The sequence below is a fragment of the Lentibacillus jeotgali genome, from assembly GCF_000224785.1.
In the GTDB taxonomy this organism is placed as follows: Bacteria; Bacillota; Bacilli; order Bacillales; family Amphibacillaceae; genus Lentibacillus; species Lentibacillus jeotgali.
This window is the reverse complement of record NZ_AGAV01000006.1, coordinates 1-84,353: the sequence shown is the minus strand read 5'-3', so window position 1 is coordinate 84,353 and position 84,353 is coordinate 1. Positions and strand designations below refer to the sequence as shown.

Genomic DNA, 84,353 nt, shown 5'->3' with positions numbered 1-84,353 from the left:
ACAGCTACCATTTGATCCGTAACGATCGTGGAATCCTGTTCCACCTCAAAGGCCTTGATCGTCCGTGTAATCGAGTTTTTCTTCAACCGGGAGACGAAGAAATAACCGTCGTCCGTCATGCGGTCAAAACGCTCATAATCTATGTAACCACGATCAAATACGTAGGTTGCTTCCTTGTCATCCACCAACACTTCTAATTGGTTACGATCGTGTTCGTTGGCCGTCGTGATGTTGGCGTATTCCGGATAGGAAGAACCATTTTCCATGAATACCAACCGCAAGTGCAGTTTGACGCCGCCTTTCGTTTTACGAAAGGTAGCCCATGGGTGATTCGTCAGGTTTAATGGTATTGTGCTCGAATCAATGATTTTCACGGGCATAACTGTTCGACCTGGTTGAGAATGACGTATCTGATCAACTAATTGATAAAAGATGGCTGCCAACAAATTGGGATCCACAGTACGATGTTTTCGTGACAATTGGGAAACACTAATTGAACCCAGTCCCAATTCCTGTTGAACGTCGTCATCAAAAAGTGTATCACTCATCGCATGTAAGCTTTCCACCTCTTCCAGGTGGGACAGTAATAACAATTTGATGTACGAATAAGTCGTAAACTTTTTCGTATAGCGATCTTGCCCGGTTTGCATAATTTGTTCTGTAAGTTTTTCAATATTAATGGGTGCAACCCATTTACCAAATGATGATAATAGTGTATGATTGTCCATATTCTGAGTTCCTTTATATTGGATTTGGACAACAACCACCAATTCCATTATAAAGGATTTTTTTATACCCAGAAACCTATATTTTGGATAATTAACAAGATTATCAATTTTCTTTTATTATTTATGCAACGCTAGTGATCCAATGTATAGATAAATATACACCTACCATAAGCATTACTGAGCCGACAAAAAACATTATTATGCCTATTTTCATATCCACACCTCAGTTTAAGAGCCTTACTCTAAAAAAGACTGATGAGATAATAAAGAAAGCAATACTTGATGTCTATGTGTGAATTCTTCAACTATCCCTGCCCTATTGCTTAAAACCAATTGTCACAAAATCAGTAACCCAATTCTATTGAGACTTCTATCTTATTCAAGGTAGGCGCCCTATCGTATTATTGAAATCGTTACTCATGTTCACATCCAGTTACTGACCAAGGCAAGTTATAATAATCGGTAAGTGTGGAACATTATATCGAGAGAATTTTAAAATTAGGAGATGTTCTCATATGAAAGCAGCAGTTTGGTACGGAAAAAAAGATATTCGCGTTGAAGAAAGAGATATAAAAAACGTAAGAGAGAATGAAGTAAAGGTCCGCGTTGCTTGGGCAGGCATTTGTGGAAGTGATCTTCACGAATATACAGGTGGCCCCCATACCATTCCCAGTAATGAACCTGATCCCGTGACTGGTCAAACTGCCCCCTTAACGATGGGACATGAATTTGCTGGTGTTATTGAGGAAATTGGGAATAACGTTGAACGTTTCCAAAAAGGTGACCGCGTCGTCATCAACCCCACCCTTACACATGGTAAGAAACCGGAAGAATATGATGCATATGATGGGTTTAATTTTATTGGTCTTGGTACAGACGGAGGATTTGCAAAGTTTGCTGTGGTTCCAGAGGCGCAAGTATATGCTCTTCCCGAACCGCTGTCATTGGAAGAAGGGGCGCTGCTTGAGCCGACAGCTGTTGCTGTCCAAGCAGTGAAAGACGCGGAACTTCAATTTGGTCAAACGGTTGCGGTTTTTGGTGCCGGTCCAATTGGACTGTTGACCATTATTGCAGCCAAAGCGGCAGGTGCACGCAAAATTATTGCCTTTGATTTGTCGGCGGCACGCTTAAACAAAGCGAAAAGCATCGGAGCTACCTATGTTGTTAATTCAGGTGAGCAGGACCCTGTCGAGGCGATCAATGAACTGATACCTGGTGGTGCTGATGTGACACTTGAAGTAGCTGGCGTCGAAGCTACCTTTAAACAAGCACTACAAACTACAAAACCGCTCGGCAGAGTTGTTATCGTCTCAATTTTTGGGGAACCAATTGCCTTTAACCCATTTGACTTGACAACATCAGGTGTGAGTCTCTCGGCGTCTCTTGCCTACCGTCCGACGACATTTCAGACCACTATTGACCTCATGGCGGAAGGCATGTTGGATCCGAAAGAAATAATTACGGACCGCATTGCACTTGATCGTATCATTGAAGATGGATTTGAAGCATTAGCCAGTGACAAATCCCAAGCGAAAATTTTGGTGAAATTGAGTGGTGAACAATAGTTAAAGAATTGAAAAACCTTGCATTTGATGGCTGTTATATCAGGATTCCTATAAATATAAGCACTGGAAAACTTCTTGATGAAGAGCAAATTAAAAAAGCGAGGACAAAAGCGCAAAAGCTGCCCGCTTCTTTTTTAAAGAAAAGAAAGTATAACATTTTGGTCTAGTTACTATGGGCGCTTCCTTATTAGGGAAAAGCGCCCAATCGTATTACGGAACAATGATATTTGAAGTTATTCCAAAAATTACCGAACATACTATTATAAATATTGTTTGTATGCAAATAAGTGCTTTTACTACGTCACAACCCATTGTATTTGCCATATTTTTTGCGGCTTTTAAATTGATTGGCACGAAGTATAAAGAAAACAGAAATCCTCCCGAAAGTAAAATACTTATATAAACCAGCAATGGCTTAGTGGTTATATTTTCCACTAAGCCCCCAATGATAAAGAAAGGAACCCCAGCCCATATAAAAAAGGTTGGAATTAACAAAATCAATGCCATTATTACTAACATAAAGTTCTTTTTGAGCGACTTTAAATAACTGTGATAGTAAATATTCATCGTTGAAACCCCTTGATATTTAATTCTTCTAAATGCGCCTTCTTATTCAAGGAAAGCGCCCTATTGCGGAATTATTATGAACCCAATGGTTTCTTAAACACATAACTCACCTTGTCATAACCCATTCTTTTTTCATAAAAACGGTGAGCATCTATACGTTTTAATCCTGATGATAAAACGACACTTTCATAGTCATTTTCTTTTGCCCATTTATGTACATAAGAAAGGAGTCGTTCACCATATCCGTTTGAACGTTGACTGCTATCAGTAACTAAATCACACACCCAAACAAAACGCCCATAATATAGAGTTATCATAGGTTTAAACCCAGTAACTGCAACAATTTCTTATTGATCGTACAAAGCAAATAACCTGTACATATCCTTTTCTTTAGCTTCTGTCACCAAATCAAGATAAGTAGCTTCATCAGAATGAGTACGTAGTTGATTCATAATCGGAAATGCTTCAAGGATTTCCTTCTGAGATTGAAGTTCATTTACAGTTAATGTATTCATTGCCAAACTTTAATTATTACAACTCATTGTCCTATTCGATATTCCATTGTTGGATTCCTTCATTCCTCAAAGGACCAGTTCAAAAGGAGTTAACCTTATTCAGTTACAGCGCCCGATCGTATAGCTGAAGACTTGATTTCAAGATAACATCAGAAAACTGTTTGTTTGAAAGCAGCTATAAAATCCCTTCAAAATCAATTAATAAAATCCTTAATGAAGGTGCGAGACTTTTAGACGATCGTCAGCGGCCATTTCCGGAATATCAAAACAATGATAATCTATCGCTTCCCTCTCTTAAGATTACCGTTGATTCCAATCAACACAAAAAAGAGGATTAGTACAATACGGTAGGCTAATCCTCTTTTCCTCGCGTCAAAGGTTGCAGTTCTAAATTGTCTAAATCAATGACAAAATTATATTCCTTTAAAATATCTAATCCGAGCAATGCGTTATGTCCTTGAGGCAACATTCCTACATCTACTTGGACGTCTTTTATAATAAATGTGTCAATCTGCAATTCATTCATGTTTTTTGTATAAAATGGAACACTGCCACCAATCCCATATGCCTCATAAATCGCATCACCATTTTCATACCTTACTCCAATCGATTCTAAAATATCTGGTGAAATAACAGTATGGGATGATCCGGTATCCACAACGACATCGTCTATTTTTAGTGCATTGCCACGGAATGTGACAGTTAAACTGGTCGTAATAAGTTGTCCATCATAAAACAGATTCATTAAATCCTTCTCACTTTCATTAAAGGATCTTTACGTATATGGATAACAAAATTTTCATTTCCTGTATGATAAACCATCGTTCCCTCTTTTGCATTAAAAAACTCTTTATTTGCATCTTTATCTTCGACGGTTCGAATTGGGGCCACTTCATCAACTATCTTCTTATCACCCTCATAATGATAATCCAAAATGGAAACCAGAAGAAGTTGATTAGGAAATAATTCACGAGCTTCCTTCCATTTCATTTTGCATCCCTCCTTATCTACATTATAAATTAGAATAAAGCATTATCAAATACAAATGACAAAGCGCAAATGACCTCTAAATTATTCCGCGAAAGCGCCCGTTGAAATAATCGTATCACCAATATAATGAAAAAACATAAATCCTTTGCAGGAGCGCAAAGCTTATTCCGTGAAAGCGCCCGATTGATGAGCAATTTTTATATAAAAAATACTCCAATCAATAAACTGATGGCAAAAAGGATAAATGCTAGCTGTATCATGATGTACATAATCAATTCAAGTGGCCCAAGTTTTCTTTGTCTTTTAGTTTTTTCTAAATGCCTTAGATAGAAACCAGAACTTAAAATAAGCAAAACGCTAGCTACGACTATCAGCGCCTCACAGTTATTGCAAAAACGTCCCTGTTAGTTGAATACAAAAGGGCTATGAATATGAAATTCATGTGTTTTAAATATTCGTTCAGACCATAATTTTGTCTATCAAAATAACTTCATCTGCTGCCCACTACTATTTTCTTCATCGCTGCCTTGAACGCTGTAACCCATCGACTTATATCCCTGCATGCGCTTTTCATACATGGTCTTCAACTCGGGAACCTGATAATCAACATAACCATACACTTTTACAACATTCTTATTCGTATGAACGCGGTGCAATCTACCGACATATTGCTGGAGCGTTCCTTTCCAGGCAATTGGCATAGCAAGGAATAGGGTGTCCAATCTAGCATTGTCAAATCCTTCTCCTATATATTTACCGGTGGCAATAATAAGCCGCTCTTCATTATCTGAAAGGCTTTTCATAAGCTTTAAACGATCTTTCTCTTCCTGCTTACTCAGTTTACCTGTTAATACGATTATATTCTTAGCAAATCCTTTAAAGGCCTTTTCCAATTCATGTACATGTTCAATTCGCTCTGTCAAAATAATTGGATATGCATTATTCTCAAGTTCTTTTAATACATCATTGAATATCATTTTGTTCCGTTGTTCACTAATAGCCAAATTTGCATAAACCTTCTGGATGTTGTCGCCGTTATTTTTGAAACTTGTAAACCGTGGAATAAGCACATGGTCAAACGGATGGAGTTTTGACTGACTTTTGGCGGTAACCTTATAACGGATTTCCCCGCATTGCATAGCAACTATCTTATACAGACCGTCTTTTCTAGTTGGTGTTGCAGTTAGTCCATGAACGTAGGAAGCCTCTACTTCCCTTAATACTTTCTCAAAGCTCACCGCTGAAATGTGGTGGCATTCATCAACAATTACCTGTCCATAGCCTTTGACTTTTTCGCGCACATCTTCTGATCTGCTTAAAGTCTGAACCATAGCAATATCCACTTTACCTGTTGATTTCTTTTTACCCCCACCGATTTGACCTACCTGGTTTCCATCCAAATTAAAAAAGGCCTGCAAACTTTCTTTCCACTGAGTAAGCAGCTGCTTAGTGTGCACGATGATTAACGTGTTGATGTTTCTCTCCGCAATCAGCGCTGCCGCCACAACAGTTTTACCAAAACCAGTTGCTGCTGATAGGACACCACAACTATTTACTTTCATAGCGTGGATCGCTTCGTTTTGTTTTGGCAGAAGACTCCCATGAAAATGGATATTGATACTGCTGCCTTTGATGGTTTGATCATCGATGTAGAAGTTGATTTCGTTCCTGACTAAAATGGCTTTTATATCTGCTAGACAGCCACGCGGGATAACCACCGAATCCTCCGTCTCATAACTACAGTCAATTTTTCTGGGAATCCTGTGCGTAGACAGTCTTTTGGATTGAGCTTTAAAAAATTCAGGGTTATTGATGACCGCAAGCTTGATTAACTCGTGCAAAATATTTGAAGGTAGCTTATTTTTGGGAATATGTATGCCGTTTTTTCTTATGATGGTTATTTCAGAGGGTATTTTCACATAATACGGTGTCTGTTTACTTTTCACGGTGTAACTGTTGGAATGGTTGTACTTTCTCAGAATTGATTCAACAGTATCTTTGCTGATTTTTTTTACAGACGCCAGATACGCCCATTGATCAGCATATGGTTCAAATTTTTCATTAACAAATACACTATAGCCCTTCTTCCGGGGAAGTTGCTGTAAAGGTAGTGCAATCAGGTTTCCAAATCCGCCTTTTGGCATTGTATCCTGATTGGGAAAAAACCGGTCAAACGAATCAACACCTGTCTCGTACCGTTTTTCCAGGGTCCGGTTCATAAGAAGACTCCCTAATTTACGAGCAGTTTTCGCTGACATTTTATCACTGAAGAAAATCCAGATATGGCAACCATTTCCGGATTTAGAAATTTCCATGCTTGCAGGTGCACCTACATCCTTACAAACCCCCATGAACGTGAGTGCGTCCTTTTGCCAGTCCTTTTTATCAAAGTCAACTGCCAAAAACCAGCACGTTTCATCTTTTAACAGAGGATAGATGCCAATAGTTCTATTGCCACGCAAGTGATTCTCAATGACATTGTCCGTTAGCGGCAATAACTCCCGTTCTTTATATTTCTTATTGGGTTCATATTTACGGGAAGGCGCATAGTTGGATTCCCCATTTGATCTCCAATGAACCGCATATACATCTGTCCGCCCTTTAAACAGACTTCTGAAAATAGCGATGCGCTTCTGTAAAATTTCAGTTCTCGTAATGCGTTGGCCATGTTTGACTTGATTGTTAAAGACAGGAATTTGATGCTTTGCCAGCAAATCTTTCAGTTTTTGATTTTCATCTTTTAGCCGGGTGATTTCCTTTAATGCAATTTGCAATTTTTGCTCCAAATCGTTCATGATTTATCCCTCATCATGCAGTTTGATGTCAATTTTTAAATATTGCGCTATGCCAAACAAACCGTGTAACTTCATCATATTGCTTATGAAACTTATTTCTATTGTAAAATGATGATGTCAATCTGTCTATTAGAGGTATTGTTGTAAGCTTTGAACGTGCGGGTAAAACATTAATGACATCAATCTCGCAATCATTTTCGTAAACTGCATAAAAAATTAGATAATTTAACATTCGATGACGACTTTTTCCGTATTTAAGGCAACGGAAACCTACTAATCCTAAAATGCCAGTAAGAGTCCAATTGTTCCCCTAACCTATGATTAAACTGCATAAACAACTTAATGCAATGGCTAATGCCCCATATTTAGCTCGCCATTTTTCTAATTTTAGTGAACCGTCATTATTAATTATCTTTTCTACCAGTCTGTTAAATAAAAGATTAATACCAGTAATTACAATTACAGTGATAAAAATGAAAACAACCCAACCTATCCATGCATAGGGAATTTTCCCCGCAATCCAATTGCCGCCATAATAAATCAAAGACGCTGCTATCCCTACTGAAACCACAAATGATAAAACAATACCAATCATTTTACTGATTTTGAGCATTTTCAGTTTGTTCTTGTTTTTAAGGAGAACATAAACAGTAGCGGCAAGAAGCAAAACTATGAAAAACAACTCAGACATATAAATCCCCCCTACTCAATAAATATCTACATCGATACGGTCATTCCTTATTTAATAGTTATCTAAATCTACATAATCAGCACAATACTCCATAATATGGGTCAATGATTCAAGAAAGAGCGCAAATCTTATTCGTTTCTCGCGCCCGTTCGTATTATATGGTCAGCCAGTCATTGAACTGGTTGACCTATTGTGGTAAACTATCAAGGTTTACTCTCCTAAACCTTTTAACCATTCGCGTAATCTTGCTTTGGGATAGTATACCTTATCATTTATAAGAACGTATGGTATGTCAGGATATTCCTGAATTAATGTTTTTGCATCTTCTTTCGATATCCCCATAAAATAATGGACATTTTTTTCCTTTATCAATTCGTGTTCATCATCATCGTTAAAGAATTCACTAAGACTATCTTCTGCATTTGGATTTTTAAAGTTTTTAAGACCATCACCTATAAAGTACCCTGCAGCAGCAATACCTAAGGCTAACAAGGTTAAACTAAAATCCATATAGATATCCCCCTTCGAATATAATATTTTTATTCCATAAAACGGCCCCTAAGCGCACGATTGTTTAATTGTTTTTGTGACTCTGCTTAATGGACTTAAATACTTGTATCCAACTAGGAATTATCAACAAAATTGTTAAAATACAAGCCAATCCTGTAATTAGCATCTCTGATAATACTGACTTCTCAGGAAAAATATATACATCGAGGATCAATAAAGACAAAAGCATTATGAAACAAATGACAAAACTACGGCTTATACTATTTAGCCTTAAATTATCTATCTGCATAAAAACCCCTTTTCATTCCTTTTAAGCCTTTAATTAAGCAGCAGTCTGACCCTAGAAAGCTATAGTAACACATTTTTTATTCCGTGAAAGCGCCTAATTATGGAAGGCTGTGAAAGTTCCAAATCAATATTCTACATTTGCTTTATGATTTTAATTAATCGCATTAATGCCCAAGTTACCATTCCAAGACTTATACCTAAAACTACCAGGATGGCTAATACGGCTACAAAAGTCTCCATCATTAACTCCCTCTTTTCATAATTCTACAATCTAGCTAAAGGCAGAAGTTGATTCTTATTCGATCAGTGCGCCCGTTCGTATTGCTTAAGACAGTCACAATAAAAAAATAACCACTAAAATGGTACTCTTCATTGTTCATTCACTTCTAAATTCCCCTTTGCTTTTCTCTGATTTTTCGATAGAATAGAATACAAGCATGGTACTGTTGTGAGGGTGGGGACCACTCACTGGCCCTCTGGACACCAAAATCATTTTTTGATTTCTGGTGAAAGGAGGGATGTGTTATGAACACAGTTGTTTCAATTTTTATCATTGTCTTTGCGGGCGGCACATTTCTAGTTGCCTTACTGCAGTTTATACGACAAATGGTGAAAGATTTAAACGACAGAAAGTGAACCCCCACCCGTGACCGACAAATCACTTAAGGGTGAGGGTTCTTTTCTGCTTTACCTAATTAGGTAGTCCAGAGGGGATTCCCTGCCTGAACTTCTTTACCATGCACCGGGGATGTTCACAGCATTCCCGGTTATTTTATTTATACTACTTTCTAAATTAGATTATACACAGTTTCACTTATTTTGTCTAACTTTACTTAGTCTTTTCCCAAAACCAAAAATCTTAAACCTTTTCTCCCTCCTCTTTCCTAATTTTGTTATTCCAGATAAGCGCCCGTTTAAGGAACAAATTAAATTATCCCAGTTCCGAATAAAATTCCTATAGTCATACCTATACCAGCAATAAGAATCAGATTTTGGTTTGATAAGGGAAACTCTTTCGACTTCATTTCTTTGATATTATTTTGTTGCATTAAAAGTCACTCCTATTATCGTAATACGCAGTTTTAAACTTATGGTTATTTTAATTTTAACATATAATTATTCCACAATCTGGCCCTTATCGTTGTACAAAGTTTGAAACCTAAGATGTTTAACGTAAGACCATTTTGTTATGTCTTTTGATTTATTTTAACATAATCACTTTGAAATACTGATATATCAATAAAATTAGCATACTAAATCCTATGTGATTTGTATGCTAATTATCGTTTTATTTGCTTTTTTCTGCACTGTAAGTGAACTACTTTTTGTCTCCCTGGCTCCTATTTTAATTTCCTTCAAAAAGTTTAATCAACGCCTGTGTTCCGCTGTCACTTTCACCTTTTTCCGCAAGCTCCTTATATAATTTAAGTGAAAGCTCCAGCCCTGGTGTCGAAAGCCCCATTTCTTGTGCAGAATCCAGTGCAATCGTCATATCCTTAATAAAATGCTTCACATAGAATCCCGGTTCATAATCGCCCGCAAGCATGCGCGGTGCCAATTTTGATAATGAGAAACTGCCAGCGGCGCCCGTTGAAATGCTGTCGAGGACCCGGGATGGGTTCAACCCAGCTTTTTTGGCATATACAATCGCTTCACAAACCCCAATCATATTCGTAGCAATAGCTATTTGGTTTACCATTTTAGTATGTTGACCCGCACCGGCATCACCCTGCAAAATTATATTTTCACCCATAATTTTAAACAAAGGCAGAACTTCATCAAATACTTCCTGGTCACCACCGACCATAATCGCAAGTGCACCGTTTCTTGCTCCAACATCGCCGCCGGATACAGGAGCATCCAATGCATAAATATTCCTTTTCTTCGCTTTACGGGCTATTTCTATAGCTTGGTCTGGCTTGGAGGTTGTCATATCAATGACATATGTGCCATTTTCAGCATTTTCGATAATACCATCCCCTCCAAAGTAAACATTCTCCACATCTGACGGATAGCCTACCATTGTGATAATAACTTCAGAGTCTTTCGCTAATTCCGCAATCGTTTCCTTCCAGACAGCACCATTTTCCAGCAACTCGTGTGCTTTTTCTTTTGTTCGAGTGAACACGTTAATGGGATATCCGTCCTTTTGGAGATTCCGAGCCATACTTTTCCCCATAACTCCAGTACCGATAAGTCCAATAGTAGATCCCTTTGAAAGCATTTATGATTCCTCCCTGGCCATTATTTAAGGCTTCATTTTTCCACCTATAAGTCCTTCTTATAATTCCCCGACATCAAAATTCAAACTATTTATTTCGATATACCCTTCCAAGTTCACTCGCAAACTATTTCTGCCCATAAGCATACCTAATTGATTGTCGCGATGCTTTAGTTGATCTTTTGTTAAACCAAAACTCTTTTGTCTTAGGCTCTTCCTATTGAAACTGAGCCGGAATTTCGAATAAGTCAATCCCCCATACGACGGGCAGATAAAAGTATACTGCCAATACGGCCATGATAAGAGCCATGATATTAAGCCAAAATCCGTTTTTAACCATTTCCGTTATTTTCAGCTTTCCTGTACCGTAAATAATCGCGTTCGGCGGCGTTCCGACAGGGAGCATGAATGCACAATTTGCTGCCATTGCACATGGAACCATCAATGCATATGGATGAACATTTAGCGCCAGGGCAAGTGCTGCGACCACTGGGATAATCATAGTTCCTGTTGCTGTATTTGACGTGATTTCAGTCAGGAACAGAATGACTCCCGATGCAACAAACATAATAATAAGAAGGTTCATTCCTTCAAGTGCCGCCAATTGATTTCCTATCCAGTCGGAAAGGCCTGTTTCTGTAAATCCTGCAGCAATCGCCAGACCGCCTCCGAATAGAAGTAAAATACCCCAAGGAATATGTTTGGAATCTTTCCACTCCATTATTTTGCTTCCCTCTTCCTGTTTTGCAGGAATCAGGAACAGCAAAATTGTAGCTGTCATCGCGATTATACCATCACTGATCCCGGGAACATGAACAATATTTTCCCAAATAAATGTGCGGGTAATCCACATAAATGCTGCGAAAACAAACACTGCTGCAACGGCCTTTTCTTCATAAGAGATTCGCCCAAGCAACCTTCTTTCCTGTTTGATCTGTTCCTTCCCTCCCGGAAGTTCGCTAAAGTTTACCCGATAAACGACTTTGGTAAGGTAAAGCCATAATGCTGGAATCAAAATTATCACAACCGGCACACCAACCATCATCCATCCTGCAAAGGAGATTTCGGTATCAAACATTTCCCCCACTGTAGCTGCCAGAATACTCAGGGGAGGCGTTCCAATCAATGTTCCAAGACCACCAATGGTTGCAGCATATCCTATGCCAAAAATAACCGATTTTTCAAACTTCGGTAATTCTTTCGCATACTTGCCTTTTTCCAGCGAACCTGCTGCCTGATGTACAATGGCCAATCCCATTGGCACCAGCATCATCGTGGCTGCTGTATTAGAAACCCACATGGACAGAAAAGCAGTAGCTATCATGAATCCTAAAACAATCCGCTGCGGGCTCGTACCGATCACAGAAATTATCGCTAATGCAATTCGTTTATGTAGATTCCACTTTTCCATTGCTGTTGCAATAAAAAATCCACCCAAAAATAAGAAAATAATATCGTTTCCATAAGATGAAACAACTGCATCTCCATCCACTGCTCCGGTAATCGGCAACAAAATAATGGGAAATAGTGACGTAACCGCAATTGGAATAGGCTCCGTTATCCACCATGTTGCAACCCACAATGTTACAGCAAGAACAGCTCTCGCCTCAGGGTTTAACCCCTCCGGCTGAAAGAATAGTAGTGTTAATAAAAATAACAATGGCCCGAGGATCAGCCCCACTTTTTGAGCAGGTTTATAAGCGGGCTTTTTATTGTTGCCGCCTGATCCCCCACCTGATGTGGAAGAACGACTTTCCTCGCGGTATGCTGAAGCGTTTGTCTTTGTCTCATTCTTAACTTTTGAAATAGTTAAGAACCCTTTGGTATCCTCATGGGACTGCCAGAGCCTCTCCCATAAAGCTGCTATACCAACTTGTGCCATATTTCATTCACCCCTTCGATAAATAATGCTAGCGCTTACATTTAATATTAATCTATTACATGTCAGCTGTGTACCTTTCGAAACTATTCCAACCCTTTTGTAACTAAAAAAAGAACATGGCGAAAGGGCTATTTTTTTTCCTCCGCCATGAAAGCATAAATCATATGAATACGCTCCGGTCTTAGCATATAGTAATGTAAGGGGCGGCCTGTCTCTTGGTACGCGACATCCACCTTCAGTACATCTTGTCCCACCAGGTACTTTAAATATTTACTTATGGATACACGGGATATCCCAGTTTTATCAGCGATTTCTGCAGTCGAAAATGGACAACCTTCCCAATTGACAATCTGTCTTGCAATCCGGGAAAATGTTGGTGCGGTAAGCCCTTTCGGGAGATCTGGTGCACTTAAGGCTGACAGGTTTTTATTCAAAAGGAACGCATCCAGATCCTCCTGCCGGACATCCTGCTCATTTTTCATGCGTTCAAACTTTTCCCTGTATTTCATTAGGGCATCTTTAAAACGTTCAAAATCAAATGGCTTAATCAAGTAATCAAACGCTCCATAGCTTAGAGCCCTTTGTATCGATGTACGGTCATTTGCTGCCGTAATCGCAATAACATCAACATTTATACCGGCATTTCTTATCTCGGCAAGCCAATCAAGTCCATTGCTGTTAGCCATATAAATATCTAAGAGGATAAGATCCACCGTATTGTCATTTAAAAAATGCCACCCTGTTGAAATATCATGAACCACACCGATAGTTCTGAATCCTGGCACTTCTTCAATATATATCCGATTGAATTTCGCCACCATTGGATCATCTTCCACAATTAATACATTGATCATACACTGTCACCTTCATAAGGAATAATTACATCAAAGACGGTCCCCTCTCCTTTTTCAGAGGAAACCTCAAGTGTTCCCCCCAGTTTACCTAGGGCTTCTTCTGTCAGAAATAATCCGTATCCCCGGTTACTTCCTTTAGTAGAAAGGCCTTTTTCAAAAATAACTTCCCTTTCGGACGGCTTTAATCCTGGGCCATTATCCTGAATCGTAAAGTGAAATTGCCCGTTAATATGATTGATTGTAATAAAAACACGCTTATCTGCTTGATTTGCTAAAGCCTCGATCGCATTATCACTCAAATTCCCAATCATGGTTATGATTGCTTCCATTTTTTTCGTGTTTTTTAATACCGGCAGTTGCCTATCTCCATTCACTTTAACATCTACTCCGTTTTCCCTGAATTGGCTCAGTTTGTTATGTAAATACCCCGCCAATACCGGGTCTTTCACAAGACGGGAAACGGCGCCTATCTCGTTCTGGTAATTAACCGTAATATAATCAATATACTCCTGCAGTTCCTTGTAGGATTCAACATGAACCATCGCAGAGATAACATGTAACCTGTTCATAAATTCATGAGTCTGTGCCCGCAATGTGTCTGCATACGTTCTGGCATCCGTTAATTGTTCTGCCAAAGCGGTTAATTCCGACCTGTCCCGAAACGTTGCTATTGTTCCTGCTGTCTGACCATTGACCACAACTGGCTTGGTGTTTACAACGATATCAATACCGTTAAATTGTTGCTCCTGATCATATTCGATGTTCTGATCCAGTAATACCTTTTTTAGATCAGAAGGCGGCAGGTAAGATGCCACCTGCTGGCCAACTGGATTTTCCGGAAGCCCGGCACTAAGGAACAGCTCCATGGCAGCATCGTTGGCAACGGCAATTTCACCCTGTTCATTAATGGCAATAATACCTTCCCTTACTGAAGCAAACATGGCGTCTCGTTCCTGCAGTATTTGGGCAATTTCCTTAGGTTCAAGCCCATACAGTGTACGCTTTATGCGCCTTGTTAAAAGGACAGCCCCGATCACCCCAACCACCAGACCGGCAGCAGTCCCTACATAGACGATAATCTGACTGCCAAATACAGTATCTTCTACATTATTCATTAATATCCCGACGGCAACGACACCCACTTGTTCACCTTCATTCCATACCGGAATAAATGCACGCATGGATTTTCCAAGTGTCCCTTCAGCTATGGATGTATAAGACTCCCCTTGGAAAGCCCGATCCTCATCATTGCCGACAAAATATTGACCGATTCTTTCTTCAACAGGATGCGAGCGTCGAATATGATGATTATCCATAACTACAATAAAATCCACGCCCGTATCCTCCTGAACTGCTTCCGTATAGGATTGTATGTCACCTGAATTTTTCGGATCTGCTAATTCCTCGATAACAAGCTGAGACCTGCTAACTGCACTTGCGATGTTCATCGCTTTTTCTCGTTGATTTTCCCTTGTCCTATCTGCTGTCTCAGTTGCAATAAGATAACCTGTCACAGCTAATGCAACACTTAGAACTGCAACGATTAGCAACAGCATCCACGTCTGCAGTCGCACCGGTCTTCGGTTTCGAAAAAAATTTCTCATTAGATTTACCTCATAAAACACTTCATCTATCCGCTCAACTATTTACTTATTTTATCGCAATACCCTGCTTTACAAAAGGATGTTGAAAAACGTCGATAATTGTAAAACGATTCATACAGGAGTTTTATTTACTTTATCGAAACTAATAGTATAGGGTATCTGTTCCATTAAGAACAATAATTAAGGACGGTGAATCATAATGTTTAGACAAAATCTATTAAAATGGATGCCACAAATAAAAGGGATATCACATAATGAGCAAAGTGTGTATGAAGGAAAGCTTTCCAAGGTAATGAAAGAATTAAAAATTGAAAACTACGATTTTAATTGGGACCGCACCGGTTGTTTTATTGAATTTCACTATCTGGGTAATTCCTACAAGTTGGAACACTCTGTTGAAAAGGCTAAAAAAAAGGGACTTATGTTAGAAAATGGATTGGATTGTCTAAGGGAGTTGACCCAATCCCTTGAAGAACTGTCTGGAATCATAAAAAGAGGGACTTATGATTTCGAGACATGGATAGCAGGCATGAAACAGTCATCTTCTGAGCAGGAGATACCCGAATTCCAAGAAGAATTTCAAATAAGATATAAGTCATTAGGACAGCAGAATCTCTCTGATTATAATAAAGAAGAATATATACCTTTTGCTACTGAATCATCTCTGGAAGACACTCGACAAAACCCCCAAAATCATATTATCCGACGACGTCAGCGCAACCAAGGACCTCTAATTTAAAAGTTAAAATAAGATTATTATAGCTTGGGCAGCGCAGGATAATACGGACTTACAATATCAGATTATGCGCGCTGCCCTCCTATTATCTATTTAACTGTTTAATTGATTCCGTATCAAAATCTAACATATTTGAATTGCGCTGGCTTATGACTCCCCTAATATCTCTCGCGTTTTTTCAAGGATTTCCTCATCTTTTAACCGAAATTTAAATTCCACCCGCCTTGATGCATCCGCGCTGTAATTACCGGCGTCATCAGTGCGAAAGTCGGTATAGGATCTGCCGTTTACGGTTAATTTTTCTTTCAAATGCTGCTGAATATTTTTATAAGGAAAATCGTCACTAAGAATATAGGCGGCAACACTGTGCGCTCTTTCCTGCGACAGTTCCAGGTTATATAAATAGCCTCCATCGCGGTCCGTATGGCCTTCGATAATAATTTCGGCAATATAATCCTCGTATCCATTTTGCAGTAAAATGTCCAGATACTTCGGGACAAATTCATCCAGAAATTGAAAGGACTCAGGCTTCAATTCGGATTTGTTATATTCAAACAGTATTTCTGTATTAAAAATAATCGCACCCGTTTCTTCGTCCACTTCAATTCCCATGGCCGAATCACTGAATTCATCCTGCAAATCATTGACAAGTTCAGACCGGACACCCATCAACTGGTCAATCGTCCGTTTCATCTCTTCAATTTGCAATGACTTAATAATCATCATCGCAATGAAAATCAGGATGAAACATAATAAAATAATCGTCAGCAGATCGGTAAATGATGGCCAAAAATGACTTTCCTCCTGCTCGTTTTTAAACAGTCTCTGGTATTTAGTAGTCATTTGGTCTCATCCCTGTACCCTGGTTTCCAGTTTGCTGACCGAAAGCATTCAGCTGCCGGTTCAATCCTTGTATCTCACGTGTTAGCTCCTGCAGCATTTGCTGCATAGAACGTGAATTTGTTTGCTGAATGTCTTCGGATAATCGCCGTATCTCCTGGAATTCCTGCTTCATGCCATCATTTGTTTTGACCATCGAGTCATTGATGTTCCGGGACAGCTGATCAAGTTTATCGCCAAGTTGCCGCTCCACACCTGCCACGTAATTGGATAGGGTGTCCTTTAAAACATGAACACTTGCTTCGATCTGATTCTCCCGCTGATTGAAGGCGTTGTTCATCTGTGAAATCGTCCTGTTGATGTCGTTAATCAGCTCGTTATTCTGCCTGCCCATGTTTTCATACGTCCGCCCTGCTTCCTGCATTTGCCTTTCAAATGCCTTCGATTCCTCGTCATGCGCTTTCAGATGACGATTAAAGGTCCGGTTAAATTCCTTAAGCTCGTCAAACCGATCGGTTAACAAAAACTTATACTCAGCTTGTGTTTGATTGATAACATCCAGAGCTTCCGGCAAGCGGGCAATCGAATCTCCCATTTTATCAAAGTCTTTGGAGAGGTCACCTACACTCGAAATGATTCCTGTCAGTTTCGAGCTGAGGTCACTTCCAAACACCTGTTTAAATTCCTTGTTGTGTGCATCCATTTTTTCTGCCAGGTCATGATTTTTCTGTGTTATTTTTTCAAATGACGCTTGTATGGATTCCTGGCCTTCCATAATGGAAGAAATAAAGGATTTTAATTCGGCAACCGATTCCTCGAATTGGTTTAGCGTATCCATTTGGACTGTGGAAACTTCTTTCACACGTTCATAGGTATTTTCAAACGCTTTAGCCATGCGTTCATTTTTGCCGTCCATCTTTTTAAAATAGGAAAACAGTGAATCAAAGTTGTTATTCAGCTTGGTGGCGGACTCGCCAAACCCGTCTGTGATCTTTTTCATATGATGAAACAATGCCTGAAAGTCCTGCAGATTGCTAGAGAGGCCATCATTAAACTTGGCCAAATCCTCTGCCGATTGCTGCAGACTGCTTGTATAGTCCTGAAAACCGGAGAATGCATCTTCAATCCCTGTCAATGATTTCTGATTTGTTTCCTGAAGACGGACAATCGAATCGTTAATCGCCTCCGACACGTCAATCAGCTGGCTGAACCGATTTTGTTCATCTCCCTCCAAATTGGATTCTACCTTTAACATGATATCGGTAAGCATATGCTCGGTATTAAACACTTTAATAAGAACCGTCATAATCAATGACAACCCCATACCCGCTATACTTGTATAAAATGCCACATCTATCCCCGACAGCACTGCAGCCACATTTTCAACCAACTGGCTGCCGGTTGCATTTATACTTCCCAACGATATCGTCAGACCAATAAATGTCCCCAGCACCCCGATTAATATAAAAACGGAGACCGTCATCTGAACCATTTTAATAAGACTGACAACAGGCACGTTATAGACACGCCAATCGGAAAACTTCTCCTGTACAAAGGTTTCAGGTTTAACCGATTCCGATTGTTGGCCCCTGTCAAACTGCTCCTTAAAAGCCTGCAGTGGCTGGATATCCATTCGGTTCGTCTCATCCAGATAGTTTCTGATTCGTTTGAGTTTCATAAATAAGGTAAAGTGAACCAGAAGTGTAAGGGAAAAGCCGATGAACAGAACCATAAATATCAAATTGATTGTTGGATTCGATAAAAGCGCCTCTGCCTTTTGCTCGCTTGTAAACAGTTCCAGAATGAATTGCAGCATGCTTGCTCCCCCTGATGATACCTTTTGTTTTATAGGTATTCAGGGCTTGACCGAATCATGTGTATTTAACCATAAGATTTTAGTGAATCATTGAACAGTTCCCAAAATCCGTCACGGTTTAAGTTCTGGGCAAACGTTACATTTGCTTGTTTACCTGTAACACCCAACATATCGACAGAAGTCATGCCATACGTGAATTCACCTTTTGTTTCGATATCCACGCGGACATGTTTCAAATCAAAAAGCGACGGCTGGATTAAGTAAGCAATCGTACATGCGTCATGTACCGGACCGCCTTCAAGTCCAAACACTTCTTCATTCGTTGTTAAAAAGAAGTCCAGCAAATCGGCTGCAAATTGAGCAACCGGATTGCCGATTGCCTTAAAATCATTCATAATGTCCCTGTTTGCAATCGCCTGGTGAGTGACATCAAGTCCGAACATGGCAATCGGGATGTCACTGTCAAAAACGATTTTGGCCGCCTCGGCATCCACATAAATATTAAATTCCGCTGCAGGCGTCCAATTTCCGAATGTTCCCCCGCCCATCAGGACGATTTCCTCGATCTTCGGTACAATCCTTGGATCCTTTCTGATGGCTAACGCAACGTTCGTCAGGGGACCAGTTGCGACCAGCGTCACGTTCTGGTTTGAATTTAAAACCTTTTCAATGATGACATCAACTGCGTGTACTTCTGCCAGCTCTTTTGTCGGCTTCTCAGGTAAAACGGGACCGTCCAGCCCGGTTTCACCGTGAATTTCTTCGGCCACTTCCCGCTCCTTGAATAATGGTCTGTCAGCACCTTTAGCCACGGGCGTTTCGTCCAGGCCTATCATGTCACAAATCTTTAAAGCATTCAGTGTGTTCTTCTCAACATCCACATTGCCTGACACGGTTGTAATCGCCTCTATTGTTAATGGGCTGATTTTCGATGCTGCTAATATGATGGCAAGCGCATCATCATGCCCCGGATCACAGTCCATGATGATTTTTCGATTGTTCGTCATTTATGATACTCCTTTTCATACGATGATTTGGTCACATGTTTAAAAATTAGCATATATCATGCCTGAAGCCAACTTTAACGTTATTTTATTGAAGTCGGATCTTGCCGTTCAGGGTTAAAAAAATACAGCCCGTTTTGGACTGCGTTTAACTTATTGCTGACCGATTGCTTTTTTGATTCTATAAATCTCTTTTTCATTCTCAAAGTTTTTCCTGGCAAGAAGATCCATGCCATCTTTTAATTGGCTGAATCCTTCATTCATCTCTTCCTGCATTTGATCAAATCGTTTATCTATTTCTCCAAGTCGCTTGTCTACATCTTCAAATCTCTTATCCACCTCTTCAAACCGCTTATCAACCCTTGCAAAGCCGTCATTCATCTGGTCATGCAATTCCTTTATAGCCTGCATGATCTGGTCATTTTGTTCATTCGTCATGGTAACACCTCCCGGCAATACGCTATTTCAGCGAACAAGTTGCGTTGTTAACACCATTATAAACGCCCCCGATAATTAAGTCTATAGAGAATAGATAGAATCAATCATTTCTTGGGTTGTCTTATACATATATTTTCCTTCTCTGTTATAGTCTGCGTCTTATTTTTAAAAAATTTCCTCTCCCATGCCCCTTTTTGCCAACAACGTTCGATTATAGTTATAGGAAGGGTTCACTCCTATAATCGAAACCGGTCAGCGGAAAGGGGCATCCAAACGGAAAGTTATCGTATCGCTTAGCCATATCCCCCAATGGAAAGCCGTCATCTCAGGCGTTCGTACGCTGTCACCTTTCTCAATTTGCTTCAATCTGACCAATTTGTCCAATTGTGATTCGCTTCCTGTCAATACGATATAGTGCACGTTATGAATAGAAAGGGGTATGATGATGAAACTTTATTTGGACCCAGGGCATGGCGGATCAGATTCCGGCGCGCAGGGAAATGGCATGGATGAAAAGGATATCAATCTGGATATTGCGCGTCGCATCCGTAGAATTTTAACAAATGAATACCAGGATGCTTACGTACGGATGAGCCGGACGGATGACAGTACGATAAGTCTGAGTCAGCGGACAAATGAGGCAAACGCCTGGGGCGCAGACTTTTATTTGTCCATTCATTGCAATTCGTTTAACGGGTCTGCTCAAGGGTACGAGGACTATATTCACAGCAGCTTATCTGACTCATCACAAACAGCCCGTTATCAGGATACGATCCATGCAGAAGTTACAAAGGTAAACCAGCTGCGGAATCGCGGGCAGAAAAAAGCAAACTTTCACGTACTAAGGGAAACAACCATGTCAGCACTCTTAACAGAAAATGGGTTTATCGATAACGCGCATGATGCTGATTTGATCAGCGATGCATCATGGCGGCAAACAGTCGCACAGGGACATGTCACTGGATTAGCAAAGGCCTTTAATCTTGAGAAGAAAGAAGATGATGGTACACTGTATAAAGTCGTAGCCGGATCATTTAAGTCAAAAGAATATGCGGACAATCGGGTGGAACATCTGCAGTCAAATGACATCGAATCTTTCGTCACTGCAGTCACCATTTCCGGTGAGCAATGGTATCGTGTCCAGGCCGGTGCTTTTACAGCCCGGGAAAACGCTGAGGCGCGATTGGATAAAGTCCGTAATGCAGGCATTGATGATGCGTATATCATACAGGAGTAGGGACATAGGGTTACCCCCTAGTGTCCCACTTCTGTTTAAGATTCTTGAACAAGGTAAAGCTAAGAGAAAAATCGAAAGGATCTGTCTTATGGAACTGGAAATAACCTGGATTGATTTCGTCTTGCTGATACTTGCCAGCTACCGGCTAACACACCTCATTGTATTCGATAAAATTACTGAGTTTATCCGCAAACCCTTTTTAACAAAGAAGAAAATCTCAGAAAGTGAAACAAAAACAGTTCCCAAATCAAATATCGGCTACCTCCTGACCTGTTACTGGTGCGCGGGAGTCTGGAGCGCGATCCTTTTAGGCCTGACATATCTTTGGATTCCCGAAATCACCCAGTATTTAATCTTTATCCTGGCTATCGCCGGCGGTCAGGCAATCCTTGAATCATTTGTCGGGGTGAACATTAAGCGAACTGCTTTGTACGGTGAAGAGGCTAAGGAGCTGAAATGAGATTTTGGCGGCCTGTACCCGGCAAGTCTGTATTTGGGAGAAAAGTGTCTGATACTCTCCCCCCTCCCCTTTGGGACACCCTTTCTTCCTCTAATCAGAAAGTATAGAGGACACAATATGAACGGAATCCCATTCACCACCAGAAATTTCAGTAATGGGATACTTTTTTGGAAAGAGTTTTTGATTAATTTCAGCGACAGAAAAGCCTTCGTGATACAACTGTTTTGCATCTTCAGACACATTTTCCAAATAATCGAGTTTTTGTTTCAGCATTTCTTGCCCGTTTGGTATGTAGCCGGCATGACAGCAAAACATTGATTCAAAGTCATAGGCAAGTATCTTCCGAATCGATTCCATGGTAACCGGGATCGATTCACTATCCATAATCACTTTTGTTTTTGGGCTTACAAATAAATCTCCAGAAAATAACCTGCCAGTCTTTTCATTTAAAAGAGATACATGATCATGAGCATGTCCGGGTGTGTCAATCACTTTCCACTCATGATGTCTTGAGTGAAGAATCCGATTCATCGCCCGCGCTTCAAATGGTTTTCGTACACCCCAGGCATGCTGACGGTATTTTGGATATGGACAATTCTCTCTGCAAGTACCGATGCCCTTTGGGTGAATATAGATAGGAAGATTTTGATTTTCCTGCAGCCATGAGGCGGTTCCTGTATGATCCTCATGGCTATGGGTCAATGCAACAAAATCAATCGAATGGTTTTCATAATAAGGAATCAAATCTTCTTCCAAATGTTTTGCACCTGTGTCTATTAACATGCCATCTGCCAGAAAGACATAAACAGGCCGTCCTTTATATCCATCTTTTATAATTGTTCCTTTGATACAAGTTACATTGTCTCTATCACGTGTCTCTATCACGTGTCTCCCACTCCTTTCTTTGTTAGAGTGCTTGACTTATAGCTATATGTCGAAATGCTTAGTCACTTATGTTATAGGAATGTACACTTTGAAATATGCCAAGCGGTGATAAAAAATATATCTAAACATGCAAAAGCAGAATCACCCGTTTATCAGGAAACTTTAACCAGTTGTTTACCAATATTATCTCCACGAAATAAACCCAGAAATGCGTCAGGAGCGTTTTCTAAACCTTCTACAATGTTCTCCCTGTATTGTATTTTTCCTTCATTTAACCATTTGGCCAAATCACGCATCCCTTCATCGAAATAATCCCTATAATCTCTTACAATAAAACCTTTTAACAAGACACTTCTGGTCAGTAAATACGGCAATACTCGAACACCCATCTCCTTTTTTTCATCATTGTAATGTGCTATTTGACCACAAAGTACAACGCGGGCATGAAAGTTCAATCGCAAAAGCACAGCATCGGAAATTTCTCCGCCTACATTATCAAAATAAATATCAACACCTCCAGGTACGACTTCTTTAAGAGCTTTGCTTATATTTTCGGACTCCTTGTAGTTAATAACCGCATCAAAGTTAAGTTCTTTTTTCAAATAATTAACTTTTTCCTCTGAGCCAGCAATACCGACAACACGGCAGCCTTTCATTTTTGCAATTTGACCAACAACCATTCCGACTGCACCTGCTGCACCAGATATGACAACCGTTTCACCCGCTTGAGGCTGGCCGATATAAAGTAGCCCAAAATAAGCTGTCAAGCCAGGCATGCCTGCAATATAAAGCGCTGTGGTAATCGGAGCTGCATCGGGGTGAATTTTCCTTAATGATTGACCTTCCACTGCAGTATGATCAGCCCAATCAAGAAGCCCTGTGACAAAGTCTCCTGCTAAAAAATCCAAATGGTTGGATTTTATTACCTCACCGACAGCACCACCTTTCAATGGTTGGCCAACTTCAAATGGCTCTGCATATGACTTCGCCTCACTCATCCTTCCCCGCATATATGGATCAACGGAAAGGTAATGTGCCTTTACAAGCACCTGATCGTCAGCCGGTTCGGGGGTTTCTTTTTCAATAAGTTTAAATGCAGATTCATCGGGAAATCCTTTTGGACGTTTGTTCAGTAAAATTTGACGGTTCATTCTTTCCATTAATATTGCTCCTCCTTGATTTTAATGCTACTATCCCAGTTTTTTTCTAAATTTTGCGCTAATACAAATCCCATTTCATACATATTTACTAATTCTCGCCCCCATTAGTATTCTCGTTAATACAAGAATTCTTCTATTTACATTATTTTCCTCATTTCCTATGATTCTATTTATTGAAGTGTGCTCAATTGAAGACTCTAAAAATTTATTCTAAACACTGAACTATTGCTCTCTAATACAAATTTTCAGTTTTCTTTGGTATAAAAAGAATACCCATACAGACGTGCAAAATAATACAATTAGAATGATATATACATTTCTGTACATAAATACAGGTGAAAACCCTTCTTGGATGGCTAAAACGGTACCAGAAATTGTTACCCCAAAGGAGCCACCAAAAAATTGTATTAATTGAATAATTCCCATGCCCGTGCCCACTTCATCTACATGTAAAATTCTGGACACTTCATTACGTACACTTGTTGAAAGCGCTGAAAAACCCGGGCTCAGAAATAAATAAGAAAAAAGAATAAAAATAGGGGAAATCGTTGCTAAGAAAATAAACATCAATGTTGAAATGATAAATAGTACTTGCGATATCCAAATAATTGGACTATTACCGAAGCGATCTATGAGCTGACCAATCATCTTTGCTGCTAAAGCTGATAAAATTGCGCCTGGAAATACAAGTAAGCCTATTTCTGATGATTTCAATTGAAATATATCATTTAGTATATAAGGTAAAATAAATAACCCTGAGAAATATACAAAGTACGCTATAAAATTAATGTATAAAAGATTTCTATATTGTTTACTTTTTAATAATTCCGACTTTATAAACGGGTTTTTCGTCCGATAAAAATGTTTCGATGTTAATATTATGAAAACCAAAAACAGAAACAGAAATATTACATGAAATGTAGTAAAAAAGATCATTAAAGAAATAAGACTTATTGTGGTTGTCATGCAACCAACTGAATCAAATTTAACAGTTACATGTTCCTCTTTTGGTAACAACTTTACAAATATTGGTATAAAAAATATAACTAAGGCCGTTACTAAAAAAAGAAAATTCCAACCTAAAAATTGATCAATTACTCCTCCAATAACTGGACCAAGACCAAGCCCTAACACTGCGGATGAAGAGATAAGTACCAATGCCCTTCCACGTCTTGTAATCGGAACATAACGGGTTGCAACTACAATAGAAAGACTTATAATCGATCCAGCTCCGATTGCCTGTATAAGGCGAGTTATCAATACAAAAATAAAATGATATGAAAAGAAGCCTAAAAATGAGCCAGTGCCAAGTAACATTACACCTAATATTAGCAATTTTAAAGTGGGGACAAATTCGCTTAAGCGACTGAATGTCAGAGTTGATATAGCCAAAACCATGGAATAACCTGAAATTATCCAAGAGGCGTGAGAAATACTTATAGATAAATCTTCTTGGACACTCGGTAAAGAAACATTAAACATAGTCGAATTCATTGTTACAAAAAAAACAGCACAACTCCAAATGAGAAAAAGCTTTTGTTCCGGAAATACCTTATTTGCTATTTCAGATGAGCGAGATAACAACTTTAGACCTTCTTTCCGCATGAACCAGATTTGCGTGGGAAATTTGTCTACTAAATCTGTTAAATTTTAGAGAATGCTACTATTTAAATTTCACTCTAAATTCTTTAAATATAAAATTCTTCTTTCAAGCAATTTACCTATATTTAAAGATTCAATGTTCCGCCATCAATAACAAGAGTTTCACCAGTTATATATGAAGCTTCATCAGAGGCCAAGAATAATACAGCATTAGCCACTTCTTCAGGTTTTCCAATTCGTTTTAGTGCATTTGTGGTTGATAAAATCGGCCACTTTTCAGTTTCCTTCCAATGCAATACCATACTAGTATCGATAATCCCTGGTGCAATAGCATTTACACGAATATTTTTCCTTCCAAATTCTTTTGCAACTGATTTTGTAATCGCTATCACACTACTTTTTGAAGCTGAATAAGCTGATGTTAATTTCTGCCCTTTAATACCAGCAATGCTCGCTGCATTAATAATAGAACTTCCAGATTCCATTTTTGGGATAGTATATTTCATCCCTAGAAATACACCTGTCATGTTCGTATCAATAACCTCTTCCCATTGCTCAAGCGATACATCCGGCAATTTCCTTTCTCCTCCACTTCCCACACCTGCGTTATTAAATAGAATATTGACTTTCTTAAATGTTTCAATTGTATTATTAACCAAATTCTCAACGTCTTGAGAATCGGTCATATCCGTTACTTGTAATTCAGCCTCACCACCTTGATCTTTTATCATTTTTACTGTTTTCAGACCTGCTTTTTCATTAATATCTGTTACCATGATACGTGCACCTTCTTTGGCAAATCTTAAAGCAGTCGTTCTACCAATATCTCCACCAGCCCCAGTTACTATTGCTACCTTGCCATCTAAAAGCATACAATCACCCTCTTCCATAAAAGTTAAAGTTCTAAATCATTTCCGTACCCTCACAAACATATTTAAATGGTAGAGAAAATTTATTTCATTTTACTCTCTAATGTTTCTCTCAGAAGTCTACCAAAGCTACGTACCTTCTTTAACACCCAATGCCCCTTATTATTAAAAAATGCTTACGGCTTTACAATCAACTTTCCATAAGTTTTACGATCCGTTAGTACTTCTAGTGCATTTGGCACTTCTGTAAAATCATAGTTGTGATAAATCAATGGACGAATAGCACCATCTTCATATAGTTGTATTAGGTTATTATGAATTTCCTTAATTTTTTCTGGATAGAACTTGCGGTAAAGCCCCCAATGAACACCAACAATAGAATAGTTCTTTATTAGTGCATGATTAACCGGAGCTTCTGGAATACGTCCCCCAGCAAATCCAATAACTAGCAGCCGCCCATCAAAAGCAATACATTTCCGAGACAGATCAAATACATCAGCACCAACGGGGTCATAGATTACGTCAGCACCTCTTCCATCGGTTTCCTTCTTAACAATATCAACAAAGTCGTCTGATCTATAATCTATTGCAATATCGGCACCCATGTTTTTACATATTTGAACTTTGTCAGATCCTCCAGCAGTTGCTATCACCTTTGCTCCCCTTGATTTACCTAATTGAATTGCCGCTGAACCTACTCCACCTGCTCCTGCATGGACTAATAGAACTTCTCCTTTTTGAAGTGATGCACGATAATATAAAGCATAATATGAAGTTTGATAAGTTATAAACATTCCTGCCGCTTCACCCGCAGTTACAGAATCTGATATGACATAAACAGATTCCTCAGGTACACTTATCCATTCCGATAAACCGCCTTCAGGTTTACCAGGTGTTGCAATAACCCGTTGACCTATCTTTAGCTGACAACCATCCCCAACATCCCGAATAACACCCGAGACTTCCGAACCCGGTGTAAATGGAATAGGTGGTTTTTCTTGATATTTCCCCTGACAAAGTAAGATGTCAAAAAAGTTTAATGAACATGCATCTACCTCTAACAAGACTTTATCCGATTCCACCTTTGGGCGGGGACATTCTTTTAATTCTAGAGCATCTTTAGGATCACCTAAACGTGTTATTTTCCAACTCCGCATAAAATTCCTCTCCCTAAAAAATTACTAATAAGTTTACAGTTATTATAACCTAGAACTGCCTGTTGACTTTTTCAATTCTTCCTCCTGTAATTTATGCCAAAGTATCTTTCCGCTACTAGTTGTTGGCAGCGTGGATCTAAATTCAACAAAACGTGGATATTTATAAGCTGCCATATGCTTTTTCGACCATTCGATTATTTCCTCTTCGTTTATTTGTTCTTTGAATTCTTCTTTTAAAATAATAAATGCTTTAACCGTTTCACCTTTTCTTGAGTCAGGAACGCCGATTACGCAGGATTGATGAACTGCTGGATGCTTATAAAGATAGGACTCTATCTCACTTGGCCAAACTTTATATCCTGATGAATTAATCATTCGTTTGATACGATCAACCATGAAAAAATATCCATCTTCATCATATCGTCCAATATCCCCTGTTCTTAAAAAACGTTTACCTTCTATATTAAGGAACACTTTCTCATTTTCATCTTCACGATTGTGGTAACCAATCATAATCTGCGGTCCACTGACAATAATTTCCCCAACTTCCCCTATACCAATTTCTTTGTTTGTATTGGGATTAATGATTCTTGCATCCACTCCAAAACTTGGAATACCCAGGCACTGCATCTTAGGGCGTTCAACTGGATTTGAATGTGTCTGAGACATTGTTTCAGTTAAGCCATAACCCTCAGTAAATTTTAACCCTGTCATTTCATAAAGCCTCTTACCTACTGCTTCAGGAAGCGCTGCACCACCTCCCGATATAGTCGTTAAAGACGAAATTTTCTTTGCTACAAGGTTGGGATTTGCTATAAAATCTATCACCATCGTACTTATTGCAACCCAATTGGTACACTTATTTCGGTTGATTAACTCTAAAGCTGTTTCCCTATTCCAACGCGTCATAACGACTATTGTACTTCCAGCATATATTGGTACATGCATACTATGTACCATTCCAGTTACGTGAAAGAAAGGGAGAGTTGCCAAGTGCACGTTGTTAGAAGTTGTTCTTGCCCAGGAAGCTCCACCCACCGTATTTGCTTGGACAGTTCTATTTGTATGCATACATCCTTTTGGGTACCCAGTAGTACCAGATGTATAAGGGATTACAGCAAGATCGTCTGGACCCGAAGATAGTTTTTTTGGATTGTAATTAGCTCCAATACAATCAACCCACAAATAATTATTTGGCCTATTAGAGTCTTTTCTGTCGTGGATAACTTGTTTAGGAAGTTCTTCTAGAAATTCAACTGGCAAGTAATCAGAATATGCTGCTGTGATAATATTTTCTAATAACCCTTTCTCAAGTAGTGACTCAACATTTCCACATAACTCCTGACTAACGACGGCATTTTTTATCTTACAGTCTTTAATATAAAATTCTAGCTCCATTGTTTTTAACATAGGATTTAAAGGGACTACTATTGCATCTGCCCTTAAAATAGCATAATATCCTATAATATATTGAGGAGAATTTTGCATATATAATAGTACTTTTTCCCCTTTCGAGACTCCTAATTCATGCTGAAGGAAACCGGCCATTGCATCAACTTCTGTAATTAGTTGTTGGTATGTTATATCTTGACCATAGTAATTTATAGCTACATGATCAGGATATCGCTTTGAACTGATCTCTAGATTGTTATACAATGTAGTCTCGGGTGTAATTAATTCTTTGGATAATCTCAAAGGCCAATGTTTAAAGTGACGAGTCAACATGCATAACTCCCCTTTCTAATAAAATTATAATTTTTCTAATATCTTTAACTCTCCCTCATTAACGGAAACGATTAAGTCTGATGCACCAACATTTCCTGTAAAATTAATTAAATCTTGCATCCCTTTTTTTATACTAGAACGACCTACCTTACTATTCTCTAAAATATGTTTAATCCGATTTCTCTTTTCGAATTGTTGTTCTAAAGCTATCTGTACAGCATCATTGTACTTAACGTTGTTTAGATTGAGCCGCGATATAATTATGCTTGCACACAAGAAATCTTCAAGTGAAAAATGCCCTCCCGACCCTGCACATATAATATACACATCTTCCTTTTTTAAAGTGTTTAAGTATTCTGCTATAGTAGGGACGTTCCTTATATTAGCTATCAATAATTTTTTAGCATTTTTAGCCTGACAAATTGCTCGTGTACCATTAGTGGTTAGGAAAATAACATCCTTATTATTTACATATTCTGAAGGATAGTCTTGTGGTAGATGTCCACTTTTAAATCCGTCTATTCTAAATCCCCCTTGTTCCCCACCAGTAATAGAAGAATTCCCCAATTCCTCACCCAGTTTTTTTGCTTCTTCCATATTTTCAACTGGAAAGACTCTCCTTGCACCACGCTCCATTATTGTCAGAAGCGTAGTAGTTGCCAAAAGAACATCAATTACAACTACAGTTGCGCCTGATAATAAATCAGGCTCAATCTCTTCTTTAGTTAACCATAAACGACATCTTTTCACTCGTCCTTCCCCCCATCAGAAATTGATCCTAATATTAGATTTTATCGAAGGTATGTTTAGATGAAAAATTGATATATATCTTTTTCATCTAAACATTACTAATAATACCTAAATATATTTTTATTCAACTACTCTATCAATTACCTCTCCAAACTGTTCTCTCTGTTTGTCGAAGAAATCTTCCATTTCCTGCGGGGTCATATCAGGCAAAGTATAATAGTTTTTAGCAGCAAATTCTTTAAATTCCGGGTCCTTTAATGTTTTATTAACTACCTCTTCCCATTTAGATATTACCTCTTCTGGTAAATCTTTAGGTCCCCCTATGCTTATCATTGCTGTAATATCAAATTCATAACCCAGCTCGTCTATAGTGGGGACGTCAGGGTAGGATTCGAATTTTTCAGGGGAAACGGCTAAAAAGTTTAAATCCCCAGCTTGCTCAGCACCAAGTGCTGCTACAGGTGAAACTAGCGTAAAATCCACATGACCACCTAAAACTGCAGAAATAGATTCAGAATCACTACTATAACTAAGAATATCCCATTTCAAGTCAAAGTTTTCCGCTTGATTAACCAACTCTGCAAAAAGATTATTTGTAGTACTGGAAGCAGCAAAGGATAATGTATTTTCCTTTGAATACTCAATTAACTCCTCAAACGTTTGATAGGGTGCGTCTTTAGGCGCAACAAATACATATTGATATTGCATTACAGGTGTAACTAAAGTAAAGTCATCTCCATCATAATCCAGTAAATTAAGGTGTGGGTTCACCGAGTAAAGCTGGGTACCCATACCACCAGCCATTGTATATCCATCCGAATCAGCGTTAGCAATAGTAGAATACATTGATGCACCCCCGCCGCCAGTTTCATTTTGAATAACTATTTTTTGTCCCAAATGTTCTTCAGCGATTTTTGCAAATTCTCTAAAGAAAATGTCTGTTGTCCCACCTGCTCCATAAGGTATCATCAATGTAACTGGTCTTTCAGGGTAATCACTAGCACCACTACTACCTGAAGTTTCACTACACGCAACTAAAATTGATAATACTATAACTACCAACAAAGGAAATATAAATATTTTTTTCATTTTGACCATCCTCTCTGATAATTAATTTATTGTAATAATTAAATTATTTTCCAACAAAATTAGAACTCCTTTTCTCTTTAAATGCTAAGATGCCTTCAGCATGATCTTCAGTTGTGGCAACCGTTGCTTGTGAGATACGCTCTTGTTCAAGTACCTCTGCTAAACTTGATTGTAGAGATTGATCAGCAATCTTCTTAATGAATCCAAAAGCAGTTGATGGTCCAGCGGCTAGTTTAGCGGAATATTCCATAACTTTCTGCTCGAAATCTTCAAAAGGATAAATATGATTAACGATGCCTAATGAATATGCTTCTTCAACACTGATGGGCTCGGCATTAAATAACAATTCCTTGGCACGATAAGTACCAATCAATCTTGGGAGAAAATATAATCCCCCACCATCTGAAATTAAACCTACCTTTGAGAAACTTAAAACAAACTTACTGCCATCAGCAGCTAGAATCATGTCGCAAGCCAAGGCAAGATTAAAACCTGCTCCTGCAGCGTAACCGTGTACAGCAGCAACAATTGGTTTTTCTAATTCCTTCATTAAAATAATTAATTCATTTAAATTGCCAAGATGCTCATATGTGCCCAAAGGAGTTCTTCTCCCCATCCCCTTTACATCACCACCAGCACTAAAAGCTCTACCAGAACCTGCAATAGTAACAACACGTATATTCATATCAGTTTTTGCTTTACTTAATGCTTTCTTTAATCCAGAAATCATTTCAGAACTAAAAGCATTTAGACTTTGAGGTCGATTAAGCTTTATTTGCATAATTCCATCTTGAATTTCCACTATTAGATGATCGGATTCATTGTTTTGCATGTAAAATTCTCCTTTATATTAAATTAACTACAAGCCATACAACATCCATTCGCTTATGATTCAAATAATGAATGGTTATTAAGTTAGATTATTTCTTGATGTATTTTCAACACAGTATTGAATTAAGTTATTTACATATACATTTAAATCTTTAAACCGTACATCTTTTGTTTGACCTTTTTTCCATCTAAAATAAATTTGTTGGCAGATGACTGCTAATTTAAAATAGGAAAAGATTAAATAAAAGTTCATATTTGATACATCTCTTCCACTTTTCTTTGCGTACGCCTCCATGAATTCATTACGTGTCATGAATCCGGGATATGTCGTTACAGGATCATCCTCTGTTCCTTTTTTTAAAAGCGATGAATCATTGTCTTCTTTCCAATAACTCATTGCTACACCTAAGTCTGTCAATGGATCTCCAACTGTGGTCATTTCCCAATCAAATAAACCATTTATATAGTCAAAATCTTCATTAAACATTAAATTATTCAATTTATAGTCATAATGTATAATTGTAGGGTTCTGCGATTCAGGAATATTATTTAGCATCCAAGTTTTTAATTGTTCAATGCCATCTAATTCTTCTGTTTTAGATCTTTCATATCGATGAATCCAACCATTCACCTGACGTTCCACGAAACCTTCGGGCCTGGTCATTTCTTTTAGTTTTGTTTTTGTATAATCAATTTGATGTAATGCTACTAGCGTATCCACCATTCTTTTAGATATCTCCCTACCTAGCTCCTCAGTATACTTAACATCCTTGGGAAATGCGGTGTCTAAAACAACCCCATGCCTTCTTTCCATAATAAAGAAAGGACTTTCTATAATATTTTGCTCTTTTCCTGCAAACACATATGGTTTAGGTGCGGGGGAGAAATATGGTGAAATTTCATTTAATATGGTGAACTCCCTTTCCATATCATGGGCTTTAGGAGGAACTGGTCCTAGGGGTGGTCTTCTTAATACAGCTTCCCAATCACCTATTTTTAATAGATAAGTTAAATTAGATCGTCCAGCACTAAACTGTTCAACAGTTAATGGATCAGTAGGTAAGTTTTTTATATTTTCCCTAAGAAATGACTCTAGGTTGATTAAATTAAGTTCCTCTCCATCTCGAACCGGGATTGTCTCAGATGACATAACTACCCCTCCTCCGTAAAATTTTATTGGGCAAGCTTATTTTAGCATCGCCTTAATTGTGGATATAGGTATTGACCTTTGTTCTATTTGATCAATACAAATTGTATACGCCTCCAGATCTGTAATTATTTCTTTTATTTCACTTCTCCTCAGACTTAATGTAAAAAGCTCTTAGTCCCAACCTTTACATTTAAAGAAGAATTTTTTCATTCCTATCTTCCTCACCTCCTTTTTTATTAGTTATTACTTTTCCAATCATCAAAAAATTAGAGTTGATATATTCTACTCCTTTATTTGCTTATTGCTTTTTAACGTTTTTCTGAGATGATTAAAGATAACTAACAACGAAATCATTAATAATACTAACGATATTGGTTGGGTGAAAAATATACTAATATCTCCACTTGATAATACCAAAACTTGTCTGAATGATTCTTCCAGCTTAGGTCCAAGAACAAAACCAATAACAATTCCTACAAGCGGAATTTCTATCTTTTTCAAGAGAAAACCTAGTACACCAAAGATGAACATTACGATAATATCAAAGGAAGCTTGACTATATCCGTACGTACCTGCAATGCATAAAACTAAAATTATTGGTGTCAACACTGTTGGTCTTATTACAGCGATTTTGCGGAACACATTACTTGCATACCAATTAATAACAAAACAAAATGCGCTTGCTATTAACATTCCTGCAAATATTCCATATACAATAGGTCCATTTGTTTCAATAAGCTGTGGTCCAGGTACAATACCATGAATTATTAGTGCACCGAAGATTATAGCTGCAGTAGCATCTCCTGGTATTCCCAATGAAAGAAGTGGGATGAGGTTTGAACTGCCTACTGCACTATTGGCTGCTTCCGCTGCGACTATACCTTCTTTTTCGCCCTTACCAAAATTATCTCCATTTTTTGATTTACTCTTCGCCTGTGCATAACTTACGAATGTAGCAGTCACTGGTCCTAGTCCCGGAAGAGCACCAATTAAAGTTCCAATTATTGACGAACGTCCTAGTGTTTTTTTGACCGCAGTTACTTCTTTTATAGTTATATTGTCGTCTTTCTTTTTCTGATTATTCCTATTGGCCTCAAATTCAGAAGTGTTGGAACTGGATTTACTAAACTTAGAATAGTAATGTTGCTCCATCGTCTCAAATACTTCTGAAACTGCCAGTAAACCGATTACCAATGCTATAATACTTATAGAACCAGAAAGATTGTCTAGTCCAAAGTCAAAGCGCGGTATAGAGGTTACAGGGTCTGATCCTATTGTTGCTATCAACAACCCTAATAAAACCGAAATAATATTCTTTGATATTGAATTTCCGGTTATAATAGTTATTAGCACTAAAGCAAAAATAATCAATGCAGCATTTTCTGTTGGGCCAAATTGTAATGCTGCAGACGCCAGTAATCCAGCAGTAAATATTAACACAAGATTACCAACTAAATCGCCTGTTGTTGACGATATAAGAGCAAGTCTTATTGCCTTACGTGGATAACCTTTCTTCTTTAGCGGATTTCCATCAAGACCAGTGGCTGCCGCGGCAGGAGTACCCGGTGCATTAAACATGATAGCGGTTACGCTACCGCCAAACAATCCACCTTTATACATAGCAATTAACATACTTAGACCTGCAACAGGCTCCAAATAAAAAGTAATTGGCAGAACCAGTGCGATTCCCATTGTAGAGGTTAAACCTGGTATCGCACCTAAGATAGCTCCAGCGGTAACACCCGCAAGAATTAAAAGAACATTCATTGGGGTAATAATTGTAGCAAAACCTTCCGCTATTTGACCTAACATATCTTATACAACACCTCCCTTATATCTGAATAATATTTATAAAAGAACTCCTGATGGAAAATACAATGCTAATATTTCTGTGAATAGTAAATAAATGGATAGAGGCAATACAACACTAATAATAATAGACATTTTCCAACCTTCACCTAATACACGCATTTGTATTATTATAAAAAGAACAGAAAGAGCGAAAAAACCAACATATTGAATCAAAAAAATATAAGCAGTGTATATTAATATATTTAATCCAACATATTTTATTATTTTTTTGTTAAATTTAAAGTGATTCGAATTTTTATTAAATGCAAGTATAAATAGATTAGCTATACCGACAATCAATAACCCAGTTGTATAAATGAAGGGAAATAATCTTGGCTCCCCTTTCTGGACCTCCATTGGAATAACAACCAAGATAAGTAACAAACCAAGCAATACGACAAGTCCATAAATATAGATTTCCTTAACTTTAAAATAATTACTATCCATTCTCTCCCTCCATTTGTAATAGCTAAAAGATTAAGGCCTTTTGGTAAAAACCTTCCCACATCATTCTATATTTAGGATACTTTTTTCTTTTCAACAACATTATTTATATCACCTGGAATCCGTGATACACCATATCCTAACGTCATTGTTTTTACTTCAATTCCCCTTTGGTTCTACAGTCTCTGTTTTCATTCCGCCTCTTCTTAATTAATCACTAATTGGCACCTGCTGCAGCAATTTGCTTATCAATCCCGGTTATGATTGCTGTCTTTTCAGTTAAACCGAACAGTTCATCAACATCATAGATAGCTATTGGTATTTTTTTAATTCTTGTCTTGCAATTGCTCTTCGATGTACTTCATCAGGTCCATCCGCTAATCGTAATGTACGAATCTTTGCCCAGCTTTCAGCCAATGGAAAATCTTCAGTTACACCTGCTGCTCCAAATGCTTGAATTGCGTGATCAATAATTTTTAATGCCATATTAGGAGCAACAACCTTTATCATTGCAATTTCTGCTTTCGCTTCTTTATTTCCAACCTTATCCATCATATAAGCTGCCTTTAGTGTGAGAAGTCTCGCCTGTTCTATATCCATCCTTGCATCGGCAATCCATTCTTGAATAACACCTTGTTCAGATAATTTTTTGCTAAATGTCTCTCGTTCTTGAACACGCTTACATAATAATTCAAGTGCTCTTTCAGCAGTACCAATTGTCCTCATACAATGATGGATTCTTCCTGGCCCTAATCTCCCTTGAGCAATTTCAAATCCCCTTCCTTCCCCTAAAAGCATATTTGAGGCAGGAACACGTACATTATTATACTCGATTTCTGCATGTCCATGTGGTGCATGGTCATAACCAAATACAGGCAATGTACGCTTAATTGTTACACCTCGTGTATCAAGTGGAACAAGAATCATGGACTGTTGTTTATGCTTAGGAGCACCGGGATCATTTTTACCCATTACTATCGCAATTTTACAACGTGAATCTCCAGCGCCAGAAGACCACCATTTTGTACCATTAATGACATATTCGTCCCCGTCCCGTATAATACTTGCTTTGATATTTGTCGCATCTGAAGAAGCGATATCTGGTTCAGTCATTGAAAAACAAGAACGAATCTCCCCATTAAGTAACGGTTTCAACCATTTTTCCTTTTGCTCATCTGAACCATAACGTACAATAGTCTCCATATTACCTGTATCTGGCGCTGCACAATTAAATACTTCTGGAGCAATACTAGAGCGACCCATTATTTCACATAATGGCGCATATTCTAAGTTTGTTAGACCAGCACCATATTCACTTTCTGGTAGAAACAGATTCCACAATCCCTCCTCTTTTGCTTTCTGCTTCAACTCCTCCATTATTGGAGGGATTGAAGAAAATCTATTATTTTTATCCAACTGCTCCTCGTGTGTCTTTTCGTTTGGATAAATATATTCCTCCATAAATTTGCTTAATTTATTCTGATAAGCTTTAACCTTATCTGTATATTCAAAATACATATTATCCCCTTCTTCCTATTATTAATATAGAATCCATTTAATTACTTTTATAATATACATTCAACGTATTTTCCGGTATGGTTCTATTAAGTTTCCGTGACCTGTTCATTCTGAGGAAGAGAAGTATTGACAAACCCGGCCATGTTTATTCTCCATTACATAGCGAAGGGAAGGTTATCGCGGATTAACTTTTTAAGATCTTAATCCTCCATTTTTTCAAATCAAACTAGTCCTCACTTGCGGATAGGTACTGTTTCCGCTATCATTTCGCAATCCTACTACTGCGAAAATTCCGACTCTTTATTGGTCACCACCAGGTATTTCTCCATCCTACTCCGTATTTCATCCGGAACCTTGATCGTCTTTTGTTCTTCATAATTGAAGCAGACTGTAACGGCATGTGATTTTGCAACAATCTTGAACGTTTTCGGATTGACAAGAGTATGTTTGACGGTAAAACTTTTCCTGCCTATTTTTTCCACGTCCGTCAACAGCTTCAGCTTCTGTCCAGCATATGCCTGAGTGATGTAATCACAGGAGATTGAAGCAAGAATGAAATTAATTGAATTATTACGTTTCGGACATATTTCTTGAAAGAACTTGGTCCGGGCCTCTTCAAAATACAGGAAGTAACTAACATTATTCACATGACCGGCTGCATCTGTCTCTGAAAACCGGACGTAAATTTCTATTTCATAGGAAGCCATCTATTCCCTCCTTCCCATCTGTCGATAGTTACTCTGGCTTATCGTTCATTGATTATCCCATTAAACAGAATGTCAATATAGGTGTTGATGATTTCCTCTTCTGACAATTTCCCCTCCGGGTTGAACCAATTGAAGCTCCAATTCGTCATACCCAGCATCCCAAAGGTGAGAATATCTGCATGCAGACCCTTTTTAAATTCACCAGTTTTAATTCCTTCCTCAATCACTTGTTGAAATGCCAAACGGAATTTTCTCCGTTTGTGGCGAATTTCTTCAAAATGCAGTTTGTCAAGGTTTCTTCCTTCCCGATTGAAAATCCTGGCACTCTGCCTCTGTGTTCTAATACTGTTAACGATCATAGAAATAATGCTGTATAATTTATCCTTGCTATTTTTATCCGGATTCTGGAGGATTTGATCCTGTTCTTTAAGCAGACCCTCTATATAATTGATATGAATATCCTTCAGGAGTTCCTGTTTACTTTTGTAATAGTAATAAAAGCTCCCCTTTGTAACACCGATATAGTCGACAATCTCCTGAATGGATGTTTCGCTGTACCCTTTTTCATCGAACTGTTGGATGCTAGCGTTCTTGATTTTATTCTTCATTTGCCATTTTCCTTTCTACAAAATATTAGCCTATCTCTTAGTATATAGATTTTGCCGACTACAGCTTCATCAATCTTTTTCAATAATGGCAGCAATTCCCTGACCGCCGCCAATGCAAGCGGTAATCAACCCGTATTTTTCCCCAGATCTTTGTAGTTCATGAACTGCCTTGGTGACCAGAATCCCTCCAGTAGCACCTAATGGATGACCATGAGCAATGGCGCCGCCATTAACATTAACCTTTTCAGGATCCATCTGCATCTCTCTATCGCACGCAATCACTTGTGCAGCAAATGCTTCATTGATCTCAATGAGATCCATTTCCTCTAGCTTCATTCCGGATCTCTCCATTACTTTTCTTGTTGCAGGCACAGGTCCGATCCCCATAATGTTCGGATCCACACCAGCTACAGCGGAAGCCTTTACTTTTGCGAGAGGTTTAAGCCCTAACTGGTTTGCTTTCTCTCTGGACATGATCACAAGGGCAGAAGCTGCGTCATTGAGCCCGGAACTGTTTCCCGCAGATACACTTCCTTCTTTACGGAAGGCAGGTGGCAGTTTTTGCAGTTTTTCCATTGTCGTATCCGGTCGTGGATGTTCATCTTTCTCAAAGACAACGGGATCTCCTTTCCGAACTGGAACCGTGATTGGAACAATTTGTTCATCAAACCGTCCTTCTTCCATTGCATTTGCCATCCGCTTCTGGCTCCTTAGTGCAAATTCATCCTGTTCCTCTCTGGAAACATTATACTGGTCCGCCAAATTTTCCGCAGTTATCCCCATCGGTGGATCTCCTATTTCATTCGGGGAAAGCTGGGATTTTCTAAACTTTGGCAAGACCGGGCTGTACGCCTTGGAAGGTCGATCCATCAGATATGGAGCTCGTGACATACTTTCCGTTCCGCCAGCAATGAACACCTCCCCTTCACCTGTCCGTATAGCCTGAGCAGCAAGTGCCACTGCGTTGATTCCTGAACCACACTGTCTATCAACGGTTAGCCCCGACAAGTTTGTCGATAATCCCGATTGGAGTGCAGTAAGACGGGCAATATTCCCTCCGCCGCTTAAGACATTACCGAAAATTACATCATCTATGGATTCAGGTGTGATCTTTGCACGTTTCACTGCTTCCTTTATGACTTCCGCCCCGAACACGTGGGCAGGTACTGATGCCAATGCACTACCCTGCTTGGCAATAGGTGTTCGAACCGCCGATACGATAACAGGTTCTCTATTCATCTATTTTTCCACTCCCTCTGTATTTGATTACCACGTTTACATAGCATTCGATCCACCATCTACAACAATTGTCTCTCCGGTTATATGATTTGATGCAGCGGCAGCCAAAAACAAGGCAACCCCTTTCAAATCGTCCTCCCCACCGAATTTTCGAAGCGGAGTACCTTCCAAAATTTTATCCCCGCCTTTCTCTAGGAGTACTTTTGACATTTTTGTCGGGAAGAAACCCGGTGCTATAGCATTCACGTTTATTCCACGCGGCCCCCATTTGGCTGCCAAGTCCTTGGTGAATGTTATGACTGCTCCTTTACTGGAGTTATATCCGATAGCATCCATAAATCTTGGATCGGATCCTTTCAATCCAGCTGTGGAAGCAATGTTAATAATTTTTCCAGATTTCTGTTCGGTCATCACCTTGCCGACCTCCTGCGACATGAGGAATGTACCTGTGACATTGACATTTAGCACCTTTTGAAACGACTCAAGTGGCATCTCATCTACCGGTGCCCCCCAGGAAGTTCCGCTGTTATTGACAAGAATATCAACCGTCCCGAATTTCTCCATTGTTTTATTGACTACACTTTTTACATCATTCGGATTAGTTACATTACAGGCAAGTGCAAGGGAGGCTGCCCCCCTTTTTTTCAGTTCTTCACTAACTTCCTTGCAGTTCTCTGTTTTTCTGGAACAGACAACCAAATTCGCTCCTGCTTCTGCCAACCCCTCCGCAATCTGCTGACCGAGACCGCGGCCGCCACCAGTAACAATTGCCGTCTTACCGGTCAAATCAAATAAATCCTTCACATGCATTCACAAGACCTCCAATATTTGATTAATACTTTTTCAATTTTTGTTTGGCAATCATCCGGCGGTGGACTTCATCCGGTCCATCTGTCACTCTAAAAGTATGTATGCCCGCCCAGCTGAAAGCAAGTGAATAATTATTCCTCAACCCACTGCACCAAACGCCTAATTAGCACGATCGATAATTTCCACCGCCATGTCATGGCAGTCATCTTTATCATAGAAAGTTCCAGCTTTGTTTCCTTATTTCAACCTTTATTCTATCGGAATATTTAAACTCCATGGCTAGCACTCCGTGTTTTATATTTCTCTCCCAGTCAAAGGAACCCTCTTCGATTTATCCATCATTCATACTTGGAAAAAACCACCTTCCCCTTGATCACGTCTTTTCCTTTCTGATTCACAGTTCTTACACGAAAATACAGGTACGCATCCGTATGTTCCTCTACCTCAGCTTTTAATGTTAGGACATCATCAAGGAAAACCATTCCGGAAAACCTGATTTGATAGTCTTGGATAAACCCCTCTTCATAATAAGGTGTGAAAAGCTTCGCTAAATTGCCCATTGTCCACATCCCATGGGCTATGATACCTGGCAATCCGGCTTTTTCAGCTTCCTCATCAATGGTGTGGATTGGGTTGAAATCGCCGGAAGACCCTGAGTACTTAATTAAATCCATCCTGCTTACAGGGGGAAGTGTTATATCGTCCAATGCTTCACCTGTAGTTAATCTTGTTATGTTCTTCATACATTCATCGCCCTTCTTACCGTTTCTGTAATAATGGTAGTCATTTTTTCCGTGAAAATGACGTTTCCGTCAGTATCCTCTCCATACCTCTTTACGGCAAGAAAACCCATACGTCCATTGCTGCCTGATTTTTCATAGTAATCTTCCACTTCGGTATAGCAGTAGATTTCCTCTCCGACCAAAAGAGGCCTCTCATAATGATAGCTTTGTTCACCGTGGATCAGACCCTTTTTTGGAAGGTTAAGGCCTTCAACTCTACCATAATCAAAAACCCTGGGAAATGTCGGAGGTGCAATATTCCCGCCGTACCTCGATTTTTCACCGGTCTGCTCATCCACATAAATTGGATTAGGGTCTCCAATGGACTCGACAAAACGCCGGACATGTCCACGCTCTACCATATTTTTCACTTTTTCGGATTTTCTACCGATCATATTTTTATACATAATAGGGCTCCTTTCTAATCTTTCGGGCCGCCTGCAACGTAAATAACCTGTCCGTTGACGAAGGATGACCTTTCATCTGCAAAGAAGGCAACCGCATTGGCAATATCCTCCGGTTTCCCACTCCTAGCGGCTGGTATCTTGCTAACAGCACCTTTTACAAAGTCCTCATATGAAACTCCAACACGCTCAGCTGTTGCTTTGGTCATATCAGTCTCAATGAAACCCGGTGCTATAGAATTTGCCGTAACGCCAAATTTTCCAAGCTCTATGGCCAGTGTTTTGGTAAATCCTTGCAAACCTGCTTTTGCAGTAGAGTAATTGGCCTGACCACGGTTTCCAAGTGCGGAGGTAGAAGAAATATTAATAATTCTTCCATACTTCTGTTCCACCATGTATTTCTGGGAAGCCCTTGATGCGTTGAATGAACCTTTCAGATGAACATCCATTACTTGCTGCCAATCGCTATCAGTCATCTTGAACAACATATTATCGCGGATGATTCCTGCATTATTGACAAGGATATCAAGTTTCCCGAAGGTATTCACTACTTCCCCAACAGCTGCTTCCACTTCATCTGCTTCTACAACACTTGCTTTTTGCGTAAGTGCGGTATATCCTTGCTCCTTAAAATCTTTTTCGGCTTTTGCCAGTGCTTCTTCGTTAATATCAAGAATGGCAATCTTCGCCCCTTCTTCGGCGAACTTCTGTGCAATCCCTTTTCCAATACCTCGGCTCCCGCCTGTTACCAGTACTACTCTTCCTTCGAACCTTTGAGCCATGTTTATACCTCCTAAAAAATATAAATATTAGATAAATTGCCCTACTTTTACATTACCTTTTAACAGGTTCCGCGCAATAATCATGCGTTGAATTTCGTCCGTTCCGTCATAGATTCTCCATAATCTTGCTTCACGGTACCAACGTTCAATCGGAAGCTCTCTTGTGTAACCCATACCACCATGAATCTGCATAACACGGTCAACCACCCTGTTACCCATATTAGATCCATATAACTTGGCCATAGATGCAAGGTGCCGATTATCTTCTCCCTGATCAAGGGTGAATGCCGCATTAAGCACCATCCATTTTGCTGCCTCTATCTCAACTGCTGAATCCGCTATTTGCCACTGGATTGCTTGTCTGTCACCGATCGGTCGACCGAATGTTTTTCGTTCCTTGGAATAGTCGATTGCCATCTGCAATAGTCGCTCGGCAGCACCAACTGCACGTGCTCCTACAATCCATCTGGCAAAACCTATCCATTCCAGACCAAGGTTGTATCCGCCATGCAGTTCTCCAAGAATGTTTTCTTCCGGTACTCTCACATTGTCAAATACAAGTGCTGCCGGTCCCCATTCTCCCATGGTATCGATGTACTCAGACCTCCACCCCATGTCGCGGTCAACAATGAAGCAAGTCACACCTTCTCTTCCAGTTTGCTGATGCCTTTCCTTGTCGGTGATGGCAATAACCATCACGAAATTCGCCTCGTTTCCACCGGTAATAAATGTTTTTTCCCCGTTAATCACCCATTCATTTCCGTCCTTTACTGCAGTAGTTTTAATATTTCTCGTATCGGAGCCAGCATCCGGCTCTGTCATGGCAAAGCAGGACTTCTTTTCCCCGTTAATGGTTGGAATCAGATATTCTTCCTTTTGTCTTTCATTGCCGTAGTAAAGAATATTATCCGCAGAACCCCCAAACGTAAAAGGAACGAACGTTTTAGCAACCTCCATGGAAACGATGGCCTGCATCATCTGTCCAAGATCAGCTCCACCATACTCGCTCGGTGTATTAATTCCCCAGAACCCGGATTCTTTTGCTTTCCGCTGAAGCTCCTCTTGCTTTGCAGCGGACAGACTCGGCTTGCCTTCTCTCTCATTTCTTAATACTTCATTCTCCAAAGGTATTAGTTCATTCTCCACAAATTTACGGATGGTTTCCTGGACCATTTTCTGTTCATCTGTCAGTCTTAAATGCATGTTGTTTACCTCCATTTATATATAACAAGCGTTATACTAACTAGTTAGTATTTAATATGTGTGGTTTACTAGGAATATGTTTCAATCAACGATCTTTTTAATATCTTCCCTACAGTTGTCTTTGGCAGCTCACTAACAACCTCCACAGACTGTGGCGCTTTATAGGCCGCCAGTCTCTCCCGGCAGTAGGTGATTAGCTCCTCCCCGTCTAGATTTTCTCCCTCTTTTGGAACAACCACCGCTTTGATTGTCTCTCCTCTATACTTATCAGGTACGCCAATTACCGCAGCCTCCAGTACATTTGGATAGGTATAAATGACATCTTCCACTTCAACCGGGTAGACATTGTAGCCGCTGGCGATGATCATTTCCTTTTTCCGGCCAACAATATAGAAAAATCCGTCGGCATCCATTTTTGCCAAGTCACCGGTAAACAGCCACCCATCCCTAAGAACGTTTGTAGTTTCCTCCGGCATGTTCCAGTAGCCTTTCATAATCTGTGGTCCCCTGACCACCAACTCTCCGACTTCTTCGATCTCCAGCTCTTCTACCCCGGTAACGGAATCTACAATTTTTGCTTCCGTATTGGGGATAGGAATCCCAATACTGCCGGGCTTCTGCAAGCCACTAATCGGATTCCGGTGGGTAACCGGTGAAGCTTCGGACAGGCCGAACCCTTCTGCTACACTAGTACCGCTCGTTTCATTGAAATTATTAAGTACCTCAACTGGCAGCGGAGCAGATCCACTGGTACATGTCCTAAGACTTGTTAAGTCAAAATTCTTCTCTTTGTAATAACTCAATAAAGCAATAAACATGGTCGGCACACCTGGAAAGATGGTCGGTTTGGTTTTTTCGATGACTTCCACTGTCTGCTCAACGTCAAATTTTGGAACCAGAATCAGATTACCTCCGGTATAAAAGCACAGATTCATACAACTAGTCATCCCGTATACATGAAACAAAGGAGAAATAGTCAAGAACCTTTCTTCTCCGATGCGGGTTCGAACCTTGGATGTTGCATAACTTTGAAGCGTATTCGCCACTAAATTGTAGTGGGTCAGCATGGCCCCTTTTGAACGGCCGGTTGTACCGCCCGTATACTGCAGAATCGCTACATCTTTTTTGGGCTCAATGGAAACCTCCGGCACTTTGTATTTTTGATTTTTCATGTATTCATTGAATTTGCAATCGTTTTCAAATGAAACTGGTAAAGTGACTTCTACTTCTGTGGCATTAATCACCTCTTCAACAACTGGTAGCAGTTTATCCAATGCAATCAGCACTCTGGCCTCCGAATCATTCAAAACATGTAGCAGTTCAGATGACTTATACATCGGGTTTACCTGTACCACTACAGCCCCGCACATCAGGGTTGCATAATAGCTGATTGGATACTGCGGGCAATTTGGCAGCATCAGTGCCACTCTATCTCCTTTATTAATTCCCAAATTTCTCAGAGACCCTGCGACATTCCTGATCAGTTGTTCAAGTTGCTTGTAAGTGTATGTATCTCCATTGAAGGTAATGGCATTGTGTTCAGCAAATTTTTGAACAGAGTTCTCAAATATGTGGGTCAAAGAGACTTCAGGGATCTCAATTTCATGAGGGGTTCCACCGACGACATGTTTTAGCCATGGTTTTTTCACTAACAATCCCTTCCTTTGCATTTATCATTCACAGTTCACAACTCACAGATACATATTAACCATTTAGTATTTTCGGAATATTTAGTGTTTATTATACCAGATCCTATTTAAATTGCAATATAATTTTTAGATTTTTTAATCAAAAATGAGGGGTTCAGCAAAAACGTTACTCTTACCTTTATTTAATCTCTGATCAATTTATAATTGCCCATTCCTTTAGCCAGAATGTTGTCATTCTCATCCTTGATTTCCCCCTCTGCTACTACCATACGATATCCTTGTTTCAGGATGTTTCCTGTTGCATATATTATTTCACCTTCTGTAGAGGGATTGAGATAATTAATGTTCAGGCTAATAGTCGTACACCTTGTCCTGGTCATGGACCGGATGGCCATTCCCAAGACAAGATCCAACATAGTTGCATGAACCCCACCATGCAAGGAATCATTGGCGTTTAATAACTGTTTTCTAATTGGAAGCTTCAGGATAACATTACCTTCCTCGAACTCAATGATTTCAAAACCGACATGTGAAAAAAATGGACTTGATTCAAAACTGTTACGAACATCCTCAATTAATTTGTCCAAATTGGCTTTCACCTTCCTACTCTGTTTTTCTTGTTCTCAAATCCGTTCGTCAATTTTTCATTAAACATTTAATTTCAATTGCTTCAGTTCTTCGGTAAGATTCGGCACTACCTCAAATAAATCACCTACTATACCGTAATCAGCCACATTAAAGATATTCGATTCCGGATCCTTATTGATGGCCACAATCACCTTCGAATTGGACATACCCGCAAGATGTTGGATGGCGCCGGATATTCCTACAGCAATGTACAGATCCGGTGTCACGACTTTTCCTGTCTGGCCTATTTGCAAGGCATAATCACAATACTCGGCATCACATGCACCACGGGACGCCCCGACTGTACCACCCAGAACTTCAGCTAGTTCATAAAGTGGTTCGAACCCTTCTTTGCTCTTGACACCTCGACCGCCGGCAATGATTACATTCGCTTCAGACAAGTCTACTCCATCGGAAGCCTTACTGATTACATCCTTGATAACGGTACGGATGTCCCCTATATCTACATGCTTGGCCGTCACCTCTCCACTTCTGGATTCATTCCGTTCGAGTGGTTTAATATTATTCGGACGAATGGTCACAAATGTTAACCCTTCTGTAATAATCTTCTTCTCGAATGCCTTTCCTGAATAAATTGGCCGAATGAAAGCCACATTGTCCCCTTCATTGTCGATATCAACGCCGTCTGATATAAGCCCACTATCCAGTTTTGTTGCCAGTTTCGGTGTCAAATCTTTACCGATAGAAGTATGCCCCATTACGATTCCATCCGGTGATTCTTCCTGGATGACAGCCATTGCTGCCTGTCCGTATGCATCAGCAGTATAGTTTTCTAGCTTTTCATGCTGTACTATAACCGCACGATCTGCTCCATAACGAATGATTTCCTCTCCTTGTTCCTTAAGATCTTCCGACCCAAATATGACACCTACAACTTCAGCATCCGCATCGATTTTTTTGGCTGCTGCTACAGCCTCAAAAGAAACATTCCGAAGTGTTCCTTCCATGCTTTCACCAAATACTAGTAATTTACTCACTGTAATTCTCCTTCCTTATGCTATTTATAATACTTTCTTTTCGTCTTTTAACAAGGTAACGAGTTCTCTCACCTGATCATCCACTTCTCCTTCGAGTACCTTTCCCGCCCCTTTTTCTGGAGGCAGAAAAATATCGATTGTCACTGTCTTCGGCTCTAACTCCTCTTCCTCCAGATCAAGGTCGTCAATTTCCAGTTCCTCCAGCGGCTTTTTCTTTGCTTTCATAATACCCGGTAAAGATGGATAACGAGGTTCATTCAGTCCCTGTTGACAGGTGACGAGCAAAGGAAGTGCACTCTCAACCATTTCCACATCGCCTTCAACGTCCTTTTCAATGCTGGCTGTGTCCCCATCAATTTTCAGACTGGTGATTGTTGTAACACATGAAATATCCAGGGCTTCTGCTAGCCTTGGACCTACCTGACCACTCGATTCATCGATTGCTACATTACCAGCAAATATTAAGTCAGCTTCCTTATCATCAAAAAAAGATTCAAGAATTTTCACCGTTGTCGACTGATCACCATCTTCCAGGTCTTCATCAGTATTTATCAATACCGCTTTATCCGCCCCCATGGCCAGAGCCGTACGCAGTTGCTTTTCCGATTCATCATCACCTATCGTAACGACAGTCACTTCACCGCCATGCTCATCCCTTTGAATGATTGATTCCTCTACAGCGTATTCGTCATAAGGATTGATGATATACTCGGCACCATCCTCCTCAATTTGCCCGTCGTTTATTTTGATCTTTTCTTCGGTATCAAACGTTTTTTTCAATAAAACAAAGATATTCATCTTCCCACTCCTCGTTAACTATATTGATAACTTCCTTGTCAGGGATAGGCCCGTTTTCACTATATTTAGTTTTAACCCTTGGGTTCTATAATAACTGATTGTACCGTCAACTTTATTTGAAAACTATGGTATGGTACTGCCGATAGTCAATGTATTATCGTACTTAAATATTTTTACATTCGAGTGAATTTCATAATTCCCAGCCCTTATCTCGCAAGGGCTCGCAGACATAAAAAAGGAAGTACCTCCCCAAATCTTGTATAATGGTCGTTGACTAAACATCCCAAAAAGACTGGAGGAGTACTTCCTATGACCATTATACGGCAAACGAGCCTATTTGGCATCCAAGAATTATATGAAATGGAACCTACCCAAAAATATGAGGCAATCATTTCCGCGATTGATTTGGATTCGATTTACCATGAAGTGACCAAAAAATCGCGACTTGGTGCGCCGGAAGAGCTGAATTATGCAGCGATGATTATTTCCATTTTCATTCGATACATCGAGCGCATCCCAACGATAAAAGACCTGGTCAAACGTCTAAATGACGATATTGCCTTTAAACTGAATTGCGGATTTCTTGTTTCTGATCCAATCCCATCTGAAGCTTCTTATTCCCGGCTTTTTGCGAAGTTGAAAGAAACAAACGCTTTGGAAAAAGCGCAGGAAAAGGTTGTCCTCCAAGCCATTGCGGAAGGCTTTATCATTGATGATACAGTCGCAATCGATGCTACTCACTTCGAAGCACGCGATCAGGCACCACTTAAAGAAGAAAAGCCAAAGCCGGAGCCTAAAAAGCGCGGCAGTAAATCCAAAGAAGAGCGTGAACAATGGTTAAAGGAAAAAGCTGAAAAAGAAGCTAATATGCCTCTTTATGACAAAAAAATTGAAGCCCAATTAGACGCTTCCTTAACCGAACTTCGTGATGAAGTTCCTCGGGATCCCCAATGGGGAGTCAAGAAGAATAGTGAAGGCAAAAACGAATTCTGGTTTGGCTATAAAGGCCATCTGGCGGTTGGTACATCGAGTCAATATATTTTACAGTCCCTTTTCTCGTCAGGAAAAATGAACGACGGAAAAGGCGCCATTCCGTTATTGAAAGGGATTGATGAACGCTTGCCACTTCCAAACTTGTGTTATCAAACGATGGATGCCGGTTATGATTTTGAACCGATTTACCAGCAAGTGTACCAAATGGGGCAGCAATCCATTATTGCCTATAATAAACGGAATGAATCGGAACCAATTGGGTTTGATAAGTATTTTGCCCCGACTTGTTTCCGTGAGCATTCGTATCGTTATGATAGTTACGATGCCAAATATGAAACACTGAAGTACACGAGCCCGAAGGAATGCAAAGATTGCCCATTAGCCAATGAAGGTATTTGCAAAAAGTGTTCAAGATGAAAATTACCAAAGACCTCAGACGATACACAGCGCCGGCTCGTGGCTCCAAAGCCTGGAAAGCTATTTACAACCGTCGTTCAGCAGTGGAACGTTAATGCGTATTTAAAGGAGTTCTTCCAGCTCAACAATGTTCGTATTCGCACAGGTGAACGTGCTAAAGTCCATTTTGACATCGTTACTTTGATGTATAATGCTTCAAAACTAGCTGCAGATCGTATTAATGCGAAGCTAAACCAACAACAGGCTGCCTAGCAAGCTGTTTAAAGGAATTTTAAAAAATCCATTTTAAAAATTCTGCAGGTCTTTGTGTTTTTAAAAAGAGCAATTATGAAATTGATTCATTCAATCTCTCTTCTGACTTTTTTTCTTTTCAGCATCTACCAACTTACGTTTCAGTATTTTACCTACATTATTCCTTGGAAGTTCATTTATAACTTCGAATCGCTTTGGTACTTTATAGGGCGTAAGACTTCTATAACAAAACCCCTTTAGTTCTTCAAAATCAATGGATATCCCTCTCTTCGGAACAATGTATGCCTTGATTACTTCCCCCTTTTCCCGATCAGGAATACCGGCAACCGCACATTCCTTTATGTCAGGATGTTCGTATAGGACATTTTCTACTTCCTGGGGATAGACGTTGAAGCCCCCATTGATAATCATTTCTTTTTTTCTACCAACAATAAAAAAGTAGCCGTCCTCATCCTGTAAAGCCAAGTCACCGGTGTATAACCATCCCGCCTTCAGACTTTTTCTGGTCTGTTCTTCATTATTCCAATATCCTTTCATGATTTGTGGTCCCTTGATGACTAGTTCTCCGACAGAATTCGCCGGTAGTTCATTATTTTTCTCATCTACCACTTTACTGTCCGTTTCCGGCATTGGAATACCAATACTACCTATTTTTCTTATTCCCTTTGGGGGATTTCGATGAGTGGAAGGCGAGGCCTCTGACAACCCAAATCCCTCTCCAATTACCGCTCCAGTGATTTCTTCAAATTTCCGGATTACTTCCACAGGCAAGGGGGCTGAACCACTTGAACAAAACTTCAGGCAGTCCAACCCGTATTCCCGAACCCGTTCATGATTAATAAACGCATTGTACATACCGGGAACTCCAGGAAAAAAAGTAGGTTTGTATGTCTTTATTTTCTCTAACACATCAGCAACCTCAAATTTTTTGATGAGAAGATTTGTAGCACCAATATAAATTCCAAGATTCATGCCACTTGTCATAGCATACACATGGTATAGCGGAGTAGCAGTCAATACAGTTTCTTTTCCAAACTTCATGTCTTCCCCGTACATGGCATAACTTTGAATGACATTGGCGACAAGATTGTAATGTGTCAACATCGCTCCTTTGATGGCTCCTGACGTTCCTCCGGTGTATTGAATAACAGCTACGTCCTCGCCGGGAGTGATGGTATTGTTTTCTTCCAGTTTTTTTGAGCTTTTGATAAGTGATGCAAGAGAAATAATTTCATCATCTGATGAACCAACCACAAAAATATGCTGAAATTGGTAAACTTCATCCAGTTTTTTGATTTTTTCAATCATATTATCCTCTGTCACAATGTAAGCCACTTCAGCGTCACTAGCGATCTGCAATAGTTCTCTAGGTGTATAACGCGGGTTAATTTGAACAACAACAAGACCAAGTTTCATAGCAGCATAATAGCTGATGATATATCCTGGATCATTGGATATCATCAGGCCAATCCTTTCCCCTTTTCTCAAACCTAGCTCCTTCCATCCACCCGCAAGATGATCGATATATTCCTTCAATTCCTTATAAGTGTATTTTACTTCGTCCTGAATAACAGCAAGACGGTTTGGGTAATGGCTTACGGTATCTTCTAAAAGGGAATATACAGACACTACTGGAATATCCAATTCTTTAATCATTTGTTCCGGATAAGCTCTGAACCATTTACGTTCCTCAAGATTCTTCAAAATAATTCAACCCCCTTCTAAGATTATTCAAGCACGCCTTGTTCCTCGTAATATCTTTTTGCCCCCGGATGAAGTTTTTCTGGATCTATTCCATTCAAGGCAGTATCCAAAGTGAAATTTTTAGCGCGCTGAGGAACCTGTTCTTCAAAGGTATCCAAGTTTTCCCAGAAAAATTTAGTTAGATTATAAACGTAATCCTCATCCAATTTAGAATCCACTGTAATCATAGTTTCCATGACATACGTCGGTACATCTTCCTCTATTCCTTTATAAGTACCGCCTGGTAAAGCGCCTTTTGTGATTCCAATCCCCTTCTCTTCAATACTTTCCAATTTATTTTCGTCTATCGGGATAACCTTAATAGGACTGGTTATCTCAATTTCCTGTAAAGCCGGGATGAAAGGAGCTCCCCCACCGAGGAACACATCCACATTCCCATCTTTCAACATAGAAGCCCCGTCGGAATAATTTCCATAAGATACCTTCCCTCCTGCCTCTTCTATGGTCTGTTCATCAATCCCATATTCCTCCATCATCTTCCAAAATGCAACGGGTCCACCGCCACCTTTAGGACCGAGAAAGATATGCTTATCAACAATATCTTCAATCGAATTGATGTCCTCATTATCCGCAGTGGTTGCAATCGTCTGGTAAACCGGATAAATCGCAGCAATGGCAGCTAAGTCCTCAATTGGTTTATCGAATCCTGTTCCGCCTTCCAGAGCGGAGATAAAATCCGGTGTATAATTCAACGCCATCTGGACGTCACCCACACCCAGAGATTCCAGATTTGCTGTGGACCCGCCTTCCAGCTGGGTAGCATTCAATCCATTGAAGGATTCCGAATAAATTTCCGTCATTGCTGTAGTGATTGGGTACCATCCGGACCCCATTGGACCTGAGCCAATCGTTAAGAACTTATCTGGTGCTGTTGGCTTATCTCCTGAGCCGGATGTCTCTTCTCCTCCACATGCTCCAAGCAATAAGGCAACAATCGTTGCAATAACCATATTTATCATTGTTTTTTTCATACTTACACCTTCCCTTTATCTAATTATTTGTTTTTCCTCTACTGTATCATCCGTCCTAATTCTCCATTGCCATACAACTAAACCAATTACCAGCGCCAACCCTATAATATCCCCCAGAAATCCAGGTGTTACTAGCAATATAGCCCCCCCCATACTTAGCAGCCTTTTTAGAGCTCCTAATTCACTAAAGAGATACCCTTCCAAAGCTGCGGCAAAAAAGGCACAGCTTATTAAGGCACTTCCAGTAGCGATAGCAATTTCTAAAGGACTCCCTTCTTGCATCAACAAAACGGGATTATAGGCAAATATGAACGGGACAAAGAAACCACCAAGCCCAATTTTCATTGCATAAAAGGCTGTCTTGAGCGGATCCGACCCAGATATGCCAGCCGTTGTATAAGCCGTAATGGCAACCGGCGGTGTCAACCCGGAAAGAACACCAAAATAGAAAACAAAGAAATGAGCTGCTACAACGTTCACTCCTAGTTCAATGAGTGCCGGCGCGCCCAACACCGCCAGAATTACGTATGCAGACACTGTCGGCATGCCCATTCCCATGATGATGGAAGCGATAGCTACCAATAACAAAAGAAGTAATAAATTTTGACCTGCCACATCTATGACAAATCTTGAAAAAGTGATGCCAAGCCCCGTCAAAGATACTGACCCAACAATAATCCCGGCTGTAGCACACGCAGCAACAACTGCAAGCGCGTTTCTTGTGCCATTTTCCAATGCCGCAAGGATATCCAGTAAATTCATTCTTGTTGCCTTACGAATCCAACTTAAAAGGATGGTTGCAATGGTGGCATAGAATCCCGCTTTCATTGGACTATAACCGTAAACCATTAGTGCTATGATAAGAATAATCGGTAAAAATAGGTATCCCTGTTTCAACAGTACCTTTCTGAAGTCAGGCAGTTGCTCACGTGGTATACCAGCCATCTTCAATCGTTTTGCATGGAAATATACCACCATACCTGCAATGAAAAAATAGATGACAGCGGGTATCAATGCGAACAATGCTAATTGAATGTAAGGGATACCAATGGTTTCAGCCATGATGAACACTGAAGCCCCCAATATCGGTGGCATAATCTGCCCTCCCTGAGAGGCAACTGCCTCAACGGCGGCCGAAAACCTTTTACTATACCCTAGCTTTTTCATTAATGGAATTGTAAAGGAGCCGGTGATCGCAGCATTCGCTGCACCATTCCCTGTAATTGTCGCCACTAAAGCACTTGATCCAACGGACGAAAGTGCCGGTCCACCCGTTTTGTTACCTAACAAGCCAAATGCAGCATCGGTAAAGAACTGACCTCCACCGGACCGTATAAGGAATGCGCCAAAGATAACAAACAGAATCAAAACTGTTGAACTGACATACACGGGTGCACTGAATATTCCCAATGTCCCACTGAACATATGGTCAACCATTTTTTCATAACGGATTCCCGGATGTGCCAAGGCACCTGGAAAGTACTGTCCGAACATGGTATAGACTAGAAAGAATATCCCGACTGATGCCATCAGAATACCGTTTGTTCTTCTAGTTGCCTCCAGAACAAGGACAATAAATAAAGTCCCAAACACTGTATCCGCGGCACTGATGTTACCCTGCCTGCTTAGAATGGCTTCCGCTTCTGTAATCATGTAAAACGAGGTAGCCAGTGTCAGTAAAACTACCAAGATATCAAGAATTCCAAAATCTTTTCCTTTACGAAATGGAAACAACAAAAAGATTAATAGCATTGCCCATAACACGTGTATACTTCGCTGCTGCCATGATGGCAATGTTCCAAATCCTGCCGTGTAAATATGAAATATAGACAACCCAATCGCAAGCAAGGAAATAATCAAAACGAGAAACCTGGAAAAGTTCCATTTCACAGCTCTGTTTCTCCAAATATCTTCTACATACGCAGGTTTTTCTTTAACAGTTGTATCAATCTTGTTCCGATTTGCTTCATCCGCACTCATATAATCTCACCTCCAATCTTCTATAAAGTGCTTCCGCCGTCCACGCTCAAAATTTGCCCTGTAATGAAATCGCTTGCATTTGCTGCCAGCAACAACGCTGTTCCTTTGATTGCATTTTCATCTCCGATCCTATTAAGCGGATTTTTTTCCGTTATAGCATCACCATTTTGCTCTAGAACAACCCTTGTCATCTTCGTGGGGAAGAAACCCGGAGCAATCGCATTAACATAAACACCGTGTTGAGCCCATTTTCTCGCCAAATCCTTGGTGAAATGGGCAACTGCTGCCTTACTTGTGCTGTAACCAATAGCGTTTAGCACCTCCGGTGGCTCGGCTTTTAATCCTGCTGCAGAAGCAATATTGATGATTTTACCGGACTTTTGCTCAATCATCTTCCTGCCTACAGCCTGCGACATCAGAAATGTACCAGTTACATTTACCCGCATCACCTTCTCCCAGGCTTCCAAGGGCATATCTTCCACATTAGCTCCCCAAGTAGTGCCACTATTGTTTACGAGAATATCAATCCGTCCAAAGTCTTCAAGCACATCATTCATAACTTGGTTGATATCCTCTTCATTTCCCAAGTCACATTGATAGGCTTGTGCATTAACACCTTTAGATGTCAATGCTTGTGCGGCATCTTCACAAGCCTCTAATTTTCTCGAACACAAAGCAATAGCGCAGCCGGCGTCGGATAATGCTTCTGCGATTTGAAAACCTATTCCTCTTCCTCCCCCTGTAATGAGGGCTACTTGACCTTTTAATTGAAATAAATCAAACGTATTCATCCTCCACCTCAATTCTCATCCAATATTTTCCTTGCCACGATCAAACGCTGTATTTCGTTAGTCCCCTCATAGATTTTAGTTATCCGTGCATCCCGATAGAAACGTTCAACAGCATATTCGCCTATGTAGCCAATACCACCATGGATCTGTAATGCTTTATCGGCAACCTTATTGAATACCTCTGAAGCAAACAATTTTGCCATTGAAGCCTCTTTAATCACTTTCTTACCTTCATCGATTTTTTCCGCCGCATTCATAGTCAGGGTACGAGCCGCCTCTGTTTCGGTTGCCATATCGGCAAGCATCCATTGGATGGCTTGATTATTTGCGATTGGTTTCCCGAACTGCACCCTTTCTTTAGCATAGGCAGCGGATAATTCTATCAACTTGTCACAGGACCCTACTGCTCTTGACGCCAAGCCAACTCTCCCTTCTCCTAGAATCTTTAAAGCGTTCATGTAACCCATGCCCACTTCACCAATCACGTTTTCATGTGGTACCACGCAATCTTCAAAAATTAGTTGAGCCGTGGCAGATCCACGCAGTCCCATTTTCTTGTCTTTTTTTCCTATTGTTAGCCCCGGAAAATCCTTTTCCACCAGGAAGGCGGTAATACCGCCTTTTGCCCCTTTTTCTTTATCTGTTAAAGCAAAAACAGTAAATACGTCAGCTACCGGAGCATTGGTGATAAAATGCTTTGTTCCATTAAGAATCCAACTACCACCTTGCCTTTCAGCCTGAGTAGCTAGATTAGTAGCATCAGATCCTGCTCCCGGCTCGGAGAGTGCAAAGGCCCCTATCTTGTTACCCGCAGCCATATCCGAAAGATATTTTTGTTTTAAATGTTCGGAACCCATTTTGACGATTCCTGTGCTCCCGATTCCCGTATGTGCACTTATCAGGGAAACAAAACCATTATGTGTCCTTCCTAATTGTTCCAGTACGGTCGTTTTTCCGACTGCATTTAAACCAATTCCCCCATACTCTTCCGGAATACTTATACCAAAAAGTCCAAGTTCCTTTGCTTTTTCAATCAAATACTGCGGCAGAATATCTTCATCTTCAATCTGTTGGGCGTATAAATCCACGTCTTTGTCCGCAAAGTTTTTTATCATTGTCTTCATTTGTTCCAGTTCATCACTAATTGCCACCGTCATGATTATTCCTCCTTATAAGGGTTTTCATTAATATTAAAAGCAAAAATCATGCCAACCATTTCAAAACAAGACAACGGCGTTAGGAAACGCTTTCATTCATGGGGATAAAAAATTTCAGCTTGTTTATTCATAGTTTAATTATTACGTCTAATAATTCATAATTGAATTAATAATCCACAAAATGACTAATCCGTAACGATTCATTATTGAATCAATCCATTCAATAATGAATCGTTACGCAATAAATAAACCTCACAGACAGGTTAAATAGTTTACTGATTTTTTTCATTCATAAAGGTAAGCAGGTGATAAATTGTTTCTAGTGTTGGGGTAGCCACCCCTAACTTTTGAGCTTTTCTGACGACATATCCACACATGGACTCAACTTCCATTTCCTTGCCCTGTTGACGATCCTGTAACATCGAAGTTTGATGACTTCTTGCCAATTCAGCATTTGAAAAGATGGTCGAAAAAGCCTTCTCCTGATCAACAATCATTCCTGTTGCAGCAGCAGTCGCCAATGCCTCCCTGCATATGTTCTCTGCAGTCTTTCGTAACGGTGATGAATCAAGAATCTCCCCTACCTTTACCTCAACCATCGCAGATAAAGGATTGAAAGTAATATTCCAAAGCAGCTTTTTCCATTTCCGTTCCAGTATATTACTAGAATACTTAGCATCAATACCGGCTGAACGAATCTCTTCTGTCATCATTTTCGCTTTTCCTGAAGCCCTGGACTCCACTTCACCTATAACCAACTTTACTCTTCCCCTCTGGCGTACCTGTCCCGGGGCTTCCATGAATACTTGAACATACGTTGCAGCTGAGAGTAATCGATTAGCCCCGAAAATTCTCTGTAGCTTTTCTTCATTATCTACTCCATTTTGTACTGTTAGCACAGCTGAGCCCTCTTTTAGGATAGGAAGGAGTTGTTTAGCCATTTGTTCTGTATCATTGGATTTAACACAGAATAATATAAGATCCGATTGCGCCAGTCCATATGGATCTTCCGTAAACTCTCCACCAATATGTAAGTTCCCGGACTCTCCTTGGATGGACAACCCCTGTTCGCTCAATTTTTCCAGTTGCTTTCCCCTTGCAAGAAATATGACATCATGGCCACCTTTATGCAATAAAGCGCCAAAGAAACTGCCTACAGCACCTGCTCCAGCTACACCAATTTTCATGGTTTCTCCCCCTTTTTAGATTAGTTGAAATTAATTTTATACTTTTTCATCTTCCGTACAATAGTAGGCTGGCTTGTTTTTAATACTCTTGCTACCTCATACGTATTTTGAAGTTTTTTAACTGCAGATGAAATGATTTCCTTTTCCTTGGCTTCAGTAGCTTCCTTTAGTGAGATAATTTCGTTCGTTTCTTGCTCATTCGGATAATATTCAGGTGGGAGATCTTTCAAAAGAATCTTATCACTTTTTCCCGTTACAGCCATTCTTTCAATAAGATTATAAAGTTCCCGGATATTTCCCGGCCATTCATAGAAAAGCAAGAATTCCTTCAAGTTTTGACCGAATTCTTTTTTCAATTGGTACTTATTGTTCACCTGATTAAGGAATAATCTTACTAAAGGCTGAATATCATCCCTTCTTTCTCTCAAAGGCGGAACATAGAAAGGTATAACTTTCAACCTGTAATACAAATCTTCACGAAAATCTCCTTCAGCCACCATCTTCTCCAGATTCCTGTTGGTGGCAGCAATTATTCTTACGTCGACTTTCTTCGTTTGGAGTCCCCCGACTCTTTGAATCTCACCTTCCTGGAGAACCTGGAGCAATTTAATCTGAAGGTTTATAGGCAGTTCTCCAACTTCATCCATAAACAATATACCTTTATCAGCTACCTCAAACATCCCTGGTTTTCCTTTTTGGCTTGCACCGGTAAACGCTCCTGGTTCATAACCAAATAATTCCGATTCCAGTAAATCCGCGGGTATTGCACCACAGTTGATTTTCAAAAACTCTCCTTCCTTGGAGCGTGCACCTTCTTCATAGATGTATTTTGCCAGTACATCCTTTCCCACTCCGGTTTCTCCTAAAATAAGAACAGTGGCATTTATATCCGCAATCCTTTCTGCCGTTTCATAAATCGCTTTCATTTGACTGCTTTGAGTTACAATTCCATTCAGCTGTACATGCTTTTTTTTCAAATGGGACAGTTCCTTCTTATACCTGTCGTTCAGTTGGTTCAGTTTCGTTAGTTCCTCCTGCAGTTCATTCAGGTCAGACAGGTCTCTGATATTGGTTACGATTTTTTCAACTTCATCTTCCTCATTAAATACAGGAGTTCCTGTTAAAAGTGTTTCTTTTCCCTCGTAATTCTTCTGTACATAAGATACCGTTCTCCCGAATTCCACCACTTTTTTGGTGACGGAATTTTTTAAGATACCTCGGTCTACAAGTTCATCTACATTTTTGTTCAGGTAATACTCCTTTGGTATACCAGTTATTCGTTCGATGGCTGAGTTTGTCTTCCAAGTATCACCTTTATTATTCGTAATATAAATTCCATCATATGAGTTTTCTATCACCGCATCCAAATCCCTATTCAAACTTTCCAGTTCTTTATTCCGCATCCTTAAATCGACCAAAATATCTGTTTCAATACCAATAAAAAGCTGCCCTTGTTTCCCACTGGTCTCGATAAATAGGAAAGACTTTCCCTTATAGACCGCATCCACTAAGTTTGAGCCCGGTATTTTATTCCATACAGAAAAAATATCCGATATTTGTTTACAAGCTTCCATTCCTGCTATAAGCGATAACATCAAGGAGTTAAACGTAACAACCCGACCATCTTCATCCAAAACGATCCCCGGGAATGGAATTATTTCTATGGAATGATTACTTTCCATATCAGCTCCTCCTTTTAGAACCAAGAACCAGTCATCCTTGTAAATCTTGGACATAGCCTAATTCCACAGAAACATGCTCTGCCGACTTTTTAATATTTTCAAGAATGACTTTCTCCCGTTCAGGTGAATAGTCGGTTACCGGTATACTTACCCCAAGCGAGGCGATGACTTTACCACTATAATCCCGGACAGGATAGGAGAATCCCATCGTTTCTTCAAAGCGCTCAGCCTGGCTAATGGAATATCCCCTCTCCCGAATCAGCTTTAGTTCATCCTTTAATTTCTGCTTATCATAAATGGTGTTATCTGTGAATTTTTCCATATCAAGATCCTTCAAGTACTCTTCTATATCATCCGAACCCATAAATGCAAGCAGTAGCTTTGGGGCAGATCCAGCATAAAGCGGTGATCTTCTACCTACTTTTATAACGAGCCTTACGGGTTTGGTACTGTTTAGTTGTTCGACATAGACTGCTTCATCCCCTTCAATCACTGCCAAATATACAAGTTCATTTAATTCATTGTTCAATGTCCTCATATAAGGAAGAGCGATTTTTCTATATTCCAACTGTTCGCTAACTTTATTACCCAGTTCCAAAAATTTGAGACCCATCCTATACTTCACGTCAAGACCCGAGCGTTTGATCTTTACAAGCAATCCGGCCTGCTCCAGTGAAGACACCAGCCGGTAAACGGTCGTCTTCGGCAATCCGGATATCTCGACCAAGTTCATCAAAGACAGGTCCCTATTCCCGTCAAAACAATCCAATATTTTAATAGCCTTCAACAGACTTTGACTCATTTACGATCATTCTCCACCTTAAATATGTCTAGATTAATTCATTGGCTTTCAAATTCATACAGATATCTTTTATTCCAAAATGTGAAATATGCATTCTACTTATATTAACTTTAAATTAAAGTAAAAAGAATCAAAAAATCAATAGATGCTGTGTTTATCTTACAAATGGCTGGCAAATTAAATACCAGCCATTTTTGTCATTCCAGATATTCAATTATACTTGAAATACCTTGACCCCCACCAATGCAAAGTGTGACAAGCCCATATTTTTCTCCTATTCTTTCCATTTCATAAAGCAATTTCGTGGTGATAATTGCACCAGTAGCCCCTATCGGATGTCCCAGTGCAATGGCACCGCCATTTACATTAACCCGATCCAAATCCAGGCCTAATTCCCGGATAACTGCAATCGACTGCGCCGCAAATGCCTCATTTAATTCCACAAGTCCAATATCATCCAATGAGAGGCCACCCTGTTCTAAAACTTTTTTTGTCGATTCCACAGGGCCAATTCCCATTATGTCCGGTGAAACGCCACTTACAGCCTGCGCAATAATTTTCGCTTTTGGCTTCAGACCATAGTAATCTGCCTTTTCCTTATTCATCATTAAAAGCGCAGCCGCCCCATCATTTCGTCCACTAGCATTACCAGGGGTGACGCTCCCACCTTCTTTAAACACGGCCGGAAGTTTTGCCAACTTTTCCGGAGAGGTAAGTCTTGGGTGCTCATCTGTATCAAAAGTGAACGTATTTTTTCGCTCTTTCACTTCATAAGGTACAATTTCATCTTTGAATCTTCCTTCGTTGATTGCTTTATCTGCCAATACTTGACTGCGATGAGCAAACTCATCCTGTTCCTCCCTGGATATACTATACTTCTCAGCAAGATTCTCGGCAGTCAGTCCCATTGTCAAGTCGCCATATACATCTCTTGGCTGTGAACCCGGCTGACTTTCTGTATTTGGGTCCACCAATGCGCCATTTCCGGCATTGTAGCCATAACGTGCATTTCTCAAATAGAAGGGAGCAGTGCTCATGCTTTCGGAACCGCCCGCAATAATAACATCAGAAAACCCAAGTTTGAGTTGCATATCGGCATTATTGATTGCCTGCAAACCTGAACCGCATTGTCTATGCACCGTGTATCCACTGACAGTTTCCGGCAAATCTGCCCGCAATGCTGCAACTCTTGCAACGTTTGAATGGTCCTGATTTTGCTTGGCCTGTCCCAGAATGACTTCATCCACATTCACTTCAGGTCCGAACCGGGTCAACACTTCCCGGATCACTTCCTCTCCCAAGTAATCAGATGTAACATTTTTCAGTGATCCTCCCATTTTCCCGACTGCTGTACGCACAGAGCCTATAATATAGGATTCTTGCATACTATCCTTCCTTTCTTTTCAATTCACGAATTAACTCACCTGAGATAATATTACGCTGAATCTCTGATGTACCTTCATAGATTTTGGTAATACGTGCATCGCGATAATACCGTTCAATTGGATAGTCCTTCATATAACCGATACCACCATGAATCTGAACAGCAAGGTCAGCTATATTATTGTAGACTTCCGAGCCATATAGTTTTGCAATAGCCGCTTCTTTCACGACTCTTTGTTTTTGATCTGTCATCCATGCGACACGATAAGTAAGTGAACGCAAGGTTTCAATTTGCAGGCTGATATCAGCGAGCATATTTTGTACGGTTTGGATTTCCAAGAGCGGCTTTCCGAACTGTTCTCGTTCGTTGGCATAGCTTAAACAATGCTCCAATAGTTTATCGCATGAACCCAGATTCCGTGCGGCGAGACCGGCACGTCCATTTGCTAAAATCTTCAGTGCATTTACATATCCCTGCCCTTCTTCACCAAGCACATTTTCAGTAGGAACTTCCATATCTTCAAAAAACAGTTCAGCAGAATGTGAACCCCGAAGTCCCATTTTCTCTTCAACGTTTCCTAAGGTAAAACCAGGAAAATCCTTCTCAACAATGAATGACGTGATGCCCTTGGCTCCTTTAGAAGAATCTGTAACTGCCATAACAGTAAATACGTTAGCATCAACTGCATTTGTAATGTAATGCTTGGAACCATTAATTATATATTTATCTCCCTTTTTCTCAGCGGTTGTTTTCAGGTTGGCTGCATTCGATCCTGCAGTAGGCTCAGTCAATGCAAAAGCACCAATCCATTCTCCAGTTGCCATTTTCGGCAGGTATTTCTGTTTTTGTTCTTCATTCCCAAGCTCGACAATGCCAGCACTGCCGATACCATTATGCGCACCTATCAGCGTTGTGAATCCATTGTGTGTTTTTCCAAGTTCTTCAAATATAGCTGACTTGCCCACCATATCAAGACCGAGTCCGCCGTATTCTTCTGGGATGCTTAAGCTGAATAACCCCATTTCTTTGGACTGTTTGATTATTTTTTCCGGAATTTCATTATTTTCTTCAATGTCCATTGCAACTGGTTCGACCTCATCTTTTACAAACTTTCGTACGTTTTCACGTAAAAATTCAATTTCCTCTGGTAAATTAAAATCCACTATGATGTCCCTCCTACTTTATCTGTTTTGGAATTTAGCTTTTCGTTTCTCAATAAATGCCTTTGTTCCTTCTTTTTTATCTTCTGTTCCAAAAACAACTGCCTGTGACAGCTTTTCCAGCCACATTGCTGTTCCTTCATCCATATCATATCCCTTATGAACAGCCATTTTCGCAATCTGGATGGCAACAGGACCTTTTTTCAAAATTTCTCCTGCGACCGTTTTTGCTTTATCTATTAAACTTTCCTCCTCCTGAACGAAATAGTTCACTAAACCAATTCGCTCAGCTTCCCGGCCATCAATCATTTTTCCAGTCAATATCATATCCAGTGTTCTGCCTTTTCCAATCATTCTTGCCATACGCTGTGTTCCGCCTGCCCCCGGAATGATTCCTAAGTTCAGTTCCGGAAGGCCGAATTTTGCTTTTTTGGAAGCAATACGTATGTCACAAGCCATCGCCAACTCACAACCGCCACCTAATGCATAGCCGTCAACTAATGCGATCGTAGCCTTGTTTAAGCTTTCAATTTTGTCGTAAAGCGCTTGCATACCAGGTAATAATGCTTCAAGCGGTTGTTTGTCATATAACTGTTTTATATCTGCTCCTGAAGCAAAAGATTTTTCCCCTTCTCCTTTCACCATTACTACTTTTATCGTATCGTCCCTTTCAGCTTCATCGATTGCCTGCCCAATTTCCGACAGCATCGCTGTATCCAGGGCATTACGGGCTCCCGGCCGGTTCAATGTCAACCAGAACATGCCCCCTTCCTTTTTGATACGTACATTTCCTTCCTGGCTCATCTAATTCCTCCTCTTTATGAGTATTTATAAAAGCCGCTACCGCTTTTCTTACCAAGTCTTCCAGCTTTTACATATTTTAATAGGATTGGTGATGGTCGGTACTTTTCACCTAGCGTTTCATGCAAGTATTCCATGTTGCGTAGTCTTGAATCCAACCCGACCAAATCAGCCAATTCCAGTGGTCCCATCGGATGATTTAGCCCAAGCTTCATCGCCTTATCAATATCCTCTGCACTTGCCACCCCCTCCATTAACATGTTCATTGCCTCATTCCCGATGAGACAATTCATTCTTGAAGTAGCAAACCCAGGAAACTCATTTATTTCGACTGCTTCTTTATTTAATCGCTTTGAAACTTCCTTTACTTTTCTAACCGTTTCATCCGATGTATCAAGCCCGCGGATCACCTCAATCAGCTTCATTTTATGAACGGGATTAAAGAAATGCATCGCTACTACTTTGTTGGCTCTACTTGTTTGTGCCCCAATTTCCGTCGGGCTCATTGTTGAAGTATTTGTAGCCAAGATTGCCTCAGGCTTACAAATTTTATCCAGCTGTTGAAAGACCTGAATCTTCAAGTCTATATTTTCCAACACAGCCTCCACTACGATGTCAGAATTCTTGACTGCTGTTTCCAGTTTCGTATCAAATTGAAGGTTATCTTTCGCTTGCTGATAGACTGTTTCTTCTATAAACCCTTTTTTAAAACTGCCCTCCAGCAGTTGTTCAATATCTATTTTCGATTTTTGAAGGATATCTTCTTTTACGTCATTTACGTAAACTTTGAATCCGGAAATGGCAAAAGTATAAGCGATTCCTTTTCCCATCACGCCTGAACCTACGACAGTTACTTGGTTCATTAACAAGTCTCCTTCCCCTCTGATGTAGTGATTTTTTCTTTGAATTCTGTGCCCGTAATTTTTCTCAATTCTCCAATTGAAATATCTGATAATATTTCAACCAACTCTGGGCCATCATATGTAAATTTAAATACAGCATGCTCGGTAACCAGCATATCTGCCTTTCTAGCACCGCTGCTTGGAAAAGTTAATTTATCTATCAGTTTGGGATTTCCATTTTTTGACTGATGAGTCGAGGCCAGAATAATCTTTTTAACACCAGCTACCAAATCCATTGCACCACCAACTCCCAGAATCGTTTTCCCAGGGACAGCCCAATTGGCAATTTCTCCATAATGGCCTACCTGCAGAGCACCTAAAACGGCAACATCCACATGTCCGCCTCGTATCATCGCAAAAGCATCCGAACTGTCAAACAATGACGCGCCTTTATCCATTGTAATCGGTTTCTTTCCAGCACTAATTAAATCCATGTTTATATTCTTTTCGTCTGGCGTAGGGCCGATTCCGAGTAAACCATTCTCAGACTGGAGAAAAACCTGCTTACCTTTTAGGTAGTCGGGAATTAATGTAGGTATTCCAACACCAAGGTTGACAAATGCGCCATCTTCAAGCCCTTCTGCAACTCTTTTGGCTATTTTAATGCGATCAGACTCGCTCAACATAAACACCTCCCTTTTTTACATATTTGTTTTTCACCAGATAATCAACATATATATGAGGCGTCACTATTTCGGAGGGTGGGATTTCATCTACAATTTCATCAGCCTCTGCGATGACAATCTCACTTGCAGTAGCCATGACAGGATTGAAATTCCTTGCCGTGTGGTCATAAATCAAGTTCCCTAATGAATCCGCCTTCAAAGCTTTTATAAGAGATACATCACCTTTTATTGCTTTTTCTAAGAGATATCTTTCACCATCGATAATTTTTTCTTCTTTTCCCTCTGCTATTTTTGTTCCAACTGCCGTTTTCGTGTAAAAACCACCAATTCCGGCACCAGCACTGCGAATTGCCTCAGCAAGTGTCCCTTGGGGGATCAGATCAATTTCTAATTCACCCGCATTCCAAGCCGACACAGCATCTCGATTAGTTGTGAAATAAGTGCCTACTGCCTTTTTTAAGCAACCAGCCAAAAGTAATTTTCCCAGTCCTTTTGCCGGCTCTCCCAAATTATTGCTTACTATAGTCAAATCTTTCTTACCTGATTCAGCAATTTCATCAAGTAAGGTAAGTGGTGTACCTGATAAGCCAAATCCACCGACTAATAAAGTATCTTCGTTATCAATGTATTTAAGGACTTCACTGGGAGTAATTAATTTATTCATTCATACACCTCCTCGATTTAATTCCGTATAACGGAATAATTATTCTGTATTTTGGTTAATTAAATTGTAATGGAAAGATTCTGATAGGTCAAATTAATTTTTAAATTTTTCAATTAGATGTATTAGTTTGAAAACTATTTGATTATGAGTCAATCAAATTGATACAAAATTTAACTGTGCAACAAAAAATGAGACAGAAATGACGAATCATCCCTGCCTCAATAAATGCTTGTTTACTATTCTTATAATCTCGCCTTGCTTTGCTGTTTGCTTATATTCTCCACCGCATCCTCATAGGATTTTTCAAGTTCTCGCACAATCTCTGAGACTGACTGAATTTTTTTTATGCTGCCAACACCTTGACCTGCACCCCAGACGTCTTTCCATGCTTTTAATTCCCCGCTTGACTTGTCAAAGTTAATTTCTTCTTTTTTCTCCAGTTTTTGTGGATCTAATCCGGCATTGATAATGCTTGGAATAAGATAATTTGCTTTCACCCCGCTGAACGCATCCGTATAGATGATATCCTCTATGTTAGCATCAAGAATCATTTCTTTGTAAGCATCCTGCGCGGAACTTTCGATAGCTGGAATAAACCGTGATCCCATATAGACAAAATCTGCCCCAAGAATTTCCGCAGCCAATACATCTTCACCTTTGGACATGCCGCCAGCAAGGATGATCGGGCCGTCCCAAAACTCCCGAACTTCACTTAGAAATGCAAATGGATTCAGCGCACCGCCATGGCCCCCTGCACCGCTTGATACCAAAACAAGTCCATCCGTTCCCTTTTCAATTGCCTTTTTAGCAAACTTGATATTAATAACATCTGAAAAGACAATCCCGCCATATTCATGGGCAATTTTTACAACAGGACTTGGATCCCCCAGTGAAGTGATCACAACAGGAGGCTTATATTTTTTAATCAGCTTAAGATCTTCTTCATACCGTTTATTTGAACGGTGGGTAATAAAATTAATCCCCCATGGTGCTGCCATTTGATCTGGTGAATTATGTTTTAATTGTTCCAATTCCTCGGTGATTTGCACCATCCAGTCTTCCAGAATATCTCCGGTCCGGGCATTTAATGCAGGGAAGGTACCGACTATCCCGGCCTTGCAGGCTTGAATAATCATTTTCGGATTGGATACTAAAAACATCGGCGCCATAATGACAGGCAGTTTCATCGACTGCTTCATTTCAGTAATGACTTCTTTACTCATTAACTTGTATCCCCCTTCAGTGACTTAAATTTTGGTTTTGTCATCGATATCACAAATAATTCATCACCCATATTACCAAGAGACAGCTACTTGACCTGATCGGAAACTTGTAATCAAGCTTTAAAATAGGAAAAGTTAATAACCTTTATTGTCCCCCCTTGCATGTATCTTCTTGATTTAAAGGCATGAGACCCGTTGTCAGCTATTTCCATATTTCCACTTAACATACTCAGAACGTAACGAAACCATTTTCCTGGATAACACCCTAATCGTCCAGTTTTGGCTAAAAGTCATCCTTTCCAGTACATGCTTACCGGACAGTATATTCAGAATATTTAATACTATAATACAAGATTGATGAAATTTTTCAAGTTATATTTTATACAAAACTACACCTATTGACTCTCCGAAAGAAGTACCAAAATACGCGACTAGTATGGCAAAACTAAAAAATTATTGATAAGTACTCTCAAGACCGAAACATGTTATCCTGTTTGAATTCAAGCGGAAGCATCGGAGTATATGTTCCTCCGAGTAAAGAAAAGGCACAATCACCCAGTCCACAAAACGTGGCTGGGCGATTGTGCTTCCAAAAAATTTATCCATCTATATACCATTGAATTAATCGTTTCAGCGAGGATTTCTTCCCATCCCAATCGGCCAGTGCCTGATTGAATTGGTCGTCCTCAAAACAGGTGAACAAATTCCGTATCTGTGTTAAATGTTCACTGGATTCCGGAACTGCCAGCATAAACACAAACGAGACCTTCACCTGTTGATCAGAGTCTCCCATTTGCGCGAAAACAACAGGACGCTTCAGCGGAGCTACCAGGAGCTGGCGCTTGATGACAAATTCCGGGTCTGTATGCGGGATGGCAACGCCATAAGGCTTAGCCGGTAATCCGGTAGGCAATTCCATTTCCCGCTCCATGACTTTTTCCGGAAAATTCTTCTGAGCAATTCCCTGAAATACCAGAAAATCCCCCATATACTTCAGTGCTTCTTTGTCAGTTGATACATCCAGCTTCAAGATTTCAATTTCTGTGTTGTTCATCTGTCTCACCCTTTAACCACGATTTTGGTGGTGCACTGTTTTCACGCAAATAACCTGATCAGATACTATGATTATGATTTATTTTCTCGACATCGACATTTCCGGCAGCGGTACTATCAATTCGATATTGGGAAAAATTACCTCTGTAACTGCATACTAAACATTATACAGTAAAACACAGCTATACACAAACGTACGTTCTTTTTTAATCACTTTTTTAGAATGAAATTGAAAAATACGCCATTGCGCCCTAAAATAAAAGTAATTCATTATAAGTACTTTTCAATCACGGAAGGAGACATCCCAAATGTTCAGATGTGCATGGTGTATGAAGAAAATCGGTGACAACGAGCCATTACACGCAATTGATGTTAAGTTTGCCGAGGGAATTGACTACTCAGACGAGGAAGGAGAGATTGTCCAAGTTTATTTAAATTCACGGCAGACAAGCGTTCCAATGATTGTTACAACAGCTGATTCTGAAGCCAAGAAAAATGGACAAGACGGCTTATTTGCAGTCTGCAGCAAAGCATGCGGCGAAAAAATGAAAACTGCCCTAACAAAAGAAATTGATACGTTCAAAGGGTTTTCGGATATGGCGTGATAACGATTGGCCTCTGGATCTGTTCACTGCAGAGGTTCCGAGGCTTTTCCGTTTTCTTCTTTTAAATCCTCCAGGTACCCTTCCCACGCAACAACGATTTTCCGTTCTCTTTGCGAACACCATATACTATCTCAAATAAACCTTCAAAAATTTTCATTAACCATGCCACCTTTTCCACCTTTCTTTAGATTATAAATGTTGAAAAACCCGCAATTTGGTGGATTATTCGCTCAATGGTTATGAAAAGTAGACAGCTACCAGTTAAAGGCAAAGTTGTGTCTGAATGGTTCAAAGAGCAAAAGCGGGAACAGACATTGGAAGAGAAGCAGAACGGCAGGAGGAAACAAATACTTATTTGCTTGGTTCTGTGGAATGAGGAGAATGTGAGCAATTATTGGCGAAACATTCAAAACGGAAAATAGAGGCTGGTTAAGGATTTTGATTCAGGTAATTTATATTAAAAGCTCCGAGCAAAAAAGTACTGACAGTTTAGATTATTTTGGAAAAGACCACTAAAAATAACATTTGTCTGTAGAGTCAACCACTCGAGAAAACAACTGATGAAGAAGCAATTTAAGCTCATCAACATTCTCATTTTTCTCCAGGAAATAATATTGCCAAGACACTAATATTATCTTGGTCTTTTTATAATAAATCCGGAATTTCTTAATAACGATTCGTGAAAAACCCTTATAGGCACCGAATTCTTCTATGTAAGCCTGTCCAACAAGGTCATTTTTAAGGAATCCCTCAATATCTATAATCAATTTAGAAATAAAAGCCATAGTTTCTTCCGAGCGACTTGAATAACTCCGAAGTTGACATACCTCTTCCCTCTTTATATTCATTCTGACTTTCCTCAATCATCTGTTTAAGATGAGGATTTTTTTCAACATCAGCTTTAATTGAATTTTCTTCCTCTTCCTGTAACACGAGGGTGAATTTTCCCTTACCTGGAATAGAAAATTGAAAAACTGAATTATCTCGGTCCATATTTTCTATGCGCTTCATAAGTTCTTCTGATGATTGAATGAACCCCATATAATCACCGCCATTTAGTATTTTCTTTATCATATCACAATATAGGTTATCGTAAATACGATTTTCTTAAATTGCTTACTCATGGATGAAAAAACGACAAAACGGCTTATTACAGCCTGCAGCAAAAAGTGCGGTAAAAAAATGAAAACTGCCCTGGAAAACGAATATCTTTTCAGATATGGAATGATATAGTTGTTCCGGGATTTGGTCAAAATAATCTTAGCTTTATTAATCCAAAAAATATTTTGAGAGGTGTGCAAGTATACAACACACCTCTCATTAAAATATTTATTGTGGCAATTCAATCTCCTCAACATTCCGCTCAACAATCCGTGCTTCCTTGATGGACACGAGATCACCGCCTGATGATGTGAATGCGTTCTGATTGATGATTTCGTCCATCGCAGCTTTAATAGCTGCCGGATCAGCCGGTTCAACCGGTTGTTCCAGTGAATATGTGACAGTCTTTTCGTCTTCATTTAAAAATTTCAATTCAAGCTTTTTCATTTATTGTCACCTCCTCCCCCGCGCTAAATCAAGACATTCAGATCCCCTGGCAGAACTATGATTCATCATTTCCCGAATCCCCCCATACAGTTCTGCTTCTGTCTGCTAAACCTCCCTCATGCTTATGCGCCTGCGGTAATTTCGGAGCTATCATTACGCTCCACTTCTACCAGCGGGCGCTGCTGCAGCCCTGCAACCGACGTTGCGATCGCATAAAGCTGATCGGCGGTTGCCTGTGGTTTGACATTGTTGAAGCCTTTCGTTTTGAAAAGCTGCTTCCCGGACATTTCGTCGAACCCATCATCCAGGATGAGACGCAGTCGCGAGCTGACCATTTGCTGTTCGGCCATGTTGCTCACCTCCCTTCACCCCTATAATCGAAATGAAACGCAAAAAAGGGGCATGGAAAACAAAAAAATTTTTGAAGTTCCATGCCCCTTTTCCAGGCTGGATTCGATTATAGGAGAAAGAGGGAGTTTGTGGAGTCGAAGGTTTTGAAGCAAACGGAGTCGACATGGGAAACGGTGCTAGGCACTTCTTGCTGGGTTTAATAGATAATATGAAAGAATTCTCTTCTACAAAAAACTAGGCAAACACACAATTTGTCATTCCTTCATATCGTATATAAAACAGCATGGAGGAATGAGTCATGGAAAAGGAAAATCCGGCATCAAACAACCCGCGGAACAACCGTACTAAGTGGCATTTGTTTGAAATTATTGGGGCTTTTTTTCATCGTTATACTATCCATTGCAGTTTGATTTTTCGTACCTGACGCGCTTTCACGATAGCAACAGCATGTTTGCTTGGCTATTGGCTGACACCATTTTTGGGGGTGTAATAATTGACTAATCAATACATGATTCGAGGTGGAAAAATCGCTGCGGTCGATGAATAGATTACCCTTCGAAAAAAATATCCCGACATGGATGTCATCCCTCCAAATATTGAGAAATTAATTTAAGAAGGCGCTTTTTTTGTTGCATATGATAATCAGTTATTTAGTAGCCCAACTTTTATTGAGTTCAAACAAATGGTGATTGTTCCGACTCTTATATTAATCTTAATATTCATCTAACTTCTGTATTTTAGCTTTTGCATATCCATAGCCAGACTATCATCTCTTTAATGATTTTTTCCTTTAAATCATCTATAATAAATAATAATCATCATAACACGAAATATTCAAATTAGGGGTGTGATTATGGCAAAACTATCAATGAAGGAATACGTCTATCAAACTCTGAAATATGCCATATATGAACAAAAGCTAGTACCAGGGCAAAAGATGGTTGAACATGATATTTCCAGTTCGCTATCCATAAGTCGCACTCCTATTCGCCAAGCATTTACCCAGCTACAAGAAGAGGGATTTCTCACTATATTGCCGAATAAAGGAGCACAGGTAATAAATCCTACGATAGAAGAAATCACAGAGGCATTTACACACCGGAAAAACCTTGAATTATTAGCAACCAGCAATATCATGCAAGCCATTTCAACGAATAATATACATAGATTAAGTGAACTTGTAAAGCTGGAAAAAGAATCCTATCAACAGAAAGACCTTCTTGGCTATACAGAAGTGAATAAAGAATTTCATTATACCTTACTAAAGGGTTGCAGGAATCGATTTTTGAAAAATCACACCTTAAAAATGATTAACCAAACACATATCTATCTTGCTTTATATGATCATTTCTTTCACATCGATGAAAAAGAAAACATCCGAAGCTCAAATGAGCATCAGATGTTAATTACATTGATCAAGGAAAAAGAAATAGAGGCTTTTTCTCAATTATTAGCCAAACATATTAGCACTGCAACTGAAGAATACAAAAGTAGAGTCAGTCGATTTCATCAGGCAAGTGATTTATTTAATTGACTCTTTGATTCCCTTATATGAATGCCTCGCTTGCCAATTTCTTCAATAAATGCCATATAAGGTATATCTGTTGTTGGTGAAAGCACGCCCTTTTTCTTAATCGTACCATTCGCAATCATATTGGCTACAATACTAGCCGTATAACCAACCGTACGATTCATAGCGAATAAACCTGTACCCAAATCGCGCTCATCAATCATTTCATAGATAATCTCGATACCTTTCCCATCTTTTTTGCCCCTAATAATATTTTTCATCAGAACAAGGTCTTTCTCATGCAGTTCGTATTGTAGACGGGGCTCTAAATGTTTCAGCAAGAATTCATGTGGGGTCACATTACCATTCAGTCCTGGAACGCTTTCTGTTTCCAAGAATCCCAGTCTGATTACATTACGCCAAAACTGAGCATGCCCTGACCACCGAATTGATCGTCGTTCCGTGTTGATAACTTCCTTTTCTATCCCTAATAATTTCGCAAAGTTAATTGCATTTCCATTCGGAATTGATTCAAACCCCTCTATTCCAGATAGTGTAATATCTGTAATCCATTTTTCGTTATGCTGGTCATCTGCAGGGATATCAATATTCTCCCCATTACACTTCATTAAAGCTGGTCGTTTATATGACATTAATGTGCTATCGAAATTCCAAGAAATTTTATATCTCAGTGGATTATCAGCGGCATCAGCTTCTGGTACACCGCCACAATATGAATAAAGTTCATGTACTTCATCCAATTGGCTGACACCATATCCGCACAACACCAAATCAATTCCAGGATCCAGCCCGGACTCAGGCATTATAGCTACTTCTTTTTCTTTTGCCTTTTCATAAACTTCCTTGGACAGACCACTTGCATACGAACAATTTACCAATGGAACTCCTGCTTCGATTGCCGCCCTCGCTGCATTTTCATTGAATTGCTTTGGCAACAAATCAATCACCACATTAGCTTCTTCTTTGAAAAGAGCTGTCAGATTTTCCTTAGATGTGGCGTCAATTTCTCGTCTTACTATCTTATCCATGTTTAGATGTTCGCTAAACGAATCAACTGCTTCAAATGTTACATCAGCACAAATAATTTTCATAACATCTTTATTATTCCCTAAATCCTGTAATGCGGCCCTACCTTGAAGACCTGAACCGCCTAAAACAATAACTTCCATGCAGCAAACCTCCTATTAAACTAGTAATCCAAGTATTAAATAAATACCAACTCCAACAGTTCCCATTAACAAGGAATATGGAATTTGCGTACGAACATGATCGATATGATCCACGGCAGCGCCTGTCGAAGATAATATGGTAGTATCCGATAATGGTGAACAATGATCTCCAAATACTCCTCCACCGGCAACTGCAGCAATCGTTGCCAGAACAACCGTATTAATATCGCCACCTGCAAAGCCGATAGCTAATGGTACGGCAATTGGAATCATTATCCCAAACGTTCCCCAAGAAGTACCAGTTGAAAAGGCAATCAATCCAGCCAGTATAAACGTGATAGCTGGAAGTAACCCTGGATTAAGCCAAGATTCAGTCACTTGAATTAAATAATTGGCAGTTCCCATCTTTTCACTCAGCAAATTAATTGTATAGGCGAAAACCAAAATCATGATAGCAGGCATAATCCCTTTGATACCATTCATGGCTGTATCCATAATATCCTTAACCGGAATTCCCTGAAATCGCATCACAATCCCTAAAAATATTACTGCAGCAAGAAATGCTTCCATTGTTTTGGCAGAACCAAGACCAATATAAGTACCGACAGCAATTATGATAATTAATAGTACTGGCAGAAAAAAATTCCATGCAATACTAAGTAACCGGTCCTTAAAATATGGCTCAATACTAGTCAGCTCTTTCGATATTAGTGGCGTTGAATTATCGCGAATAAGTTTCCCTTCCTTAAGCGCACGTTCCTCAGCCTTTTTCATTGGTCCAAAGTCCTTGATGATTCCAGAAGCAATCAGACCAACCATCAACACGGATAAAACGGCATAAAAATTGAAGGGGATAGCTTTAGTAAATACTGCTAGCGCATCTGCTTCATTCTGTATCGGACCAAGCCCAATTAACAGACCTGATATGAACACTGCCCACCCGGTGATCGGTACGATAACACTAACCGGTGCCGAAGTAGAATCACAAATATACGCGAGCTTTTCGCGGGAAATTTTTACTTTGTCTGTTACTTTCCTCATTGTTGATCCTACAAACACAGGGCTAAAGTAATCACTAAAAAACACAAACAGCCCCATAAACCATGTCGTAATCCCTATCCGATTTCTTGAGAACTGTCTTCGGCTGACCACATCAGCAAAACTTTGAATACTCCCAGTACGCTGAAATAGTGCAATTAGAATACCAATAAAAATTTCTAAAAGGAAAATCCAAGAAAAATCTTCATTACCTAATGCTTCCTTCATCAAATCCGGAAAACCCAGCAACCCCTCCCCAGCTAAAAATATACCAACAATACAAGCGATAGCTAAAGACAAAATGGTATCCCTAGTCCAAAAAGCGAGTACAATAGCAATTAATGGGGGTAGCACCGATATAAAACCCAACGTTGTAACATCATCCATCATTTCACCCCCCTCGTAAGCGTTTACATTATTTTTATGATGTACTACTAAATTGTAGTACAATTATTTTGTTAATATTGGACCGCAACGGCAAGGGAACCGCTTGCGATAGCTAAGCTTAAGACAAAAACAGGGTGTTCATTAAAACATTGAAGGCCTGATGGATTGATTCGCCTTCAGTGGTTGCTGCTTCGGCTACTTTCATGATGTCGTCTCGTGGGGCGTCTTTCAACTCGATATCCCCGAGTGTTACCGGCAGGCCGAGGCTTGTATACAGTTCAATGTAGCGCTCAATCTCTTTTAAATCACGTTTTTCGAGCGCGAGCTGGACAAGTGTGCCAAACGCGACTTTTTCGCCATGCGTTATATCATGGATGTCACCGTGCAAAGCCGTGAAACCATTGTGGATGGCGTGTGTAACTCCAAGACCGCCGTTTTCAAAGCCTAAACCGCTGAGAAGGGTGTTGGCTTCAACAATAGATTCAAGCGCTGGTGTTACTGATTTGGCTTGTACAGATTCATAAGCCAGATTAGTATATTTGAAAAGCGTTTCTTCACATTTTTCGGCAATCACTTGTCCAGCAATCGTCGTGCTGCCACCTGCCATTGTGTCGCCGCCTGCCTGGATAACACTCCGGGCTTCAACCCATGTTGCCAGAGCATCGGCAATCCCCGATGTCAGAAAACGCGGTGTTGCGCCAACAATTTTTGTATCAATGACGACGAGATCCGGATTTTTATTGTAGAAACGATAACCTTCAAAGACTCCGTCATCCGAATAAACGACGGATAGTGCACTTGTTGGTGCGTCGGTTGAAGCGGTTGTTGCAACGACGGTATAGCCGTTCACTTCATCGGAAACAGCCTTAGTGGTATCGAGTGTCTTACCACCGCCGACACCGAAATGCGACTATTGCATGTACTCATTATATCCCAACGTAATCCCATTAGCCCTTTCAACGTTTCATCAAGCTTTTTGGTATTCCTATTTAAAATCTCAGAAAAACCAGGGCTGATATCCTCCGGTAAACCCGCTTGCCGACTTTTCTTGAAGGGTTTCGTGCTCTTTTTCATAATACATGTTAACATCAAATGCCACCGTCCGTTTTTTATACACCCCTCCTTATGCCAGACACAATAAAAATTCACCTATCCAACTCCCCCAACCTTCTTCTTACTAAACTTAGCCAGAAGCCGCTCACACTCTTCTCGCTCGGCAGATTGCCTATATCGATCCGGCAACGATGATGCTTCTTTTTGTTCTCTTTCCAACGCCTGCTTGCGCTTCTGTTCCTTAAACCATTCCGGAACTACCTCTCTCCTATCAGTCGCCCGCATCCTATTCTTTTGCCTGGCCCGAAATGCGCTGTCATCAGCTGTTGCCTGTTCAACAGTCATAATACCTTTAGTTTCCCAGGATTTGAGGATACCTTTTACATAGCGCCAGGTTGCTTTGCCTTGCTCCAATGCACGCTTCATTGCATCCAGCACGAGCGGATCACCCATATCATTAATCCAGTTACTGATGTCGTCCGCAACATACGAACTAGCGACGCCAAAATTTTTACGGTAAAACTGGATGGCATCAGTTGTGGTTGTTGTTGGTTTATGTTTTGTTTTATTTTTATTTATGTATTGTTTAATTAATGGGTCCGTACTGTGGTCCACATTGCAGGCCATATTGTGGTCCATACTGTAGACCGTACTCTCCTCCAACGTCTGGTCCGCCCGATAGACCATTGTGTTGTCTTCCGCCACAGAATTCGGCGTTTCTTCTGTATGGCTTATTGATGGCTGGCAGTCGGAATTGTAACTTACTGAGGCAGATGTCTCATTAGTGGTATTCATTTGCGGGCGTGTTTGTGGTGTTTCTGCTGTTTGAGGCTGCTGGCTGCGTTCTTCCATAACGGGCTGTGTATCTTGCTCAATATGCAAGACGTTTTCACTTTGATACATCGGCTTAACCTGCGAAATCATGCGATAGGTAGCGGCCTGATTGCCGCTGCCTGGCGTCACGTGGATGTAGCCAGTTTGTTGCAGTTCTTCCCGTGCGCGTTTGAAGGATGTGCCTTTAACACCGGATTTTAACTCGATTGCGGAGGCAGGGACGGAAAACGTCTCCTGCCACCCGCATAGATTATTGAAATGCATCAGCGTGTTCCAGAGAGACACGGCTGATCCAGAAAGTGGATTAAAGATAATCTGATTATAAAAAGCGTTTATTTCCTTTAAATAGTTCATGCGGATTTCTCTCCTTGTAAGTTGTATTCTGTTTTGAGGTATTAAACCGTATCGTCCCATTGGATGGTTTTTCGGAATTGGGGATCTTTCAACTTTTTCTTAACCTGCTTGCCCCAGCTTTTCACGGCATCCACGGTCGTATTTTCCGCTTTGGCGATGTCTTTATAGGGCTTGTCCTCGATAATATGGTACTGAACCCATTTCCATTGATTGTCGGTCAGTCGGGATTTTAAATGGTTCCAAAGGCTGGGATCTTTCAGTGGAAAGTGATATTCATTGACCAGAGGGTAGATCGTTTCACTTTGGTGGCGGTGGTAATTGCCAGTAGTCAGCTGTGTCTTCTGTTCCTGATTTGATCGGTGCTCTGTTTCAGTCTGGCGGGTTTCTTTGCGAATGCAGTCAATCAGTCGGTTGCGAATCATGTAGTTGAAGTATGTTGCCATGGGGCCTTTGTCCGGCTGATACGTTTCATACGCATTCCACATCGCGACTAAGCCCTCCTGAAAAAATTCCTGATGCGGATCGCGGATGTTCAGCTTGTGGATTTGATAGTTAATCCGCTGTCTGTTTTGCTCGAAGATTTCGTCGAAGGTTATTCTGTTGTCCATGTGATTTCTCCTTTGTGTGTGGGTAATAAAGGTAAGATAGGTCGGGAAAGGTGTTGTTGGCCTGGGTATGCGGATAATGCACGCTGGGGGAAGCGGTCTTCAAGAGAGGACAGAACAGTTAAGGTTATAGAGAGGGTTATTCCTCCTGTTTCTGAACGACCTGTTTCATCTCATCAACTAAATGAGAAGGAATATCTAAAATGGTAGCCATTCGGTAAAAATTTGTGATGGTTGTGTTACTTGTACCTCGTTCAATACGCCCGAGATGATTGGTGCTGATACCCAAATCTTCTGCTAACTGCTGCATGGTTAGACCATTTTGTTTTCTGAAATCCCGCACTTTTTGGCCAAAGTGCATTAGAAGTTTTTCATCGTCCACGCCAATCCCCCTTCTCAAGGAATATTATCCTTGTTGAAGGGCCAAACGTACACAACATATATGTTGTATTTGGAATTTTTTTCAGATTTTATCTATTTTTTTAAAGTCAAGTTCGTATTTTTCCCCAAAAATAAAGCCCATTCAATATGGACTTTACTCTTACAAATCTTGTTCTAATAATTCCAAACCGTATACACCGGCTTCTATGTCATCCTTCATGGACAAAAAATATTCTTTTAGTTCGCCATCCGATAATTTGGGTACATTGTTCCAACTGTATTCTCTACGGTCAGGTCATAGTACAACCAAACCTATATCGTTTTTAAATTACTTGGTTACTACAAGATTATATTTCCTTTTATTTGGTGGTATTTTCCATTTCATAACCTCTCATCTCTCACATAATCACCAGTATGACACTGTTTTCAAAAGAAGAAAAGACTAAGCAGCATGTTAGATTTATATACAAACGAAAGTGACTATTACATAATCCTATTATACCCTACTAATTTTCTATTTTAAAGATTAAATTTATGATTTTTCAGAAAATTTTCCGTTGCAATAACAGGCGACTTAGCGAAAGAGGGCCACAATCCTGAAGACCCACAAGTTTTAATTCCGAAAAAAGCAACTGTTTTTAAAAACATGCTTTATTACGAACTATTGGAATTTGTAAAGCTTATGAAAAAACAGCCTCCCTCTATAAAGAAAAATGGAGAACCATGTCTTGAAATCCACAATTCACATCGGCTTCCTGACGGTGGTGCAGATCTTCCTGAATATATTTCTATCATTTGTCCCAACCGTCATGGAAGGGTTTATTACGTAAAGAATCTCTTAATTATAATGAGAAACTTAAGCTAAACATTGAAGATAAAGAGAATTATTTAGTGTTAAAAACAACAACATCCACAAACTCTGACTCCTAGGACCGGAAACCGTATCAGTGCATTTTAACATATTATAAATGGGGTTAATTTGTTGTTATTGCAAGGTTTGTCAGGTGAATGTTATCAAATATACATCAATTCATTTTAGGTTATTTCGACTTATACGTTGCCAAATTTGTGACCAATAGCCAAAATTCTGATCTGTAATAATAAAGACCACTTCGAATGTTAATTCAGCTGAATGTAATGTACAGAAACGTAAATAATAGAAGGGGACTCATCTTTTATCCCCCCCTTCGTTCCTTCTTTTTAATTGCCTTCAAAAAGCTTAATCAACGCCTGTGTTCCACTGTCATTTTCCCCTTTTTCCGCAAGCTCCTTATATAACCTAAGTGAAAGCTCCAATCCTGGTGTTGTGAGTCCCATTTCCTGTGCCGAATCCAGGGCAATAGTCATGTCCTTAATAAAGTGTTTCACATAGAATCCCGGTTCATAATCGCCAGCAAGCATGCGAGGTGCCAATTTTGATAATGAAAAACTGCCGGCAGCCCCCGTTGATATACTGTCGAGAACCCGTGATGGATTTAATCCAGCTTCTTTTGCATAGACAATTGCTTCACTAACCCCAATCATATTCGTCGCAATGGCTATCTGATTCACCATTTTGGTATGCTGACCAGCACCGGCTTCACCCTGCAAGATTATATTTTCACCCATAACTTCAAATAAAGGGAAAACGTCATCATACACTTCCTGATCACCACCAACCATGATGGCGAGTGCTCCATTTTTCGCGCCAACATCACCACCGGATACAGGCGCATCCATTACATGAAAATGCCTTTCCTTTGCCTTTTGCGCAATTTCAATAGCAAGGGTCGGCTTGGAGGTTGTCATATCAATGACATACGTACCTTTTTTAGCATTTTCAATAATACCATCCCCACCAAAGTAAACACGCTCCACATCTGACGGGTAGCCAACCATTGTGATGATAACGTCAGAATCTCTTGCTAACTCGGCAACTGATCCCTTCCAAACAGCACCATTTTCCATCAACTTACGTGCTTTTTCTTTAGTTCTGGTAAACACGTTAATTGGGTATCCGCTTTTTTGCAGATTCCGAGCCATGCTTTTCCCCATAACCCCAGTACCTATAATCCCAATAGTTGATTTATTTGTAATCATTTGCGTTTACTCCTTTCTCTTATGTTTCACGCTTTTACTACCGAATGTTTAAAATCAAGATTTGTAAGTTAACGATAATAACCTGAAAATTTGCTCTGTCTGTTTTTCGATTAATTTACGCCCTTCTTTCATCGAATCCTGTAAAGACATCGGTCCATTAGTAATACTAAAAACTGCGGACAAGCCTTTTTCATATAAGGTTGTCAGGTCACCTTCAACACTTCCTGCAAGTGCTATCGTTGGCAGATTGTATCGCTTTGCAACTTCTGCCAATCCTGCAACTACTTTTCCTGAGGCGGTCTGACCATCAATCTTTCCTTCTCCTGTTAAAAGTAAATCGAAAGTTTCCCGTTGAATCAATTCCTCAAATTGAACTGCCTCCATTACCAATTGGATTCCTGGCTTCAACTCTGCATTCAGCAATCCCAGCAAACCTCCCGCGGTGCCACCTGCCGCTCCCGCTCCCTGAACTTGATGAATAGATTGTCCGGTTTTCTGCTCGATACGATTTGCAAATATCTCCATTGCCTCGTCTAACTCTTTTACCATTTTAGAGGTCGCACCTTTTTGCGGACCAAATATGGCGGTAGCGCCATTAGAACCGACAAAGGGATTGTTCACATCACAGGCAATCTGAAAAAATGCTTCGCGAGTTTTCGGGGTAACATGGGAATCATCAATAACGTGTAAATCTTTTAAGCTGATTCCCCCTGACTTTATTCTATTCCCATTTTCATCTAGAAACTGGTATCCAAGTGCTTTCAAAATACCAGATCCGCCATCATTTGTCGCACTGCCTCCAAGGCAAATAATAAACTTACGAACGCCTTCATTTAAAGCGTGCATGATGAGTTGGCCTGTCCCATACGTTGAAGCAGAACAAGGGTCGAATTCATCTTCTGTAAGTGTATTTAATCCCGACGCTAATGACAGCTCAATAACCGCCGTTCCATCATCCCCTGTTAGACCATATTGCGTCATAACCGACCGTCCTAGTGGATCTTCTACCTCAACTTCATAATATGAGCCACCCGTTGTTTCAACCAAACCGACCATGGTCCCCTCCCCGCCATCTGCCATCGGAATAAGTTCTATATCTGCTCCTGTTCGAACCTTTCGAATCCCTTGTTGCATAGTCAAAGCAGCTTCCCTGGCAGTTATACTTCCTTTAAATGAATCTGGCGCAATAAGAACTTTCATAGACTTTACCCCTCCATATGTTAAATAAAACCGGTTACGGCGATTGTTTTACGTAATTCTGCCTTTCAAAAGTCTAGTAAAACGGGAAGAAAATAGGTAACAAAATCATTGCTACTATTATGGAAACGACAATTAAAGGTGCCCCCACTTTCACATAATCTGTAAACTTGAAACCGCCTAAACCATAAACCATTGTATTTGCTGGCATTCCAATTGGTGTTGCAAATGCTAAAGAACCCCCAATAACCGTAGCCATAAGGACCGCTTTTGGGTCTGCCCCAATACCATTGGCAACGGAAAGGCTTATTGGAACCAGTAGTGCTGTTGTTGCAGTATTTGACATAAAATTTGTCATTAATGCTGAGATCGTCAATATCACAAATAATAATACATATGGTGACGGATTACTGCCCAAAGTTCCGATTAACATATCTGCTATTAACGCCCCTGCCCCTGATTCCTCTATTCCTTTGGCTAATGCGAGTGAACCTACAAATAGAAGAATCGTGTTCATATCTATTGATTTTATTGCATTTTTATTTGAAATAACACCAGTAGCAACTAAAATCAGTGCTCCTGCCCATGCAGAAACATGTAGTTCTACTCCAATCTGATCTTCTAATACCATCGCAAGAACGGTTAGCACAAGTACGAGCACTGCCATAATTTGTTTCCATTTTGGTACACTCGAATAATCTATGGTCTGATTGAAAACAGAGTCCGTGTCTAGAGAATCATCTTCCCTATTCGGAAGAAACTTATACCCATATAAACTAAAAAATAAAATACCAATAACCAGTATAGGTAATCCAACTTTTGCATATTCGAAAAATTCAAAACTTTCACCCATATCATTAAGTGCAGACTGAGCTATTAGATTACCCGGGGCACCAATTAAACTAAGGTTCCCCCCCATTGCAGCTGCTAACACTAACGGTAAAAGTAATCTTGTACGTGCAAACCCAGATCTAACAGCTAGTCCAATAACCACTGGTATTAAAACTGCTGCAGTCCCAGTATTAGAAAGGAGCCCAGACATTAACCCCGTAATAACCATAACAGCAACGATTAACTGTCTTTCTGTTTTCGCAAATTTGGTAACAAACCCTCCTACTTTCTGAGCCATTCCAGTATCAAAAAATGCTGCACCAACAATAAACATAGCCATAAAAAGAAGAACATTTCCATCTACAAAACCAGCAAAAGCCTCTGAAGGTTCTAGAACACCGGTTAATGTGAGTCCAATCGCAACAATCATTGCTGTGATCGCTAATGGTATTTTTTCCCATGCAAACATGACAATAGCAAATACTAGGAAAATTAAAGTGATAATTTCAGAGCTCATAAAAACAGTACCTCTCCTTTCAAATTATCAAGAAAACCCTTTCATTTTATTAGGTCTAATTTTTGAAAATAGAATCAACTTATTTGATACTTAACGGTTGTCCGTCCTTTGTCAAATCCTCACATAAATCACCCTTCTCTAAATTTTAATTCCGGAATAAGCAAGAGAAGTCATATCACCAATAACGACCATTCTATTAAAAGCGCTTTCAGTGATAATTATATTACAGTAATGTATACGTTATGTCAAATATACGTTAAAAAATAAAGATATATTTGTTATTTAAAGTTAACACTTGACATTAATGTATACGTTGTTGATAATATAATTAAATTACACAGGAGGAGGTTAATCGATGAAAAATAAACAACACTATAAAATTGCAGTTATCCCGGGTGATGGGATAGGAAAAGAAGTGATTAATGAAGGTACTCGTGTGTTGGAATTTCTCTCCGCACATTCCAATGGTAAATTTACTTTTGAAACCGATTACTTTCCTTGGGGTTGCGAACATTATTTAGAAAATGGAAAAATGATGGCAGATAATGGCTTAGATCAAATAAAAGATCATGATGCCATTTATTTCGGAGCTGTCGGCTTTCCAGGTGTGCCTGATCATATCAGTCTATGGGGGTTGCGGATAGCTATTTGCCAAAACTTTGATCAATGGGCTAATATTCGACCTGTTGATTTTTTACCAGGTGTAGAAAGCAAGCTTAATCACCCAGACAAAGATAAATTAAATTGGGTGTTAATACGTGAAAACACAGAGGGCGAATATTCCGGTATCGGCGGTCGTAACTTTACCGGCAGAGGTATGGGAAAAGAGGTCGCAGTTCAATCTTCCTTATTCACGGAAGAAGGATGTGAACGTGTTATACGATACGCGTTTGAAACAGCTCGAAAAAGAGATAGAAAAAAAGTAACAAGCGTGACGAAAAGTAACGCTCAGCAGTATGGTATGGTCCTTTGGGATGAGGTATTCGCTCGAGTCAGCAAGGATTATCCCGATGTAGAAACAGATCAGTGGCTTGTTGATGCCATGGCGGCTAATTTTGTTCTGCATCCGGAAGAATTAGAAGTAGTTGTTGCATCAAACCTGCTAGCAGATATTTTATCAGATCTCGGAAGTGCGTTAGCAGGAAGTTTGGGGATTGCGGCAAGTGCAAATTTAAATCCAGACCGCAAATTTCCAAGTATGTTCGAGGCTGTACATGGCTCTGCGCCAGATATTGCTGGAAAGGGCCTAGCTAATCCAATCGGTGCTATTGGAAGTGCAGCCTTAATGTTAGACCACCTAGGCTTGAAGAAAGAGGCAGCTTTTGTTAACCAAGCCATTAAAAATGCAACCAAATCAGGATATTTAACCGCAGACATAGGGGGAAGTACTTCAACGAAAGAAATGACAGACTCTATTTTAGAACAGTTAGCAAATGTTTATGAGAAGGCTTAATATACCTGGCATTCATACAGTCAAATTCAACAGCAAAACGATATAAACTTAAATTATTAGCAATAAAAGCAGCATAAATTAGGTTTGAAGACATTTTTTAATAGACATCTTTCTGGTATTGTAAAAATACAACTACCTGCCAAGAAAGATGTCTATTACATAATAATCAGAGAAAGAGAAATTCTTTTAATATAAGCAGGCGTATACATTCATAAGGTTTTACAGCAAATGGAGGTTCTTTTTTTATGCCAAGCAAAAATCAGATTAATTCAGAAAGCAGTACCAATTTAAAAGAGGATTTATCAGAAATTATGCATGATATTGAAGAACCTCGATTGCCACAAAAAGCTTATCATATTATTCGAACTGCTATTAAGAGGTTAAAGCTTGCTCCTGGAAAAACATTTTTAGAACGCGAAATAGCGGAAATGTTAGGAATGAGTCGAACCCCGATAAGAGAGGCGTTGGTTCGTTTACAGACTGAAGGCATGATTACATTAGTACCAAGACGTGGGTTTATTATTAATCCAATTAAGAAAGATGATTTAAAGGAAATTTATGAAATCACGGAGAGCTTAGATGGTCTGGCAGTTGAGTTAGCAACCAATAAAATAACGGAAGATGAACTGCAGCATTTAAAAGAGCTTATTGCGCAACAAAAAGAGTGTTTATATGAAAATGATCTGTATAAATGGTCATTACTAGATGATCAATTTCATTCGGATATTATTAAGTATGCTAATAATATCCGCTTAACTAATATTATTGATATCCATTCTGATCATCTTTATCGTGCGAGACTGTATACAATTAACGATAGACCAGTTCCATATCGCTCTGTCACCGAACATCAGGCGATTATAGCGTGCATGGAAGCACAAAACGGAGAAGCAGCGAGACTTGCGATGCAATCACACCGTAAACGTGCTTTGTCGGAAATTTTAAAGGTTTTAGAAGACATCGATTTCTAGGCGTTAAATAATCCTGCGGCAGCTATTGATGTGACCAAAACACTAACAAAACTTTAATGGGGGCTTATGAAATACAATAACTGATCTTCCACAATCGGGACCGTTTGTTTTCCACTTCTTATCACAAACCTTGACACGCTACACTGAATAAAGGATTAAAATATAGAACCATATTTGGAAACAACCTCACTTTTAGTCTTAATAATAAGATTTTTATCGTTAAAATAAAGCTTTATTGTGTAAGCGTCAAATAGTTCCCAC

77 protein-coding genes and 3 pseudogenes are annotated in these 84,353 nt (G+C 39.8%); 10 read left to right on the top strand and 70 right to left on the bottom strand.

The window, feature by feature from the left end; all coding sequences use genetic code 11:
• A partial coding sequence (locus ON01_RS06385) for an IS4 family transposase (protein WP_010530183.1) occupies positions 1–728 on the bottom strand: 728 nt, incomplete at its 3' end.
• A gap of 515 nt (positions 729–1,243) precedes the next feature.
• Between ON01_RS06385 and ON01_RS06380 the strand changes: the two genes are divergently transcribed.
• Entirely contained in the window at positions 1,244–2,293 is a 1,050-nt protein-coding gene (locus ON01_RS06380) for a 2,3-butanediol dehydrogenase (protein WP_010530182.1), read from the top strand.
• A gap of 210 nt (positions 2,294–2,503) precedes the next feature.
• Here ON01_RS06380 and ON01_RS06375 read toward each other — a convergent pair whose 3' ends face one another.
• The 12 genes and pseudogenes from ON01_RS06375 to dcuS form a co-directional block, all read right to left on the bottom strand.
• The gene (locus ON01_RS06375) at positions 2,504–2,860 is read right to left on the bottom strand and encodes a hypothetical protein (RefSeq protein ID WP_010530181.1); all 357 of its coding nucleotides are present in this window, start codon (positions 2,858–2,860) and stop codon (positions 2,504–2,506) included.
• A 74-nt stretch (positions 2,861–2,934) separates the two neighbouring features.
• Positions 2,935–3,375: pseudogene (locus ON01_RS06370) on the bottom strand (GNAT family N-acetyltransferase).
• 352 nt (positions 3,376–3,727) lie between these two features.
• Positions 3,728–4,120: a retropepsin-like aspartic protease family protein gene (locus ON01_RS06365; protein ID WP_010530180.1), complete on the bottom strand. Its 393-nt coding sequence runs from the start codon at positions 4,118–4,120 to the stop codon at positions 3,728–3,730.
• Entirely contained in the window at positions 4,120–4,365 is a 246-nt protein-coding gene (locus tag ON01_RS06360) for a hypothetical protein (protein ID WP_010530179.1), read from the bottom strand. The genes ON01_RS06365 and ON01_RS06360 overlap by 1 nt, the downstream gene beginning before the upstream one ends.
• A gap of 479 nt (positions 4,366–4,844) precedes the next feature.
• On the bottom strand, positions 4,845–7,160 hold the full coding sequence (locus ON01_RS06355) for a TOTE conflict system archaeo-eukaryotic primase domain-containing protein (protein ID WP_010530178.1): 2,316 nt from the start codon (positions 7,158–7,160) through the stop codon (positions 4,845–4,847).
• A gap of 310 nt (positions 7,161–7,470) precedes the next feature.
• Complete coding sequence (locus ON01_RS06350; protein WP_010530177.1) at positions 7,471–7,851, bottom strand: hypothetical protein; 381 nt, start codon at positions 7,849–7,851, stop codon at positions 7,471–7,473.
• 210 nt (positions 7,852–8,061) lie between these two features.
• The gene (locus ON01_RS06345; protein ID WP_010530176.1) at positions 8,062–8,361 is read right to left on the bottom strand and encodes a hypothetical protein; all 300 of its coding nucleotides are present in this window, start codon (positions 8,359–8,361) and stop codon (positions 8,062–8,064) included.
• 1,214 nt (positions 8,362–9,575) lie between these two features.
• Complete coding sequence (locus tag ON01_RS20040; protein ID WP_280990979.1) at positions 9,576–9,698, bottom strand: hypothetical protein; 123 nt, start codon at positions 9,696–9,698, stop codon at positions 9,576–9,578.
• 296 nt (positions 9,699–9,994) lie between these two features.
• A complete protein-coding gene (locus ON01_RS06340; protein ID WP_010530175.1) occupies positions 9,995–10,873 on the bottom strand; it encodes an NAD(P)-dependent oxidoreductase in 879 nt (292 codons plus the stop codon).
• Between the two features lie 214 nt (positions 10,874–11,087).
• A complete protein-coding gene (locus ON01_RS06335) occupies positions 11,088–12,752 on the bottom strand; it encodes an SLC13 family permease (RefSeq protein WP_010530174.1) in 1,665 nt (554 codons plus the stop codon).
• Between the two features lie 128 nt (positions 12,753–12,880).
• Positions 12,881–13,606: a response regulator gene (locus ON01_RS06330; RefSeq protein WP_010530173.1), complete on the bottom strand. Its 726-nt coding sequence runs from the start codon at positions 13,604–13,606 to the stop codon at positions 12,881–12,883.
• Positions 13,603–15,210: a DcuS/MalK family sensor histidine kinase gene (dcuS, locus tag ON01_RS06325; protein ID WP_010530172.1), complete on the bottom strand. Its 1,608-nt coding sequence runs from the start codon at positions 15,208–15,210 to the stop codon at positions 13,603–13,605. The genes ON01_RS06330 and dcuS overlap by 4 nt, the downstream gene beginning before the upstream one ends.
• A gap of 199 nt (positions 15,211–15,409) precedes the next feature.
• Between dcuS and ON01_RS06320 the strand changes: the two genes are divergently transcribed.
• Positions 15,410–15,949, top strand: a complete 540-nt coding sequence (locus ON01_RS06320) for a hypothetical protein (protein ID WP_010530171.1) — start codon at positions 15,410–15,412, stop codon at positions 15,947–15,949.
• A gap of 144 nt (positions 15,950–16,093) precedes the next feature.
• Here the strand turns inward: ON01_RS06320 and ON01_RS06315 are convergent, their stop codons facing one another.
• The 4 genes from ON01_RS06315 to ON01_RS06300 form a co-directional block, all read right to left on the bottom strand.
• A complete protein-coding gene (locus ON01_RS06315; protein WP_010530170.1) occupies positions 16,094–16,789 on the bottom strand; it encodes an OmpA family protein in 696 nt (231 codons plus the stop codon).
• Positions 16,779–18,602: a MotA/TolQ/ExbB proton channel family protein gene (locus ON01_RS06310; RefSeq protein WP_010530169.1), complete on the bottom strand. Its 1,824-nt coding sequence runs from the start codon at positions 18,600–18,602 to the stop codon at positions 16,779–16,781. The genes ON01_RS06315 and ON01_RS06310 overlap by 11 nt, the downstream gene beginning before the upstream one ends.
• Positions 18,603–18,667: 65 nt before the next feature.
• Entirely contained in the window at positions 18,668–19,609 is a 942-nt protein-coding gene (locus ON01_RS06305) for a nucleoside hydrolase (protein WP_010530168.1), read from the bottom strand.
• Positions 19,610–19,759: 150 nt separating this feature from the next.
• Positions 19,760–20,044 carry a hypothetical protein gene (locus tag ON01_RS06300; RefSeq protein WP_010530167.1) on the bottom strand — a complete coding sequence of 95 codons (285 nt, stop codon included), beginning with the start codon at positions 20,042–20,044 and terminating at the stop codon, positions 19,760–19,762.
• 445 nt (positions 20,045–20,489) lie between these two features.
• On the opposite strand from ON01_RS06300, the gene ON01_RS06295 reads away from it, so the two are divergent.
• Both ON01_RS06295 and ON01_RS06290 read left to right on the top strand, forming a co-directional pair.
• The gene (locus ON01_RS06295) at positions 20,490–21,281 is read left to right on the top strand and encodes an N-acetylmuramoyl-L-alanine amidase (protein ID WP_010530166.1); all 792 of its coding nucleotides are present in this window, start codon (positions 20,490–20,492) and stop codon (positions 21,279–21,281) included.
• Between the two features lie 88 nt (positions 21,282–21,369).
• Positions 21,370–21,741, top strand: a complete 372-nt coding sequence (locus ON01_RS06290; protein ID WP_010530165.1) for a DUF1360 domain-containing protein — start codon at positions 21,370–21,372, stop codon at positions 21,739–21,741.
• Positions 21,742–21,831: 90 nt separating this feature from the next.
• On the opposite strand, the gene ON01_RS06285 is transcribed toward ON01_RS06290, so the two are convergent.
• The 25 genes from ON01_RS06285 to ON01_RS06165 all read right to left on the bottom strand — a co-directional run bounded on the left by ON01_RS06285 (position 21,832) and on the right by ON01_RS06165 (position 47,379).
• The gene (locus tag ON01_RS06285; protein WP_010530164.1) at positions 21,832–22,626 is read right to left on the bottom strand and encodes an MBL fold metallo-hydrolase; all 795 of its coding nucleotides are present in this window, start codon (positions 22,624–22,626) and stop codon (positions 21,832–21,834) included.
• Positions 22,627–22,778: 152 nt separating this feature from the next.
• Positions 22,779–23,786 carry an NADP-dependent oxidoreductase gene (locus tag ON01_RS06280; RefSeq protein WP_010530163.1) on the bottom strand — a complete coding sequence of 336 codons (1,008 nt, stop codon included), beginning with the start codon at positions 23,784–23,786 and terminating at the stop codon, positions 22,779–22,781.
• A gap of 222 nt (positions 23,787–24,008) precedes the next feature.
• Positions 24,009–25,370, bottom strand: a complete 1,362-nt coding sequence (locus tag ON01_RS06275; protein WP_010530162.1) for an MFS transporter — start codon at positions 25,368–25,370, stop codon at positions 24,009–24,011.
• A gap of 143 nt (positions 25,371–25,513) precedes the next feature.
• On the bottom strand, positions 25,514–26,260 hold the full coding sequence (locus ON01_RS06270; protein WP_010530161.1) for an SDR family NAD(P)-dependent oxidoreductase: 747 nt from the start codon (positions 26,258–26,260) through the stop codon (positions 25,514–25,516).
• 173 nt (positions 26,261–26,433) lie between these two features.
• Positions 26,434–27,414: an NADPH:quinone oxidoreductase family protein gene (locus tag ON01_RS06265; protein ID WP_010530160.1), complete on the bottom strand. Its 981-nt coding sequence runs from the start codon at positions 27,412–27,414 to the stop codon at positions 26,434–26,436.
• A 42-nt stretch (positions 27,415–27,456) separates the two neighbouring features.
• Positions 27,457–29,139: a long-chain-fatty-acid--CoA ligase gene (locus ON01_RS06260; protein WP_010530159.1), complete on the bottom strand. Its 1,683-nt coding sequence runs from the start codon at positions 29,137–29,139 to the stop codon at positions 27,457–27,459.
• 24 nt (positions 29,140–29,163) lie between these two features.
• On the bottom strand, positions 29,164–29,889 hold the full coding sequence (locus ON01_RS06255) for a 2-phosphosulfolactate phosphatase (RefSeq protein WP_010530158.1): 726 nt from the start codon (positions 29,887–29,889) through the stop codon (positions 29,164–29,166).
• A 120-nt stretch (positions 29,890–30,009) separates the two neighbouring features.
• Entirely contained in the window at positions 30,010–30,978 is a 969-nt protein-coding gene (locus ON01_RS06250) for a Bug family tripartite tricarboxylate transporter substrate binding protein (RefSeq protein ID WP_010530157.1), read from the bottom strand.
• A gap of 43 nt (positions 30,979–31,021) precedes the next feature.
• On the bottom strand, positions 31,022–31,810 hold the full coding sequence (locus ON01_RS06245; RefSeq protein WP_010530156.1) for an enoyl-CoA hydratase/isomerase family protein: 789 nt from the start codon (positions 31,808–31,810) through the stop codon (positions 31,022–31,024).
• 78 nt (positions 31,811–31,888) lie between these two features.
• Positions 31,889–32,959 carry a phosphotransferase family protein gene (locus ON01_RS06240; RefSeq protein ID WP_010530155.1) on the bottom strand — a complete coding sequence of 357 codons (1,071 nt, stop codon included), beginning with the start codon at positions 32,957–32,959 and terminating at the stop codon, positions 31,889–31,891.
• Between the two features lie 282 nt (positions 32,960–33,241).
• The gene (locus ON01_RS06235) at positions 33,242–34,771 is read right to left on the bottom strand and encodes a tripartite tricarboxylate transporter permease (protein ID WP_010530154.1); all 1,530 of its coding nucleotides are present in this window, start codon (positions 34,769–34,771) and stop codon (positions 33,242–33,244) included.
• A 36-nt stretch (positions 34,772–34,807) separates the two neighbouring features.
• Positions 34,808–35,257: a tripartite tricarboxylate transporter TctB family protein gene (locus tag ON01_RS06230; RefSeq protein WP_010530153.1), complete on the bottom strand. Its 450-nt coding sequence runs from the start codon at positions 35,255–35,257 to the stop codon at positions 34,808–34,810.
• A gap of 309 nt (positions 35,258–35,566) precedes the next feature.
• Positions 35,567–36,772, bottom strand: coding sequence for an acyl-CoA dehydrogenase (locus ON01_RS06225; protein ID WP_010530152.1), 1,206 nt, complete (start codon positions 36,770–36,772; stop codon positions 35,567–35,569).
• Between the two features lie 278 nt (positions 36,773–37,050).
• The gene (locus ON01_RS06220; RefSeq protein ID WP_010530151.1) at positions 37,051–37,479 is read right to left on the bottom strand and encodes an acyl-CoA thioesterase; all 429 of its coding nucleotides are present in this window, start codon (positions 37,477–37,479) and stop codon (positions 37,051–37,053) included.
• A 38-nt stretch (positions 37,480–37,517) separates the two neighbouring features.
• Positions 37,518–38,087: a TetR/AcrR family transcriptional regulator gene (locus ON01_RS06215; RefSeq protein WP_010530150.1), complete on the bottom strand. Its 570-nt coding sequence runs from the start codon at positions 38,085–38,087 to the stop codon at positions 37,518–37,520.
• Positions 38,088–38,156: 69 nt separating this feature from the next.
• Complete coding sequence (locus ON01_RS06210; protein ID WP_010530149.1) at positions 38,157–39,326, bottom strand: thiolase family protein; 1,170 nt, start codon at positions 39,324–39,326, stop codon at positions 38,157–38,159.
• 36 nt (positions 39,327–39,362) lie between these two features.
• Complete coding sequence (locus tag ON01_RS06205) at positions 39,363–40,136, bottom strand: SDR family oxidoreductase (RefSeq protein ID WP_010530148.1); 774 nt, start codon at positions 40,134–40,136, stop codon at positions 39,363–39,365.
• 338 nt (positions 40,137–40,474) lie between these two features.
• A complete protein-coding gene (locus ON01_RS06200; protein ID WP_010530147.1) occupies positions 40,475–40,879 on the bottom strand; it encodes a MaoC/PaaZ C-terminal domain-containing protein in 405 nt (134 codons plus the stop codon).
• Positions 40,876–41,325 carry a MaoC family dehydratase N-terminal domain-containing protein gene (locus ON01_RS06195; RefSeq protein ID WP_010530146.1) on the bottom strand — a complete coding sequence of 150 codons (450 nt, stop codon included), beginning with the start codon at positions 41,323–41,325 and terminating at the stop codon, positions 40,876–40,878. The genes ON01_RS06200 and ON01_RS06195 overlap by 4 nt, the downstream gene beginning before the upstream one ends.
• Positions 41,326–41,339: 14 nt before the next feature.
• Positions 41,340–42,104, bottom strand: a complete 765-nt coding sequence (gene fabG, locus ON01_RS06190; protein WP_010530145.1) for a 3-oxoacyl-ACP reductase FabG — start codon at positions 42,102–42,104, stop codon at positions 41,340–41,342.
• Between the two features lie 27 nt (positions 42,105–42,131).
• Positions 42,132–43,307 (bottom strand): acyl-CoA dehydrogenase family protein, encoded by a 1,176-nt coding sequence (locus ON01_RS06185; protein WP_010530144.1) that lies wholly within the window; start codon positions 43,305–43,307, stop codon positions 42,132–42,134.
• Between the two features lie 68 nt (positions 43,308–43,375).
• Positions 43,376–44,956: a long-chain-fatty-acid--CoA ligase gene (locus ON01_RS06180; protein ID WP_010530143.1), complete on the bottom strand. Its 1,581-nt coding sequence runs from the start codon at positions 44,954–44,956 to the stop codon at positions 43,376–43,378.
• A gap of 182 nt (positions 44,957–45,138) precedes the next feature.
• On the bottom strand, positions 45,139–45,543 hold the full coding sequence (locus ON01_RS06175; RefSeq protein ID WP_010530142.1) for a PaaI family thioesterase: 405 nt from the start codon (positions 45,541–45,543) through the stop codon (positions 45,139–45,141).
• 60 nt (positions 45,544–45,603) lie between these two features.
• Positions 45,604–46,581 carry an electron transfer flavoprotein subunit alpha/FixB family protein gene (locus ON01_RS06170; protein ID WP_010530141.1) on the bottom strand — a complete coding sequence of 326 codons (978 nt, stop codon included), beginning with the start codon at positions 46,579–46,581 and terminating at the stop codon, positions 45,604–45,606.
• 24 nt (positions 46,582–46,605) lie between these two features.
• Positions 46,606–47,379 (bottom strand): electron transfer flavoprotein subunit beta/FixA family protein, encoded by a 774-nt coding sequence (locus tag ON01_RS06165; protein ID WP_010530140.1) that lies wholly within the window; start codon positions 47,377–47,379, stop codon positions 46,606–46,608.
• A gap of 309 nt (positions 47,380–47,688) precedes the next feature.
• On the opposite strand from ON01_RS06165, the pseudogene ON01_RS06160 reads away from it, so the two are divergent.
• Positions 47,689–49,041, top strand: a pseudogene (locus tag ON01_RS06160) (IS1182 family transposase).
• A gap of 90 nt (positions 49,042–49,131) precedes the next feature.
• Here the strand turns inward: ON01_RS06160 and ON01_RS06155 are convergent.
• The 16 genes from ON01_RS06155 to ON01_RS06080 form a co-directional block, all read right to left on the bottom strand.
• Entirely contained in the window at positions 49,132–50,745 is a 1,614-nt protein-coding gene (locus tag ON01_RS06155) for a long-chain-fatty-acid--CoA ligase (protein ID WP_010530139.1), read from the bottom strand.
• Between the two features lie 23 nt (positions 50,746–50,768).
• Entirely contained in the window at positions 50,769–51,776 is a 1,008-nt protein-coding gene (locus ON01_RS06150; RefSeq protein WP_010530138.1) for a TAXI family TRAP transporter solute-binding subunit, read from the bottom strand.
• A gap of 15 nt (positions 51,777–51,791) precedes the next feature.
• Positions 51,792–53,756 carry a TRAP transporter permease gene (locus tag ON01_RS06145; RefSeq protein WP_010530137.1) on the bottom strand — a complete coding sequence of 655 codons (1,965 nt, stop codon included), beginning with the start codon at positions 53,754–53,756 and terminating at the stop codon, positions 51,792–51,794.
• A 20-nt stretch (positions 53,757–53,776) separates the two neighbouring features.
• A complete protein-coding gene (locus tag ON01_RS06140; RefSeq protein WP_010530136.1) occupies positions 53,777–54,547 on the bottom strand; it encodes an SDR family oxidoreductase in 771 nt (256 codons plus the stop codon).
• Between the two features lie 8 nt (positions 54,548–54,555).
• On the bottom strand, positions 54,556–55,704 hold the full coding sequence (locus ON01_RS06135) for an acyl-CoA dehydrogenase family protein (RefSeq protein ID WP_010530135.1): 1,149 nt from the start codon (positions 55,702–55,704) through the stop codon (positions 54,556–54,558).
• Between the two features lie 272 nt (positions 55,705–55,976).
• Complete coding sequence (locus ON01_RS06130) at positions 55,977–56,891, bottom strand: ketopantoate reductase family protein (protein WP_010530134.1); 915 nt, start codon at positions 56,889–56,891, stop codon at positions 55,977–55,979.
• Between the two features lie 20 nt (positions 56,892–56,911).
• The gene (locus ON01_RS06125; RefSeq protein WP_010530133.1) at positions 56,912–58,573 is read right to left on the bottom strand and encodes a sigma-54 interaction domain-containing protein; all 1,662 of its coding nucleotides are present in this window, start codon (positions 58,571–58,573) and stop codon (positions 56,912–56,914) included.
• A gap of 31 nt (positions 58,574–58,604) precedes the next feature.
• Positions 58,605–59,375 carry an IclR family transcriptional regulator gene (locus ON01_RS06120; RefSeq protein ID WP_010530132.1) on the bottom strand — a complete coding sequence of 257 codons (771 nt, stop codon included), beginning with the start codon at positions 59,373–59,375 and terminating at the stop codon, positions 58,605–58,607.
• Positions 59,376–59,572: 197 nt separating this feature from the next.
• Positions 59,573–60,760, bottom strand: a complete 1,188-nt coding sequence (locus tag ON01_RS06115) for a thiolase family protein (RefSeq protein ID WP_010530131.1) — start codon at positions 60,758–60,760, stop codon at positions 59,573–59,575.
• A gap of 1 nt (position 60,761) precedes the next feature.
• Positions 60,762–61,922 (bottom strand): acyl-CoA dehydrogenase family protein, encoded by a 1,161-nt coding sequence (locus ON01_RS06110; protein WP_010530130.1) that lies wholly within the window; start codon positions 61,920–61,922, stop codon positions 60,762–60,764.
• A gap of 18 nt (positions 61,923–61,940) precedes the next feature.
• Positions 61,941–62,723: an enoyl-CoA hydratase/isomerase family protein gene (locus ON01_RS06105; RefSeq protein ID WP_010530129.1), complete on the bottom strand. Its 783-nt coding sequence runs from the start codon at positions 62,721–62,723 to the stop codon at positions 61,941–61,943.
• Positions 62,724–62,737: 14 nt separating this feature from the next.
• A complete protein-coding gene (locus ON01_RS06100; protein ID WP_010530128.1) occupies positions 62,738–63,583 on the bottom strand; it encodes a 3-hydroxyacyl-CoA dehydrogenase NAD-binding domain-containing protein in 846 nt (281 codons plus the stop codon).
• Positions 63,583–64,248, bottom strand: a complete 666-nt coding sequence (locus ON01_RS06095; RefSeq protein WP_040912329.1) for a 3-oxoacid CoA-transferase subunit B — start codon at positions 64,246–64,248, stop codon at positions 63,583–63,585. Before ON01_RS06095 ends, ON01_RS06100 begins: the two co-directional genes overlap by 1 nt.
• Positions 64,232–64,912 (bottom strand): CoA transferase subunit A, encoded by a 681-nt coding sequence (locus ON01_RS06090; RefSeq protein ID WP_010530126.1) that lies wholly within the window; start codon positions 64,910–64,912, stop codon positions 64,232–64,234. Before ON01_RS06090 ends, ON01_RS06095 begins: the two co-directional genes overlap by 17 nt.
• Before the next feature lie 242 nt (positions 64,913–65,154).
• Complete coding sequence (locus ON01_RS06085; RefSeq protein ID WP_010530125.1) at positions 65,155–66,135, bottom strand: NAD(P)H-dependent flavin oxidoreductase; 981 nt, start codon at positions 66,133–66,135, stop codon at positions 65,155–65,157.
• Positions 66,136–66,733: 598 nt separating this feature from the next.
• Entirely contained in the window at positions 66,734–67,189 is a 456-nt protein-coding gene (locus tag ON01_RS06080; protein WP_010530124.1) for a PTS sugar transporter subunit IIA, read from the bottom strand.
• 307 nt (positions 67,190–67,496) lie between these two features.
• On the opposite strand from ON01_RS06080, the gene ON01_RS06075 reads away from it, so the two are divergent.
• A complete protein-coding gene (locus ON01_RS06075) occupies positions 67,497–67,793 on the top strand; it encodes a hypothetical protein (protein WP_010530123.1) in 297 nt (98 codons plus the stop codon).
• A gap of 233 nt (positions 67,794–68,026) precedes the next feature.
• Positions 68,027–68,215, top strand: a complete 189-nt coding sequence (locus tag ON01_RS06070) for a hypothetical protein (protein ID WP_010530122.1) — start codon at positions 68,027–68,029, stop codon at positions 68,213–68,215.
• Between the two features lie 346 nt (positions 68,216–68,561).
• Here the strand turns inward: ON01_RS06070 and ON01_RS06060 are convergent, their stop codons facing one another.
• The 3 genes from ON01_RS06060 to ON01_RS06045 form a co-directional block, all read right to left on the bottom strand.
• On the bottom strand, positions 68,562–68,834 hold the full coding sequence (locus ON01_RS06060; protein WP_010530120.1) for a hypothetical protein: 273 nt from the start codon (positions 68,832–68,834) through the stop codon (positions 68,562–68,564).
• A gap of 288 nt (positions 68,835–69,122) precedes the next feature.
• Positions 69,123–69,341, bottom strand: coding sequence for a DUF2922 domain-containing protein (locus ON01_RS06050; RefSeq protein ID WP_010530118.1), 219 nt, complete (start codon positions 69,339–69,341; stop codon positions 69,123–69,125).
• Between the two features lie 122 nt (positions 69,342–69,463).
• Entirely contained in the window at positions 69,464–69,691 is a 228-nt protein-coding gene (locus ON01_RS06045) for a DUF1659 domain-containing protein (protein ID WP_010530117.1), read from the bottom strand.
• A gap of 854 nt (positions 69,692–70,545) precedes the next feature.
• On the opposite strand from ON01_RS06045, the gene ON01_RS06040 reads away from it, so the two are divergent.
• Entirely contained in the window at positions 70,546–71,226 is a 681-nt protein-coding gene (locus tag ON01_RS06040; RefSeq protein ID WP_010530116.1) for a GntR family transcriptional regulator, read from the top strand.
• Here ON01_RS06040 and ON01_RS06035 read toward each other — a convergent pair.
• From ON01_RS06035 to ON01_RS05990, 9 genes and pseudogenes are all read right to left on the bottom strand, one after another.
• On the bottom strand, positions 71,202–72,392 hold the full coding sequence (locus ON01_RS06035; protein WP_010530115.1) for a saccharopine dehydrogenase family protein: 1,191 nt from the start codon (positions 72,390–72,392) through the stop codon (positions 71,202–71,204). The two genes, ON01_RS06040 and ON01_RS06035, sit on opposite strands and share 25 nt — an antisense overlap.
• A gap of 15 nt (positions 72,393–72,407) precedes the next feature.
• Positions 72,408–73,817, bottom strand: coding sequence for a Na+/H+ antiporter NhaC family protein (locus ON01_RS06030; protein WP_010530114.1), 1,410 nt, complete (start codon positions 73,815–73,817; stop codon positions 72,408–72,410).
• Positions 73,818–73,962: 145 nt separating this feature from the next.
• Positions 73,963–74,718 (bottom strand): annotated as a pseudogene (locus ON01_RS06025) (glycerol dehydrogenase); the annotation flags it as partial.
• A gap of 248 nt (positions 74,719–74,966) precedes the next feature.
• Entirely contained in the window at positions 74,967–76,058 is a 1,092-nt protein-coding gene (locus ON01_RS06015) for a DnaD domain-containing protein (RefSeq protein ID WP_010530111.1), read from the bottom strand.
• Positions 76,059–76,099: 41 nt separating this feature from the next.
• Positions 76,100–76,666, bottom strand: a complete 567-nt coding sequence (locus ON01_RS06010; protein ID WP_010530110.1) for a sigma-70 family RNA polymerase sigma factor — start codon at positions 76,664–76,666, stop codon at positions 76,100–76,102.
• Positions 76,667–76,802: 136 nt separating this feature from the next.
• On the bottom strand, positions 76,803–77,045 hold the full coding sequence (locus ON01_RS06005; RefSeq protein WP_010530109.1) for a helix-turn-helix domain-containing protein: 243 nt from the start codon (positions 77,043–77,045) through the stop codon (positions 76,803–76,805).
• Between the two features lie 1,199 nt (positions 77,046–78,244).
• On the bottom strand, positions 78,245–79,123 hold the full coding sequence (locus tag ON01_RS06000) for an NAD(P)-dependent oxidoreductase (protein ID WP_010530108.1): 879 nt from the start codon (positions 79,121–79,123) through the stop codon (positions 78,245–78,247).
• A 54-nt stretch (positions 79,124–79,177) separates the two neighbouring features.
• Positions 79,178–80,323, bottom strand: a complete 1,146-nt coding sequence (locus ON01_RS05995) for a glycerate kinase (protein ID WP_010530107.1) — start codon at positions 80,321–80,323, stop codon at positions 79,178–79,180.
• Positions 80,324–80,396: 73 nt separating this feature from the next.
• Positions 80,397–81,668 (bottom strand): SLC13 family permease, encoded by a 1,272-nt coding sequence (locus tag ON01_RS05990; RefSeq protein ID WP_010530106.1) that lies wholly within the window; start codon positions 81,666–81,668, stop codon positions 80,397–80,399.
• A gap of 355 nt (positions 81,669–82,023) precedes the next feature.
• Between ON01_RS05990 and ON01_RS05985 the strand changes: the two genes are divergently transcribed.
• Both ON01_RS05985 and ON01_RS05980 read left to right on the top strand, forming a co-directional pair.
• Positions 82,024–83,121 (top strand): tartrate dehydrogenase, encoded by a 1,098-nt coding sequence (locus ON01_RS05985; protein ID WP_010530105.1) that lies wholly within the window; start codon positions 82,024–82,026, stop codon positions 83,119–83,121.
• Positions 83,122–83,366: 245 nt separating this feature from the next.
• Positions 83,367–84,092 carry a GntR family transcriptional regulator gene (locus ON01_RS05980; protein ID WP_010530104.1) on the top strand — a complete coding sequence of 242 codons (726 nt, stop codon included), beginning with the start codon at positions 83,367–83,369 and terminating at the stop codon, positions 84,090–84,092.
• The last annotated feature ends 261 nt before the right edge of the window (positions 84,093–84,353 follow it).

Bases quoted from the DNA above. Each gene is read 5' to 3' on its own strand.
- ON01_RS06380 (WP_010530182.1), top strand. From the start codon at position 1,244: ATGAAAGCAGCAGTTTGGTACGGAAAAAAAGATATTCGCGTTGAAGAA.
- ON01_RS06375 (WP_010530181.1), bottom strand. From the start codon at position 2,860: ATGAATATTTACTATCACAGTTATTTAAAGTCGCTCAAAAAGAACTTT.
- ON01_RS06365 (WP_010530180.1), bottom strand. From the start codon at position 4,120: ATGAATCTGTTTTATGATGGACAACTTATTACGACCAGTTTAACTGTC.
- ON01_RS06360 (WP_010530179.1), bottom strand. From the start codon at position 4,365: ATGAAATGGAAGGAAGCTCGTGAATTATTTCCTAATCAACTTCTTCTG.
- ON01_RS06355 (WP_010530178.1), bottom strand. From the start codon at position 7,160: ATGAACGATTTGGAGCAAAAATTGCAAATTGCATTAAAGGAAATCACC.
- ON01_RS06350 (WP_010530177.1), bottom strand. From the start codon at position 7,851: ATGTCTGAGTTGTTTTTCATAGTTTTGCTTCTTGCCGCTACTGTTTAT.
- ON01_RS06345 (WP_010530176.1), bottom strand. From the start codon at position 8,361: ATGGATTTTAGTTTAACCTTGTTAGCCTTAGGTATTGCTGCTGCAGGG.
- ON01_RS20040 (WP_280990979.1), bottom strand. From the start codon at position 9,698: ATGCAACAAAATAATATCAAAGAAATGAAGTCGAAAGAGTTTCCCTTA.
- ON01_RS06340 (WP_010530175.1), bottom strand. From the start codon at position 10,873: ATGCTTTCAAAGGGATCTACTATTGGACTTATCGGTACTGGAGTTATG.
- ON01_RS06335 (WP_010530174.1), bottom strand. From the start codon at position 12,752: ATGGCACAAGTTGGTATAGCAGCTTTATGGGAGAGGCTCTGGCAGTCC.
- ON01_RS06330 (WP_010530173.1), bottom strand. From the start codon at position 13,606: ATGATCAATGTATTAATTGTGGAAGATGATCCAATGGTGGCGAAATTC.
- dcuS (WP_010530172.1), bottom strand. From the start codon at position 15,210: ATGAGAAATTTTTTTCGAAACCGAAGACCGGTGCGACTGCAGACGTGG.
- ON01_RS06320 (WP_010530171.1), top strand. From the start codon at position 15,410: ATGTTTAGACAAAATCTATTAAAATGGATGCCACAAATAAAAGGGATA.
- ON01_RS06315 (WP_010530170.1), bottom strand. From the start codon at position 16,789: ATGACTACTAAATACCAGAGACTGTTTAAAAACGAGCAGGAGGAAAGT.
- ON01_RS06310 (WP_010530169.1), bottom strand. From the start codon at position 18,602: ATGCTGCAATTCATTCTGGAACTGTTTACAAGCGAGCAAAAGGCAGAG.
- ON01_RS06305 (WP_010530168.1), bottom strand. From the start codon at position 19,609: ATGACGAACAATCGAAAAATCATCATGGACTGTGATCCGGGGCATGAT.
- ON01_RS06300 (WP_010530167.1), bottom strand. From the start codon at position 20,044: ATGACGAATGAACAAAATGACCAGATCATGCAGGCTATAAAGGAATTG.
- ON01_RS06295 (WP_010530166.1), top strand. From the start codon at position 20,490: ATGAAACTTTATTTGGACCCAGGGCATGGCGGATCAGATTCCGGCGCG.
- ON01_RS06290 (WP_010530165.1), top strand. From the start codon at position 21,370: ATGGAACTGGAAATAACCTGGATTGATTTCGTCTTGCTGATACTTGCC.
- ON01_RS06280 (WP_010530163.1), bottom strand. From the start codon at position 23,786: ATGGAAAGAATGAACCGTCAAATTTTACTGAACAAACGTCCAAAAGGA.
- ON01_RS06270 (WP_010530161.1), bottom strand. From the start codon at position 26,260: ATGCTTTTAGATGGCAAGGTAGCAATAGTAACTGGGGCTGGTGGAGAT.
- ON01_RS06265 (WP_010530160.1), bottom strand. From the start codon at position 27,414: ATGCGGAGTTGGAAAATAACACGTTTAGGTGATCCTAAAGATGCTCTA.
- ON01_RS06260 (WP_010530159.1), bottom strand. From the start codon at position 29,139: ATGTTGACTCGTCACTTTAAACATTGGCCTTTGAGATTATCCAAAGAA.
- ON01_RS06250 (WP_010530157.1), bottom strand. From the start codon at position 30,978: ATGAAAAAAATATTTATATTTCCTTTGTTGGTAGTTATAGTATTATCA.
- ON01_RS06245 (WP_010530156.1), bottom strand. From the start codon at position 31,810: ATGCAAAACAATGAATCCGATCATCTAATAGTGGAAATTCAAGATGGA.
- ON01_RS06240 (WP_010530155.1), bottom strand. From the start codon at position 32,959: ATGTCATCTGAGACAATCCCGGTTCGAGATGGAGAGGAACTTAATTTA.
- ON01_RS06235 (WP_010530154.1), bottom strand. From the start codon at position 34,771: ATGTTAGGTCAAATAGCGGAAGGTTTTGCTACAATTATTACCCCAATG.
- ON01_RS06230 (WP_010530153.1), bottom strand. From the start codon at position 35,257: ATGGATAGTAATTATTTTAAAGTTAAGGAAATCTATATTTATGGACTT.
- ON01_RS06225 (WP_010530152.1), bottom strand. From the start codon at position 36,772: ATGTATTTTGAATATACAGATAAGGTTAAAGCTTATCAGAATAAATTA.
- ON01_RS06220 (WP_010530151.1), bottom strand. From the start codon at position 37,479: ATGGCTTCCTATGAAATAGAAATTTACGTCCGGTTTTCAGAGACAGAT.
- ON01_RS06215 (WP_010530150.1), bottom strand. From the start codon at position 38,087: ATGAAGAATAAAATCAAGAACGCTAGCATCCAACAGTTCGATGAAAAA.
- ON01_RS06210 (WP_010530149.1), bottom strand. From the start codon at position 39,326: ATGAATAGAGAACCTGTTATCGTATCGGCGGTTCGAACACCTATTGCC.
- ON01_RS06205 (WP_010530148.1), bottom strand. From the start codon at position 40,136: ATGCATGTGAAGGATTTATTTGATTTGACCGGTAAGACGGCAATTGTT.
- ON01_RS06200 (WP_010530147.1), bottom strand. From the start codon at position 40,879: ATGAAGAACATAACAAGATTAACTACAGGTGAAGCATTGGACGATATA.
- ON01_RS06195 (WP_010530146.1), bottom strand. From the start codon at position 41,325: ATGTATAAAAATATGATCGGTAGAAAATCCGAAAAAGTGAAAAATATG.
- fabG (WP_010530145.1), bottom strand. From the start codon at position 42,104: ATGGCTCAAAGGTTCGAAGGAAGAGTAGTACTGGTAACAGGCGGGAGC.
- ON01_RS06185 (WP_010530144.1), bottom strand. From the start codon at position 43,307: ATGCATTTAAGACTGACAGATGAACAGAAAATGGTCCAGGAAACCATC.
- ON01_RS06165 (WP_010530140.1), bottom strand. From the start codon at position 47,379: ATGAATATCTTTGTTTTATTGAAAAAAACGTTTGATACCGAAGAAAAG.
- ON01_RS06150 (WP_010530138.1), bottom strand. From the start codon at position 51,776: ATGAAAAAAACAATGATAAATATGGTTATTGCAACGATTGTTGCCTTA.
- ON01_RS06145 (WP_010530137.1), bottom strand. From the start codon at position 53,756: ATGAGTGCGGATGAAGCAAATCGGAACAAGATTGATACAACTGTTAAA.
- ON01_RS06140 (WP_010530136.1), bottom strand. From the start codon at position 54,547: ATGAATACGTTTGATTTATTTCAATTAAAAGGTCAAGTAGCCCTCATT.
- ON01_RS06135 (WP_010530135.1), bottom strand. From the start codon at position 55,704: ATGACGGTGGCAATTAGTGATGAACTGGAACAAATGAAGACAATGATA.
- ON01_RS06130 (WP_010530134.1), bottom strand. From the start codon at position 56,891: ATGAAAATTGGTGTAGCTGGAGCAGGTGCTGTAGGCAGTTTCTTTGGC.
- ON01_RS06125 (WP_010530133.1), bottom strand. From the start codon at position 58,573: ATGGAAAGTAATCATTCCATAGAAATAATTCCATTCCCGGGGATCGTT.
- ON01_RS06120 (WP_010530132.1), bottom strand. From the start codon at position 59,375: ATGAGTCAAAGTCTGTTGAAGGCTATTAAAATATTGGATTGTTTTGAC.
- ON01_RS06115 (WP_010530131.1), bottom strand. From the start codon at position 60,760: ATGCAAGAATCCTATATTATAGGCTCTGTGCGTACAGCAGTCGGGAAA.
- ON01_RS06105 (WP_010530129.1), bottom strand. From the start codon at position 62,723: ATGAGCCAGGAAGGAAATGTACGTATCAAAAAGGAAGGGGGCATGTTC.
- ON01_RS06100 (WP_010530128.1), bottom strand. From the start codon at position 63,583: ATGAACCAAGTAACTGTCGTAGGTTCAGGCGTGATGGGAAAAGGAATC.
- ON01_RS06095 (WP_040912329.1), bottom strand. From the start codon at position 64,248: ATGTTGAGCGAGTCTGATCGCATTAAAATAGCCAAAAGAGTTGCAGAA.
- ON01_RS06090 (WP_010530126.1), bottom strand. From the start codon at position 64,912: ATGAATAAATTAATTACTCCCAGTGAAGTCCTTAAATACATTGATAAC.
- ON01_RS06085 (WP_010530125.1), bottom strand. From the start codon at position 66,135: ATGAGTAAAGAAGTCATTACTGAAATGAAGCAGTCGATGAAACTGCCT.
- ON01_RS06080 (WP_010530124.1), bottom strand. From the start codon at position 67,189: ATGAACAACACAGAAATTGAAATCTTGAAGCTGGATGTATCAACTGAC.
- ON01_RS06075 (WP_010530123.1), top strand. From the start codon at position 67,497: ATGTTCAGATGTGCATGGTGTATGAAGAAAATCGGTGACAACGAGCCA.
- ON01_RS06070 (WP_010530122.1), top strand. From the start codon at position 68,027: ATGGTTATGAAAAGTAGACAGCTACCAGTTAAAGGCAAAGTTGTGTCT.
- ON01_RS06060 (WP_010530120.1), bottom strand. From the start codon at position 68,834: ATGGGGTTCATTCAATCATCAGAAGAACTTATGAAGCGCATAGAAAAT.
- ON01_RS06050 (WP_010530118.1), bottom strand. From the start codon at position 69,341: ATGAAAAAGCTTGAATTGAAATTTTTAAATGAAGACGAAAAGACTGTC.
- ON01_RS06045 (WP_010530117.1), bottom strand. From the start codon at position 69,691: ATGGCCGAACAGCAAATGGTCAGCTCGCGACTGCGTCTCATCCTGGAT.
- ON01_RS06040 (WP_010530116.1), top strand. From the start codon at position 70,546: ATGGCAAAACTATCAATGAAGGAATACGTCTATCAAACTCTGAAATAT.
- ON01_RS06035 (WP_010530115.1), bottom strand. From the start codon at position 72,392: ATGGAAGTTATTGTTTTAGGCGGTTCAGGTCTTCAAGGTAGGGCCGCA.
- ON01_RS06030 (WP_010530114.1), bottom strand. From the start codon at position 73,817: ATGGATGATGTTACAACGTTGGGTTTTATATCGGTGCTACCCCCATTA.
- ON01_RS06015 (WP_010530111.1), bottom strand. From the start codon at position 76,058: ATGAACTATTTAAAGGAAATAAACGCTTTTTATAATCAGATTATCTTT.
- ON01_RS06010 (WP_010530110.1), bottom strand. From the start codon at position 76,666: ATGGACAACAGAATAACCTTCGACGAAATCTTCGAGCAAAACAGACAG.
- ON01_RS06000 (WP_010530108.1), bottom strand. From the start codon at position 79,123: ATGATTACAAATAAATCAACTATTGGGATTATAGGTACTGGGGTTATG.
- ON01_RS05995 (WP_010530107.1), bottom strand. From the start codon at position 80,323: ATGAAAGTTCTTATTGCGCCAGATTCATTTAAAGGAAGTATAACTGCC.
- ON01_RS05990 (WP_010530106.1), bottom strand. From the start codon at position 81,668: ATGAGCTCTGAAATTATCACTTTAATTTTCCTAGTATTTGCTATTGTC.
- ON01_RS05985 (WP_010530105.1), top strand. From the start codon at position 82,024: ATGAAAAATAAACAACACTATAAAATTGCAGTTATCCCGGGTGATGGG.
- ON01_RS05980 (WP_010530104.1), top strand. From the start codon at position 83,367: ATGCCAAGCAAAAATCAGATTAATTCAGAAAGCAGTACCAATTTAAAA.